At 54.6% G+C, this 115,343-nt stretch carries 109 protein-coding genes, 3 tRNA genes and 1 pseudogene (2 of these 113 only partly in view); 46 read left to right on the forward strand and 67 right to left on the reverse strand.

Features of this window, described 5'->3' with window-relative positions; genetic code table 11:
• Both THINI_RS05120 and THINI_RS05125 read left to right on the forward strand, forming a co-directional pair.
• A protein-coding gene (locus tag THINI_RS05120) for a DUF1513 domain-containing protein (protein ID WP_002707585.1) crosses the window boundary here: on the forward strand, positions 1-188 show its final stretch. The gene continues 928 nt to the left of window position 1, outside the view; only the last 188 of its 1,116 coding nucleotides appear in the window; the start codon falls outside the window, past its left edge; its stop codon occupies positions 186-188.
• Positions 189-238: 50 nt separating this feature from the next.
• Positions 239-1,132 carry an LbtU family siderophore porin gene (locus tag THINI_RS05125; RefSeq protein ID WP_002707586.1) on the forward strand — a complete coding sequence of 298 codons (894 nt, stop codon included), beginning with the start codon at positions 239-241 and terminating at the stop codon, positions 1,130-1,132.
• 55 nt (positions 1,133-1,187) lie between these two features.
• On the opposite strand, the gene chrA is transcribed toward THINI_RS05125, so the two are convergent.
• Entirely contained in the window at positions 1,188-2,534 is a 1,347-nt protein-coding gene (gene chrA / locus THINI_RS05130; protein ID WP_002707587.1) for a chromate efflux transporter, read from the reverse strand.
• A gap of 209 nt (positions 2,535-2,743) precedes the next feature.
• Between chrA and THINI_RS05135 the strand changes: the two genes are divergently transcribed.
• From THINI_RS05135 to THINI_RS05150, 4 genes are all read left to right on the forward strand, one after another.
• Entirely contained in the window at positions 2,744-3,787 is a 1,044-nt protein-coding gene (locus tag THINI_RS05135) for an IS701 family transposase (protein WP_081485941.1), read from the forward strand.
• Between the two features lie 93 nt (positions 3,788-3,880).
• On the forward strand, positions 3,881-4,894 hold the full coding sequence (locus THINI_RS05140; RefSeq protein ID WP_002707588.1) for a Fe(3+) ABC transporter substrate-binding protein: 1,014 nt from the start codon (positions 3,881-3,883) through the stop codon (positions 4,892-4,894).
• Between the two features lie 20 nt (positions 4,895-4,914).
• On the forward strand, positions 4,915-6,522 hold the full coding sequence (locus THINI_RS05145) for an ABC transporter permease (RefSeq protein ID WP_002707589.1): 1,608 nt from the start codon (positions 4,915-4,917) through the stop codon (positions 6,520-6,522).
• Between the two features lies 1 nt (position 6,523).
• Complete coding sequence (locus tag THINI_RS05150; protein WP_002707590.1) at positions 6,524-7,567, forward strand: ABC transporter ATP-binding protein; 1,044 nt, start codon at positions 6,524-6,526, stop codon at positions 7,565-7,567.
• An 89-nt stretch (positions 7,568-7,656) separates the two neighbouring features.
• Here THINI_RS05150 and THINI_RS05155 read toward each other — a convergent pair.
• A tRNA-Leu gene (locus THINI_RS05155) sits at positions 7,657-7,743 on the reverse strand.
• A 140-nt stretch (positions 7,744-7,883) separates the two neighbouring features.
• On the opposite strand from THINI_RS05155, the gene rnr reads away from it, so the two are divergent.
• Positions 7,884-10,214, forward strand: a complete 2,331-nt coding sequence (rnr, locus tag THINI_RS05160; protein WP_002707591.1) for a ribonuclease R — start codon at positions 7,884-7,886, stop codon at positions 10,212-10,214.
• Entirely contained in the window at positions 10,214-10,960 is a 747-nt protein-coding gene (gene rlmB, locus THINI_RS05165) for a 23S rRNA (guanosine(2251)-2'-O)-methyltransferase RlmB (protein WP_002707592.1), read from the forward strand. The genes rnr and rlmB overlap by 1 nt, the downstream gene beginning before the upstream one ends.
• Here rlmB and THINI_RS05170 read toward each other — a convergent pair.
• From THINI_RS05170 to gph, 4 genes are read right to left on the reverse strand one after another with little or no spacing between them, the layout of a single operon-like run.
• Positions 10,945-11,892: an SPFH domain-containing protein gene (locus THINI_RS05170; RefSeq protein WP_002707593.1), complete on the reverse strand. Its 948-nt coding sequence runs from the start codon at positions 11,890-11,892 to the stop codon at positions 10,945-10,947. The two genes, rlmB and THINI_RS05170, sit on opposite strands and share 16 nt — an antisense overlap.
• Before the next feature lie 3 nt (positions 11,893-11,895).
• On the reverse strand, positions 11,896-12,825 hold the full coding sequence (locus THINI_RS05175) for a MotA/TolQ/ExbB proton channel family protein (protein WP_002707594.1): 930 nt from the start codon (positions 12,823-12,825) through the stop codon (positions 11,896-11,898).
• Complete coding sequence (locus THINI_RS05180) at positions 12,809-14,119, reverse strand: DNA recombination protein RmuC (RefSeq protein WP_002707595.1); 1,311 nt, start codon at positions 14,117-14,119, stop codon at positions 12,809-12,811. The genes THINI_RS05175 and THINI_RS05180 overlap by 17 nt, the downstream gene beginning before the upstream one ends.
• The gene (gene gph, locus THINI_RS05185; protein WP_002707596.1) at positions 14,119-14,790 is read right to left on the reverse strand and encodes a phosphoglycolate phosphatase; all 672 of its coding nucleotides are present in this window, start codon (positions 14,788-14,790) and stop codon (positions 14,119-14,121) included. The genes THINI_RS05180 and gph overlap by 1 nt, the downstream gene beginning before the upstream one ends.
• A 66-nt stretch (positions 14,791-14,856) precedes the next feature.
• On the opposite strand from gph, the gene THINI_RS23190 reads away from it, so the two are divergent.
• Positions 14,857-15,360, forward strand: coding sequence for a TlpA family protein disulfide reductase (locus THINI_RS23190; protein WP_002707597.1), 504 nt, complete (start codon positions 14,857-14,859; stop codon positions 15,358-15,360).
• A 44-nt stretch (positions 15,361-15,404) separates the two neighbouring features.
• Here the strand turns inward: THINI_RS23190 and minE are convergent, their stop codons facing one another.
• The 3 genes from minE to minC form a co-directional block, all read right to left on the reverse strand.
• Positions 15,405-15,662: a cell division topological specificity factor MinE gene (gene minE / locus THINI_RS05195; protein WP_002707598.1), complete on the reverse strand. Its 258-nt coding sequence runs from the start codon at positions 15,660-15,662 to the stop codon at positions 15,405-15,407.
• Positions 15,663-15,665: 3 nt separating this feature from the next.
• Positions 15,666-16,475, reverse strand: coding sequence for a septum site-determining protein MinD (gene minD, locus THINI_RS05200; RefSeq protein ID WP_002707599.1), 810 nt, complete (start codon positions 16,473-16,475; stop codon positions 15,666-15,668).
• A gap of 105 nt (positions 16,476-16,580) precedes the next feature.
• Positions 16,581-17,297: a septum site-determining protein MinC gene (gene minC, locus THINI_RS05205; protein WP_002707600.1), complete on the reverse strand. Its 717-nt coding sequence runs from the start codon at positions 17,295-17,297 to the stop codon at positions 16,581-16,583.
• A gap of 250 nt (positions 17,298-17,547) precedes the next feature.
• Here minC and THINI_RS05210 point away from each other — a divergent pair, with 250 nt between their 5' ends.
• Positions 17,548-18,837, forward strand: coding sequence for an SEL1-like repeat protein (locus THINI_RS05210; RefSeq protein WP_169314584.1), 1,290 nt, complete (start codon positions 17,548-17,550; stop codon positions 18,835-18,837).
• Positions 18,838-18,870: 33 nt separating this feature from the next.
• Positions 18,871-22,464 carry a transcription-repair coupling factor gene (gene mfd / locus THINI_RS05215; RefSeq protein ID WP_002707602.1) on the forward strand — a complete coding sequence of 1,198 codons (3,594 nt, stop codon included), beginning with the start codon at positions 18,871-18,873 and terminating at the stop codon, positions 22,462-22,464.
• Here mfd and THINI_RS24080 read toward each other — a convergent pair.
• Complete coding sequence (locus THINI_RS24080) at positions 22,350-23,648, reverse strand: aminotransferase class I/II-fold pyridoxal phosphate-dependent enzyme (protein ID WP_002707603.1); 1,299 nt, start codon at positions 23,646-23,648, stop codon at positions 22,350-22,352. The two genes, mfd and THINI_RS24080, sit on opposite strands and share 115 nt — an antisense overlap.
• A 28-nt stretch (positions 23,649-23,676) precedes the next feature.
• Here THINI_RS24080 and THINI_RS05220 point away from each other — a divergent pair, with 28 nt between their 5' ends.
• The 3 genes from THINI_RS05220 (at position 23,677) to THINI_RS24090 (ending at position 26,083) form a co-directional block, all read left to right on the forward strand.
• Complete coding sequence (locus THINI_RS05220; RefSeq protein WP_002707604.1) at positions 23,677-24,381, forward strand: glutamine amidotransferase; 705 nt, start codon at positions 23,677-23,679, stop codon at positions 24,379-24,381.
• On the forward strand, positions 24,378-25,076 hold the full coding sequence (locus THINI_RS05225; protein WP_002707605.1) for an MOSC domain-containing protein: 699 nt from the start codon (positions 24,378-24,380) through the stop codon (positions 25,074-25,076). The genes THINI_RS05220 and THINI_RS05225 overlap by 4 nt, the downstream gene beginning before the upstream one ends.
• A 335-nt stretch (positions 25,077-25,411) precedes the next feature.
• Positions 25,412-26,083 carry a diiron oxygenase gene (locus THINI_RS24090; protein WP_002707607.1) on the forward strand — a complete coding sequence of 224 codons (672 nt, stop codon included), beginning with the start codon at positions 25,412-25,414 and terminating at the stop codon, positions 26,081-26,083.
• Here THINI_RS24090 and tnpC read toward each other — a convergent pair.
• Positions 26,014-27,510, reverse strand: a complete 1,497-nt coding sequence (gene tnpC / locus THINI_RS05230; RefSeq protein ID WP_002707608.1) for an IS66 family transposase — start codon at positions 27,508-27,510, stop codon at positions 26,014-26,016. The two genes, THINI_RS24090 and tnpC, sit on opposite strands and share 70 nt — an antisense overlap.
• Positions 27,511-27,579: 69 nt before the next feature.
• Here tnpC and THINI_RS24095 point away from each other — a divergent pair, with 69 nt between their 5' ends.
• The 9 genes and pseudogenes from THINI_RS24095 (at position 27,580) to THINI_RS05265 (ending at position 35,631) form a co-directional block, all read left to right on the forward strand.
• Positions 27,580-27,987: a diiron oxygenase gene (locus THINI_RS24095; protein ID WP_169314585.1), complete on the forward strand. Its 408-nt coding sequence runs from the start codon at positions 27,580-27,582 to the stop codon at positions 27,985-27,987.
• Positions 27,988-28,262: 275 nt separating this feature from the next.
• Positions 28,263-29,630 carry an FAD-dependent oxidoreductase gene (locus THINI_RS05235; RefSeq protein ID WP_002707609.1) on the forward strand — a complete coding sequence of 456 codons (1,368 nt, stop codon included), beginning with the start codon at positions 28,263-28,265 and terminating at the stop codon, positions 29,628-29,630.
• The gene (locus THINI_RS24100) at positions 29,624-30,391 is read left to right on the forward strand and encodes a YqcI/YcgG family protein (RefSeq protein WP_002707610.1); all 768 of its coding nucleotides are present in this window, start codon (positions 29,624-29,626) and stop codon (positions 30,389-30,391) included. Before THINI_RS05235 ends, THINI_RS24100 begins: the two co-directional genes overlap by 7 nt.
• 13 nt (positions 30,392-30,404) lie before the next feature.
• Entirely contained in the window at positions 30,405-31,637 is a 1,233-nt protein-coding gene (locus THINI_RS05240; RefSeq protein WP_002707611.1) for an APC family permease, read from the forward strand.
• Position 31,638: 1 nt separating this feature from the next.
• Entirely contained in the window at positions 31,639-32,811 is a 1,173-nt protein-coding gene (locus THINI_RS05245; protein WP_002707612.1) for an acetylornithine transaminase, read from the forward strand.
• A 162-nt stretch (positions 32,812-32,973) separates the two neighbouring features.
• A pseudogene (locus THINI_RS05250) lies at positions 32,974-34,374 on the forward strand (TRCF domain-containing protein); the annotation flags it as partial.
• Positions 34,375-34,682: 308 nt separating this feature from the next.
• Positions 34,683-34,925 (forward strand): DUF2281 domain-containing protein, encoded by a 243-nt coding sequence (locus tag THINI_RS25595; protein WP_002707615.1) that lies wholly within the window; start codon positions 34,683-34,685, stop codon positions 34,923-34,925.
• Positions 34,922-35,317, forward strand: a complete 396-nt coding sequence (locus THINI_RS05260) for a type II toxin-antitoxin system VapC family toxin (protein WP_002707616.1) — start codon at positions 34,922-34,924, stop codon at positions 35,315-35,317. The genes THINI_RS25595 and THINI_RS05260 overlap by 4 nt, the downstream gene beginning before the upstream one ends.
• Positions 35,318-35,427: 110 nt before the next feature.
• Complete coding sequence (locus THINI_RS05265) at positions 35,428-35,631, forward strand: hypothetical protein (RefSeq protein WP_154724355.1); 204 nt, start codon at positions 35,428-35,430, stop codon at positions 35,629-35,631.
• A 210-nt stretch (positions 35,632-35,841) separates the two neighbouring features.
• Here the strand turns inward: THINI_RS05265 and THINI_RS05270 are convergent, their stop codons facing one another.
• From THINI_RS05270 to hisC, 9 genes are all read right to left on the reverse strand, one after another.
• The gene (locus THINI_RS05270; RefSeq protein WP_002707617.1) at positions 35,842-37,179 is read right to left on the reverse strand and encodes a dihydroorotase; all 1,338 of its coding nucleotides are present in this window, start codon (positions 37,177-37,179) and stop codon (positions 35,842-35,844) included.
• A 20-nt stretch (positions 37,180-37,199) separates the two neighbouring features.
• On the reverse strand, positions 37,200-37,685 hold the full coding sequence (gene folA / locus THINI_RS05275; protein WP_002707618.1) for a type 3 dihydrofolate reductase: 486 nt from the start codon (positions 37,683-37,685) through the stop codon (positions 37,200-37,202).
• A gap of 4 nt (positions 37,686-37,689) precedes the next feature.
• The gene (locus THINI_RS05280) at positions 37,690-38,202 is read right to left on the reverse strand and encodes a ClpXP protease specificity-enhancing factor (RefSeq protein ID WP_050988122.1); all 513 of its coding nucleotides are present in this window, start codon (positions 38,200-38,202) and stop codon (positions 37,690-37,692) included.
• Positions 38,203-38,219: 17 nt separating this feature from the next.
• Positions 38,220-38,849, reverse strand: coding sequence for a glutathione S-transferase N-terminal domain-containing protein (locus THINI_RS05285; RefSeq protein WP_002707620.1), 630 nt, complete (start codon positions 38,847-38,849; stop codon positions 38,220-38,222).
• 84 nt (positions 38,850-38,933) lie between these two features.
• Positions 38,934-39,698 carry a cytochrome c1 gene (locus THINI_RS05290; RefSeq protein WP_002707621.1) on the reverse strand — a complete coding sequence of 255 codons (765 nt, stop codon included), beginning with the start codon at positions 39,696-39,698 and terminating at the stop codon, positions 38,934-38,936.
• A gap of 15 nt (positions 39,699-39,713) precedes the next feature.
• On the reverse strand, positions 39,714-41,144 hold the full coding sequence (locus THINI_RS05295) for a cytochrome b (protein ID WP_002707622.1): 1,431 nt from the start codon (positions 41,142-41,144) through the stop codon (positions 39,714-39,716).
• Positions 41,144-41,746 carry a ubiquinol-cytochrome c reductase iron-sulfur subunit gene (gene petA / locus THINI_RS05300; protein WP_002707623.1) on the reverse strand — a complete coding sequence of 201 codons (603 nt, stop codon included), beginning with the start codon at positions 41,744-41,746 and terminating at the stop codon, positions 41,144-41,146. Before petA ends, THINI_RS05295 begins: the two co-directional genes overlap by 1 nt.
• Before the next feature lie 287 nt (positions 41,747-42,033).
• Positions 42,034-42,789 carry a Nif3-like dinuclear metal center hexameric protein gene (locus THINI_RS05305; protein ID WP_002707624.1) on the reverse strand — a complete coding sequence of 252 codons (756 nt, stop codon included), beginning with the start codon at positions 42,787-42,789 and terminating at the stop codon, positions 42,034-42,036.
• Positions 42,786-43,838: a histidinol-phosphate transaminase gene (hisC, locus tag THINI_RS05310; protein ID WP_002707625.1), complete on the reverse strand. Its 1,053-nt coding sequence runs from the start codon at positions 43,836-43,838 to the stop codon at positions 42,786-42,788. Before hisC ends, THINI_RS05305 begins: the two co-directional genes overlap by 4 nt.
• A gap of 42 nt (positions 43,839-43,880) precedes the next feature.
• On the opposite strand from hisC, the gene THINI_RS05315 reads away from it, so the two are divergent.
• Positions 43,881-44,846 carry a hydrolase gene (locus THINI_RS05315; protein WP_002707626.1) on the forward strand — a complete coding sequence of 322 codons (966 nt, stop codon included), beginning with the start codon at positions 43,881-43,883 and terminating at the stop codon, positions 44,844-44,846.
• Between the two features lie 27 nt (positions 44,847-44,873).
• Here the strand turns inward: THINI_RS05315 and THINI_RS05320 are convergent, their stop codons facing one another.
• From THINI_RS05320 to THINI_RS05355, 8 genes are all read right to left on the reverse strand, one after another.
• Entirely contained in the window at positions 44,874-46,019 is a 1,146-nt protein-coding gene (locus tag THINI_RS05320) for a glycosyltransferase (RefSeq protein WP_002707627.1), read from the reverse strand.
• 3 nt (positions 46,020-46,022) lie between these two features.
• A complete protein-coding gene (locus tag THINI_RS05325) occupies positions 46,023-47,828 on the reverse strand; it encodes an alkaline phosphatase PhoX (RefSeq protein WP_002707628.1) in 1,806 nt (601 codons plus the stop codon).
• Positions 47,829-48,162: 334 nt separating this feature from the next.
• Complete coding sequence (locus THINI_RS05330) at positions 48,163-48,369, reverse strand: glycosyltransferase (RefSeq protein ID WP_002707629.1); 207 nt, start codon at positions 48,367-48,369, stop codon at positions 48,163-48,165.
• The gene (locus tag THINI_RS05335) at positions 48,369-51,008 is read right to left on the reverse strand and encodes a type II secretion system protein N (protein ID WP_154724356.1); all 2,640 of its coding nucleotides are present in this window, start codon (positions 51,006-51,008) and stop codon (positions 48,369-48,371) included. The genes THINI_RS05330 and THINI_RS05335 overlap by 1 nt, the downstream gene beginning before the upstream one ends.
• Positions 51,009-51,134: 126 nt before the next feature.
• Entirely contained in the window at positions 51,135-53,003 is a 1,869-nt protein-coding gene (locus tag THINI_RS05340) for a PhoX family protein (RefSeq protein WP_002707631.1), read from the reverse strand.
• Positions 53,004-53,102: 99 nt separating this feature from the next.
• Complete coding sequence (locus THINI_RS05345) at positions 53,103-54,185, reverse strand: substrate-binding domain-containing protein (RefSeq protein ID WP_002707632.1); 1,083 nt, start codon at positions 54,183-54,185, stop codon at positions 53,103-53,105.
• Positions 54,182-54,817, reverse strand: coding sequence for a 5-bromo-4-chloroindolyl phosphate hydrolysis family protein (locus THINI_RS05350; protein WP_002707633.1), 636 nt, complete (start codon positions 54,815-54,817; stop codon positions 54,182-54,184). Before THINI_RS05350 ends, THINI_RS05345 begins: the two co-directional genes overlap by 4 nt.
• Positions 54,817-56,445 carry a substrate-binding domain-containing protein gene (locus tag THINI_RS05355; protein ID WP_002707634.1) on the reverse strand — a complete coding sequence of 543 codons (1,629 nt, stop codon included), beginning with the start codon at positions 56,443-56,445 and terminating at the stop codon, positions 54,817-54,819. Before THINI_RS05355 ends, THINI_RS05350 begins: the two co-directional genes overlap by 1 nt.
• 190 nt (positions 56,446-56,635) lie before the next feature.
• Between THINI_RS05355 and THINI_RS05360 the strand changes: the two genes are divergently transcribed.
• From THINI_RS05360 to THINI_RS05385, 6 genes are all read left to right on the forward strand, one after another.
• Positions 56,636-56,965, forward strand: coding sequence for a DMT family transporter (locus tag THINI_RS05360; protein WP_002707635.1), 330 nt, complete (start codon positions 56,636-56,638; stop codon positions 56,963-56,965).
• A gap of 132 nt (positions 56,966-57,097) precedes the next feature.
• A complete protein-coding gene (gene pstS, locus THINI_RS05365) occupies positions 57,098-58,162 on the forward strand; it encodes a phosphate ABC transporter substrate-binding protein PstS (protein ID WP_002707636.1) in 1,065 nt (354 codons plus the stop codon).
• Positions 58,163-58,258: 96 nt separating this feature from the next.
• The gene (gene pstC, locus THINI_RS05370; protein WP_002707637.1) at positions 58,259-59,236 is read left to right on the forward strand and encodes a phosphate ABC transporter permease subunit PstC; all 978 of its coding nucleotides are present in this window, start codon (positions 58,259-58,261) and stop codon (positions 59,234-59,236) included.
• A 5-nt stretch (positions 59,237-59,241) separates the two neighbouring features.
• Positions 59,242-60,126, forward strand: a complete 885-nt coding sequence (pstA, locus tag THINI_RS05375; RefSeq protein WP_211206961.1) for a phosphate ABC transporter permease PstA — start codon at positions 59,242-59,244, stop codon at positions 60,124-60,126.
• An 18-nt stretch (positions 60,127-60,144) separates the two neighbouring features.
• On the forward strand, positions 60,145-60,972 hold the full coding sequence (gene pstB / locus THINI_RS05380; RefSeq protein ID WP_002707639.1) for a phosphate ABC transporter ATP-binding protein PstB: 828 nt from the start codon (positions 60,145-60,147) through the stop codon (positions 60,970-60,972).
• 53 nt (positions 60,973-61,025) lie between these two features.
• Positions 61,026-61,724, forward strand: coding sequence for a Fic family protein (locus THINI_RS05385; RefSeq protein ID WP_002707640.1), 699 nt, complete (start codon positions 61,026-61,028; stop codon positions 61,722-61,724).
• A gap of 44 nt (positions 61,725-61,768) precedes the next feature.
• Here THINI_RS05385 and THINI_RS05390 read toward each other — a convergent pair whose 3' ends face one another.
• The 8 genes from THINI_RS05390 to THINI_RS05420 form a co-directional block, all read right to left on the reverse strand.
• Positions 61,769-62,026, reverse strand: coding sequence for a hypothetical protein (locus THINI_RS05390; RefSeq protein WP_002707641.1), 258 nt, complete (start codon positions 62,024-62,026; stop codon positions 61,769-61,771).
• 67 nt (positions 62,027-62,093) lie between these two features.
• A complete protein-coding gene (locus THINI_RS24110) occupies positions 62,094-62,258 on the reverse strand; it encodes a hypothetical protein (RefSeq protein ID WP_211206962.1) in 165 nt (54 codons plus the stop codon).
• Positions 62,259-62,310: 52 nt separating this feature from the next.
• Positions 62,311-63,270: an acetylxylan esterase gene (locus tag THINI_RS05395; protein ID WP_002707642.1), complete on the reverse strand. Its 960-nt coding sequence runs from the start codon at positions 63,268-63,270 to the stop codon at positions 62,311-62,313.
• Positions 63,271-63,320: 50 nt separating this feature from the next.
• On the reverse strand, positions 63,321-63,629 hold the full coding sequence (locus THINI_RS05400) for an isoamylase early set domain-containing protein (protein ID WP_002707643.1): 309 nt from the start codon (positions 63,627-63,629) through the stop codon (positions 63,321-63,323).
• Between the two features lie 139 nt (positions 63,630-63,768).
• Entirely contained in the window at positions 63,769-65,724 is a 1,956-nt protein-coding gene (locus THINI_RS05405) for an alpha-amylase family glycosyl hydrolase (RefSeq protein WP_002707644.1), read from the reverse strand.
• Positions 65,725-65,744: 20 nt separating this feature from the next.
• The gene (locus THINI_RS05410) at positions 65,745-66,656 is read right to left on the reverse strand and encodes a carbohydrate kinase family protein (RefSeq protein ID WP_002707645.1); all 912 of its coding nucleotides are present in this window, start codon (positions 66,654-66,656) and stop codon (positions 65,745-65,747) included.
• A complete protein-coding gene (locus THINI_RS05415; protein ID WP_002707646.1) occupies positions 66,656-67,501 on the reverse strand; it encodes an HAD-IIB family hydrolase in 846 nt (281 codons plus the stop codon). Before THINI_RS05415 ends, THINI_RS05410 begins: the two co-directional genes overlap by 1 nt.
• Positions 67,498-69,648, reverse strand: a complete 2,151-nt coding sequence (locus THINI_RS05420) for an HAD-IIB family hydrolase (RefSeq protein ID WP_002707647.1) — start codon at positions 69,646-69,648, stop codon at positions 67,498-67,500. The genes THINI_RS05415 and THINI_RS05420 overlap by 4 nt, the downstream gene beginning before the upstream one ends.
• 173 nt (positions 69,649-69,821) lie before the next feature.
• Here THINI_RS05420 and THINI_RS05425 point away from each other — a divergent pair, with 173 nt between their 5' ends.
• The 7 genes from THINI_RS05425 (at position 69,822) to THINI_RS05450 (ending at position 75,827) form a co-directional block, all read left to right on the forward strand.
• Positions 69,822-70,595: an ABC transporter ATP-binding protein gene (locus THINI_RS05425; protein ID WP_002707648.1), complete on the forward strand. Its 774-nt coding sequence runs from the start codon at positions 69,822-69,824 to the stop codon at positions 70,593-70,595.
• A 54-nt stretch (positions 70,596-70,649) separates the two neighbouring features.
• A complete protein-coding gene (locus THINI_RS05430) occupies positions 70,650-71,444 on the forward strand; it encodes a hypothetical protein (protein ID WP_002707649.1) in 795 nt (264 codons plus the stop codon).
• A 44-nt stretch (positions 71,445-71,488) separates the two neighbouring features.
• On the forward strand, positions 71,489-72,235 hold the full coding sequence (locus THINI_RS05435; protein WP_002707650.1) for a TSUP family transporter: 747 nt from the start codon (positions 71,489-71,491) through the stop codon (positions 72,233-72,235).
• Positions 72,236-72,883: 648 nt separating this feature from the next.
• Positions 72,884-73,171: a hypothetical protein gene (locus THINI_RS05440; protein ID WP_002707651.1), complete on the forward strand. Its 288-nt coding sequence runs from the start codon at positions 72,884-72,886 to the stop codon at positions 73,169-73,171.
• A 51-nt stretch (positions 73,172-73,222) separates the two neighbouring features.
• Positions 73,223-73,576: a hypothetical protein gene (locus THINI_RS25050; RefSeq protein ID WP_154724357.1), complete on the forward strand. Its 354-nt coding sequence runs from the start codon at positions 73,223-73,225 to the stop codon at positions 73,574-73,576.
• 107 nt (positions 73,577-73,683) lie between these two features.
• Positions 73,684-74,463, forward strand: coding sequence for a hypothetical protein (locus tag THINI_RS05445; protein ID WP_154724358.1), 780 nt, complete (start codon positions 73,684-73,686; stop codon positions 74,461-74,463).
• 137 nt (positions 74,464-74,600) lie between these two features.
• The gene (locus THINI_RS05450) at positions 74,601-75,827 is read left to right on the forward strand and encodes an ISL3 family transposase (protein ID WP_002707653.1); all 1,227 of its coding nucleotides are present in this window, start codon (positions 74,601-74,603) and stop codon (positions 75,825-75,827) included.
• Between the two features lie 118 nt (positions 75,828-75,945).
• On the opposite strand, the gene THINI_RS05455 is transcribed toward THINI_RS05450, so the two are convergent.
• The 5 genes from THINI_RS05455 to THINI_RS05475 all read right to left on the reverse strand — a co-directional run bounded on the left by THINI_RS05455 (position 75,946) and on the right by THINI_RS05475 (position 81,690).
• Complete coding sequence (locus THINI_RS05455; protein WP_040839131.1) at positions 75,946-77,520, reverse strand: class I SAM-dependent methyltransferase; 1,575 nt, start codon at positions 77,518-77,520, stop codon at positions 75,946-75,948.
• Positions 77,521-77,582: 62 nt separating this feature from the next.
• Positions 77,583-79,136 carry an ATP-binding protein gene (locus THINI_RS05460; protein ID WP_002707655.1) on the reverse strand — a complete coding sequence of 518 codons (1,554 nt, stop codon included), beginning with the start codon at positions 79,134-79,136 and terminating at the stop codon, positions 77,583-77,585.
• Positions 79,133-79,576 carry a DUF29 domain-containing protein gene (locus THINI_RS05465; protein ID WP_002707656.1) on the reverse strand — a complete coding sequence of 148 codons (444 nt, stop codon included), beginning with the start codon at positions 79,574-79,576 and terminating at the stop codon, positions 79,133-79,135. Before THINI_RS05465 ends, THINI_RS05460 begins: the two co-directional genes overlap by 4 nt.
• A gap of 163 nt (positions 79,577-79,739) precedes the next feature.
• On the reverse strand, positions 79,740-80,843 hold the full coding sequence (locus THINI_RS05470; protein WP_002707657.1) for a formylglycine-generating enzyme family protein: 1,104 nt from the start codon (positions 80,841-80,843) through the stop codon (positions 79,740-79,742).
• Positions 80,818-81,690 (reverse strand): TIR domain-containing protein, encoded by an 873-nt coding sequence (locus tag THINI_RS05475; RefSeq protein ID WP_002707658.1) that lies wholly within the window; start codon positions 81,688-81,690, stop codon positions 80,818-80,820. Before THINI_RS05475 ends, THINI_RS05470 begins: the two co-directional genes overlap by 26 nt.
• Before the next feature lie 173 nt (positions 81,691-81,863).
• Here THINI_RS05475 and THINI_RS05480 point away from each other — a divergent pair, with 173 nt between their 5' ends.
• The 5 genes from THINI_RS05480 (at position 81,864) to THINI_RS05500 (ending at position 84,378) form a co-directional block, all read left to right on the forward strand.
• Complete coding sequence (locus THINI_RS05480) at positions 81,864-82,145, forward strand: type II toxin-antitoxin system Phd/YefM family antitoxin (protein WP_002707659.1); 282 nt, start codon at positions 81,864-81,866, stop codon at positions 82,143-82,145.
• Positions 82,142-82,342 (forward strand): putative toxin-antitoxin system toxin component, PIN family, encoded by a 201-nt coding sequence (locus THINI_RS05485; protein WP_002707660.1) that lies wholly within the window; start codon positions 82,142-82,144, stop codon positions 82,340-82,342. Before THINI_RS05480 ends, THINI_RS05485 begins: the two co-directional genes overlap by 4 nt.
• Positions 82,343-82,448: 106 nt before the next feature.
• Complete coding sequence (locus tag THINI_RS05490) at positions 82,449-82,694, forward strand: hypothetical protein (protein ID WP_002707661.1); 246 nt, start codon at positions 82,449-82,451, stop codon at positions 82,692-82,694.
• 11 nt (positions 82,695-82,705) lie between these two features.
• Positions 82,706-83,899, forward strand: a complete 1,194-nt coding sequence (locus THINI_RS05495; RefSeq protein WP_002707662.1) for a multidrug effflux MFS transporter — start codon at positions 82,706-82,708, stop codon at positions 83,897-83,899.
• On the forward strand, positions 83,896-84,378 hold the full coding sequence (locus tag THINI_RS05500) for a SixA phosphatase family protein (RefSeq protein WP_002707663.1): 483 nt from the start codon (positions 83,896-83,898) through the stop codon (positions 84,376-84,378). Before THINI_RS05495 ends, THINI_RS05500 begins: the two co-directional genes overlap by 4 nt.
• Positions 84,379-84,382: 4 nt before the next feature.
• Here the strand turns inward: THINI_RS05500 and ychF are convergent, their stop codons facing one another.
• From ychF to THINI_RS05545, 9 genes are all read right to left on the reverse strand, one after another.
• A complete protein-coding gene (gene ychF, locus THINI_RS05505; RefSeq protein WP_002707664.1) occupies positions 84,383-85,474 on the reverse strand; it encodes a redox-regulated ATPase YchF in 1,092 nt (363 codons plus the stop codon).
• Positions 85,475-85,497: 23 nt separating this feature from the next.
• A complete protein-coding gene (gene pth / locus THINI_RS05510) occupies positions 85,498-86,073 on the reverse strand; it encodes an aminoacyl-tRNA hydrolase (RefSeq protein WP_002707665.1) in 576 nt (191 codons plus the stop codon).
• An 11-nt stretch (positions 86,074-86,084) separates the two neighbouring features.
• Positions 86,085-86,657: a 50S ribosomal protein L25/general stress protein Ctc gene (locus THINI_RS05515; protein WP_002707666.1), complete on the reverse strand. Its 573-nt coding sequence runs from the start codon at positions 86,655-86,657 to the stop codon at positions 86,085-86,087.
• Positions 86,658-86,774: 117 nt separating this feature from the next.
• Positions 86,775-87,731 carry a ribose-phosphate pyrophosphokinase gene (locus tag THINI_RS05520; RefSeq protein WP_002707667.1) on the reverse strand — a complete coding sequence of 319 codons (957 nt, stop codon included), beginning with the start codon at positions 87,729-87,731 and terminating at the stop codon, positions 86,775-86,777.
• A 28-nt stretch (positions 87,732-87,759) separates the two neighbouring features.
• Positions 87,760-87,834, reverse strand: a tRNA-Gln gene (locus THINI_RS05525).
• 49 nt (positions 87,835-87,883) lie between these two features.
• Positions 87,884-87,958: transfer RNA gene (locus tag THINI_RS05530), tRNA-Gln, on the reverse strand.
• A gap of 19 nt (positions 87,959-87,977) precedes the next feature.
• On the reverse strand, positions 87,978-88,820 hold the full coding sequence (gene ispE / locus THINI_RS05535) for a 4-(cytidine 5'-diphospho)-2-C-methyl-D-erythritol kinase (protein ID WP_002707668.1): 843 nt from the start codon (positions 88,818-88,820) through the stop codon (positions 87,978-87,980).
• On the reverse strand, positions 88,820-89,449 hold the full coding sequence (lolB, locus tag THINI_RS05540; protein WP_002707669.1) for a lipoprotein insertase outer membrane protein LolB: 630 nt from the start codon (positions 89,447-89,449) through the stop codon (positions 88,820-88,822). Before lolB ends, ispE begins: the two co-directional genes overlap by 1 nt.
• Positions 89,450-89,471: 22 nt before the next feature.
• Entirely contained in the window at positions 89,472-91,190 is a 1,719-nt protein-coding gene (locus THINI_RS05545) for a tetratricopeptide repeat protein (protein WP_002707670.1), read from the reverse strand.
• 147 nt (positions 91,191-91,337) lie between these two features.
• Between THINI_RS05545 and hemA the strand changes: the two genes are divergently transcribed.
• From hemA to prmC, 3 genes are read left to right on the forward strand one after another with little or no spacing between them, the layout of a single operon-like run.
• On the forward strand, positions 91,338-92,609 hold the full coding sequence (gene hemA / locus THINI_RS05550; protein ID WP_002707671.1) for a glutamyl-tRNA reductase: 1,272 nt from the start codon (positions 91,338-91,340) through the stop codon (positions 92,607-92,609).
• A gap of 6 nt (positions 92,610-92,615) precedes the next feature.
• On the forward strand, positions 92,616-93,695 hold the full coding sequence (prfA, locus tag THINI_RS05555) for a peptide chain release factor 1 (RefSeq protein WP_002707672.1): 1,080 nt from the start codon (positions 92,616-92,618) through the stop codon (positions 93,693-93,695).
• Between the two features lie 16 nt (positions 93,696-93,711).
• On the forward strand, positions 93,712-94,656 hold the full coding sequence (prmC, locus tag THINI_RS05560; protein WP_002707673.1) for a peptide chain release factor N(5)-glutamine methyltransferase: 945 nt from the start codon (positions 93,712-93,714) through the stop codon (positions 94,654-94,656).
• An 8-nt stretch (positions 94,657-94,664) separates the two neighbouring features.
• Here the strand turns inward: prmC and THINI_RS05565 are convergent, their stop codons facing one another.
• The 6 genes from THINI_RS05565 to THINI_RS05590 all read right to left on the reverse strand — a co-directional run bounded on the left by THINI_RS05565 (position 94,665) and on the right by THINI_RS05590 (position 101,449).
• A complete protein-coding gene (locus THINI_RS05565; protein WP_002707674.1) occupies positions 94,665-98,372 on the reverse strand; it encodes a PilC/PilY family type IV pilus protein in 3,708 nt (1,235 codons plus the stop codon).
• A 46-nt stretch (positions 98,373-98,418) separates the two neighbouring features.
• Positions 98,419-98,889 (reverse strand): type IV pilin protein, encoded by a 471-nt coding sequence (locus THINI_RS05570; protein WP_002707675.1) that lies wholly within the window; start codon positions 98,887-98,889, stop codon positions 98,419-98,421.
• Positions 98,890-98,920: 31 nt separating this feature from the next.
• Positions 98,921-99,463: a pilus assembly PilX family protein gene (locus tag THINI_RS05575; protein ID WP_002707676.1), complete on the reverse strand. Its 543-nt coding sequence runs from the start codon at positions 99,461-99,463 to the stop codon at positions 98,921-98,923.
• Positions 99,464-99,473: 10 nt separating this feature from the next.
• Positions 99,474-100,463: a PilW family protein gene (locus THINI_RS05580; protein ID WP_002707677.1), complete on the reverse strand. Its 990-nt coding sequence runs from the start codon at positions 100,461-100,463 to the stop codon at positions 99,474-99,476.
• Positions 100,464-100,471: 8 nt separating this feature from the next.
• Positions 100,472-100,990 carry a type IV pilus modification protein PilV gene (gene pilV / locus THINI_RS23195; protein ID WP_002707678.1) on the reverse strand — a complete coding sequence of 173 codons (519 nt, stop codon included), beginning with the start codon at positions 100,988-100,990 and terminating at the stop codon, positions 100,472-100,474.
• A gap of 276 nt (positions 100,991-101,266) precedes the next feature.
• On the reverse strand, positions 101,267-101,449 hold the full coding sequence (locus tag THINI_RS05590; protein ID WP_002707679.1) for a hypothetical protein: 183 nt from the start codon (positions 101,447-101,449) through the stop codon (positions 101,267-101,269).
• Between the two features lie 139 nt (positions 101,450-101,588).
• Here THINI_RS05590 and THINI_RS05595 point away from each other — a divergent pair, with 139 nt between their 5' ends.
• Positions 101,589-102,479 (forward strand): formylglycine-generating enzyme family protein, encoded by an 891-nt coding sequence (locus THINI_RS05595; protein WP_002707680.1) that lies wholly within the window; start codon positions 101,589-101,591, stop codon positions 102,477-102,479.
• Between the two features lie 20 nt (positions 102,480-102,499).
• Here the strand turns inward: THINI_RS05595 and THINI_RS05600 are convergent, their stop codons facing one another.
• From THINI_RS05600 to dnaB, 11 genes are all read right to left on the reverse strand, one after another.
• Positions 102,500-103,657, reverse strand: a complete 1,158-nt coding sequence (locus THINI_RS05600) for a mechanosensitive ion channel (protein WP_002707681.1) — start codon at positions 103,655-103,657, stop codon at positions 102,500-102,502.
• Between the two features lie 48 nt (positions 103,658-103,705).
• Positions 103,706-104,683: an OmpA family protein gene (locus THINI_RS23200; RefSeq protein ID WP_002707682.1), complete on the reverse strand. Its 978-nt coding sequence runs from the start codon at positions 104,681-104,683 to the stop codon at positions 103,706-103,708.
• Positions 104,684-104,970: 287 nt separating this feature from the next.
• Complete coding sequence (locus THINI_RS05610; protein WP_154724360.1) at positions 104,971-105,981, reverse strand: Ig-like domain-containing protein; 1,011 nt, start codon at positions 105,979-105,981, stop codon at positions 104,971-104,973.
• Positions 105,951-106,535: a zinc-dependent metalloprotease family protein gene (locus THINI_RS05615; protein ID WP_169314586.1), complete on the reverse strand. Its 585-nt coding sequence runs from the start codon at positions 106,533-106,535 to the stop codon at positions 105,951-105,953. Before THINI_RS05615 ends, THINI_RS05610 begins: the two co-directional genes overlap by 31 nt.
• Positions 106,471-107,055 carry a hypothetical protein gene (locus THINI_RS23205; RefSeq protein WP_050988001.1) on the reverse strand — a complete coding sequence of 195 codons (585 nt, stop codon included), beginning with the start codon at positions 107,053-107,055 and terminating at the stop codon, positions 106,471-106,473. Before THINI_RS23205 ends, THINI_RS05615 begins: the two co-directional genes overlap by 65 nt.
• Before the next feature lie 320 nt (positions 107,056-107,375).
• A complete protein-coding gene (locus THINI_RS05620) occupies positions 107,376-107,717 on the reverse strand; it encodes a hypothetical protein (RefSeq protein ID WP_002707683.1) in 342 nt (113 codons plus the stop codon).
• Positions 107,718-107,847: 130 nt separating this feature from the next.
• The gene (locus THINI_RS05625; RefSeq protein WP_002707684.1) at positions 107,848-108,546 is read right to left on the reverse strand and encodes a response regulator; all 699 of its coding nucleotides are present in this window, start codon (positions 108,544-108,546) and stop codon (positions 107,848-107,850) included.
• A 13-nt stretch (positions 108,547-108,559) separates the two neighbouring features.
• Complete coding sequence (locus tag THINI_RS05630; protein WP_002707685.1) at positions 108,560-110,038, reverse strand: ATP-binding protein; 1,479 nt, start codon at positions 110,036-110,038, stop codon at positions 108,560-108,562.
• 71 nt (positions 110,039-110,109) lie between these two features.
• A complete protein-coding gene (locus THINI_RS05635; RefSeq protein WP_002707686.1) occupies positions 110,110-110,790 on the reverse strand; it encodes a hypothetical protein in 681 nt (226 codons plus the stop codon).
• Between the two features lie 85 nt (positions 110,791-110,875).
• Positions 110,876-111,952, reverse strand: a complete 1,077-nt coding sequence (gene alr, locus THINI_RS05640; protein ID WP_002707687.1) for an alanine racemase — start codon at positions 111,950-111,952, stop codon at positions 110,876-110,878.
• 26 nt (positions 111,953-111,978) lie between these two features.
• Positions 111,979-115,343 carry the 3' portion of a replicative DNA helicase gene (gene dnaB / locus THINI_RS05645; protein WP_002707688.1) on the reverse strand. Its footprint extends 331 nt past the window's final position, so the window shows 3,365 of its 3,696 coding nt (coding positions 332-3,696); its start codon lies off the right edge, out of view — the gene reads right to left on this strand; it ends in the stop codon at positions 111,979-111,981.

The raw sequence follows: 115,343 nt of genomic DNA on the forward strand, positions 1-115,343 counted from the left end.
GTTTCCTGCACGCGCAGCCGCTATCTGAACCCAGCGGCGTCGCCTTCCTCGCCGACCAAAACCGGTTTCTGGTATCGGACGCGACCGGCGGCATCCACACCTTTCCCTCAACCCCACAACCCGCATCAGCCAGTCTGTTGCACCAGTTCCCGGATAAGCACTGGGATAACCATCTGGTGCTGGCATGACTCCGGACAAGCCAATGCAAGCAACTTTAAAAAACTCTGGAGATTCCCCTATGAAAAAGACCTTGCTCAGCTTCCTGATTGGCGCATCCCTGGCAGCGCCCGCTTATGCCGAAACCACCCTCAGCGGCCTGGTGGAAGTGGAAGCCGGTTTTGTCAACGCCGATGAAGCAGACAGCAGCGACCTGACGGTTTCCACCGTCGAACTCGGCGTTGACAACCCGTTGAACGACAAGCTGGAAGGCCACCTGCTGTTCCTGTACGAACAAGGCGAAAACGATGACAACATCAGCGTCGACGAAGCCACCCTGACCTTCAAACCGCGCGCAGGGCTGGACATCACCGCCGGGCGCATGTACGTGCCCTTCGGCAAGTTTGACAGCAACATGGTGTCCGACCCACTGACGCTGGAACTGGCGGAAACCCAGGAAGAAGCCGTGCAGGTCGGCATGGGCAATGGCAATGTGTCCGGCTCCGCCTACGTGTTCAAGGATGACGAAGACGGCGGCGGCAAGATCGACGATTACGGCGTCAACCTGGATTTCGCCACCGAAACGGTCGGCGCGGGCATCAGCTACATTTCCGACGTGAACGACAAGGCTGCCTCCGGCGTGGGCGTATACGCATCCGGCCAGATCGGGCGCGTGGGTGTGATTGCCGAACACATCAAGGTGGACGAAATCACCCTGGAAGATGCCAGCACCGCCAAACCTTCCGCCACCAATCTGGAAGCCAGTATCGACATTGGCAATGACCGCACCATCGCGCTGGCTTACCAAAAAACTGACGCAGCGGAAACACTGGAACTGCCGGAAACCGCCACCGGCATTGCCTACCGGATGCCGGTGTTCGAGAAAGCCAGTTTCGCCGCCGAATACATGAAAAACGACCATTACGACGGTACGGATGAGGATGTTGTCACCCTACAAGTTGCCTACGAGTTTTAGGTCACCCGTATATCCACACTGACGAAACTGCCCAACAAGATCAAGCCACTCCTCCTCAAAACAGGGGGGGTAGCAAGGTATAAGTCAGGCCGACAGCGGCACAGAAAGAAATCACATGCATGACATCCGCCTTGTATTTCCACAAGGCAACGAATGCGCCCACTGCCACCAATACCGCAAACCACTCAAACGGGGCAGTAAACGGCGTGGCTGTACTGGCTTGCGGGAAAAAGGTATGCCAAGCGAAAAATACCGCCAGATTCATGATCACGCCCACCACTGCGGCGGTCACACCGGTCAGGGGTGCGGTAAACTTGAGGTCATTGCGCGAGCTTTCCACCATCGGCCCCGCCGACAGAATAAACAGGAAAGACGGCAAAAAGGTGAAAAATGTCGCCACTGCCGCCCCGGCAAAACCGGCGGCAAGCGGATTGACAAACACTGCCTTGGTCACTCCGCCCAGATAACCCACCCAGGTAACGACCATGATCAGCGGCCCCGGCGTGGTTTCACCCAGTGCCAAACCGTCGATCATCTGCGGGCCGGTTAACCAGCCATAGTGTTCCACCCCGCCCTGATACACATACGGCAGCACCGCATACGCGCCGCCGATGGTCAGGAATGCCGCTTTGGTGAAGAAACTGCCCATGTCATTCAGGGTTTGTTGCCCGCCAACCACCAGCATGGCCACCAACCAGATGGTAACGAAAGCCGCAACTGTCATCCCCAGTTTCAGCCACGAGAATTGCGCGTGCGGCGGGGTTGGGGTGTGGTCATCAATCACCGCTGCACCGTAAGCCTTGTCGGATGCGCCATGACCACCACCGCCCCTGAATTTGTCTGGCATGACTTTGCCGCCAATCACGCCCAACAGGGCTGCCACCAGCACAATCCACGGAAAACCGACCCCAAACACAAAGATAGCGACAAAAGCCGCAGCCGCGATACCCCACAGGACGCTGTTTTTCAGCGCTTTGGAACCAATCCGCCACGCCGCAAACAACACAATTGCCACCACCGCCGGTTTTATGCCGTAGAACAAGCCTTGCATCAGCGGTACATCGCCCCACGCCAGATAAGCCCCCGCCAGCAACGACAACAGCAGGAACGCAGGCAGGAAGAACAACACCCCTGCCATCACCGCGCCCAGCACACCATGCATCAGCCAGCTAATGTAAATGGCGAGCTGGATCGCTTCCGGCCCCGGCAAAATCATGCAGAAATTCAGCGCATGCAGGAAACGGTGTTCCGAAATCCAGCGTTTTTTTTCCACCAGATCGGTGTGCATCAGCGCAATCTGCCCCATCGGGCCACCAAAGCTGATGAAACCCAGCTTCAGCCAGTAGAAAAACGCCTGCCCCAAGGGCGGGGCTTGCGGCGCTGTCTGTGGTATGTCGCTCAAAGGGGAAACCTCTGGTGGTATTAATTGTGCTCAGTATTGTGACGCATCGCCTCGCTAACAGGCAAAAAGTTTGAAGGGATAAAACACAATCTGATTTACCGTCAGCCTCTCACCTATGCGGAATAATCGTTAAATATAGGACTTACGCATTGACGAAGCAGCCCTGTCTGTGTCAGGAATAAGTTTTTCACGCGACATAAAAGCCAATGATAAGAAGGCCCAAACGCCCACCGACAGCCAATTGCACCCTGCCAATGTACATGGGGTTTCTGATGAGTGAACCGAAATCAAGCACCTGCACCCGCCTGTCGGAAGTGATGGGCATCTCGCATGACAGTGTAAACCGCTTCCTGTTGCGGGAAGCCTATGAGCCAAAAGACCTGTTCAACGAAGCATCGCGGCTGCTGAACCTGGTGGGCGGGACATTGAATGTGGATGACAGTACGCTGGACAAACCCTACAGCCAGCATATGGAGCTGGTTGGACACTTCTGGTCAGGCAAGCACCACCGGGTGGTCAAGGGGCTGAACCTGATCACGTTGTATTACAGTGACCCGCAAGGGCGCAGCCTGCCGGTCAACTACCGGGTGTATGACAAGGCAGAGGGCAAGACCAAGAATGATTATTTCCTCGACATGCTGGAGGACGTGTTGGCATGGGGGCTGCAACCCGCCTTCATGACCGGGGATAGCTGGTATTCCTGTGTGGGCAACCTCAAAACGGTAAGAAACCACCGCATGGGGTTCCTGTTCGCTGTGGAAAGCAACCGCCGGGTATCCACCGAAAAGGGGTCATGGGTGCAGGTACAGAAACTGGACATCCCTGCTGACGGGCTGAGGGTCTGGTTACGCGAATTTGGCGAGGTAAAGCTGTTTCGGACGCAGTTAAAAGACCAACTGCGCCATTACGTGGTTTTCCTCCCGAATGCTGACGCCTATGACACCTTCCAGCAAGCGGATTTCCAGACCCTGCATGACCAGCATTGGCAGATTGAGCAATACCACCGCATGATCAAGCAGGTCTGCCATATCGAGAAATTCCAGGTACGCGGCAACGTCCCGATACGTAACCATATCTTTGCCGCCTTGTGCAGCTATGTCCACCTGCAACAGATGCAGTTTGTTGACATCATCAGCAACGCCTACCAATGGCAACGCGACTTGTACACGGATGCTGTGGCTGCTTTTGTCAGCCGCTTCATGCAAGGCAAGCAGCACCTCAACCCACAATTTCAGGCCGCCGTCAATGCGTAAGTCCTAAAATAATGAGAATTACTTGCATTCCCACTTAGCATATAGATAATGCAAATCTTTCTTGTTTCTATTCTCAAAAGAGGTTCACCCCCAATGTTCAAGAAGATTGCCCTGGCGTTACTGGTAAGCAGCCTTGCTGCCCCCGCGCTGGCGGAGGGCGAAGTCAACGTATACTCCGCGCGCAAGGAACAACTGATCAAGCCCCTGTTCGACAAATTCACCGAACAGACCGGCATTGCGGTCAACCTGGTCACCGGCAAGGACGACGCCCTGCTGGAACGCCTCAAGCTGGAAGGTGAAAACACCCCCGCCGACCTGTTGATGACCGCTGATGCAGGCCGTTTGTATCGTGCAGTGGAAATGGAATTGACCCAACCGGTCGAGTCCGAAGTGCTGGCTAAAGACATTCCCGACAACCTGCGCGACCCCGCCAACCAGTGGTTCGGCCTCACTTCGCGCGCCCGCCCGATTTTCTACGTGAAAGACAAGGTGAAGCCGGAAGCGCTTTCCACCTACGAAGACCTCGCTGACCCGAAGTGGAAAGGCCGCATCTGCATCCGCTCTTCCGACAACATCTACAACCAATCCATGCTCGGCTCGATGATTGCGGTCAACGGCACAGAAAAAGCGCAGGCATGGGCGGATGGTTTCGTGAAGAATTTCGCCCGCCCACCAGAAGGCGGCGACCGTGACCAGATCAAGGCAGCAGCGGCAGGTCAGTGTGATATTGCCATTTCCAACACCTACTACTACGGGCAAATGCTCGGCAGTGATGATGCGGAAGAGAAAGCAGCGGCGGAAAAAGTCGCCATTTTCTGGCCAAATCAGGCTGACCGTGGCACACACATCAACATCAGCGGTGCGGCAGTCACCAAAACCGCCACCAACAAGGGCAACGCCATCAAACTGCTGGAATTTCTGGTCAGCGATGAATCACAGCAATGGTATGCCGAAGCCAATCAGGAATACCCGGTCAAGGCAGGCATCGCACCCAGCGAACTGCTGAAAGGTTGGGGCGAGTTCAAGGCTGACAGCCTGAACCTGTCCGAGCTCGGCAAAAACAACGCCGAAGCAGTCAAGATCATGGACAAAGCCGGTTGGAAGTAAGGCGTTACCTGTGGCGCGTCATGCTCAGCGGCATGGCGTTGCTCACGGCGCTGCCGATACTGGCGGTGTTTGGCTACGTCTTCGTCCCCGCCCCCGAGGTCTGGCAACATCTGGTTGATACGGTACTCACCGATTACCTGCTCAACACGTTGCTGCTGGCTGTAGGGGTGGGTTGCGGCGTTTTGCTGCTGGGGCTTCCGGCAGCGTGGCTGAACAGTATGTGCCGGTTTCCGGGGCAGCGCCTGTTCGAGTGGGCGTTGTTGCTGCCGCTGGCGATGCCTGCCTACATCATTGCCTACACCTACACCGGGATGCTGGATTTTTCCGGGCCGGTGCAAAGCCTGTTGCGTGAGACGACCGGCTGGGGGTATGGCGATTATTACTTCCCCAATGTGCGCTCGCTGGGTGGGGCGATTGTGATGCTGTCGCTGGTGCTGTTTCCGTATGTGTACCTGCTGGCGCGGGCGGCTTTTCTGGAGCAGTCGATTTGTGTGCTGGAAGTGAGCCGCACGCTGGGCGCAAACCAGTGGCAGAGTTTTTTCCGTGTGGCGCTGCCACTGGCGCGGCCTGCCATCATCACCGGCCTGTCGCTGGCACTGATGGAAACGCTGGCGGATTTCGGCACGGTGCAGTATTTCGGCGTGACCACCTTTACCACCGGCATTTTCCGCACCTGGTTCGGGCTGGGGGATCATGCAGCGGCTTCGCAACTGGCGGCGCTGCTGATGGGGTTTGTGTTCGTACTGATCCTGCTGGAACGCTGGTCGAGGCACAAGGCGCGTTACCACCATACTTCCAGCAAGTATTCGCGTTTGCCGCGCTATCCGTTGCAGGGTGGAAAAGCGCTGGTGGCGGTGCTGGTATGCGCCCTGCCCCTGCTGCTGGGCTTCGTGATTCCGGTCGGGCAATTGCTGTACTGGAGCATGGGCACGGCAGCGGATGGGCTGGATGCGGATTTCCTCAAGCTGGTGTGGCATAGCCTGTTGCTGGCAGGGCTGGCGGCGCTGTTTGCGTTGCTGCTGGCGCTGGTGCTGGGTTACGGCAAGCGCCTGAGTAACGATCCACTGGTGAACCTGACCTCGCGGATTGCCGCGATGGGTTACGCGATTCCCGGCACGGTGATTGCGATTGGCGTGCTGATCCCGTTTGCGTGGGCGGATACGCAGCTCAACAACCTGAGCAAGCAGTGGTTCGGAACCCATGTCGGGCTGCTGCTGAGCGGCACACTGTTTACCGTGCTGTTTGCCTACAACGTGCGCTTCCTGTCGGTGTCGTTGCAAACGGTGGAAGCGGGGCTGGGCAAGATCAAGCCGACGGTCGACAACGCCGGGCGTTCGCTGGGTCTGAGTGCTTTCGGCGTATTACACAAGCTGCATTTGCCACTGATGAAAGGCACGCTGCTGACCGCCATCCTGCTGGTGTTCGTCGATGTGCTGAAAGAATTGCCCGCCACCCTGATCCTGCGCCCGTTCAATTTCAACACGCTGGCGGTGCGGGCGTATGAACTGGCGTCGGATGAGCGGCTGGCGGAGGCGGGCTTGCCTGCGCTGATGATTGTGGCAGCGGGGATTATTCCGGTAGTTCTGCTTAGCCGGTCTATTGGGAAATCGCGGGCTGGGGAGAAATGAAATGAGCAAGTTAACCCTTCAAAACATCCACATCCGCTACGGCGACAACGCCGTTGTGCATGATGTCAGCCTGACGGTGGAAGACGGCCAGATCGGTTGCCTGCTGGGGCCTAGCGGCTGCGGCAAGACCACGCTGTTGCGCGCGATTGCCGGTTTCGAGCCGGTCACGCAAGGTACGGTTATCCTCAAAGATCAGGTAATCAGCGCACCCGGCAAACACCTGCCGCCAGAGCAGCGCAACATCGGCATGGTATTTCAGGATTACGCGCTGTTTCCACACCTGAGCATTGCCAGCAACATTACGTTTGGCATCCATAAGCAGTCCGGCAAGGACAAAGCTCAACGGGTAGCAGAATTGCTGGAACTGGTGAACCTGCCCGGTTACGAAAAACGTTACCCGCACGAGCTTTCCGGCGGCCAGCAGCAGCGGATTGCATTGGCACGCGCGCTTGCACCGCGCCCCCGCCTGTTGCTGCTGGACGAACCCTTCGGCAGCCAGGATGTGGAATTGCGCGAAATGCTGGCCCGCGAGGTGCGTGACATCCTCAAGCGTGAAGGCATAACCGCGCTTCTGGTCACGCACGACCAACACGAAGCGTTTGCGATGGCGGATGAAATCGGTGTGTTACAGGCGGGGCGTTTGCAGCAGTGGGACACGGCCTACAACCTGTACCATAAGCCTACCAACCCGTTTGTGGCGGGTTTCATCGGGCAAGGGGCGCTGATTCCCGGCACGGTGCTGAACCACAATACGGTGATGACGCTGATCGGCCCGGTACAGGGTCTAGTCCCGGAAGATTGCTTGACGGAATCGGCGGTGCATGTACTTATCCGCCCCGATGACCTGAAGCTGGTGGCGGATGCGCCGCGCAAGGCAACGGTAGCATCACGGATGTTCCGGGGCGCGGAATACCTGTACACGCTGGCGCTGGCGGATGGCAGCCAGATACTGGCGCTGGCTCCCAGCCATCAGGCGTATGCAGTGGGGAATACGGTCTGTTTCGAGCTGGACATGCAACATCGGGTGATTCTGCCTGCCAATTGAAAAGTTTTCTGCTTACCCAGCAGTTCGGGTCATCTTTTCGAACCGTAGAAACCAAAAAGGCCAGTCGTTTTTGACTGGCCTTTTAAATTTGGTGCCGAGAAGAGGACTCGAACCTCCACGGGAGTTACCCCACTAATACCTGAAACTAGCGCGTCTACCAATTCCGCCACCTCGGCATTTCACAAGCAGTGCTGCGTTGTGAGAGGCGAATCTTATAGAGCTTGCTGCACCTTGTCAAATACGAAAAAGCACTTTCATAACATTTTTTTGCTATGCTAGCCGCACACGAATTACAACACGACAAAGGGACTCCCGATTGAAGTTTAAAGACCCCCACAACCAGCGCGAAGCCGAGAAATACGACAACCCGATTCCCAGCCGCGAACTGATCCTGCAAATCCTGGATCAGAGCGGCCAGCCGCTGGATTTCGCCGACCTGTCCGGCAAATTGCACCTGACAGAAGAGCGCGACCTTGACGCCCTGAAAAAACGCCTGCGCGCCATGGAGCGTGACGGCCAACTACTCTACAACCGCCGCCGCCAATACGTGCCGATTGCCCACACCGACCTGATTGCCGGGCGCGTGATCGGCCACCCGGATGGCTTCGGCTTCCTGAAACCGGATGACGGCAGCGCCGACCTGTTCCTGCATGCCAAGCAAATGCGTTCCCTGATGCATGGCGACCGCGCACTGGTCACTGTGCGCGGGCTAGACCCCAAAGGGCGGCGCGAAGGCGCTGTGGTGGAAATTCTGGAGCGTGGCACTACCCAAGTAGTTGGGCGTTATTTTCTGGAAGGCAACATCGGCTTTGTCACCCCTGACAATTCCCGCATCAGTCAGGACATCCTCATCCCCCCCGATGCTGTCGGCGATGCCCAACCCGGCCAGATCGTGGTCGCCGCCATCATTGAACAGCCCTCCAAATACACCCAACCCAAAGGCAAGGTCGTGGAAGTGCTGGGCGACCACATGGCTCCCGGCATGGAAATCGACGTGGCCATCCGCAGCCACCAATTACCTTACGAATGGTCACCGGAAATCCGCGAAGAAGCAGACCATTTCGGTTACGAAGTCCCCGAAGACGCCAAGAAAGACCGTGAAGACCTACGCGACACCCCATTCGTGACCATCGACGGCGAAGACGCCAAGGATTTCGACGACGCCGTGTATTGCGAACGTGAAGGCAAAAACTGGCGTCTGCTAGTAGCGATTGCCGACGTATCGCACTACGTCCAGCCAGATTCAGCCATTGGCCGCGAAGCCACCGAACGCGGCACTTCAGTCTATTTCCCCGGCAAGGTCATCCCGATGCTACCGGAAATCCTCTCCAATGGCTTATGCTCACTGAACCCACACGTCGACCGGCTGTGCATGATTTGCGACATCGAAATCGGCCCACGCGGCAAACTGATCAGCTACCAGTTTGTGGAAGGCTTGATGCATTCCGCCGCCCGCCTGACCTACACTCAAATGGCCAGGATTGTGGTCGAGCGTGACCAGGCAGCCCGTGAAGCCGTGCCGGATTTGTGCGAGCATCTCGATGATTTGTACGAGCTTTACAAGGTACTGCGCAAGGCGCGCGACCGGCGCGGTGCCATCGACTTTGAAACGGCTGAAACCCGCATCCTGTTTGATGCCGAACGCAAAATCGAGGCGATTGTCCCCACCGAACGCAACGACGCCCACAAGCTGATCGAAGAGTGCATGATTCTCGCCAATGTGTGCGCGGCAACCTACCTCAGCAAGTACAAGATCCCTGCCCTGCACCGCCTGCACGAAGGCCCGACCGCTGAAAAGCTGGCAGACCTGCGCCAGTTCCTCAACGGTCTGGGGCTTTCCCTCGGTGGCGGCGATGAACCCACCCCGACGGATTACACCAAACTGCTCAACAGCCTGGGTGACCGACCGGATCGGCACATGATCCAGACCGTGCTGCTGCGCTCCATGTCACAGGCAGTCTACAGCCCTGAAACCAAAGGCCATTTCGGGCTAGCGCAAACCCACTACGCGCATTTTACCTCGCCTATTCGCCGTTACCCGGACTTGCTGGTACACCGTGCCATCCGCCACCTGATCCGTGGGGGCAAAGCCAGCAACTTCCAGTATGCCTACAAGGACATGGTAGCGCTGGGCGAACATTGCTCCATGACCGAACGCCGCGCTGACGATGCCACCCGCGACGTGACTGCGTGGCTGAAGTGCGAATACATGCAGGAGCATGTCGGCGACAGTTTCAGTGGCGTCATTTCCGGCGTCACCGGTTTTGGCCTGTTCGTGGAACTGAGCGACATCTACGTGGAAGGGCTGATCCACATCACCGCCCTGACCAGCGACTACTACCACTTTGACCCGGCCAACCACCGCTTGACCGGTGAAAATTCCGGGCGTATCTACCGCCTCGGCGACACCATCCAGGTCACGGTTGCGCGGGTAGACCTCGACGAACGCAAAATCGACTTCGTGCTAGCCAAAACGGAAGGTGAACAGGAGCGCAAACCTGCGGGTAAAAGCCGCAAATCCGGCAGCAAAACCAAAGGCAAAAAGCCCTCCCCAACCGAACAGAAGCCTGCTGCCAAACGTGAGGCAAAACCCGCCGCCAAGAAACCGACCAACCGCAAACCCCGTAAGAAGAAACCGAAAACCTGATGGCAAAATCGACCATTTACGGCATCCACGCCGTCGAAACCGCGCTGCGCAATGATGCAGAAAGCCTCGGGCAAATCTGGCTGGATAAACGCAGCCGTAACGACCGCCTGAAAAAGCTGGAAAAACTGGCGGCGGAAAGCGGCTTGCACCTGATTCTCGCTGACGCTGAGCGGCTGGACAAAATGGCTGGCCACAACCGCCATCAGGGCGTGGTTGCCGAGTACTACAAGCTCAAGTCCTACACCGAAAACGACCTCTACGATTTGCTGGACGAGTTAGAAGCAGCCCCGTTCCTGCTAGTGCTGGATGGTGTCACCGACCCGCACAACCTCGGCGCGTGTTTGCGCACAGCAGAAGGCGCTGGCGTCCACGCCGTGATTGCCCCCAAAGATAACGCCGCCAACATCACTCCGACAGTGCGCAAGGTCGCGTCTGGCGCGGCTGAAATCGTGCCTTTCATCCCCGTCACCAACCTCGCCCGCACGCTGGATACGCTCAAGGAACGCGGCATCTGGCTAACCGGCACCAGCGACAAGGCCAGGCAGACGCTCTATCAGGCTGATTTGAAAGGGCCAATGGCGCTGGTGATGGGCGCGGAAGGCGCAGGCATCCGCCGTTTGACAGAAGAGCGTTGCGATTACCTGATTTCGATTCCGATGAAAGGCCAGGTGTCTAGCCTGAATGTGTCGGTGGCGACTGGTGTGTGCCTGTATGAAGCCTTGAGGCAACGTCACGGTTCAGAATAATAATCGTATTTGCTCAGCATGTCGCTGGTGAACCTCCATGCCTCGTTATAGGAAAGCCCGCTGTTGTCCGGAATAATGACTTTTACATACAAGTCCGTGCTGTGCTGCGCTTTCAAACCGGCCAATTCGCTTTCCAGCGCGGCGCGGCTAACGCTGCGCAAACTGCCCTCACCCGGTTTGCGGATGCTGTAGCCGGATTTGCTGTACACCACTTCCACCACCTGCTTGCCTTTGGCGGAGCGTGCTGGGCGCAGCAGTTTCTGGTATTTGCTGTCGAGTTCGGTGTATTCGCCTTTGAGGCTCAGCAGTTGCTTTTCGCTTTCGTCGACCTTGGTGCGCAGGGCGGTTAACTCGGTTTCCTTGCTATCAGCGCTGTCTCGGGCGGCAGCCAGTTCTGCCTGGGTACGTTCGCGTTCCGCCATGATGTCAGCAAACTGCTTTTGCAGATCATCCAGCGTCTTGTCGCGGGTAGCAAGCGCACTCTGCTGCTCCTGGGTCTTGTCTTGCAATTCCGCCAGCGCTGCATCCTTGTCAGTGCTGGCAGTGCGCGCCTGTTCGGCTTCAGCGCGGCTGCGCAACAACTCCATTTCCAGCGAGGAACTGCGCTGTTGCAGGTAATCAAGCTGCTCTTCCAGCGTAGCGTTAGCCTTGAGCTGGAATTCGGCCTGTTCAGCGGCTTTCTGCGCTTCCAATGCCGACCTTTGCGCCTCGAATGCGGCCTTTTGCGCTTCCTGCTGAGCAGATTGCTCCGCCAGGATGCTGTGGCGCAACTCGTCCAGCAACCGGGTATTGGTCAGCACTACGGCCACCGTGACGATCAGGAAAATCATGGTGATGACCATCATGATGTCGGTGAAGGATGGCCAGAAACTTTCCTCAAAATCATCACGCCCACTGATCAGGGATGCAAACGAAAAATGCCCGTCACTCATGCCCTACCCCTTCGGTTTGTCATCGAGGCGGAAGCCTTCGCGGATAGAATCGCGGATGATCTGGATATTGCCGCCACTTTGCGCCACGGCTGTTTGCAGGTCATCCGCCGCCAGTTGCAGACGCTCGCCCGCGTGTAAGAAACGATCCTGGATCAGGTGAATGGCCTCCGCCGCTCGGCGCAATTCCGCCGTCAGCACTGCCACGTCGTGCAGCATACTGTTTTCCGCATGTTTGAAGCGCGGCAGGATGTACAGCGTGGTAAGATTTTCCACATTCGCCAGCAACTGGGTACGCGCATCCTGCAAGCGCAGGTGGAAATAGGCGAAAAAGACATAGCAAACGATGGCGGTAATGGTGGTGCTGAGCGCGTTGGACATGCCGCCGACAATCGTACCCATCTGCTGCATGTTTTCCGGTGAATTCAGCAAGCCAGCCGCGCCCATCAGCGCAATCGACAACGACACCACTGTGCCGAACACGCCAGACAGAATCAGGATGTTGTGCACGAAACGCACCAGCGTGAACTGGGTGGACTGGCTAGCAGCCAGGGTAGAAGCCAGTGCCGCCTGATTCACTTCCGCGTGCTGGCGTGCGATAGTCTGCACCGCACGGTAACGGTCTACGATCATGGCGCTGTCCGGCAGGTCATGGGTGGGGTTGGGCGCGCCCTCTTCCACCCGCTTGAGGAAACGTTGCAGCACCTCCTGTTCACGGGTAAAACCGAGGAACATCAGGATCATGCGCACCAGCCCGATCAGAAAAATCAACAGGATGACCCCATTCAGCACCAGCCCCAGTTGCCCCGCCTGGGTGCTGTAAAAGAAGTGCGTGACCTGATCCTTGTTCAGCAGGACGAACACGCCCAGCAGGAACAGGACAACCAGCATCTGCAACAGGGTCAGGTAATAGCGCGTTTTAATCGGTTTCAGCATCAGTTTCGGTATCCTTGGCGTATGGCTGGCGTGGTATGGCTTCGACCGGTACAGGCTCGGTAATGTTCCGCCCGGATGAAATCCCCAGTTCCGACAGTCTGCGCACCCCCGGCAACACACTGCGCTCCAGCGACCCCAACGCTTTGTTGTAGGTATCCACGCTGCTGCCGAGATTACGCCCCAGACGCTCCAGATGGTCAAGAAAAACCGTTAATCTTTTGTGTAATTCTTCGCCCAAATCACGCACCTTGCCTGCATTTTCGGCAAGAACCGCCTGTTTCCAACCGAATGCTACCGCCCGCAGCAGTGCCACCAGGGTGCTCGGCGTCGCCAGGATCACCTTGTCGTTGAGGGAATCGTGCAGCAGGGTTTTGTCCTGTTCCAGCGCCGCACCGAGGAACTGTTCGCCGGGAATGAACAGCACCACGAAATCGGGCGACTGCTCGAATTGTTCCCAGTAACGCTTGCCAGCCAACACCCGGACGTGTTCGCGCACATGGCGGGCATGACGTTGCAGGTGACGCTTGCGGCTGTCTTCGTTGTCGGCGTTGACCGCATCCAGATAAGCGTCCATCGGTGCTTTGGCGTCGACGATCATTTCGCGCGCATCCGGCATCCGGATCACCATGTCGGGGCGAATGGTACGCTCGGTATTACTGCGTTGTGCCTGTTCGACGAAATCGCAGTGTTCGACCATACCAGAGAGTTCGGCGATACGGCGCAGGCTCAGTTCCCCCCATTGCCCACGGATGCCGGGGGTGCGCAGCGCGGAAGCTAGTCGCCCGGTTTCATCGCGCAGGGCAGCCTGGTCGTTCATCATGCCGCGAATCTGCTGGCTGAGGACACCGAAACTGGTCTGGCGATCCTTTTCGATTTCGCGGATCTGGTGTTCGGTTTTGGCCAACGCATCGCGGATCGGGTCAACCAGATGCTGGATGGAACGCTGGCGCTGTTCGAGATCGGTGCGCGACTCGACCTGGAAACGCCCCATGGTTTCCTGCGCCAGTTGCAGGAACTGGGTGTTGTTTTCGCGTAAGGCACGCTGGGAAAGCGCGGCGAAGGTGTTATGCAAGCGGTCTTGCGCATCGTCCAGGGTTTGCAGGCGTTCTTCGTGCAACTGTTCCTCGGTTTGTAGTTGCAGTTGCAGGCGTTCGAGTTCGCGGCGGGTTTGGCGCAGTGGGGCGCTGTAGATGAGATGGGCAACCAGCAGGCCGAGGATGAACATTGTCACCGCTGTGAACAGCACGATGTGGGCATCGATGAATACACCTAGCTGGAACGGAGTGCTATCCATCAGTCCAGCCACCTGAGTATGTCGGCAGGGCTGGCAATGACGGCATCTGCCTGCCAGCCGAGGTGCACATCGCCGGGATCAAGATAACCCCATTCGGCTACCAGCGTTTTCATGCCTGCACTGCGCCCGGCGATGATGTCGCGTTCGGCGTCGCCGATGTAGAGGCAATGCCCTGGCAGAACCCCGCATTGTTGCGCGGCTACCAGCAGGGGTTGGGGATGGGGCTTGGCGACCTCCAGCGTATCACCGCCAATGATGCTACCGGCACGGGCGCGTAAATTCAGTGCATCCAGCAAGGGGAAGGTGAGGTATTCCGGCTTGTTGGTGACGACTCCCCACGGTATGCCTGACGCTTCCAGCGTTGCCAGCACATCCGGCATGGCATCGAACAGGGTGGTGTGGCGACTGATATTGCGGGTGTAATAATCGAGGAACTGACTGCGGCGGCGTTGCAGATCAGCTGCTGACTGATCCGTGCCGAAGGCAAATTCCAGCATCGCCGGACTGCCGTGGGAAACGGTATGGCGTGCCTGTTCCAACGTGCACATTGCACGCCCTTCCGCCACCAGCACGGCGTTCAGTGCCGCAACGAGGTCGGGGGCAGTATCGAGCAGGGTTCCATCCAGATCAAACAAAATACACTTAATCGGCGAAAAAGAACTTGTCGGCATCAGGCGCATCCATACAATCAGCAATCACGTAAAATCCGCTATTGTAGGCTTTTGGGAGAATATTGCATGTTACGGATTAAAACAGCACCAATTATCGCATTATTGGCTGGTTTGACGCTATTGACCCCACCCGTTTCCGCGCTGACGGACATGGACGACAAACCGGCCAGCCTTGAAACACTGGTGGGCAAAGGCAAATGGACAGTCGTGGAAGTGTGGGCATCAGACTGCCGCGCCTGCCGGGGCAGCATCCACGAAACCATCAATTTTGAGGCTGCCAACCCGGATGTGGATGTGGTCGGCATTTCACTGGATGGCAGCGGCGGCAAGGCCAATGCCGAGAAATTCATTGATGAATTCGGCCTGGATTTCACCAACCTGCTGAGCGACCCATCGGAGTTCGACAAATACCTTTATAGCACGGCCAAGGAAAGTTTCATCGGAACGCCGACCTTCATGGTGTACAACCCGGCGGGCAAGCTGCTGGCAGTACAAGCAGGCGCAATCACGGAAGAGGCGTTGAGCGCATTCATCAAGAAACAGGAGGCACAAGGCAAACCTGCCACTTAACATTGCAAAGCTGGCTGCAAACAGACCCTGGCCCTGATTTGCAGCTAGTGGGTTCGCTCAGGCAGTGCAATATTCAGTTCCAGTACGTCGTAATCAGCGCCCTTTTCAAACTGGACATTGACCTGCTCTTCCTGGATCGGCACGTATTTACGGATCACCTCCATGATGTCACGGCGCAATTGTGGCAGATATTCAGGCCCGCTGCGGTCAATCCGTTCATGCGCGATGACAATCTGCAAGCGCTCCTTGGCGACCTGCGCGCTGTTGGGTTTGCCTACCTTAAAATAATCAAACCATCCCATGCATTACCCTCCGAACAGCTTCTTGAGAAAGCCCTTCTTTTCCACTTCCAGGAAGCGGTGAGGAACCATTTCACCCAAAAAACGGCGCACAAAATCATCATACGCCAGCCCTGCGTCACTGTTTCTGTCCAGAATCACCGGCGTACCGCTGTTGGACGCTTGCAATACGCTTTGTGACTCGGGAATCACGCCAATCAAAGGCACTGCCAGAATTTCCAGAATGTCTTCCATGCCAAGCATTTCTCCGGCACTTACCCGTGCTGGTGAATAACGGGTAATCAGCAAATGCTCGCGTATTGTTTCACCCTGCTCAGCCTTACGGGTCTTGCTTTGCAGCAGGCCAAGAATGCGGTCGGAATCGCGCACGGAAGACACTTCCGGGTTGGTAACAACAATGGCGTCGTCAGCAAAGTACATGGCCATGTGCGCACCGCGCTCGATACCCGCCGGGGAATCGCACACCACGTAATCAAAGCCGTTATCGCGCAGCTCATCCATGACCTGCCCGACCCCTTCCGACGTCAGCGCATCTTTGTCGCGGGTTTGCGAGGCAGGCAGGATATGCAGGTTTTCCACATGCTTGTCACGGATCAGCGCCTGTTTCAGGGAAGCCTCATGGTTGATGACATTCACGAAGTCGTAAACGACGCGGCGCTCACAGCCCATGATCAGGTCAAGGTTGCGCAAGCCCACGTCAAAATCAATAACAGCAGTCTTGTAGCCACGCATGGCAAGCCCGGTTGCGAAGGCCGCGCTGGTGGTAGTTTTGCCAACCCCACCCTTCCCTGAAGTAACGACAATAATTCTGCTCAAAAGATGCTCCTTCTTGTTGACGCCGTGAAACAGGCTTACGCCGCGTAATCTCTCGGTATTTTAACAGACACCAAGGTATTATTTGGTATAAATAATGATGGGTTTTCAAAACATGGGCGCAATTTTCAGTTTTTCGTCCTCCAGCCACACCATGGCTGGGGAACCTTTCAAATCTGTTTCAATATCGTCCAGCAAGCGGTAACACCCGGCAATCGCGACCAGTTCCGCCTCCAGCTTCTGACAGAATATGCGCGCGCTAGTGTCGCCCTGCACCCCCGCCAGCACCCGGCCACGCAACGAACCGTAGACATGCACCGAGCCACCCGCCAAGATTTCCGAACCAGCACTGGTATGTTGCAACACCACGACATTGCCCTCAGGAAAATAAACCTGCTGGCCGGAACGCAGTGGGCGGTCGATGACTTTCACGCTGCTACCAGCCGGAACCGCTACCCCCCCCCCTGGTTCTGCTGCTGGCCGCTCGGTACGCGCTGGCGCATTATTCCCACGCCCCGCGCGCAAAATAGCCCAACCTGCCCCGCTGGCCTGACCGGCATAGGCATCGGCAAGGCCGCGGATGCCAACAGGAATAAGACCAAGTTCCAGAATAAGCTCACGCAAAAGCGTCATATCCAGATCCTGACAAACATCACCCAATGGGGTGCAATCAACAACCAAGGGGCTGCTGGCAAACAATTGCGGAAAACTGTCCCGTTTTTGCTGCAACCCACGCCTGACCACCTCCAAATCAGTGGAGGCCAGTTGCAGGACACTCACCAGCAACATTTCGCCTTTTATTTCAACCTGCTCTATCGACAACACCCTAACTCCTTTGTATCAGATACGTGAACCTGACAATCAATTTACCCGACAAGGGGCGCGACTTGAAAACCATAATTCTTCATAAATTGTTTTATTCCTGCATTCCTTGCATCTATAATCAATCCCAATAGGCAGAACCAACAATTTGATCCTGATTTTTTCCTGGGGCTTTAACACCATGTTTAGGGGCATACGCACTGCACCGCTACCATTAACTATAGCAATCAGCGCATTCTTTGCACTGAGCGAGGTGACATGCGCTCACGCTGGGCTGACAGACACAGCCACCACCCTCCCCAAGATCAGTCTGGCTGACAACAACGGCATCAGCGATGATACCGCCAGCCTATTTGCCACCGCCCGCAACCTTTTCAACAGCAAAAACGGGAACGCCGACCCCAAACGCGGCCTGGAACTGTTGGAACACGCCGCAGAGCTGGATTATCCACCAGCATTATACGAGCTGGCACACCTGTATGAAACCGGCTCCTACGTGAAGCAAGACAATACCAAAGCCGCCAGCCTGTATGAGCGGGCAGCCAAACAGGGGCATGTCGATTCCCAATACAATCTTGGCGTCTTATCCCTGCAAGCTTTCCATGACGTGGAAAAAGCACGTTACTGGCTCGAACAGGCAGCCCAGCAGCAGGATGTGGAAGCTCAGTATAACCTCGCCCTGCTGTATGATTTCTCCATTGACCCACAAGCCGATTCGGAAGAAGCTGCTTACTGGTACACCCGGGCTGCGCAGAACGGGCATAGTGATGCCCAATTCGACCTAGGGGTACGCTACCTGCAAGGCAAGGCGCAAAACAAAAACCTCACGCAGGCTGCCTACTGGTTCCGCAAGGCTGCGCAACAGGGCGACCCGGCTGCCGCCTTCAACCTGGCACTGATGTACGACAACGGCGAAGGTGTGGGGAAGAATTTGCCGGAAGCCATCCGCTGGTATCGGCAAGCCGCCCAACAAGGCGAAAACGGCGCGCAATATAACCTGGGCGTCAAATACCTGCTGGGCGAAAGCTTGCCCCAGGATCATGAAAAAGGCATCAATTGGATACGCAAGGCTGCCGAAGGTGGTAACCCCGCCGCCCAGTACACCCTGGCTTACATGCTGGATCAGGGCAAAGACCTACCCAAGGATGACACACAAGCACTGTATTGGTATCGGCAATCCGCCGCCCAGGGCTATACCAATGCGCAGACCGGCCTGGCCATCATGTTTGCCAACGGTCAAGGCGTGCAGGCCGACCCGGAAGAAGCCATCCGCTGGTTCCAGAAAGCCGCTGATGCAGGCAACGCCGCCGCCCAGTTCAATCTTGGCACCTGCATGGCGCATGGCGTCGGCACAGCCAAAGATCTGCCTTCAGCCGCTTACTGGCTGTCGCGTGCCGCCGCACAAGGCCATGAACACGCCGCCGATAACCGCGATTACGTCCTCAAGCAGCTAAGCGACAGTGAACACGACGTGCTTGAACAACGCTTGCAAAAGCCTGCCGAAGCCGTCAGCCAACAGGACAAGCAGGCCACCATCCAGTAAAATGCCCAGCTTTAGGAAAACAAGCCCGGTTTCATGCCTGCATTACCCAAGCCACACTACCCCACATCCTCCAACGGCAGCATCCGCTGGGGACAACTCTACGGCTGTTCTGATGAATGGCTGATTGCCCAGGCCGCGCAGGATTTCGAGGGCCTGTTGCTGCTGGTAACGCCGGATTTGCACGCAGCTTACCGCGCGGAAGCCTCCCTGCAATTCTTCGCGCCGGATGTACCGCGCCATATTTTCCCCGACTGGGAAACCCTGCCTTACGACGTGTTTTCCCCGCACGAAGACATTATTTCCGAGCGCTTGAAAACACTGGCGACGCTGGAAAACCTCAAGCGCGGCGTGCTGATCGTGCCCGCCACCACCCTGTTGCACCGGGTAGCCCCCACCAGCTATGTGCACGGTCATACTTTCATGGTGAGCAAAGGTGCGCCACTCGACATCGACAAACTGCGCAAGCAGCTGGAAGAAGCCGGTTATCGCCATGTCAGCCAGGTCATGGAACACGGCGAATACGCTACCCGAGGCTCGCTGGTCGACCTGTTCCCGATGGGCAGCAACACGCCTTACCGGATTGACCTGTTCGACGATGAAATCGACACCATCCGCACTTTCAACCCTGAAACGCAGATCAGCGAAGAACAGGTCGACAGCATTGAGCTGCTGCCCGCGCGCGAATTTCCGTTGGATGAAGAAGGTATCAAGGCATTCCGGCGCAATTACCGCGAACAGGTGGAAGGCGACCTGAGCCGTAGTTTTATCTACGAAAGCGTTAGCCAAGGCAAGCCACCAGCAGGGATTGAGTATTATTTGCCACTGTTCTTTGAGCATACCGCCACGCTGTTTGATTACCTGCCGAAGAAGACGTTGCTGGTGTTGTCTGAGGGCATGGAAGCGGCGGTAGCGCAGTTTTGGGAGTCGGTGGAATACCGTTACGAGCAGCGACGGCATGATGTGGAAAGGCCATTGCTGGCTCCGCAGAAGTTGTTTTTGACGGCGGAATTGCTGGGGAGTTATTTGCGGGAATACCCTGCGATTGCGGTGCAAAGGTTTAAGGGTATAGAAGAAACCCCTCCCAGCTTCCCCTTATCAGGGGAGGGACAAGAGGGCGCGTCCCACAACTACCCCGTATCCGCCCTGCCCTCGCTGCTGATCCACGCACGTCACGAGCAGCCGCTGTTCCTTCTGACCAATTTCCTTAAGGATTTGAAAGGCCGGGTGCTGTTCACCGCCGAATCCGCCGGACGGCGCGAAACCTTCCTTTCGCTGCTGCGTGACAACCAGATCAATGTGCAAACGGTGGAAAGCTGGCAGGATTTCCTCAGCGGCAAGCAGGCAATGGCCGTCACCGTCGCCCCGCTGGAAGACGGTTTCTGGCTGCCGGATACACGTATTGCTGTCATTCCCGAAAACCTGCTGCATGGCGTACAAATCCAGCAGCAACGGCGGCGCAAGAAAACCACCCGCGATGCTGATGCCATCATCCGCAACCTCACCGACCTTTCCGAAGGTGCGCCGGTCGTGCATGAGGAACATGGGGTCGGGCGCTATCTGGGGCTGGAAACGGTCACGGCGGGTGGCGTGACTGCCGAATACCTGCTGATTGAATACGCCAACAACGACCGTCTGTACGTACCGGTCGCCGCGCTGCACTTAGTCAGCCGCTATACCGGCGCAGACCCCGAACACGCGCCCCTGCATCGCCTTGGCAATGATCAGTGGGACAGAGCCAAACAGAAAGCGGCGGAAAAAGCCCGCGACGTGGCGGCTGAATTGCTCGACATCCACGCCCGCCGAGCTGCACAGCAAGGCCACAGCTTCCCGTTCGATGACAACGATTACCGCCTGTTTGCGGGCGCGTTCCCGTTTGAGGAAACCCCGGATCAAGGTCTTGCCATCGAAAACGTCATCAAGGATATGCGTTCGCCGCAACCGATGGATCGGGTGGTGTGCGGCGACGTGGGTTTCGGCAAGACCGAAGTGGCGATGCGGGCGGCCTTCGTCGCCGCCAATGCAGGCAAGCAGGTAGCGATGATTGCGCCCACCACCCTGCTGGTACAACAACATCTGAACAACTTCCGCGACCGTTTCGCCGACTGGCCGTTCCGCATCGAATCGCTGTCACGTTTCAAGACCGGCAAGGAAACCACCACCGCGTTGGGCGAACTGGCCGCTGGCAAAATCGACATCGTGATCGGCACGCACAAGCTGTTGCAGGACGATATCCAGTTCAAGAACCTAGGGCTGGTGATCATCGACGAGGAACACCGTTTCGGCGTGCGCCACAAGGAGCAGATGAAAAAGCTGCGTGCCAACGTCGACATGCTGACCATGACCGCCACGCCGATTCCACGCACCCTGAACATGTCACTGTCCGGCCTGCGCGACCTGTCGATCATCGCCACGCCGCCCACCCAGCGGCACGCGATCAAGACCTTCGTCACCGAATGGAACAAAACCACCGTGCAGGAAGCCTGTGCGCGTGAGCTGTCGCGCGGCGGGCAAGTATACGTACTGCACAACGAAGTCAAGACCATCGGCAAAATCGAGGAAGAACTGACCGGAATGTTGCCCAATGTGAAGGTGCGCCATGCCCATGGGCAGATGCGGGCGAATGAGTTGGAAAGCATCATGAGCGACTTTTACCACCAGCGTTTCCAGGTGCTGGTGGCGACCACCATCATCGAAAGCGGCATCGATGTGCCGACCGCCAACACCATCATCATCAACCGCGCCGACAAGCTGGGGCTGGCGCAATTGCACCAGTTGCGCGGGCGGGTCGGGCGTTCGCACCACCGCGCCTACGCCTACCTGATTGCGCCACCCAAACCCAATATGACGCCGGATGCGGTCAAGCGGCTGGAAGCGATTGAATCGCTGGAAGAACTGGGAGTCGGTTTCACGCTGGCCACCCACGACCTGGAGATTCGCGGTGCAGGCGAACTGCTAGGCGAAGGCCAGAGCGGACAGATTCAGGAAATCGGTTTCAACCTCTACAACGACCTGCTGGAACGGGCGGTGAAGGCGCTCAAGTCCGGCAAGGTTCCGGAACTCACCGCCAGCAGCAACCGCACGACGGTGGAACTGGGCGCTCCGGCACTGATTCCTGACGACTACCTGCCGGATGTGCATAGCCGCCTGATTCTCTACAAACGTGTTGCCAGCGCGCCGACGCAGGAAGCGCTGGATGAATTGCGGGTGGAAATGATCGACCGCTTCGGCTTGTTGCCAGAACAGACCAAGACGCTGTTCAGCGCTACCCGCGTCAAGCTGGTGGCGCAGGAACTGGGCATCCGCAAGTTGGATATGCACGCCAAAGGCGGGCGGATTATCTTTGACGACAAGCCGAATGTTGACCCGATGAAGGTGATTACCCTGATCCAGAAACGCCCGTGGGTGTTTAAGCTGGATGGGCAGGATAAGTTGCGGTTTGAAATCGAACTCCCGACGGTGGAGGAGCGGGAGGAGTGGGTGGTTAAGGTGATGGGGGAGATTGGGGGGGTGATTTATATCCATGAACGTTTGGGGCGATGCAAACTGGAGACAATATCCCTAGCCAGCACGCCAGCCTCGTCCACCGTCAAATTACCAAGACTAATACGGATAGCAGGCGGCGATTGAAGCCGAAAGGGACGACCAGCCTGCACCCCCCAGCCCTTCGCGGCTAATGCCTGCAACGTCGAGGCTTCATCGGCTACAGGTAGCCAGACATGCAATCCTTCCCCTGTAATGGGAATAGCTAACCCCAAATCAGCCAAGCCACGAACCAGTGTCGCCCGACGCGCAGCATAGCTTTGTTGGGCATAACTTAGGACTTTATTTTGCTCGCTTTCCAACCACAAATGAGCCGCCAACTTTTGTAACAGCAAGCTAACCCACCGTGGCCCCAACGATTGTTGCCGCCTCATATCCGCTACAATAGCCGCCGAACCACTCACGACAGCAACCCGCAAATCAGGCCCTAAAAATTTGCTCACAGAGAGAATATAAAGCCAGTTGGCTGGCAAATTCAGCTTTGGTAAAGGCTGATCTGCAATCGGCCCCCAATAGCCATCCAAAATAAATAAAGTATGGGGTTGTTGTTGCATCAGGGCTGCCATTGCATTCAACCGCTCCTCGCTCAAGGTTGCCCCTGTCGGATTATGGGCGTGAAGCGTCAAAATCATTGCCATCACCTGCTTGTCAGGTTCAGGTACAAGACAGCCGTGTGCATCCACTGGTAACGGTACAGGCTTGATACGCAAACCTGCCAATAATGCTAACAAGGGTGGCCAGCATGGGTCTTCCACCCATACACGCGCCCCTGGCGTTACGCGCAAGCGTAATGCAATGGCAATAGCTTCTAATGTTCCAGAAAATACCCCCATCTCCGCAGATGGAAGCTGTTCTTTTGTCAACCAACGACGAGCAACTTCCAGTAAACAGGAAGCATCACCGCTGGCATCATAACCTGTCAATGACCCTTGCTCTGCCAACCACGCTGCATTGAGTGGCGGCAGAAGATTACCATCGACATTACCACTGGCTAAATCAATCAACCCTGCGGGTAGTTCCGTCAGCATATCGCCGTGGCTCGGTGGTAAAGCTACCGTCGTACCCCGTCGCCCGTCAGAAACAACCAAACCTGCATCCCGTAACTTGGCATACGCCGTAGCGACTGTATTCGGGCTAACACCAATCTGCTGCGCAAGCTCACGGATAGCAGGCAGCGATTCACCGGGCTTTAGCACCCCTAAACGAATTTGTTCTTCCAAACTGACAATAATCTCGACAGCGTTGGACGCCTTGATGTAATATGTACTCATTCGTTAATTATATTGTATTGGTACAAAAATGAAAACCCTTATTGCATTACGTCACGTACCTTTTGAAGATTTGGGTGTACTTGAGCCTCTATTGATTCGTAAAGGTTACAAAATCTACTACTACGACATGGGTGTGCATGAATTATGGACACTTGACCCCGATAACATTGATTTGCTGGTGGTGCTGGGTGCGCCCATTGGTGCTTATGATGAAAAGGCATACCCCTTTTTGCAGCAAGAGCTGGAACTCATCCAACACCGCCTAGTTGCACAGAAACCGATACTCGGTATTTGTCTAGGGGCGCAACTAATGGCACGGGCATTAGGAGCTACAGTGGCTAGTATGGGTCACAAAGAAATCGGCTTTGCTCCTTTGCAACTAACCGAAGCGGGCAAAGCGTCTGTCCTTGCTGAACTCACACCCGATGTACACGTTTTGCATTGGCATGGTGATCAATTTGATATGCCAGCAGGCACTGAAAGTTTGGCAACCACTAACCTTTGTCCCCATCAAGCATTTGCTTTGGGCGATTATGCGCTTGGTTTACAATTCCACCTTGAGGTTGATACCAAACGCCTCGAACAATGGCTGATAGGCCATGCACTTGAATTAAGCCTTGCTGGTATTGATCCCAACACGATCCGTACACAATCCAATCAGTTTAAAGCCACCTTGCAACACGCCGCTGAAACTGTGTTTGGGCGTTGGCTGGATAAATTGGAGTTGTTGTGAAACAAAACGCATTGGGTATTGTTGAGTCAGTGCTAACGGGAAAAGCAAAACTTTACACACGACCGGGTACTTACAGTGCGATTGATAAACAAGCTGTTTATTCAACTGTGTCAGTAAGTGCTAATGGGCTTGAAGGTGATGAACAAGGTGACTTGCGAGTACATGGAGGTACAGATAAGGCCGTACACTTTTATGCACTTGAACATTACCCTAAGTGGATTGAAGAATTAGGTATGCTTCCTGCTCTCATTAAAGCGGGTGCTTTCGGTGAAAACATTAGGACAAAGGGCATAACTGAATCCACTATTTGTTTAGGTGATCAGCTTCATGTAGGCAGTGTATTAATGGAAGTTTCGCAAGCACGCCAACCTTGCTGGAAGCTCAATGACAGATTTGGCGTACCTGATATGGCACGACGACTACAGTCGAGTTTACGAACGGGTTGGTATTGCCGCGTGCTACAGGCGGGAATGCTCAAAGCAGGTGATACTATTGATCTGGTAAATCGTCCCTATCCAGAGTGGACATTAGCCCGTTTGATGGAGTTTTTCTACAAGAATCCGTTGCATTACCCCTCTCTTGAACAAATGCTACATTTGCCATTAGTAAAGTCTTGGAAGCGGACAATAGAAAACCGTCTGCAATCTGGTGAAGTTGAAAATTGGAACTCCCGTATAGATGGCCCAAAACAATAAGGTAGGAAAGCTAAACAATGGTAAAACACTATCGACTGATAGTTTCATATAATAGGCGGGCATGGTGTCATATTGACAGTAACGTGCCTTGGATAGATGAGGTATTAGAGGATATACAAACTCGTTTCCCTTCTGATGCTGGTTATCATATTGAGATTTTAGTCGCAACTGATGAACACCGTATTGTTGAGTATACTTCTCAAGGTCCACGCTTATTGATGAGCGAGCCTACTTTTTATTAAAAAATTTCAGATAAATTTTAATTTATTTTTAAGAGAGCGCAATATTTGATAGAGCAGAGATGATTTTATAAAACATGATATGGAGTTAATTAAATGATTAGTCAAAGCATGGAATTGCCGAAAAACCACACTGAAGAATCAGATAATAATTGCATCTTAATTCTTGATAAACTGGGAAAGTCATGGTCAAGTCGCGCCCAAGTCAAGAATGATGAAATTGAAGTTGATTTAATTTACAATCCTGATCACGATGATTTTATTGATTCACTTTTACCCTTTCACGAACACCCACGTTACCTAGAAATTGATGACGAGACAAGAACGCTTATTCTCTCATCTGGGTGGATTGCGTATAATGAAAAAACCATTGATATAGAAGCAAAAATAATATCTCCCGTTTGCAATCAACTCATCTATTCTGAATTACCCGGAACAAGTAACCATATAATAAGATGGTTAGCAGCAGAAACATTAGTTGATGAAGCATATCATATACTGATGGTATTAAATACTTGTTATACTTGCAGAAAACAGAGAGGACTTCTTGAATTAAAACTTCCAAGTTTTGACTTGGTAAATAATATTGAGAAGGAAGTTGGCAGATACTCTCACGATTGGCAGAAAAAACTAGTGAGATTAGCAGCCTGTATTGTGTCAGAAGTTTTCATTAGTGACTACTTAAGTTTAGTAAGCGTTCACGCCATTTGTAGCGGTTTGCGGGTACAGACCTGCCCCAAGGGGAAGCGCACGGCGACCGGCTTATGAGCCAAGCCTTGGGAGCACACATAGCGCATCAGGGTTGCCATATCCATCCCCAATTGCCGGGCAGTCCCCAACACGGTCAGCACGGTTGGCCGGAACCTGTCCCCTTGTGCCGACTGGCTGGCAAAACTGGTCTTACGCCATTGCACGTAGGGGCGGATCACCCGTTCAGCGCGGTTATTGGTGAGGGGAATGCGTGTATCCTTGAGGAAAGTCCAGCACATGGCCTCATCTTTACGGAGATGTTTGCATTGGTTGCGGGTGCGTTTGCAGTTATCCAATGCTTCGCCCAGGCTGAGGGTGGCCTGGAAGCTGCGGCGCAGGCGCAGTATCCGCCGCCGGTAGCGTGCCGCCCCTTCGGGGTGCTGTTGCCAGCGGTGATGGGTGCGGACGGTGGCGCAGGCAATCAGCAGCAGGCGTTTGCCAACCATTCCCCCTCCGCCACAACGCCCGGCCATCTTGCGGAAGTGCCGGATCAGGTGTGCCCAGCACAGTTGCCGCCGTTCGGGCGGGACATTGCCGTAACCGCTGAAGTGGTCTGTCACCAGATAACCGGTAAAACTGCCCAACAAGGCATCGGCGGCGGCCTTGCCGCGTGAGTAATGGGTCATGAAGTACGTGACGGTGTTGTCCGCCAATGCCCATAACCAGTAGGTGTCCGTGCCACGGTAATGGCGGGTTTCATCGGCATGGCAGACCGCCTGCCCGCGCACATGCTCACCGACCTGACGGTACAGCGGCCCCATCCACGGGATGGATTGGCCTTGCGCCTTACTGATCGCCCCGGTACTGAAGCGCACCTGCCAGACTTCCCACAGCAGGAGCTGGGTTTGGCGCATCGACAGGCGAAACTGCCCGGCCAGCACCACCATCCAGGCGATCACACCCGCACCCATTTGCCCGCTGGGGACCCAGTCCGGCCACTGGCTGTGGTGTTGGTTGCCGCAGGATTGGCAGACACCGTGGTAAAACTGGTGCTCCGTCACCTCGGGTGGCGGCGGAGGGGCGATGTCCGTGACCTGATGGCGGTAAGGGTTTTCCCAGTCAACCGCCACTGCCCCACCACAGGCGCAGGTGCTTTCCGGGAAATACTGTTCAGTGCGGGTCACTTGTTCGGGGGGATATAACGCCCGTTCGTGGCGTGGATGGCCGGGTTGCCCGCCATGCGGGCGGCCACTCCCCTTGCGTTTTGGACGGGCTGCCCGTTGTTCCGGGCTGTCTGAGGACGGCGGTTTGGAGCTGTTGCGGGAACTGCTGCCCAGTTTGGCCACCAGTTCTTCGAGCTGTTTTTGCAGCGTTTCGACTTGCTGTTCCAACACCACTACCCGTGCCGCTTGCTTCTCCAACCCGGCTATCCGTTCCTGTTGGCGCACGATCAGCTGATGTGCTTCATCAAGGGTGGTCGGCAGTGGGTGGGCTAGGGCTGGCAAGGGGATAATGGCTCGTTATTGGGATGGGGTGAATTTACTATAAAATCGCTGCAATGCCTATCAGAGGGCGTGAACGCTTACTTAAGTTTATTAGCAAATGCTGATGAAGTTCAACCAGTTAATAGAATTACAACAGATTATCATCGAAAAGATGAGTTGGCTCATAGCAGTATTTTTCGCAATCTCACAAAAGAAATATTTCATCACCTAAGTTACAAAGAAAAAACTTTCTTTTGCCAAGTGTTACCATTGCCTGTTCATTGGTTTGCAAGTCAAGAATTTATTGTATGGGAAGCAATACTTAACCAATTAAACTTTAAATATACGAATGAAGTGATTGGTGATTGCCGTGCAGAGTCAGAAGTAAACTTAAATAGAATTGACTATTCCGAATTAATCCAACTCGCATCAGAAGTAGGAGTATTTGACATGATAGAAGGTAAAGAGTCTTTTGAGCGCCAAGGATTATTATCTTAAAATTTCATGCTAGTATATAAAGTGGTTCTTTGAGATACTCGTGGTAGCAATGTATTTAAAAAAACACTATTGACAACAGTTAAACCATCAATAGCTTCAATTATCTCTGATAATATAATAAACCATATCCTTTAATACTCTACCACGGGTATCTCTAAAAATCTGCAAAACTTTAATTTTAATTAGGCATGACCCTCAAGCAAATAACTAAGCCAAAGTTACTGTATGCTATTAATTAGATCTGCCTTATTAAAATAACCTAAGGAGTATATTTTATGGAATACAAATGTTACAAGTGCAAAAAATGCGGTCACATTTATAATGAACTCATTGGTGATCCTATATTTAACATTCCTCCAAGAACAAAATTTTCTGATTTACCTAATAGTTGGTTTTGTTCAACATGTGGTGATTCTCGTGACTTATTTGATGAATACGAATGTAGCCAAGTTGAAGATATAGTAGACGATTCAATACATCACGGTACAACCCATACTGTTATTGTCGGTGCAGGTATAGCAGGTTGGTCTCTTGCAGAAAGATTAAGGTCTCATGATCCAAATATGACAATCACCATTTTCACATTAGATGATGGTGATTATTATTATAAGCCATCCATATCTGAGTCCATATCCAAAAGAAAATCTAAAACTGATTTAGTTCTTGCTCATGGACATGATCGAGCTAATCTTCTTAACGTTAACCTATACTCAAAAACAGAAGTTTTAGGGATAAATAGAACCGCAAAACAACTAATAACAGCATCAGGAAAATATAGTTATGAAAAACTTGTTCTTTCTGTAGGAGCATCTCCTATCAAGATATTTCCAAAAAATATTCAGCCATATATTTTCTTTTTGAATAATCTTGATCAATATGAAGTACTTGCTAGTAATTTATTAAATAATCACAAAAGTATCTTGGTGGTAGGCGCAGGATTAGTTGGCTGTGAAATATCAGATGATTTATCTCGTGCTGGACATAAAATATGGCTGCATGATATATCACCTAGAATCTTATCTAAAATTACTTCAGAAGAAGTATCCAGTTTCATTCAAAATAAGTTTAGTAAAACTGGAGTTAAGTTTATTCTTAATTGCAGCATTTTATCTATAGAAAAAAATAAAAATAATTTTCTTGTTAACTTTAGTTCAGGAAAAAAAATAACTTGCGACATAATAATTTCTGTTGTAGGTTTAAAACCCAACATACATTTAGCTTTTAATACCGAAATTGCTACTGGCTCTGGCATAAAAGTAGATGACTACATGATGACATCTGACCCAAACATATGGGCAATTGGCGATTGCATTGAACACGCTGGAGAAACAGCTTTCTTTATTGATAACATCATGCATCAAGTAGAAATTGCAGCTAATGCAATTTGTGGAAGATTTAATAAAAAATACAAAAACCCAGACTCTGTGATAACAATGAAAGCTAAAACATGTTCCTTAGAAATGAAAACAAAAGGAATAAAAAACTACGATTATAAGAAAGAGACTCTATCTAATAATAATGATTATTATCACATAAACTATTTCATCAAAAACAAACTAATTGGCTTTTACAAGTGTACCACAAAAACAATAACACCTAACGCTCAAGGTTCAATTATTCACCAAGAGGATTTCCAATGTTAATTACTCAGCAAGATTTCCAAAATATAAAGTTACCTAAAACTCTTCAATGGACATATCCATTAATTGATCAAATATCAAAAAAATTTGATCCTTCAGTAAATCATGGAAATAATTTCCCTTGCATTTTCGCAAAAAGAGTATTTTCCCTACAAAACTTTAGATTTCTCACTGTAAATTGGTGTAAAGATCAGCACACTTATAACTTCACAAGTTTTGCAGATGAGCTATCTTTCTTTCTGGAAGAGACTCAACAATCAGATGAAAATATAAATAACATTGAGCCATTAATTGTTTTATTTGAGCCTGTCAACTCTATATTTAACACACATCATTATGAAAAAGTTTTTTTTGATTCACTTCAATATTTTATAGACCATGACAAAATCGCATGGAATGGTTTTTTACCTAAAAATCCAAATCAAGAATTCTGGACAATGTGCTTTTCAGGAGTTCAAATATTCATTAATGTAAGCCACCCAAATCATAAAAATAGAAACAGTAGAAACTTATGTGATGCTTTGGTATTTGTAATTAATCCACGAGAGCGATTTGACAAGTTTGCTGGCAATAATAAAAAAGGTTATAAAATAAGGGAAAGAATTAGAAACAATATTGATAAATATGACCAAATTTCTCGGAGTCCTTATCTCGGTCACTATCAAGATGGTGATCTTGAATGGCCTCAATATATGATACCAGATGATAATGATTCTCCACCCACCAAATGCCCAATAAATTTTAGTTTAGTAAAAAATCAATAGCAAGGATATTATTATGTATGAACTAAAAAAAACATTAGGTTTTTTTAGTGGGACTGCTTTATTTCTCAACATTGTAATCGGTGCTGGATTACTGATATTACCAGGCATTGTTTATCAGCAAGTTGGTCAAGATGCGATTGCTTCATGGATATTGGTTTCACTTATATCAATTCCAATTCTAATTATTTTTACCATCTTAGGAATATATTTCCCCAACTCTGGAGGAGTTACTTATTATGCAGAAAAAGCTTTCGGTAATATTGGGAAAAGTTTTGCAACATTGTTACTTCTAGGCGCTGTAGTATTCGGCTTGCCGTCGATTGCACTAACAGGTGCTTATTATTTTTCAGCGATACTTCCTTTTCAATATCACTTTTATGCTGCATTACTAATACTATTGCCAACGCTATTACATCTTTTTTCTGGAAAACATATTTCCACCATCACCACTGCTATTAGCTCTACGGTTATAGTTTTCATTATAATTCTACTTTTTTTTGCAATAAGAGATACTCAAGGAATAGAAGCCGTAAAGCTACCACATATCAATAATAATATATTTGATTTACTCTCTCCTTTTATGATTATATTTTTTGCATTCACCGGATGGGAAATTGGTGCTCATTCTGCTGAAGAGTTCAAAAATCCAAAACGTGATTTTCCAATAGCTATGTTATTTTCCTTTTTGATCACAACTATACTTTATCTTACTGTGGCTTTTCTTGTTCAACAAGAAGAAAACATAACAGATCCTCTTACTCCATTCATTGGAATATTGAAGAAGTCACTGGGTGATAAGGCTGTATTGCTTGTATCACTGTTGGCAACACTTATTGTGTTTGCCAATTTATTTGGTGCTATATGGGGAGTTTCAAGATTAATATACTCTCTCAGTCGGGACAAGATTATACCAAAATATTTTAGCCTTACGAATAAACAAGGCACACCTATTTATGCCATTATTCTCGCGAACACAGCATTATTATTTGTTTTGGCATTAGACTATTATAATTTCCTTAGTATTGAAAGTATGCTATCCATAGCAGGACAAAACTTTCTTATTTTATATGGAGTAGCAAGTTGTGCTCTTTTTTTCTTATCCAAAAAACTATTATTTAAAATAATATCAATCACCGTCGTCTTAATCATGTCAATAATCATTATTTTTGGAGGTGTTTTTCTGCCATATCCCCTAACAATACTAATCATTTCATATGTAATAAATTTTACGGGAAACAAGAATTAACATGCAAACTATTTTTCGCAATATTATGCAAGCCGCTTCACGACCTGAGCTTATTTTTGAACAAGGTAGTGGCAGTTGGCTGACCGATCATAATGGCAAACAATACCTTGATTTTGTTCAGGGTTGGGCTGTGAACACACTAGGGCATTGCCCCGCTGTAATTACTAATGCACTTAATCAACAAAGCAGCCGTCTAATTAATGCTAGCCCCGCTTTTTATAATCGCCCAATGCTAGAATGTGCTGAAGCGTTGACACACCACTCTGTTTTCGATCAGGTGTTTTTTGCTAATAGTGGTGCAGAAGCCAACGAAGGTGCAATCAAACTGGCGCGTAAATGGGGAAAGGTACATAAAAATGGAGCATGGAAAATAATAACTTTCGATAACAGTTTTCATGGCAGAACATTAACCACAATGGCAGCCAGTGGCAAACCAGCATTCGCACCGATGTTTGAACCCAAAACGCCGGGGTTTACCAAAGTCTCGTTTAATGAAGCCGAAGCAGTACGGCAAGCCATTGATACCGAAACCGTCGCCATCATGATTGAACCGATTCAAGGTGAAGCAGGTGTTATCCCCGCTACACCCGAATTCCTGCACACCTTACGTCAGCTTGCAGATGAACATAACCTGCTGCTGATTTGCGATGAAGTCCAAACAGGCATGGGCAGGACAGGCGATTTGTTTGCCTACCAAGGCTACGGCATTGAACCTGACATCATGACACTGGGCAAAGGGTTGGGCGGTGGTGTACCGATTTCCGCGTTACTGGCAAAACACCACGCCTGTGTATTCACAGCAGGCGAACAAGGCGGCACATACAACGGTAATTCGCTCATGACAGCCGTTGCTTATAGTATTATTCAAGCCATCACCCAACCTGATTTTTTATCAACAGTCCGCGAACGTAGCCAGCTATTGCGCGATGCTCTCTCCTCGCTTTCCCTCCAATTTGGCTTAGGCAAAATACGAGGCAGAGGTTTGTTGTTAGCATTGGATACAGGAACATTAGATGCTGTTGCCATTGTGCAAACCTGTTTTAAACAAGGCTTATTGATCAACACACCACAGCCACATACTTTGCGCTTTATGCCTGCATTGAATGTGACAGAGACAGAAATCAAGCAAATGACGACCATTCTGAGCGCAGTTTTGTCAACTAACTGTTTGTGAATGAATATCCCCGGGGCAAGCCCTCTCCCTTCGGTCGCCTTTCTCCTTTCACTCGAAAGCGGGGTATCACTTCACTTCGTTCACACACTTCGTGGCTCACTACGTTCAATAGCACCTCACGATGCTGTTTGAAGAATCGCCCCAAGGGGCGGGGAATTGAACCCGGAAATGATTAAATCGCTGTCACGCTTCAAGATCGGCAAGGAAACCAGCAAGGCACTGGAGGCACTCGCCGCTGGCAAGATCGACATCGTGATCGGCACGCACAAGCTGTTGCAGGACGATATCCAGTTCAAGAACCTAGGGCTGGTGATCATCGACGAGGAACACCGTTTCGGCGTGCGCCACAAGGAGCAGATGAAAAAGCTGCGTGCCAACGTCGACATGCTGACCATGACCGCCACGCCGATTCCACGCACCCTGAACATGTCACTGTCTGGCCTGCGCGACCTGTCGATCATCGCCACGCCGCCCACCCAGCGGCACGCGATCAAGACCTTCGTCACCGAATGGAACAAAACCACCGTGCAGGAAGCCTGTGCGCGTGAGCTGTCGCGCGGCGGGCAAGTATACGTACTGCACAACGAAGTCAAGACCATCGGCAAAATCGAGGAAGAACTGACCGGAATGTTGCCCAATGTGAAGGTGCGCCATGCCCATGGGCAGATGCGGGCGAATGAGTTGGAAAGCATCATGAGCGACTTTTACCACCAGCGTTTCCAGGTGCTGGTGGCGACCACCATCATCGAAAGCGGCATCGATGTGCCGACCGCCAACACCATCATCATCAACCGCGCCGACAAGCTGGGGCTGGCGCAATTGCACCAGTTACGCGGGCGGGTCGGGCGTTCGCACCACCGCGCCTACGCCTACCTGATTGCGCCGCCCAAGGCCAATATGACGCCGGATGCGGTCAAGCGGCTGGAAGCCATCGAGTCGCTGGAAGACCTGGGCGTCGGTTTCACGCTGGCCACCCACGACCTGGAGATTCGCGGTGCAGGCGAACTGCTTGGCGAAGGCCAGAGCGGACAGATTCAGGAAATCGGTTTCAACCTCTACAATGACCTGCTGGAACGGGCGGTGAAGGCGCTCAAGTCCGGCAAGGTTCCGGAACTCACCGCCAGCAGCAACCGCACGACGGTGGAACTGGGCGCTCCGGCACTGATTCCTGACGACTACCTGCCGGATGCGCATAGCCGCCTGATTCTCTACAAACGCATTGCCAGCGCGCCCTCGCAGGAGGCGCTGGATGAATTGCGGGTGGAAATGATCGACCGCTTCGGGCTGCTGCCGGAACCGACCAAGACGCTGTTCAGCGTTACCCGCGTCAAACTGATCGCGCAGGAACTGGGCATCAAGAAGCTGGATATGAACGCCAAGGGTGGGCGGATTATTTTCGACAAACAGCCGAATGTTGACCCGATGAAGGTGATTACCCTGATCCAGAAACGCCCGTGGGTGTTTAAGCTGGATGGGCAGGATAAGTTGCGGTTTGAAATCGAACTCCCGACGGTGGAGGAGCGGGAGGAGTGGGTGGTTAAGGTGATGGGGGAGATTAATTAATGTTGAATACTCATGCAAGAGTTTTTAGCAAATTTTATTTCTATACCGTCGGCAAATGAAAATTCGGTTTTCATATTTTAGCCACCCTGAAATTGTCAGCGAGCAAGGTGGTTAATGCAGCATGATGCTGTTCAATGGAGTTGAAGAAATCCTACGCCAACGGCAGGCACAGGCAGGGCGCAAGGCTGTCACCCGTATTCCCCGCAAACCCTGCATCCAGCCACAACCCACCTAAATCCTTTCGCTTTGGAAATTCGTACAAAGCCCCTTATACTAACCGTCAACACAGCTTTCGGGATAAGAACACCATGCAAACCTTGGAACAACAAATCACCCAGCAGGCTCGCGGATTGCCTGAGAGTGCCCAGCGCGAAGTATTGCACTACATCGAATTCATCCGCAGCCGCTACCCTGTCAAACCAGCCAGCAAAACCGCTGGTAAACGCCAAACCTGTTGGAGCGATACGCCACTCTACGGCTTATGGCAAGACCGTGAAGAAATGGCAGACCCCGCCGCTTACGTCCGCCATCTGCGGAGATCACGCTTTTGATTCTGGTTGATACCGACGTATTGATTTGGGTGACACGCAAAAACCCGCAAGCGAGTGAATTTCTGGACACGTTTGAAGACATTGCTATTTCTGACGTGACCTACATGGAACTGATTCAGGGCGCAAAAAACAAGCGTGAAGCCCAAGCCATCGACAAAACGCTCAAAAACATGGCTGTATCGCGCCTGCCCATCAATGACAGCATTTCAGAACGTGCGGTAGCCTTAGTGCGCCGCTATTTCCATAGCCATTCCATGCAGCTTGCCGACGCACTGATTGCAGCCACCGCGTTGGAATACGGGCTGGGATTGGCGACGGGCAATGCCAAACACTTTGAAGTTGTTGAGGGCTTGCAACTGCATAAATACACTCCACTGCCTCCCACAACATAATATGCCTACCTTAACAGCACTCAAGGCAAAGAACACCCCATCCCCCAGCACGGTCGGGCACGGCAAAGCTGTGACACTGGACAGCAAGCCCACACACACGCACTGGATGGATGGATGGATGGATGGATGGGCAAGCCAGCCTCCACCGTGGCGACAGCCTGAACCATTACCCGCAATGGGACACACCAACCGTGATCGTATCCGACGGTGCGTATGGCATCCTCGGCTTTGAAGGCGACACCTCCGATCATCTCGGCATTGCCGACTGGTACGAACCACACATTCAGGCATGGAGCCAACACGCCACCGCGTAAACCACCCTCTGGTTCTGGAACCCAGAAATCGGCTGGCGCTTTCCCGTCGTCACCGAAATGTGCGTCCAATACGTATTGAAGCACGGCTCGACAACCTGACATTGTAACAATGGCTGTACCGCGAATGGAAACGCACCGGATTGCCCATGCGTAAAGCCAACCCAGCCAGCAAAGCTTGCATCGCCAGCCCCATTTCCGGGATGCCGAATGTTAGCGGTCGAACTCCAGTGCCATGCCGCCCGACGCCACTTCCAGCAGTTTGCCGTCCTTCCACGCCAGTTGGCCATTAATGATGGTGGCGGCGATGGTGGAACGGAACTCATAACCATCAAAGGGCGTCCAGCCGCATTTCGACAGGCTGCTGGCATGAGTGGAAAGGCATGGCGTTTCCAGATCGACTAGCGTCAGATCAGCCCAGTAACCTTCACGGATGTAGCCACGCTCACGGATATTGAACATGTCGGCCACGGCATGGCTGGTCTTTTCGACAATAAATTCCAGTGAGAAAATGCCATCATGGTAATGTTCCAGCACCGTTTGCATGGCGTGCTGTACCAGCGGCAGTCCGGATGGGGCCTTGAAATAGCTGCTGCTGTGCTTTTCATCCCAAGTATGCGGCGCGTGGTCGGTGCCGATCACATCCAGGCGGCCATCCATCAGCGCCTGAATGATACCAGCACGGTCTTCGGCAGTCTTAATCGCCGGGTTGCACTTGATCAACGCACCCTTGGTAGCGTAATCCTCATCCGAGAAGTGCAGGAAATGCACGCAGGCTTCCGCCGTAATCCTCTTGTCTTTCAACAGTGCATCGGAAAACATTTCGGCTTCCCTGGCGGTGGAAATGTGCAGGATATGCAGGCGCGTGCCGCACCGTTGCGCCAGTTCCATCGCCAGCGAGGATGACTTGTAGCAGGCTTCCTCACTGCGGATGACAGGATGCAGGTTGAAAGGAATATTGTCACCGTAAATGCTGCGGTAGCTTTCCTCGTTTTCCAGAATGGTCGGGGTGTCTTCGCAGTGGGCAGAAATCAGGGTGGGCGCATGGGTGAATATCTGCTCCAACACTTCCGGGTCATCCACCAGCATATTGCCGGTGGATGCGCCCATGAAGACCTTGATGCCACAAGCGTCTTTCGGGTTCAGCGCCTTGATGGCCTCAAGGTTGTCATTGGACGCGCCCAGGTAAAACGCATAATTGCCAAGCGAACGGCCAGCCGCCAGTTGCTTTTTCTCATTCAGGATAGCGGATGTCAGGGCATTGGGGATGGTATTCGGCATATCCATGAAACTGGTGATGCCACCCGCTGCTGCCGCGCGGCTTTCGGTTGCCATATCAGCCTTGTGGGTCAGGCCGGGTTCGCGGAAATGCACCTGATCGTCAATCATGCCCGGCAGCAGGTGACGCCCGGCAGCATCCAGCACTTCCGCGCCTGCGGCTGGCAAGTTGTGGCCAATGGCTTCGATGCGCCCGTTACGGATCAGGACATCAGCGCTGCTAACCTGGCCTTCGTTAACCAGATTGGCATTGACGATCAACAGTGAACTCATAGGGCGAGTCCTCCTTGGGATCAGGATTCCCGTTCAAGAACCAGGAATGTACAGGGGTATGGGTTGTTGGGGTCAGCTGGATGGTCATGGTGCTCCAGCTCACGCCATTGGAATTGATTATAGTCGGGGAAAAAAGTATCGCCTAACACATCCGCATCAATCAGGGTCAAATACAGGCGGGTGGCATGGGGCAAAAAATGCTGGTATACCTGCGCACCACCCACGATCATGGCTTCCGGAACACCTTCGACCATACCCAACGCGGCATCCGGGGATGCAGCGCGTTCGGCTCCGGTGGGCTGGAACGTTGTATCACGCGAAATCACCAGATTACGCCGTCCCGGTAGCGCGCGCCCGATCGAATCCCAAGTTTTACGCCCCATGATAATGGGTTTGCCCAAGGTGTTACGCTTGAACCAAGCAAGATCGGCGGGCAGATGCCACGGCATCCCCCCCTCATAGCCGATGACCCGGTTACGCGCTATCGCGGCAATCAGCGACAGCATCGGGCTATTTCACCACGCGCAGCGCCGGGCGTTTGGTTGGCTTGGGCGGTGGGGGTTCATCCTTCCCGACACTTTCCTGCTGACTATCACCCTCAGCAGCACCGGCGGCTTCGTCAGCAACCGCGCTGCCACCGACCGTAGCCAGGGAAACCGGGCTTGGGGCAGGCACATCCGGCATGAAGGCTTCCATGTGCTCCGCGTATTCGTCAGCCGGGAAACTGAGACCATCCTGGGTTTCACGTGAGTAAATGGCCATCACTGCCCACATCGGTAACCAAATGGAAAACGCCTTGCCGCCGAAACGGGCATTAAACGTCACTTCATCATCCCGGATCATCAGGTTGTTGGCAGCGCTCATGCTGATGTTCAGCACAATGTTACCGTCCTTGACAAACTGGCGCGGCACCATCACCTGGTCGGAACGGGCATCCACCAAAATATGCGGCGTCATGCCATTATCGACGATCCATTCGTAGAAAGCGCGTAACAGGTACGGGCGTTTCGGGGTTGTTTTCATGGGCTGGTTAGGCTGGTTCATGGGCGAATGGATTTCTCTACCTTGCTCAGGGATTGCTGGAAAGCATCGCGTGAAAAGATCCGTTCCATGTATTTCAGGATGGGCTTGCCCTGTTTTTCCGGCACATCAATACCGTATTTCGGCAAACGCCACAGGATCGGCGCAATGGTGCAATCCACCAGTGAAAATTCGTCGCTCAGGAAGTATGGCTTGACGGAAAAGACTTCGGCAGCCGACAACACACTTTCACGCAGAATCCTGCGCGCCTGGGTGGAGGTCGCTTCGTCGCCATGCTCGATGTCATGTACCAGTGAAAACCAGTCCTTTTCGATGCGGTACAAAGCCAGCCGTGAATGCGCCCGCGTTACCGGGTCAACCGGCATCAGGGGCGGGTGCGGGAAACGCTCGTCCAGATACTCCATGATGATGCGGGCGTCATACAGCACCAGATCGCGGTCAATCAGAGTCGGGGTCGTGTTGTACGGATTCAGCTCGGACAGCTCTTCGGGTTTATTGTCCGGGTTGATATTGAGGATGTCGACGGTAATATCCTTTTCCGCCAACACAATGCGCACCCGGTGACTGTCGGCGCAGTCGGGCGCTGAAAACAATGTCATTACAGATCTTCGGCTGGAAAGCGAAGCCATATAAGCAGGACTCCCTGTACTGAAAACAAAAAAGCCACTCCATATTACACTAGAGTGGCTTCAAGGTGTTATACCGGTTAAGGATTAATGCACATCCTTCCAGTATTCCTTTTTCAGGAAGTACGCGATAACCGCGAACAAACCCAAGAACAGCAGGACAAAAACACCATACATTTTACGGTTCAGCGCTGCTGGTTCACCCACATAAGCCAAGAAGTTGGTGAGGTCGCGGACAGTCTGGTCGTATTCAGATGGGGTCATGCTGCCAGCCTTGGTCAGTTTCAACTCGCAATGCTCAGCCGCGTGCTCGCCTTCGCCTTCCTTGGTGCATTCCTTTTCCTGGAAGCCTTGCAGTTCCCACAGGACATGAGGCATACCGACGTTCGGGAACACGGTATTGTTCACGCCCATCGGGCGGCTTGGGTCGACATAGAACGCTTTCAGGTAGCTGTAGATCCAGTCAGGGCCACGGGAACGACCAACCAGGGTCAGGTCTGGTGGCGGAGCACCAAACCATTCTGCCGAGTCTTTCTGGGAAATGCCGTTTTTCATCAGCGCACCGCTCTTCTGCAATTCACCGTTGGCATCGCGGGTGAAAATCAGGTTTTTTGCCACCTGCTCATCCGTCAACCCCAAATCCTGCGCAATACGGTTGTAACGGCTGAAACCCAGGGAGTGGCAGCCCATGCAGTAGTTGACGTAATACTTCACGCCACGTTGCAGGCTGGCCTTGTTGTGGATGTCCACATCCGCATGTTCCAGGTGCACGCCACCACCACTAGCCATCGCAGCAGTAGTCATGACGGATGCTGAAAGTGCGAACATTACACTTGCAATAAACTTTTTCATGTTGCGCACTCCTTATTAATGACCTGTTACACGATCAGGAACTGGCTTCTCTTCGTTACAGCTCTTCTTGAAAGCAGGCAACAGCAGAGTCAGGGCCAGATAACCGACCGGCCAGATGAACTGTTTGATCATCTGTGAAGTCGCTTCTGCATCACCCGGGGTGTAGCGGAACACGATGTCATAGCCGATAACCGCCGCCAGCAGGATACCGAACCACATGACATACTTGGCTTTTGCCGGGTTGCTATGAACCCACAGAACCACGAAGAACAGGAAGTAAATTTGGGTCATACGGGTTCCCAGCTCCTTGTAGGCCGGGGTTACGGCTTCAACACCCATCCAGCCCAGCACGAAGAACACAACAGCAAACAGGATCAGGTTGATCTTGTGTGCGTTGGTACGATAGCGCCAGGATTTGATCGGGTTGCGATCAACCCAAGGGATGATGAACAACACAGCAATCGCCGCGAACATGGCCAGCGTACCGTACCATGGGTCAGGAATCGCACGCAGAACCGTGTAGAACGGCGTGAAGTACCATACCGGTGCGATGTGCTCAGGCGTCTTCAGCGCGTTGGCCGGTTCAAAGTTAGGCTTCTCCAGGAAATAACCACCACCATCTGGTGCAAAGAACAGGATGGCGAAGAAACCCATCAGGAATACCACAACACCCAGAATATCTTTAACAGAGTAATAAGGGTGGAACGGGATACCATCAGCAGGAGCCGTTTCACTCCATGCATTGCCTTTAGGGCCTTTCTTGATTTCAACACCGTCAGGGTTGTTGGAACCCACCGCGTGCAGCGCAACGATGTGCACAAATACCAGCGCTGGCAGAACCAGTGAAGGCAGGAAGAAGTGCAGCGCAAAGAAGCGGTTCAGAGTCGCGTCACTCAGTACGAAGTCACCACGAATCCAGGTGGACAGCTCGTTACCGATGTAAGGGATGGTGTTGAACAGGTTGATGATTACCTGTGCGCCCCAGAAGGACATCTGACCCCAGGGCAGCAGATAGCCCATGAACGCAGTCGCCATCAGCGCCAGATAAATGGCCATACCGATCAGCCAGATCAATTCGCGCTTACCCTTGTAAGAACCGTAGATCAGACCACGGAACATGTGCAGGTACACCACGATAAAGAACGCGGAAGCGCCCGTGGAGTGCATGTAGCGGATAAACCAGCCACCCGGCACGTCACGCATGATGTATTCAACCGAAGCAAACGCCAACGTAGCGTCAGGCTTGTAGTGGAACGCCAGGAACAGGCCGGAAACAATCTGGATAACCAGCACCAGCATTGCCAGTGAACCAAAGAAATACCAGAAGTTGAAGTTTTTAGGCGCATAGTACTGAGCCAAATGCGCATTCCAGGTTTCCATCATCGGGAAGCGGTCTTCGACCCAACCCAAGAAACCGGTGTAATTATGTTGTGGACGCTCAGCCATTATGCTGCCCCTCCGTTTTCGCCAATCAGAACGGTATTGTCATCCTTGAAGTAGTAAGGTGGCACTTCGAGGTTGGCACCCGCTGGAACGTTCTTGAACACACGGCCAGCCAAGTCGAAACGGGAACCATGGCACGGGCAATACCAGCCACCTTTCCATTCCGGCCCCAGATCAGCAGGCGCAAGCTCTGGGCGGTAGGTAGGAGAACAACCGAGGTGAGTACAGATACCAACCAGAACCAGGTATTGCTCCTTGCCTTCGCGGGTACGTGCCAAATTTTTGGCATACTCTGGCTGCTGCTTGGGATTGTCAGAGTTCGGGTCTTTCAACTGACCATCCAGGCTTGGCAGGGCATCCAGCATTTCCTTGGTACGGTTGACGATCCATACCGGCTTGCCACGCCAGATGACACGTAATAACTGACCCGGTTCAACTTTGGTCACGGACACTTCCACAGGCGCACCGGCGGCAAGCGCGCGGGCACTGGGCGACCATGAAGAAAGGAACGGGGTCGCAATCGCTGCCGCGCCTGCTGCACCAACCACGGAAGTGGCGGCAATCAGAAAACGGCGACGGCTTTTATCTACTCCAGAATTTGCCATCGTTTGCTCTCTCCCAAATAATCAAAACGTAAAACACGCTCTTGCGTGCAGCATCATAACCACTTGCAACAACGTTGAATATATGCATCTCTACACAGCAAATGCCCATATTAGCATACGCTAAAACACGGCATAGGATGTCCGAACTGTTGTTCAAAATCAAGTGCAAATGCGGCCTCCACAACAGCATGGCATGAGCCGTTGATTTAAGTCATGAATACTGCCACACCCACCTGCCGGACAAAGCGCGGGCATAATAACACAAAAAAAAGCTGGAATGCCCTGATTTATACAGGGTTATCCAAATCAAGGAAGATATGTTCAAGGCCAAACTGCGCTGACAAATGTTCGCCCAGCGCCTTGATGCCGTAGCGTTCAGTGGCATGGTGACCTGCTGCAATGTAATGGATGCCGTTTTCGCGCGCGCTATGCACGGTATGTTCGGAAACTTCCCCGCTCAGATAAGCATCCACGCCCAGCCCAAATGCCTGCTGGATGTAGCTTTGCGCACCACCACTACACCAGGCGATACGCTGGATGGGTTTGTCACCACCGGCAATCAACAAAGGCTCGCGCCCCAGCACATCGGCGACCTGCTTGCCAAAGGCTTTCAGCGTTTGCGGCTCCGGCAGGGAACCCACGTTGCCTACGCCTTGCAGTTCGCGTTCGTCCATCACACCATCAACCTGTATGCCCAACAATTTGGCAAGCTGGGCGTTGTTACCCAGTTCTGGGTGTGCATCCAGCGGCAGGTGGTAGCCGAACAGGCTGATGTCGTGCTTGAGCAGGGTGGCGATACGGCGCTTTTTCATGCCACGAATAACTGATGCCTCGTTCTTCCAGAAATAGCCGTGGTGGACGAGTATGGCATCGGCACCAAGCCCAACCGCAGCATCCAGCAACGGCTGGCTGGCGGTAACGCCGGTGATGATTTTCCGTACTTCAACCTTGCCCTCAACTTGCAAGCCGTTGGGGCCATAGTCGCGGAATTTGCTGATGTTGAGCAGCTTGTTAAGATAGGTTTCGAGTTCGTAGAGATTCATAGTTCGGTGAGTATGCGCAGGAATTCGGTCATCTCTTCATCGGTACCGATGGTGATGCGCAGGTATTCGTTGATACGGGGTTTGTTGAAATAGCGCACCAATACGCCGCGTTGTTTCAGTGCCAAGTAGATTGCTTCGGCATTGCCTTGCGGCGGTCGGGCAAACACGAAATTGGCAGCGGAAGGCAGTACGCTGAAGCCCAATTCCGTCAGTTTCTGCACAGTAGCTGCACGGGTGGCAATAATTTGCTGGCAGGTTGTCTCGAAATAGTCCCTGTCACGCATTGCTGCTGCCGCACCGGCAATCGCCATGCGCCCCAACGGGTAGGAGTTGAAAGAATTTTTCACCCGTTCCAGCGCGTCGATCAGATCAGGGTGGCCAACGGCAAAACCTACCCGCAAACCCGCCAGTGAGCGGGATTTGGAGAAGGTTTGCACAACCAGTAGGTTCGGGTATTTCGCAGTCAGCGGAATCGCGGTTTCGCCACCAAAGTCGATGTAGGCTTCGTCTACCACCACCACAGAATCCGGATAGGTTTGCAACAGGGCTTCGATAGCTTCCAGCCCCACGGCCATGCTGGTGGGCGCATTGGGGTTGGGGAAAATGATGCCACCGTTATCGACGGAGTAATCACCCAAGCACAGGCGGAAATCTTCCCGCAGCGGGATTTGCTGCGCTTCGATCTGATAAAGGTTGGCGTAGACCGGGTAGAAGCTGTAGCTGATGTCCGGGTACAACAACGGTTTGTCGTGTTTGAGCAAGCCACAAAAAACATGCGCCAACACCTCGTCCGAGCCGTTACCTGCGAACACGTTGGCGCGGGTTACGCCGTAATAGTCGGCGATGGCATCCTTGAGCGTGTCAGCGTTCGGGTCTGGATAGAGACGCAGGGTGTCATCTGCCGCTGCGTGGATGGCTTCCAACGCTTTGGGCGATGGCGGGTACGGGCATTCGTTGGTGTTCAGCTTGATGTAGCGCTGGTCTTTGGGCTGCTCGCCCGGCACATACGGGTCGAGGTTGTGTACCAGCTTGCTCCAGTATTGGCTCATGCGTACTTCCGGTCAGGAATATAAACGTGTGATCATATAAGGATGACGCAGATACAGCAATCTACCTTCCGCCCTGCCTGGTGGCTCAAATCCCCCCACCTGCAAACCCTGTGGCCGGTGTTTTTCCGCCAGCGCCCAAAGCTCGACCTGCAACACGAACGGGTGGAACTGGCCGATGGTGATTTCATCGACCTTGCCTGGCATCCGCGAGCGGATTCGCCACTGGTGCTGGTGATCCACGGCTTGGAGGGTTCGCTGGAATCGCATTACGCCCAGACTTTGCTGCTGACCCTGCACAAGGTGGGTTTCGCCAGCGTCTTCATGCACCTGCGTGGATGCAGCGGAACCCCCAACCGCCACGCCAGCAGCTACCACTCAGGGCGGACGGAAGACGTGGCGGAAGTGCTTGCCCATCTGCGCAAGACCGGCAGGATGCCAAAGGCTGCCGTTGGTTTCTCGCTAGGTGGCAACCTGATCCTGAAATATGCGGGGGAAACCGGCGCGGCGTCGGGCTTGCAAGCCATCATCGCCGTCTCCGTACCTTTCCAGCTACAAGAATGCGCGCGCAAGCTGGAACAGGGCTTCGCGCGGGTGTATGGGCAATACCTGCTGGGCAAGTTAAAAGCGGCTTACCGTCGCAAGTTCAGCCAGCGGGAACAACCTTTACAGGCCAGCTCCAACAAGCTGGGAACCATCTACGACTTCGACGACCAGATTACTGCCCCATTGAATGGTTTTGCAGATGCGGAAGACTACTACACCCGCAGCAGTTCCAGGCAATTCTTGCCGCGCATCCAGACGCCGACACTGATTATCCACGCCCGCGACGACCCTTTCATGTACCCGGCCACCGCGCCCACTGAAGACATGCTTAGCGACCAGGTGATACTGGAATTGGCCACGCATGGTGGCCATGTAGGCTTCGTCTCAGGCAAAACACCCTGGAACACCCAATACTGGCTTGAACAACGGATCACCACCTGGCTTCAGGAACGCCAGCTCGCCTAATCTGCCAACGGCTAACCCGTGCGCCTGCTACTTGACCTGCCGGTAAAACGCCACCAATTTTTCCGCCTGCGCCGTATGTGACCACGTAGCCGCATACACCAGCGCTTCTTTGGCTTTTTGCACGTGCAGGGTTTTACCTTGCAGCAAGCGTTCCACCTGTTTGGCGAAACCTTCCACCTCTTCCGGCGCGACCAGGCCACCCTGCCCTGAACCGATCACATCCTTCGTCCCCAGCACCGCTGTCGACACCACCGGCGTGCCGCAGGCCATCGCCTCAATCAGCACCAGCCCCTGGGTTTCGGTGCGGGAAGCGAACACGAACACATCCGCCGCTTTGTAGCACGCCTGCAAGCCGCCATCACGGCGCAGGTAGCCGACGAAACTGACATTGCCTTCCAGCCCGCGCCGCTTCACTTGCGCGTGCAGGGATTTTTCCGCAGGGCCTTCACCCGCGATGACGAACAAAATGTCAGGGATCTGCTCCCGCAAGCGTTCGGTCACATCCAGCAGGAAGCCAATGTTTTTCTCGAACGCCACCCGTCCTACGAACAGAATTACCGGGCACTCAACCGGGATGCCATGCTGTTCCCGGAACACCACACCGTCGCCAGACTCGAATACCCGCATGTCCAGACCGGTTGGCAGAATGGTCATGGGCGTTTCCACCCCATAATCTTTCAGCACTTGCTGCATGGCGCTGGAAGGCACCACCAACGCATCCAGATCGGCACACTGGGTACGGGAAAAGCGCCGCGCCGCATAGCGCAGCCATTCTTTGGGCAGCCACTTGACGTAGTTGTAGAGGTATTCCTCGAAAAAGGTGTGGTAGGTCGCCACCACTGGCAGCTTCAGTTTGCGCGCCAGTTTCAGCCCGGCGTAATGCGCCACGAACGGGGTGTGGATGTGGATGATGTCGTAATCCTCCGCCCGTAGCTCCTCAGTCAGGCGATGGATGCGGCGGATGCGCATCATGCGGTCTTCCGGGTCAACAATCACGTTGCGCGAACTGATGCGGATGATGCCGGTTTCATCCTCCACCGTTTGCCCATAATCGGGCGCAATTAATGTGACATGATGCCCAGCCGCCTCCAGCGCCTGCCGGAATGCCTGTATCGACGTGGAAACGCCATTGACGCGCGGAAAATACACGTCGGAAACCATCAATATGCGCATTAACTATTTCACCAGTCCTTTGATCGGGCCAATGAAACCCAGTACGGACTGAGGGTCATCCATGCTCTTGGCGTGTTGGGCAACCATACCGATGTAGCCATCGCCATTCACATCCAGATGCCAGTATGGGGAAGTGGTTTCCGCCCCCACAGGCACGGTTGCAACGCGGGTCAGACTGTTGTTGCCAATATCGTATGCCCACAGCATGTTGTTTTCGTGCTCACCGTCTTCACCGATCAGCAGCGTGTCGGAATGCGGCAGGAAAGAGAGGTTATCAGGTTGCGCAAACCAGTCCAGTGTATTGGCAGCGCAACTTTCCGCGCCACCCGCGTTGAGGCTCGCGTCAGTGGCGGAACCACCCATGACCACAGCCTTGATGCCGGTGGCGACATGGCTGCTGCCGATAGCTTTGCCATCCGTATCCTTGACGCCATCCTGCATGGAAAGCGCATATACACCACCACAGTAGTTGGGTTGGGCAAGACGGATATGGTTACCGGTGGCGCTGTCATAGTTCTTTTGCTCTTCCACATCATCGGTGTTATCCAGCATCCCTCGCGCCGCTTCGCTGATGGCCAGATAGCCAGTGTTGCGGTCAGCATCATAGGTAAAACCTTCCATCTTGCGGAATTCGTGGGTAGCGCCCTTGATGGCGGCGTAGCGACGCGCTTCCAGGCGGGAGGCCAGCACCTCTTTACCATCCCTGACCTTCAAACACTGCTTTTTGAAACCTGCCGGGGAAACCAGCACGAAACCGTTTTGCGTATCACACTTGTCCGTATCGCCGGTTTCAAACAGTTCGCTGAATTTGGGCAGCCTGGCAATGGCGGCCTTGAGGTCAGCATCGCTGGCATGGCCGAGGCTGACCCATTCCAGCTTGGCCGTGCCGCCGTTATTACCATCGGTCTGGTTCCATTTGGCGGCGTACAGTGTGCCTGCCGACAGGTTGCCCGCCTGATCGGCAACAAACATGAACAGTGTGCCGTTATCGCCATCATCGGTGAGATAAGCGGTTTTCTGGTCAGGCAGCACGTAGGCCAGCTCGTGCGAGAAGCGCCCCATCGCGTAATGCTTGCTGTAATGCCCCTTGCCATCCCTGATGCGGGTTTCCGTCACCCAGCCAACCATGTAGGGGCTGGATTTGGCCGGGTTCTTCAGGTCATCCTGCCAGTAGTATTTGGGGTAGGCCACGTATTTTTTGTCGGTAATGCCATCCGGGTTGCCAATCTGTTCCTCGATATTGGCGGCATCCGGCTCGTATTCCTCGCCACCCAGATGGCTGCCCCACGGCGTCACCATCCCGGCGCAATGCACGAAACCGCCGAAATCGCCCGATTGGTCGATGAATTGCAACGTATCCTTGACCGGGCTGAGCTTGCCGTCCTTGTCCTGCTGGACTTCGCTCATGTACATGCCACCGACATTGCATTCAAACTGAGACATGACATACAGCTTGCCGTTGTCATGCAGGATGGAGCTGAAATCCATGCCGCTGCCCGATGTACCATTGACGCCATTGCAGACATAAGGTGTGCCGTCGACGCTGATGGGATTGCCCTTCACGTCTTTCATCAGGCCGAAAACCTCATCGTTATCCTGAGCGCCGGTACGCATGTACTCCTGGAAGGCAATCGCCTGTTTTCCGCCATTGACGGTAACTTCATCCGTGGTTCTGACCACATGTTTGTCAGCGTCACTGGTAGGCAGATCCAGCGGCTTGAATTCGACTGTTTTTTGAAGAGAGGCAGCATAGAGGGGAGCACTAGCTAGCAACAAACTCAGAGAAGCAAACAGGGGCGACAACCTCATGAAAAACCTCATAATCGCAATATTGGCAAGACCTTACTTGGAATTTCTTACAATTTGATGAAAAAGGCTGGAAAACAATTGCGGTAAAATTAGATAAGCTCTACCCTGCCTTCGCATATAAACCAAATACCATTTTTCACCTAATACTTACAAATGCGCCCGGAATGAAGAAATTTTTATTTATCGTTGTTAGCCTAATTGTTATTGGCATCGTCTATGAAATTTCCTATAGATTTTTTAGTGAATACACTTCGCATAATAGACTGGCAGCACTGGCAATAGCGTTTTTCATAGCCTATTTTGTAGACAAAATCTGGAATACTCTAGAATAGCGCTATATGCGGTCTTCCGGGTCGACAATCACATTGCGTGAGCTGATGCGGATGATGCCCACCTCATCCTCCACCGTTTGCCCATAGTCCGGCGCAATCAGGGTGACGTGGTGGCCTGCCGCTGTCAGCGCCTGCCGGAATGCCTGAATGGAGGTGGAAACACCGTTGACGCGCGGAAAATACACGTCGGAAACCATCAGTATACGCATCAGGACTCCTGGAAATTGACCGGCAGGTTGATTTCTTCCTTGCCGCGTTGCAAGGTCAAGCTCAACTGGATGGCACCGGCATACTGTTCCAGCAGCTTGAACGCTTGTTCCTCGCTTTCCAACTTGACGCCGTTAACCGCCAGCAATACATCACCAACTTTAAGGCCAGCCTTGACGAACAACACCGGGTCAGCACCCGGTGCCAACCGGTAACCGGCCAACTTGCCGCCAGCCACCACCGGTTCCGGCTGTACCGCATCAAACAGGCGGTAAGGGTCAACAGCCGCATTGTCACGGAACGCCTTCAGGTCAACCTGCTCCAGCTCATCCGCCGCTATCGCCGGGGCTGTTACCGGTGTATCTGTTCTGGTAGCAACACCCAGTTCCAGCTTTTCCAGCGCCTCGCCATTTTTTAACAGGGCGTAACGTTCACCCACTTCCAGCAATTGCACGCCTGGCTGCGCGGAGAGCGTTTTACCGCTTTGCGCCAGGAATTGTTGCCCCTGCTGTTCAATCACGGCAAAACCCTGTCCACCTGGCAAACCCAGCATTCCTTTCAAACTCAAGGGCAGTCGGGTCAAAGGAATAGCCTGCCAATCAGGGCGGCTTTGCGCTGCACCTGCGGGAGCGGGGGTAAATTCCAGCGGGAATTTCAGCAGCGGTAGATAGTCGGGGTTGTAATTACCCTCCGGGTAAAGATGAGCTGCATCAATACCGGTCTGACTGTTACCTACGCGATAGGTCAGGCTGGCAGGGTTATCCAGCTCGACCGGGCGTTCGGTGATGACTTCACCCGTCTGGTACGGTGTGCCATCCACGCGGGTCAGCGGTTGCGCCGGGTCACGGAAATGGCGGAACGTGACCGGGGTTTCCGGGAATACATCCTTGCCCTTGTTGTAGCGCTGGCTGACGACCACCTGCCGGTAACGGGCAGCGGCGGCCAGCGCAGCGCGTTCCGGCGGGTACAACAGGCCACCCCTGATGCTGCCGTCAGTTTCCAGATAACCACCTTTGGCGGTGAACTCGCGCATCAGTTGTTGCCGCAATGCCTGGGCTTGCTGGAAACCTTGCGCGCTCAGGGTATCCAGCACCGGCCAATCGGCGCTGTAGCCGTTGGCTGTGCGGATATGCTGGCTCAGCACATTTTCAATGGCCTGCGGCATGTCGCCGTAGAGGCTTGCCCCCACCACGGTATCGAGGAAATAGGCAAGCTCTCCCTGGTCGAGATCGCGGTTGAGCGGGTCGCCCTGCCCCGCCTTACCCGGCACAGCAGTTTCATCCGCATGGCGGTCAGCCTTGTACAGCAGGTAATTCATTTCCTGCCAGCCCAGCTCCCCGGCGAATTTGCGTGGCATCGCCCAGGTACTGTCCACCGTATTGCCGGTACCGGAGGTGAAGGTAGGGAATTCGGTGCGGGTAATGCCGCTGTGGCAGCCGATGCACTGGGTCATTTCCTCGCGGGTTTGCGGGCGCAACGCACCATCCTTGTCTTCGATGTAACCCGCCAGCAGCCAGCCTGCGCCGTTGTCCACCCAGCCCTGTGCGTCATTGCCGTAGATGCCCGCACCTTCAGATTTCTCACCGGGGCGGAACTGGCTGGGCTGCCAGTCTCGCGCCTTGTACATGTAGCGCACTTCCTTGACCCGGTGGCTGCGGGTTCCCGGGAACGGGCTGATGCTGGCGTCTGTACCATCCGCCCGCACATCGACGTAATGCAGCGGGTGGGCAAACTCGGTTCCCAACGGATATAAGCCTGCTTCCACCGGCACGCTTTTCGCCATGCCCTGGTAGGTTTTGCTGTCGGTCGGCAACAAACGCCCCTGGATGGAGCGTTCCAGCAAATCGAGGTTTTGTGCGTAAGTGGCGAGTTCAAAGCTGCCATCCTCACGCTGCATGAATTTTTCCGGCAAGCGGATGTAGATGCCCGACACCGAGCCTGTCATCGGGGTGAAAATGCCGTAGGGCATGAAGTTGATGGCGCGCCAGCCGGTGAGCCAGCCTTCTGTATCGCTGAAAAAGCCGTTTTGGGCTTGCTGGCTGCGCACGAAACCGTCGCTGTTGGCGGGCAAATCCGCCGGGTCGAGGCCGGGGAACAGGCGGAATGGCGATTGCATGCCTGCATCCCATTGTTTGGGGTCGCCGGGGCGTTGATTGTAAGCGGTTTGCCAGTTGTCACTACGCACGTAGGTACGCATATCCCAGGCGGTGGTATCAATCCCCAGTGCTGCCACCACTTGCCGCAGGGTTTCCGGCTTGAGGGTATTTTCCCAGCGGTTGACGGTTGCCAGTGGGGAAGTGGTTTCATACGGGGCAAAGGCATATTCGATTTGCAGGTTGCCGATCCGCGCTTCCAGACCGGCTTGCGGGTTATTGTTGCCCAGCCCTGCCTGATAGGCGGCGTTGGTATGGCAATACTGGCAGGCGTTCTGCGTACCACGCGAGGTTTCGATGTAACACTGGGCGGGGATCTGCGGGTAGGGGTTGCTGAACAGCACCGGGTTGGCGCGTTCGCCCGTCAGACCCATACCGGGAACAGCTGCCGATGTTGTACCCGTATCCGTTGCGGCATTGTCCACGCCACCGTCACCGCAGGCGCTTAACAGGAAAGCCAGCAGGATTAACCCGATTTTGTTCATCACACATCAAATCCTTACAAGAAGAAACCCCTCCTAACCTCCCCTTGTCAGGGGAGGAACAAGAGGGGTCTCAGGTTCCTGGCTCCCTCCCCTGACAAGGGGAGGGCCGGGGTGGGGTTTCTTTACCCATTACTTGATGGCAGGCAGGCCGCCAATGTAACCAATATTGGCGTCGAACTTGTCGATAGTGGCCAGAGCCTTGTCGACTTCCGCGTTCTTGCCAGTAGACCAGTCGCCGTGGTGCTGGCTGTTGCTCATGATGTAGGCATAACCATTCATGTCGTCCACCACTTGCAGGCCGGTGTTTTCAGCACCCGCAACCGCGCTCAGCACGCGGCTCAGCTTCTTGGTGTCGACGTTGTAAGCCCACACGAAGTTGTTGACGTGCATACCGGAGTCTTCACCGATGAACAGGGTGCGCATCTTTTCGGAGAAGAAAATGTTGTCGGTATTAGCAACCTTGTCCGGGTTGGCGGTGTTGCCCAGCGCGTCAGCAGCGATGTCTTCACCCAGCAGGGCTGCTTCAACATACATGTTGGTGGCGACGTATTCGGAGTTGATGGCAGCGCCAGACGTGTCTTTCTGACCGCCTTTCAGGTCAGCCGAGTAGGTCGCACCAGAAGAGACTTTCTTCAGCTTGATGTCGTTGGCCGGTTCGTCAGCGCCATCGGTCATGCTGTCGCGGATGGCGGAAATGGCCACGTACAGGCGCTTGTCCTTGTCGTTGACAGCGATGCCTTCCATTTTGGTGAATTCAGTGGTCGCGCCCTTGAGTGCTGCGTAACGGCGGGATTCGAGGAAAGCAGCCGCCTTGTCCTGACCCGCTTTCACGGTCAGGCATTCGTCAGCCGTGGAACCAGCACGGACGCGAGTGTAGCCAGTTGGGCAAGTACCGGCGGTTGGCGCAACGGCATCGAAGATGGTTTCAAAGGTAGCCGCATCAGCCAGCGCCTTGATGTCGGCATCCGTACCGCTGCCCAGCTTGACCCAGGTCAGGTTGGCCTTACCGCCCGCGTCAGCAGAGGTTTGTGTCCACTTGGCCGCATAGATAGTACCAGCGGACAAATCGCCAGCCTTGTCAGCCACGAACATCAGCATGAAACCGTGTGTGCCATCATCGCCCATGTAGGCAGTCTTGCCATCCGGCATCACCTTGGACATTTCCCAGGTACCACGACCCATGGCGTAGTGCTTGACGATGGTGGTGGAACCGTCTTCCTTCACGGTCACTTCAGGAATGATGCCGTGGTTGTAAGGGTTGGCGGTCTTTTCGTTCTTGTAATAGACCTCGTTCAGCGCTTTCAGCCCAGCAGTAGTAGTGGCGTAACCGCTGGTGTTCAACGGGTTGTACTGGAGGTCGTAATCTTCCTCAGAGCCCAGATGGGTATTCCACGGGGTCTGGGAACCGAAGCAAGGAATCCACAGGCCATCAACGCCAGAGAAATCCAGTGGCTTCTGGGATTTGACCGACAGCTTGCCGTCAGTAGCTTGTGTGATGCCGGTCAGCAACATGGACATCGGCATACGGGTATACCAATTGGCCACTTTGTAAGCGTCAGAACCATCAGACAGCAGCCAGTCATATTCCAGATGGGAAACCAGGAACAGGTTGCCGCCGACCTTCAGCAGGCTGTTGGCGTCCGGAGTTTCCGCGATAACCGGCTGGTTGTATGGATCCATGATCGGTTCCATCTTGTAGTTGTAAAGTTGGCCAGCCGCATTGGCGTTACCGCCCACCTTGTCTTTTACGCCAAACAGCTTGTTATAGGTCAGGGGGTAATCCTTGCTGGTGCCGTCGCTGTAAGTGACTTTAGCGACGGAGGAAGAGTGGGTAACCGCCATTTTGTCGGCAGTTGTAGGGGCAGGCATACTACTGAATTCAACGGATTTGACACTGGAACTGCTGCTGGAGGAAGAGCTACTGTTGTTGTCATCGCCACAGCCAACCAAGGCAGCAGCCACAGCCAAGGCTACCGAGCTGATTTTCAGGTATTTCATTGCGGGTATCTCCAATTTTGATGGGTGTGTACAGCCCGCCATGCTATGCCGGAATATTTTCAGTAAGGTTAAAGCTATGTTGCAGTTTGATTAAACCGCTTATTCCAGCGCATCAATGATTTGTTGCATGACAGTTGCCTCCGGCAGCGGCATGACCTGATTGACGGTTTCGGGGATACCACCCACATTCAGCACATCCGGGCTGTTGCTAACGCCCAGCAAGCCGCTGCGGAAGCCGTGTTCCTTCCACGCCAGCGCCTGCAAGTCCTGATCCTGCAAGGCCATTTCCAGCCGCTTGCAGTTGCCGGTCAGGGAAATCAGCGGGTGGCTGGCGAATACCGTCGGCGTCGGGTAGAGGATGTCGATCTTGTCGCGGATGACATCACGGTATTCCTGGTGCTCGATCACAAATTCCACCAACTGGTTTTCATAGCCCATGATGATCGGGCGGGCGCCCATCCCCTGCTTGAGGAAATTCTCGAAAATATCGCCGGAACTGTGTTCCATGTAACCCATGGCGCGGAAATACGCCTGTACCGCTGGCAGCACTTTGGGCAAATCCGCCGCTGATGCCACATTGCCATTATTGAGCGTGTTCGCCAGCAAGCCTGCCCACATGTTGCCGGAGTTGGAATTGCGCGGATCGGTGGAGAAGATTTTCAGCGCACCGTAAACATCCAACCCCAAATCCTCTTTCCAGCGCTTTTGCCGCTGCACCAGTTCCACCAGCTTGGCGGTATCGACAGAAATAACGCCATTTTCACGTTTGGCAGCACCGGCTTTGATGAAAGCCTCAGTCACTGGCCGCCACGCATAGAACACCATCGGCGAGTTGAAAATATTGGTATCGGCCAGCACTGGCTTGCCCGCCTGCCGCGCCAGCTCCACCGCGATCTGGTTGGATGGCCACAGGCAATCCTTGCCCTCGGTCGGCAACTGGGTCGCCATCTCGATGCTGCCCGCCTTGGCGGCGTTGAGGCGCACCTTGTATTTTTCCAACGTCTTCTGCGTTTGCGGGTTGGCGAGGAAACGGGATTTTTCACCGCCGTAGTAAATGTTCACGTCCACCCAGTCCTGCTTGACGGTTTGCGTGCGTTGCAGGCTGCCCCAATCCATTTGTGTGGCGATAATGACGCCAGCGGCAACCGCCAGCAGTATCAGGATTCCCAGTATTTTTTTCATCGGATCGTTTCCTTGGCGGCAGGGATGGCGAGTTTCATCACGTCACCGAGCACGGAGGTTTCCAGCTCCAGTTTCTCAAAATCGTTTTCCAGGCAGGCGTTGTGGATGGTCTGCACATTCGGCAAATAGCCACGGATAACGCCGCCCACCTGTTGCAGGCGTTGCTGGGCGGAATCGGTGACGGTGCGGTTGCTGAGGGCGACATAATCCTTCACCAGTTCCAGTATTTTCGGCAGGTAGTGGTTGGTGAAATTGCGGCTGTGTTTGAGGTCGCGGGCGTCTTCACGGTAATTGTTGCCGATTTCCTCCACCAGTTGCGCCATGCGTTCCAGCGCCACGGCGGTGTCGGCGTCGATGCGGTTGGCCTTGCTGGCGGCGTGTAGATCCTTGGCTGCCTGCAAGCACTGGCGCACGGCGGCGTTGATGTCTTCCTGGGTGAGGTTGGCGTAAACGTAGACTTCGCTATCTTCCGGCGCACGTTCAATCAGCAGCAGGCTGGCGGCGTAGACCGCGAAACCGGCCAGCAGCGCCGCCCACCACACCAGGCTGAAACCGAGGTAAACCGCCGAGAACACCCCGGCAGCCAACACGCCAGCCAGGATTTGCCGCCACAGTTCCTTCAGTTTCAGCATCAGTTGTAACCCTTGGCTTCGCGCAGCACGCCCGGCAAATCATCCTTGACCTTGAAGAAGCGCCCGACGGATTGCGAAGTTAATGCTTCCAGTTGGCGTTCATCCGCATCGCCGAAAGCAATTGCGTGGATCGGCACGTCACCCGCAAACGGTAGCGCCCGCAGCGCATCCTGGAACGCAAACAGGTTGGTGTCGTCAGAACGCCCGTCCGTCATGGCGACAATCGCGGGCAGGTAATTCCACAAAGTGCCTTCCGCGTCATAGTAACGGAGTTGTTGCAGGGCTGTTACCAAACCCTCATACAAATCCGTGCCGCCGGATGCCTGTAGGGATTGCACATGATTGAGTACCGTGGCGAGTTGCGCCGGGTCATTGCCTTCCACTTTCCACACCGCCTGTACGCTACCGTTAAACGGAATGATGAAAGTCACGTCCTTCGCCCCCGGTTGGAGCAGGTGCTCGCTGGCCTGCACCGGATCCAGCAAGGTAGTCATGGCCTGCTTGAGGTCGTGGATACCCTGGCCGGACATGCTACCGGAAACATCCAGCACCCACACCGTCAGGCTGGGCTTGCGCAGGTCGGTCTGGTAGATATTGAAGGCTTCCTGGATCACCGCCTGCTGCGGGGTCGGAATCGAGGCAATGGTCTTGTCGGTGTTGATGCCCCAATCCGGGTTCCAGATGGTTTTATCCGGATTGGCAACCGTCATGCCCAGCAGACCGGTGCGGCGACCCATGCCTTCGATCTGCTGTTGCACCTTGTCGGACAACAGGTATTGTTGCAGCTTGAGGAACAGCTCTTCCTTGACCTTGTCACCCTTGTCAACGAAGCCCAGCGGGCTATCCGCCACCGACAGGCCGTCCTGCGGGTAGATGGCGTAAAGCGGTTCCTGCCCCTGCTTTGTCAGTGCATGATTGGCTTCGATGATCAACGCTTCGTAGTTGAACATGGCGTCGAAACGGTCGGGGTGTTCCACCAGCGCTTCCTTCAGCCAGCCGGAACTGCCGGAAGAACGGTTGGTGGTGGACAGCAGGCGCTTGACCTTTTCCCGCACCGCCGGGTCTTGCAGGTGCTGCATGGTCAGGGTGTCGGGGTAGCCTGCCATGGCATACAGGAAACCGAGGTAAGCGCTCGCCCCCGAATTCGACTGGGTGGCGGAAGTCATGGCCAGCCGGAAACGCTGCTGCTCGGCGGCGTCGAGGATGTCCTGAATGCGCACCTCGCGCTGGTCCCAACCGAGTTGCTGCGCAATGGATTTTTTCAGGCCAAGAACAACCGGGGAACGCATGATGGATTGCTCGTGTTTGACGACTTTCTGCGTGTCACCCAACTCAATCCACAAATGGTTGGCGGGCCAAACCGCATCGCAGGGCATGGCAGCGCCCTGTTGCAGGCTACGGTAAATGTCGACGCTGCCCTTGTAGACCACGGCGACCTTTTTGCCCACGCCATCCGCCCAGGCATCGATGATAGCTTGCAACTCCTTGTTTTCTGAACCAGAAACAATCACCAGATCGGCGCTGGCAGGGTCAATGCTGACTTGCTGGGTGCGTTTGCCATCCAAGAAAAAACCCTTGATCAGGAAAAAGGCGATAACCGCGAAAATAATCCATTTGAATTTTTGCATGAGAGACTCCACTCACTCCGGCGTTGCTTGTTTTTATGGTTAACATACTAGCCCGGGGAATATGACATTTACGTGACAAACTGCTGTCTGAACGGTTTTTGCCGATACCCGCTGCCTGTTTTCCGTATTCAGGCAAGGTTTCTTTCATTATGATACCGGCTCCCTACTTGCTGAACCCGGTTCACAATTTATGTCTTACCTTTATCTTGCCCTGGCCATTATTGCCGAGGTTATCGCCACCAGTTCCCTGCGGGCGACGGAGGAATTCACCAAGCCACTGCCGACCTTTGTCATGGTGGTGGGGTATGGGCTGGCGTTTTATTTCATGACCATGGCGCTACGCACCATCCCGTTGGGCATCACTTATGCGGTGTGGTCGGGGCTGGGTATCGTCCTGATCAGCATTATCGGCATCATTTTCTATAATGAGCGGCTGGATCTGGCCGCTACCATCGGTATGGGCCTGATTGTCCTCGGCGTGCTGGTGATCCACCTGTTCTCGAAAGTGGTCAGACATTAGCCCTACCCCACCATTTAACAGTATCGTCATCCTTTATTCATCGCTCTGTCACCTCCTGGTTAGAAGATTGCGTTCTGACATGAACAACTCATGTGAGCGCCCAATTTACTAGCATTCAGGAGTATCCAGATTATGAAATTTGTGTCGTTGTTGAAGATGACGGCTATTGCCAGCTGCCTGTCCGCTGCTGTGCTGACTTCAACCGCATTCGCCGAAGAAGTTAAACTGAACGGCTCCGGTGCCAGTTTCCCTGCCCCTATCTATGCCAAGTGGTTCAAGGACTTCAGTGCTGCGAACGCTGACATCCGTGTTGACTACCAGTCCAAGGGTAGCGGCGCTGGCATCCAGGATTTCATCAACAAGACCGTTGACTTCGCCGCCAGTGACGCCGCGATGAATGACGAAGAACTGGGCAAGGCTGGCAACAAAGCCATCCTGCTGCCGATGACTGCCGGTGAAGTGGTACTGGCCTACAACCTGGAAGGCGTTGATGGCCTGAAACTGCCTCGCGATGTTTACCCTGAAATCTTCGCGGGCAAAATCACCCAGTGGAATGACCCTAAAATTGCCGCCGCCAACCCGGATGCAAAACTGCCTGACGAAGCCATCACGGTCGTGACCCGCGCCGACTCCAGCGGCACCAGCTTCGTGTTCACCAGCCACCTGGCTGCCATCAGCGAAGATTTCAAGTCTAGCGTTGGCGAAGGCAACAAATCCCCTAACTGGCCTGCGACTGACAAATTCGTCAAAGCGCCTAAAAATGACGGCATCGCTGCCACCATCAAACAAACCCCAGGCGCCATCGGCTACATCGAATACGGTTTCGCCAAGCTGAGCGGCTGGAAAAGCATCGCCATGCTACAAAACAAGGATGGCCAGTTCGTAGCGGCTGATGCCAAATCCGGCGCGGCAGCACTGGCTGGTACTGACTTCCCTAGCGGCAACCTGCCTAACAGCGATGTGCCTGACCTGCGTGCATGGGCAACTGACCCTGCCGGTGCAGATGCTTACCCCATCGCCAGCTACACCTGGATGATCTTCTACCCGGAACAAGACGCCGCCAAAGCCGACGCCCTGCGTAAAGTGGTTGAATACGGCCTGACCACCGGCCAGGAAAGTGCTGACTCCCTGGGCTACATCCCAATGCCGGAAAGCGTTGTGAAGAAGGTTCGTGAAGTCTCCCAAATGATCAAGTAATACCCTCCGTTATCTGATCATTGACCCAGGAAGCCGGGGGACTCTCCACGCCCGGCTTTCCCTCCACCCCCAAAGTACGTTTTCAGGTGTCACCCGATGGCTTCCAACCCATTCCAGCAAGCTACCTCCTCCGGCAGCGTTACCAAACCACCTTCAGGTGGCGACTACACCAGCGATAGCCTGTTCCGTGGCCTGGCTTACGGTTCCGCTTTCCTGATCATCATCCTGATGGGCTACATCCTGTGGGAAATCGGCAGTCAGGCATTACCTGCCATGCAGCGTTATGGCCTCGGTTTCATTAGCGGCATGGACTGGAACCCCGGCAAGGAAGAATTCGGTATCCTGCCGGAAATCTGGGGGACGCTATACAGCTCCCTGCTCGCCCTGTTGCTGGGCGGCCTGTTTGGCGTTTTCATCGCCATTTTCCTCACCCAGGATTTCATTGAAGCGCGTCTGGCGGCGGTGTTCCGCACCATCGTCGAGTTACTGGCCGCCATCCCTTCGGTTGTGTATGGCTTGTGGGGGATTTATGTGCTGATCCCTGCCCTGCGCCCGATCGCTGGCTTCCTGCATGAACATCTGGGTTTCATCCCGCTGTTCGGCACCAGCCTGAGCGGGCCGGGCATGGCGCCTGCCGCGCTGGTGCTGGCGATCATGATCCTGCCAACCGTGGCGGCGATTTCGGTGGACGCTTTCCGCCGCATTCCCTACAAGGTGAAGGAAGCCGCATTTGGCATGGGCACTACCCGTTGGGAAGCGATCCTGAAAGTGATGCTGCCGACCGCCTCTTCCGGCATCCTGGCCGCGTTGGTGCTGGGCTTTGGCCGCGCGCTGGGCGAAACCATGGCGCTGGCGATGCTGATCGGCAACGTCGACCAGATCAGCCTGTCGATTTTCTCCCCCGGCAACACGCTGGCTTCACTGCTGGCTTCCAATTTCCCGGAAGCCGGGACGCTGGAAGTGCAGAGCCTGATGTACGCCGCGCTGGCGCTGCTGGTGATTACCCTGCTGGTCAACGTGGCGGGTCTTGCCATCCAGCAATACACTGTCCGCAAGTTTGAGGGCAAGAAATGAGCAATATGAATATAAACCTGTCCTCAGCCACGCTGGGGAAAGACTACAACCTGAGCCGCCAGCCGCTGGAATACCGCGCCATGAAAAGCGGTTTCCTGACCGGCCTCACCTGGCTGATGGCGTTCCTGGCCAGCGTGCCGTTGTTTTCCGTCATCTATATGCTGGTGATGAAAGGCGGCACGCGCATCAACTGGGAAACCCTGACTGCACTGCCGCCCGCCGGTTTTGAAATGGGCGGCGGTTTCGGCAACGCCATCATCGGCACGCTGGTCATGGTGGGCATCGCCAGCGCCATTAGCGTGCCGTTTGGCACACTGGCTGCGGTCTACCTCGGCGTACTGGATCCGCAAAGCCGCACCGCGACTGCTTCACGCTTCCTGGCCAAAACCCTGACCGGTTTCCCCTCCATCCTCGCCGGTGTTTTTGTGTATTCCATCCTGGTCATCAATTTTGGTTACTCGGCGCTGGCGGGCGGGGTCGCCCTTGCGGTGTTGATGTTGCCGACCGTAGTGCTGGCCGCAGAAGAAGCCATGCGCCAAGTACCGCAACGCATGAAGGACGCAGCCTACGGCATGGGCTGCACGCGCAGTCAGGTGATCTGGAAAGTGGTGTTGCCAACCGGCCTGTCCGGCATCCTCACCGGCGTATTGCTGGCGGTGGCGGGCGCGGCGGGCGAGTCCGCGCCGCTGCTGTTTACCGCGCTGTTCAGCAACTACTACATTTCCGAGGTCATGGAGCCAACAGCCTCATTGTCGATCCTGATCTACAACTTCTCGGCCATGCCGTTTGAAAACCAGCTTGAGCTTGCTTGGACGGCATCCCTGGTGCTGGTGCTCATCGTCCTCGTATTCAACGTCCTGGCCCGCCTGTTTGGCCGACCCAAATATTAACTTTTCAGGAGTCACCCCATGACTGCTCCCATTGAACCAAGCATTTCCAGCGCCGCCCGCTTCACGGCCAACGGCCCGGTCGTCATCAACTGCGACATCGACAAAATTTACTACGGTGATTTTCTCGCCGTGCGCAAAAGCATCGTGCCCATCGAGAAGAACAAGATCACCGGCTTTATCGGCCCTTCCGGCTGCGGCAAGAGCACCGTGCTGCGTAGCCTCAACCGCATGAACGACCTGATCCCGGTATTCCGCCTGGAAGGTGAAGTGACCTACCACGGCCAGAACATCTACGCGCGTAACGTCGACCCGGTAGTGGTGCGCCGCTACATCGGCATGGTGTTCCAGCAACCCAACCCGTTTTCCATGAGCATCTATGACAACGTGGCCTTCGGTCTGCGCCTGAACCGCTTCAAGGGCAACATGGATGAGCGCGTGCAAAAAGCGCTGGAAGGCGCGGCGCTGTGGAAGGAAGTCAAGGACAAGCTCAAGAACAGCGGCCTGTCCCTGTCCGGCGGCCAACAACAGCGCCTGTGCATTGCCCGCGCCATCGCCACCGAGCCGGATGTATTGCTGATGGACGAACCCTGTTCCGCCCTCGACCCGATCGCCACCCGTCAGGTCGAAGAACTCATGCTGGAACTGAAGGAACATTACACGCTGGCGCTGGTCACGCATAATATGCAACAGGCCATGCGCGTTGCCGACAACACCTCCTTCTTCGGCGTCGACATCTCGCAGGGTGGCCGCACCGGCTATCTGGTGGAAATGGGTGAAACCCGGCAGATTTTTGAAGACCCGCAGGCGCAACTGACCAAGGAATACGTTGCCGGTCACTTCAGTTAAGCCTGCTGCCTGCCGGTAGCATCAATAATCAACAAAAAGAAGGGAGGTACAGGATGCACTGGGGTATCTTTACGCAAGACGAACGCCAAACCACCCGCTACCGGCTGGATTTGGCGGCGATAGAGGCATCATTACGGGAAGTCCAGGCGGACTTTGAGCGCATCAATATCAGCCTGGACTCACCCCGCGACGCCTTTTCGGATGAAGTCGTCAGTAATATGCTGGCCGGTTACCGTTGCGTCGATGAAGCCCTGCACCTGGGCATCGACCTATTCATGCTGGGCAATTCCGCCCGCATCCTCGAACTCAACAACCTGATCCTGTGTGGTGACGGCCCGGTCAAGCGCCAGCAGCTTGCCTCCCACCTCAAGGCGAGCGAGAAACGTTTCTATCAGCAACCTGACGGCATCGGCGACCTGATGGAATGGCTGGAACGGCACAAGCATGAGCCGGTATGGGAACGCGCCGCCGGGATTTACATCCACATCCTCAGCACGCCACAGTTGTTCATCGAAGGCAATCACCGCACCGCCATGCTGATCGTCAGCTACGTGCTGGCGCGGGAAGGGCAACCACCATTTGTGCTCAGCAAGAAAAATATCCGCGCTTATTTTGACCCATCCAAACACGTTTTCTACCGCAACCGCCACAGTCTGGCGATGATCTGGCAATGGCCACGCCTGCAACATGAAATTGCGGAACTATTGCGCAAGCATGCAAGTCCGGAGTTCCTGTTGGCTGACGACGTTTGACAGCGTGAAGAGGGCGTATGCAATATGCCCCTACAGGGGAAATTTTAGTGGATAGCCTGCCCGTTGCGCTTGGTCTCGCCACGGTTGGAGTCCAGCATGGCGTGGAAACGTTCCGGGTCATTCTTCAGCATGATGACATATTCCTCGACCAACCCTTGCCAGCCGAATCCGCCGTGTTCCTTCATGTGCAGGAGCGCGACCATCAACAATTTGGAGGCGGCGCGGATTTCACGTTTCTCACCTTCGTGGTAGGAAACGACGAGTTCGCGGTACAGGGCTTCAACCTTTTCCAGTGGTGTCATGGATAATTCCGGGAAAGTGAATAAAACATAACGTGAAACTTCACGTCACACCGAGATAGCAGATACATTACAAATACAGCGGAGCCATCCGCCGCCAATAATAACCCTTGTGCGCCCGCTCATCCCACTCATGCAGGTGATGGCGGATACCTTTGCTGTGCAGGATATGGCTTAGATGATGATTGTTACCCAGAAATGGGTCTTCCCTGCCGATCACCAGCACAATATCCAAGAGGTTGGGCTGGAAGCCCGCCGGTGAAAATACTTTCCTGTTTACTGAATGGCTATAACCCCGCGAAGAAGGTTTCCAATTCCGCCAGCAGTTCCCGTTCCTGCTCCGCCTGGCGCGGGTAATTGAAATGCCCCGCCTCCAGCACGAACAGCGACTTCGACTCCGGCAAGGCATTGTAGATGGCGAACTGCCCCGGTGGAGCGACCGTCGGGTCGAACAACGCGGCGGCCACATGCAGCGGCTGGCGGATGAAACCGGCGGCGCTGGCGGCGTCGTAATATTGCAGGGTATCCATGACATTGCCGTGCTGCTGCTGATAGCGCTGCACCGCCGCGCCGCTGCCAACCGTCGGCAGTTGCAAACGCAGCGGATGATTGCCGAAAGTCGGCACATTCAGGTGCGCCCGCTGGATGCGCGCATCCCATGGCAACGCCAATGCGCCTATCCCCCCACCAAAACTGATGCCGGAATAGCCAATATGCCCGCGCACCGCCGGAAACAATAACTGCAAGGCCGACACTGCCAACCACAAGTCTTCCACACACCCACCGATGATGTACTGCTCTGATTTGTCGATGTCGTGTAGCACATGGTAAGAAGGGTTGCTGGAAACCGATGCCTGCTGGCTGCGTGACAGCCCGCGAAAACAGGGAAACAACAAAGCCGCCCCTGACGGGCACAGGCGGTAATCCGGTTCATCGCAGCCGCCATAGCCGTGCCCGAATACCAACCCGCAAGTCACCGGCTGGCTTTGCGGAACTAGCACCCAACCTCCAATGATAGAATGATCGGTGGAAAAATAGCTCAGGTCATAGACTTCAAAACCGTTATGCGCCGTCCCTGTATGTTTGATGCTGGGGCGTGGATGCACCAGCAATGTGCGTTCATAACGGCTTTGCCAGAATGCGGCAAAATCAGCGGGCATGGCTGGCGCATCCACCGCAAGCAAATCCGCCAGCGAATAGCCATAACCAGGGTCAAATGCAAACGAATGAGCAAAACGGGACGGCATCCGGTTTCCTTTCAAAACTACGGAGACCTGTGTTTATAACCTATTTCCGCTCACACGCGCACGACAGAGTTTTCACCGTCGATACCGTTAACGGCATAACCGTCGGCCTCCCACTCATTTTCCCATTGCTCACCGTCATACAGATAGCGGAACTGGTATTCCGGGGTAGCGGTTTCCAGCTCCAATACAGCGGTAAACTCACCGCTTTTAAGGGGGGTCATAGGTATTGCCTCGGCATCCCAGGCATTGAAATCGCCAGCCAGATAAATGGCTTGTGCCGACCGGGCTGCTTCCTTGCTAATGCGGAATGTCACTTTGCAAACAGGGCGGGTTTTCAGGTATTGCTTTTTGAGGCTCATGGTCATTTCCTGATGTTACAACTTTGCGGGGATTTTCTCAGGGAAATGTTAAGCAGGTTTTATGCCATAACCCACGCAACAACTGCCAGAATATAGCACCATATCAGTGAATTTCCAGACGGAGGGGTGGGCGACTTATTTACTGATCCGTCAGCCAATAAAACCGGTAGGGTGGGATCACCAGCTCATCCTTGAACATTGCAGGGCGTTCCCCCGAATACAAATCACGTACCGAACCCTGACGGAAATAGGCTTTGCGGCCAATATCCTCCAGATTCAGGTGTTGGGGGGCACTGTCGAAGTTGGCGACGACCAGCACCCGGCTGGTGGGTTGCAGGTGTTCAAAGCGTGAAAATACGAACAGGTGCGGGTTGCCCACATCCAGCAGTTCGCGGTTGTTGAAATCGGCGAACGCCGTCACTTCCTTGCGTACTGAAATCATTTTTTTCAAGGCATTGAACAGGCGGAACTCAACGGTTCCTGGCGTGTTGCGCTGTTCAGCATTGTCCCAATTGATACGCGGGCGGTGCGCCCAGCGGCTGTCGTTGGCTTTGGCCGGATCTTCCAGATAAGTGTTGTCGTTGAGTGTGCCAATTTCATCGCCGTAGTACAGCAAGGGGATACCGCCAAATGCCAGAGTCATGCCATGCAACAGCAGGATGATCTTGATGGCAACGTCGATACGTTCCGGGTCTTGGGCTTGCAGGGCGCTTTCCAGCCCTACCAGTGATGCCAACGAACCGGAAATGCGCGTGTCACCGGTCTTGTCATTATGGCCGAAGGGTAAGCCGCGTGCGGGCGAGTTGTCATAACGCCCGGTGAAATAGTCGATCAGGAACTGGCGGTGGGCGTAAGGCTCGTAACCCACTGCGCGGATGTCGTTATCATCAAACCCAAGGCCGATGTCATCGTGGCAACGCACGTAATTCAGCCAGGTGGCGCGTTCCAGCTTGTCGGGCAGGCTTTTGATACCCTGGGTCAAGAGTTTGGCGTTCTTGGTAGCGACCGCATCCCATAGCAGCGCCATGAAGGTGGCGTTGTAGGCAATTTCACATTCCTTGGCATTGATCGCGTCTTCGCCGAAGTATTTGATGATTTCGACCGGGGCAACAATCGCTTCCGCAATGAACAGCACGCCGGGGGCGGTTACCTGGCAGCAATCTTTCAGCAATTGCAGGATCAGGTGCGCCTCGCGCTCGTTCTGGCAAATGCTGCCGATCTTTTTCCACAGGAACGCTACCGCATCCAGCCGCAGGATGTCCGCCCCCTGGTTCGCCCAGTAGAGGATGATGTCGAGGATTTCGATGAACACCGCCGGGTTGCTGTAATTCAGATCCCATTGGTAACTGTTGAACACCGTCATCACCCACTTGCCCATCTCCTCATCCCAAGTGAAATTGCCGGGTGAGGTTTCAGGGAAGATTTCCGGCATGGTGACTTCAAACATGTCCGGCACTTCGCGGTTGTCGAAGATGTAGTAGTAATCCTGGAATTTGGCATCGCCTGCACGCGCCTGTTGCGCCCATTCGTGTTCGTTGGACGTATGGTTCAACACCACGTCCAGCGTCAGCAGGATGCCGCGTTTACGCAATTCGCCCGCCAGCGTTTCCACATCGTCCAGCGTGCCAAAACGCTCATCAATTTGGCGGAAATTACTGATTGCGTAGCCGCCGTCACTCGCGCCCTTGGGGCATTGCAGCATCGGCATCAGGTGTACCATGTTGACGCCGAGTTCCTGGAAATAATGCACCTTTTCGGTCAGATGGGGCAGGTTTTTGGCGAAACCGTCGGCATACAACGCCATGCCCACCCATTCCTGGCTTAAAAACCAGTTGTGGTCTTTCTCGCGCTCCAGGTCGGATTCACGCAGGTAATCGGCGCGCAGTAGGTATTGCCGCGCCATGGTTTCCACCAGGCACTGGATGTGTTCGCGGAAATCCTCGCGCTTGCCGTAGAGGATATTAAACAGCGAATGGATGGAGTAGAAGTTTGCCCCCAACCGCGTATAAAAATGACGCAGCCCTTCGCCCTTGATGGTCGGGTCAAGCTCAATCAGGATGTCGTTGAGAAGGGAGTGGGAAACCTGTTCGTACATGCGTGTTCCTTTGTTTTCTTTTACGCCAGTGGCCAGTTTTCGATGAAGGGTTGGTAAAAATCCCGGTTTTGGGTGGTTGCACCCCGCAGGCCGACGACAGCACTGGCGAACTGCTGCGCCCGCCGCAGGGTTGCTTCCATTGGCCAACCTTTTAGCAGACCCAACAGCAAAACACTACTGAAAGAGTCGCCCGCGCCGACGGTATCGACTACCTGGGTGACGCGTTCCGGTTTGACCTGCAAACGTTCGCCGGTGCTGGAAACCGTCAATGCACCTGCTTCACCCAGGGTGATGATCAGCCATGCCAGTGGCAGGGTAGCGAACAGGTGGCGGATGCGGCTATCGGTGTCGCTGTGTTGTGGGACGATTTCGGCCAACTCATCGGCGTTGATCTTGAGCCATTGCGCCCCAGCCAATATCGGGCCGATAGTTTCCGTGCTCCACCACGGTGCGCGCAGGTTGATGTCGATGAAACGCGGCGTGCCGGATCGCTGTTGCAATTGCCCCCAAGCGTTATGGGACACTGGCTGGCGCAAGGCAAGGCTGCCGTGATAGAGCAAAGTGTTGGCAGGCAGTTCCGGCAGTTTTCCCGCTTCAATGAAATCCCACGCGCTATCGGGAACAATGTTGTAATGCGGCTCGCCGTTGTGGAAGCGGACATCCACCGCGCCTGTCGGGTAGGCGCTGGTTTGCAGGCCAGCCATGTCCATGCCCCAAGCCTGCATGGCGGAACGCACCTGATCGCCCAGCGGGTCTGCGCCGACGCTGGAAATGAACAATGGCTGCATTCCGAACGCCTGCAAATGCCAAGCGACGTTGAAGGGTGCGCCGCCGAGTACGGCGCTGCCATCCGGGAAACGGTCAAACAGCACTTCGCCAAAGATGACCGGGCGCAACAGTTCCCGGCTTGCGCTAATGTGATGGTCTGTCATTATTTTTTCTCCAGTCTGGCCACAATCTCAGGGTGATAATGGGCAATGCCTTCCAATATCCCGGCGGCATAATTGCCATTCATGCCGAGGAAGCCGCCCCGCGCCAGATACAGCGCCTGTGCCATATCCGCCATATTGGCCATTTGTAGCGCTTCCACCTTGATTTCACGGCTGGCATTGTTGACCAGGGTGGCGGGAATCGGGCTGACCAACACCGGCAAATCATTGCCGCTGTCGCCGAAAAATACCGTGTTTGCCAACGCAAAACCCTGCTGTTCCTGCAAAAACTCGATCGCGTGGCGCTTGCTGGCGCTGGCGGGCAGAATGTCGAGAAGGCCGATATTGGCCGGTTCGTCGATGCTCCAGATCAGGTTGGCATTGATGTTGTTGGCCACCAGCCGCATTTGCACAGCATCCATCAAGTACTGGTGGTTGGTGCTCAGCTTGACGTAGTAGCTCAGTTTGTGGGTGTTCTGTTTTGCATTTTCCTGTAAACGCAAGGCTGGGAAGTCGTGCAGCAGTCTGGCCAGTTGTGCATGGTCGCGCCCACCCCAGTCGGGGGCGATATGGTTTTCCCATGCACTCCATGGTTTCCATTGCCAGCCCTGGCAAGTGTAGAGGGTGGAACCGACATCGCCGATCACGAAATCTGGCAGCGGCAGGTCGTATTCGATGATAGCGTCGCGTACCAGCTTATCATGCCGCCCGCTGACATAGGCGAGGGTAATTTCTGGCAATGCCGCCAGCTTGCGGAACCAGTAACGGGCTTTGGGCGATTCCGGTTCCGCGCCGTTGGGGATCAGGGTGCGGTCGAGATCGGTACAGATCAGCAGTGCCTGGTTCATGACGTTACTACCTCACAGGTCTGGAAGAAATGGTAGTGCTCAATGGCTTCCAGTATACCTTCTGCATAAGGCCGTTCGGCAAAGAAGATGTTTTCCCCCTGCGTCAGGTCGGAAAGCTCTTCGTTGTGGCGGTTGGCGACCACCACGGCCAAGGTGTTGCCGCGCATCATGTCTTCATCCGCACCCGAACCGCCAGCTGCGAGGATGCGTTCCAGCGGAATCTCGCGTTTATCGGCAAACCAGCGCAGCGCCAGCCCCTTGGAGGCACGTACCGGAATAATGTCGAGGTATTGGCCGAACGACAGCATCGCATTCACCGCTTGCCCTTCCTGATGCAGCAGCTTGTTGATGTGCTGAAGATCCGGCGCTATTTGCGGGTCGATGTAATAGCTGACCTTGAAGCGGCTCTGTTCACGGTTGGGTTGCAGTTTCAGCCCCGGCAGGTCTTGCAGGGTACGGCGGATGATGCGAGGGTTCCACAGGTGGTCGATGTGCCGCTCCCAGGCCGTGTCAGGAACCAGGTTGGGGGCGTAGTAAATTTCGGTGCCAAGGCTGGTGATCAGCACATCCGGCATCGGGATGCTGTGTTTCTTCAAAGCCTGCATGGCGGAATCCATCCGCCGCCCGGTGGCGATGCCAAACAGCACGCACTTGCGGTTGGCTTGCAGGGCTGTAATGAAAGGCGCGAGTGATTCCGGCTTGCCCAGCAGGTTCTGGTCGAGGTCGGAGAACAGCGCGCGGTCGTGGTGCAACTGCTTGCGGCGCTTGGCCTGTACGGGTGGGGAAGCCTGCGCCTGTTCCAGCAGCGGCTGGATGACTTGCAGGTATTTTTCCACGTGCGCCTGCCAGGAATAGTGCTGTTTGACGCCTTGCAGACCGTTGTTGACGAGGGTTTGCCATTGTGCGGTTTCGGTCAGCACTCGCAGCAGCTTTGCCACGATGTCTTCGCGGTCAAGCGGGTTGATCAGGTAGCCGTTCTGGCAGTTGCCGATGATGTCAGTGGGGCCGCCGTCTTCGGTGGCGACGATCGGCACGCCGCTGGCGGCAGCTTCGATCAGGGTCAGGCCGAACGGTTCGGTTAGCGCCGGGTTGATGAACACGCCTTTGCTGAGCGCGGCCAGCCGGTAGAGGGTAGGCACTTCATCCGACTGGTGATGCTTGGGGTAGGCGGCCTTGCCGTACAGGTCGTATTGGTCGACGTGCATGAGGATGTCTTGCAGCACTTCCTGCGCGCCGGTATCCATGTCGCGGATGTCGTCACGGTTACCGGCAACGATGACCAGGTTGGCGAGTTCCTGTAATTCCTTGGATTCGCCGTAGGCGCTGACCAATTGCACAATGTTCTTGCGCGGGTCGGGGCGCGAGAGGGCGAGGATGATGGGCTTGCCGGGGTCTTGCAGGAAACGGGCGACTTCGGCGGCGATGCTGGTGCTGTATTCATCGCCAGCGGGGGCGTGGAACTGTTGCAGGTCGGTGCCGGGCGGGACGACGCGCATCCGTTCGGGCTGGTAGTGGTCGTAGAGGGCGTACTGCTCGTTGATTTCCTGATGGGTACTGGTGATGACGCGCTCGGCCACGCCCAGGGTAGTTTCTTCCGCTTCGATGCGGCGGGTGATGGTGTAGCGGGCTTCCAGCGCCTCCTTGCTATGCCCGGCGGCGAGGAGCTGGCGGCGCTTGCTACGCCCGAGCGAGTGGCCGGTGAATACCAGCGGGATGCCTAGATGGTGGGAAACGCGCGTGCCGACGTGGCCTGCATCCGCGTAATGACCGTGGATGATGGCCGGGCGGCGTGGTTGCTGCTTGAGGAATTCGATCAGGTTGTCGGCGAAGTTGTCGAGGCAGTCCCACAGGTGTTCCTTGGGGATGTAGGTGTCTTCGCCACAGTCGATGCGCACGATGCGGGTGTTGGCGGAAAGCGGCTCGATGGGTTGGGCGTAATCTTCGCTGACGGTGGGGTCGGCCACCCGCCGGGTAATCAGGTCTACCTGCCCGACAGATGGGTGTTCGCCCAGTGCGCGCGCCAGTTCCACCACGTATTTGGTCTGGCCGCCGGTGTCGGCGTCACGCCCGAGTTCCAGGTTCTGACCGCGTATCAGCCCGTGCACGCTGATCAGGACGATGTAAGGTTTGTTGTCGTCGTTCGTCATGTTGTGCTCCGGTTTGCGCACAAAGGCATTAGTGCGCATGGAGTTTTTCTGAGGGTGTGGGGGCTATTCTAGCATGGATGAGGTAGCGTCTGTTATTCTCGTAAATGATCAGTGCCATTCCCCTACATATTGACCTGTTAGAACAAATGCAGGCAAAGGTATAATTCCCCGCCATGTCATTACTCGACATCCACAATCTGCAAGTCCGCTTCAACACCCCGGAAGGCCAGGTGGAAGCCGTGCGCGGGGTGGATTTGCAACTTGAGCCGGGCGCTACCTTGGCCGTCGTGGGCGAATCCGGCGCCGGTAAAAGCCAGGTCTTCCATGCCGTGATGGGCTTGCTACCCCGCAATGCCAACGCTAGCGGGCAAGTGTTTTTCACCGGGACTGACCTGCTGAACCAGCCTGCCAAAACCCTGAACCAGTACCGTGGCAAACGCATGGCGATGATTTTCCAGGATCCGATGACAGCGTTGAACCCCTTGCTCACCATCGGGCGGCAACTATCCGAAGTGCTGGAAGTGCATCAGGGCATGGGCGCGAAAACGGCGCGGAACCAAGCCATCGCCATGCTCGAACAGGTACGCATCCCCGATGCTGCCCGCCGTTTCCACAACTACCCGCACGAAATGTCCGGCGGGATGCGCCAGCGGGTGATGATTGCCATGGCGCTGCTGTGCGAACCGCAACTGCTGATTGCTGACGAACCAACCACGGCGCTGGATGTGACGGTGCAATCCGACATCATGGCGCTGTTGCGCGACATCCGCGCCAGCCGCGAAATGGCCATCGTGCTGATCACCCATGACCTACCGCTGGCGGGTGGTTTGTGTGACCGGGTGGCTGTCATGCGCCATGGTCAAGTGATCGAAACTGGCGTTACGGAAAGCCTGTTCCACCAGCCGCAACACCCCTATACCCGCGAACTGCTGGGGGCGCGTCACTGAACATTTTCCCCTTGCAAAGGTCTTATACTCAAGGGCTTAGAGGGAGAAAACATCATGTGCAAAGCAAGCCATTTCCTGCGCGGTTGCGTTATCGCCTGCGCCAGTCTGTTGCCACTTAGCGGGTGCGCGGCGGATGCCCCATCAGTGTCCCCGCTTACTGCCGCTGCGCCAGCAAACCTGCCTGCACTGGATTTTGCCAGCATGTGGCAACCCGGCTGGCAATGCGGGCAGGAAACACCTGTCAGCCGCACACTGGTGCAATCGCTGCTTGATAAAAAGGCGTTGTATGGTTATGCCCTCAACGGTATTCCACTGCCCATGCTGCTGGGTAAAGACCCTCAGCAGCTTGGTTCCATCCTGTTTGTGCAATATCAGGGAAGCTGGCACGCCTGGCCCATTGCGGAAGGTGGCGAAGTGCTGGCCGCCTACAGTACGCCTGCTTTCAACCGCGTGATGCTGTTCGCCACCGGAGGGCGGCAAGGGCCGGGCAACCATTACGTGGTGCTGCACGGCAAACACCAACTGGGTGAATTTGGCTGCTCCAGCATTTCCCTGCCTGCCGAACTGGATCGGCCTGACTGGGGTCAACAGTACCCTGCCATCCAGGCGTTTAATATGGACGAAACAGGGCGCGGACTCCTGTTCACCACATCCACCGCCCAGTCAGTCGGGGCAGACCTTCCCCAGCGGTATCAGTATTCCACCCATGATTGGGGCAGAAGCTGGAGTGAAGCCGGGCAAACACAGGCGACTAACGCTAACATGACAGGCATTTTCCAGCCAATCAGTGAAATACCACCACCGCCCTGGTTTGTGCATGGGTTGCTGGCCAGTGACGAGACGCCGTAGGCGGGGCATTCTGTTACAATCTGCTTTTTGCCAAGGCGTCTACCATGCTGTTGGATTTCAGTTTGTTCCAGACCCTGATTGTCGGCCTCATATTTGTGTGGACGGGGTTTGTGCGTACTGGCCTAGGGTTTGGCGGCGCTGCCCTGGGTTTGCCGCTGATGCTGTTTATTGACCATGACCCTCTGTTATGGCTACCCATCATCGGTACGCACCTGCTGTTTTTTTCGGGGCTGACCCTGAGCAAGCGCCTGCATAACGTTGACTGGGCCTACCTGCGTTCCTCTTCACTGTACATCATCCCACCCGCTATTGTCGGCGTATTCGGGTTGGTCAACCTGCCAACTCTGTGGGTGAACATTTTCATCTATTCCATCAGCCTGTTTTACGGGATTATCTGGATGCTCAACCGCACCATTGCCAGCAACCAAAGCTGGGCAGACAAACTGTTGCTGATCCTGGGCGGTTATGTAGCAGGTACTTCGCTGACCGGCGCGCCACTGATGGTGGCGGTTTACATGCGCAACGTGGCGAAGGCAAAACTGCGCGACACCCTGTTCGTGCTGTGGTTTGTACTGGTCACGATCAAGATGAGCACCTTCATTGCGCTGTCGGTTGAGCTGCATTTCGTCACGGCGCTGGCGCTGATCCCGGTTGCTGCCATCGGCCACGTGCTGGGCTTGAAAGCGCACGACGCCATCATGCGCAACGACCGGTTGTTCAAGCGCTGGATCGGCGGTGGGCTGGCGATTGTCAGTTTCCTTGGCCTTCTGAGCCTTGATTGGCCAAATTAAAAGATGACCCCAGCCCGCACACGCCCCTTCTCATGCCAAACAGGCTAAGCGTGCAAATCCCGGTTCAGACCAGCAACCCATGCCGCGCAAACACACTCAACGGGTGAGCCGTTGATCACCTACGTCCAGACCTTTCAATTCATTGCCCAAGTTTGTCACTGATTTTTGTGCTTCTTGTCCAGATAAAACAGAGGAACTTATACGCAGTCCGTTTGAACGACCCGTGAATTAGATGGCATAAACAGATGTGGGTAACGATATGGCATATGTCGACTCCCCCTACCTTGCAGGGTATTATGACTTTTGACCGGAAATTGCCGGGAAAATACTGTCTCAACGCCCATAGTTACTGATAGCCATGGCTTATTTAAAATAAGCCCATAAATAAAAAAGAACGCAGGCATTTAAAATTTTATTTAAAAATTTCAAAATAACCGTTTGATTATTGGCCATGCTTGACTATGCTTATTTTGTCCTCATGATGAGGATGAGTGTGTGGCTCTGCAACAAAATGGTTTTGCAGGGTAAAGTCGGTAGCTAATTCATGATGATCAGCATGGATGCTGGAGCGTTTTAATATCAGTAGCCAATGAAAAACTTGGATGTTGCCGTATATTTGGATAGATTATTTATTTGGAGAATTAAACTATGAAAGGGATTGCTATCATTTCTGCCCTGCTGTTGCTTGGCAGTACTTCAGCTTTTGCAACTGGTACCAACATTGACATGCATATTCATGATGTTGAGATTTTCCAGGCTCAGGATGGGACTGATTTAACCCAAAGGGCTGTTGTCTCACATGTGACTGACCAATTCGCTGGCCAAGCAAATATCTATGTCCATAATTCAAAAATTTATCAAAAGCAAAGAGGACAGAATGGAACACAATCCGCGACCATTGCAACCATTTGTGATTGTGACACTACCCGTCCGTGATTGATTAAATAAACAGGGATATCCCTACCTAAATTATGGGTAGGGGTATTTTTGGCAGATGACCAAAGAGATAACATCATGATTCGTTTTAATACACGCCTTGTGCTATCTGCCTGCTTAGCATTACTTGCCAGTAATGCAGCAGCTTTGCCTGACGGCAGTTCCCCTCCTGATATGGTAGACATGTCAGCCACCTACGCCAAGACACGTGCCAAACTGAGGGCATACCAAGTAGACTTCAGAAATACAGGGACAGATGCTGACCCATTTGCAGTGGCAAGCCTGGATACTGATGGTTGTGACTTGAATGTTGGCAATGTGTTCCTGGATAACTCATCCCCTCCTCCAGATGACATCATTGTTTTTGTTCAAGGTGATATCCTACAAGCCAATAACTGTCGGTAAGCAGATGCATTGAAATATCCGTTGGTCTTTTCCTCGAGGCTGAGGAGCAGGCTCCTTTAATAAATAAAAAAATAATTGTCACAGAAAAAAGGGGTTATATGAGAGGGATGCAAACGCCATTTTTAATGGCGAGTATTTTTTTAGTGTTAACTGGTTGTGTCAGCCTCGATTCAAGACTGGAAAATGAGTTCGAGGAAGTAAAAAAAGGCCCTGTCGGAGCCCCTTACAAAAGCATCACCAGCTTTTCCAGTTCTTTACGTTGCATGGATAATATCATGCTTGCAAAGGGTATCAGGAATATCCCTGTTATGGTTGAAGATGTGGATGACAAAACTGATGAGGTCAAGATGGGCGTCAGGGATATGCTGGTATCAGCCATTTCCGAGATGACGTATAGAAGCCATGGCATCAGGCTAATCTTATATGGCAAGGATACAGGCAACCTTGTTTCCTTTTTGAAAGCCGCCAATAACAATACAGCTTATGAACAATTGCCACTGTATGACATCCAAGGTTCTATCAGCCAGTTTGACAAAGGTGTCGTCAGTACCGATGCCAGTGTTGGGTTGTTTGCCCGCAGAGATGGTGGGATGGGCTTTTCCAGGGGTTCATCTTTAAGCGTAGTGGCACTGGATTTAAATGTATTGAATACCAGTGACATGAGCGTCGTTCCTGGTGTTTCATCCAAAAATTCGGTGGCGATCTTCCAAAAAGGCAATTCATTGGATGCGGATGCAAGCATTAACAAATTTGGCGTTTATTTCGACATAAACCTAAACCGGAATGAAGGCCAAGCACAAGCAGTACGTTCGTTGGTAGAACTGGCAGCGGTTGAAATCATAGGCAAACTGGTCAGGGTTCCTTACGAACAATGCCTGAAAGAGTAATGCTGGCACATTAAACAATGAAGAAAACCAAGTTTTTCAGGGTATGTTTTCGCATCCTCTGAACCAGGGTGGACAAGGATGTCTGCCCTGCTTAATTGGCTCTATGTGAATCGTAGTGGGTAGATTATCCTAAGGGTATGAACAGCGACACACTATTTGGAATGGCCTTGGGGCTGACCTCACCTTGGCAGGTGGACAGCATCGACTTCAGCGGGACGGAAGGACGCCAGGAATTGCACATCCGTATCAGCTTCGCGCGTGGCAGCCGTTTTGCCGACCAAAGCGGGGAACCTTGCCCGGTGCATGACACGGTGGAGCGGCGTTGGCAGCACCTGAACTTCTTTGAGCATACCTGTTACCTGCATTGCCGTGTCCCGCGCATCCGCACCGGATCGGGTCAGGTTGAGACGGTTGCCGTCCCCTGGGCGCGTCCCGGAAGTGGCTTCACGCTGCTGTTTGAGGCGCTGGCCATGGCACTGATCGAACGGGAGATGCCGGTCAACCGGGTGGCGGAACTGATGCGGGTCAACCCGCAACGCATCTGGACGGTGTTCAACCACTGGGTTTGTGAAGGCCGCCAGCAGGATGACCCGTCCGGCATCACCCGGCTGGGGGTGGACGAGACCTCCACCCGCAAAGGGCACAACTACATCACTGTGGGGGTTGGCCTGGATGCCCGCCGCGTCGTCCATGCCACCGAAGGCAAGGGCAAGGAAACGCTGTCCCAGATCCAGAAACACCTGGCCAGCCATGAGGTGAAACCGTCACAAATCACCGATGTCAGCATTGACCTGTCGCCTGCATTCATTGCCGGGGTAGGGGAAGCCTTCCCGGATGCCGCCATCACCTTTGACCATTTCCACGTCACCCAGTTGCTGAACAAGGCCATGGACAAGGTGCGCAAGCTGGAGCGCAAGGAACATGCCGACCTCAAAGGCCACAAGTACACCTTCCTGAAAAACTACGATAACCTGTCAGAACAGCAGGAGCAGTCACTGGCAGAGTTCATCACCCTCTACCCCACGCTGGGTACTGCCTACCGTCTCAAGGTGCTGTTCAACGACCTGTGGACAATGCCCGACAGGAAAACGGCGGAAGCCTTCCTGCAACAATGGTGTGATGAGGTGGATTCTGCTGGCATCCCGGCCTTCCAGACGTTTGCCAACACCGTCCGGGCGCACTGGTCGGGGATCATCCGGTTCGTTGAATCACACATCTCCAACGGCATCCTCGAAGGCATCAACCACAAAATACAGTTGGCCAAACGGCGGGCGCGGGGGTTCCGCAATACCCACAACCTCATCAACATGGTTTACTTCCTGTGCGGCAAACTGGAGTTCAGTTACCCACGGTATTCCACATAGAGCCGCTTAATTTTTATAAAACCACATATCAGGACATTCTGCCAGTGCCCTCATGTATCCCAGCGGAAGAGCTGATACCTCAATAAGGGAAATAGCAATGCAAGGCAGGCAAGATGACCTAGATGCTCAACCGCACCATTGCCAGCAACCCATGCCGTGCAAACACATTCAGCAAGTGTTTGACGTTATCGCTAATTTCCTTTTCCAGCCCCTTGCCGCTGGTTTGCGACTGTTTGCCACCGGGAATTTCCAGCCGACCAGCCAATGCCTCAGTGAGCAAATACTGGGTGAGTTCGGGCGCAGTGCGCGTACCATCCAGTTCCTGCAACAAACGGCTGGAGAAGGCATCCAGACTGAGTGCCTGATGCCGGATGCTGGCGACGCTATTCCAACCCTCTCTTGCCTGCAAACGCGCCAGTTCCACAGCACGCGGATATTCCGGCAATTCCGGCTTGCCGGTGCAAGGGTGCAAGTGCCCGTAAACGGCGCGGTAGCTGTAGAGGCTGAACAGCTCGCTGACCAGTTCATGGCGTTCCCCGGCATAAGGGTTGCTGCCCGCCTGCCGCACCCGTTGTTCCGCCTGCGCGGCAAGTTCGGCAAAATCCGGTGAATATGGATGCACGGCCTGCAAATACAACAAGGCGGCTTTGCTAAGGGGGTGGGTAACGCTAAGCTCGCTGTTATCAGGTGTCAGGAAAGTGCTGGCTTGGGTGTTATCAAGATTTTCCGCGCCTTGCAAACGCAGGTTGGCGCTGAAGAAAAAGGTGGTGAACACGTCAATGTCGATTTCCCGCTCCAATGGCAAGTCGGCGCGGCATAGCAGGCTTTTGCGGAATGCCCGCATCCGCACGAAGTCCATCCATTGTTCGTGCTGCAAGGGGTCATCAATATCAGCCAGCGCGGCCTGCGCAGGTGGGCTGAGGGTGGTGTCGAACAGGGTGTGCAGGTCGGTTTCGCAGACGTATTGCAAACCGTGGCGATCAGCGTCAGCCAGAAATTCGCTGAACAGGAATGCGTTGTTTTCGCCTGCCAGGTATTCGTGCAGCAGGTAGCTGGGGTGCGCGCGCAGCAGGTAGGCGATTTCCTGCTGGACATAACGTTGGCTATCCGTTTCTGCGCCCTGCAATGCCTGTTGCAGGCGTTCGAGCGCGGCAATGGCTGCTTTGTATTTGGCCTCCGCACCATCCACCCTGCGGGTAGCGTGCAGCAATAGGTCGCGCAGGCTGCCTCGCATCCGCCAGCCGGGCAGCAGGTTATAGCTGATGTAGGCAAGGCCGGTCAGCGTCAGGCATTCACCCGCCAATTGCAGGATTTTTTCCCGCACCGCCTTGGGAACCCAGGAGTAAACGCCGTGCGCAATGATGTAGTCAAACTGGCCGATCATGGCAGGCTCCAGATTAAGGATGTCGCCTACCTCCAGACGGATATTGGGCAATTCCAACTTGCGGATGATGCGCTGGCCGATGTCGACTTGGGCGGCAGACAATTCGATGCCCACGAATTCGCTGCCGGGCAAGCGCGCCGCCATCGGGATGATATTGCCACCGGTCGCCGACCCCAGTTCCAGCACCCGGCATTGCTGGGCAGAAACTGTCGGGATGCCGAATAGCCGCCCCAGCGCTTCCAGATTGCCGGGGTGGGTTTCCGGAAACGGGTTGGTTTCATAGGTGAGTTCGTCGTAGAAGTCGGCCATGGTGGCTGGTTTCCTGCAATAGTGTTTGTGTAAGGGGTGGGTGGCAAACAGGGAAAAATTGACTATGCCTGCTCCCACTCAAAGCCAATGATGTTACGGGTGATTTTGCTGAACTCGATACCTATCAGAAAAATACGGTTTTGCCCGTCTCGGTATTTGGCGGCGTAATCCTTGTCCTTGATCTGCTGCATTGCGCTGCCATCCGGCTGGTCGCCATCCAGCACCTTGAACTCGAAGATGTAGACCTGCCGTTGCCCATCGGGGAGCCTGAAACGCAAGGCCAAGTCAATCCGCCCCTTGTTGTGGCTGTCCTCCACCACCGTATCAAGCCCCAGGGCGCAAATGAAAGAGTACATCACCGCCGCGTAATAACCTTCATAGTGGGCAATGTTGTTTTGGGTGTAATTCTGGTGCGCGATGTTGTCAAACAGCAAGGTAAAACGCTGTTGCAAGCTGGCAAAATCGTTTTTCAGCAATGCCCGCAAGAAAGGCAAACGCTCTGGCAGTTGCTCCGTCAGGTAACGACCCATCACCATCTGGTTGAAACTGGAACGCACTTCGCGGTTGGGGTAACTGAGCAGGAAAATCGGTTCCTCAAACAGCGTGTCAGTACGTTTGATGGTCAGGTAGCCGGTCTGGAACAACAGCGTTTCCAACTGGATGTGTTGCATGTCGAAATCGCCCAACTGGGCTTCGCTGGCCTCGATTGCCTCAAAATCCGGCAGGTGGTAATAGCGGGTTTTGAGCAAATCCACCAAAAAGCCTGGTGTACCGGTTTCAAACCAGTAATTGCGGAATTGTTTGCCATTGCTAATGAACAGCAGGATGTCAAAGGGGTTATAAACACTTTCACCCAGCCAGTTGTAACCGTTGTACCAGCTTTGCACATCCTCCATGTTCACACCCTGCAAATGCCCGCCAAAATAATGTTCCAACTCACATTGGCTGTAACCGCACAGGGCGGAGTAAGCGGGACTCAAGGTAATATCCTGGAGGTTATTCAACCCGCTGAAAATCGACACTTTGGAGAATTTGCTCACCCCCGTCAGAAGGACAAAGCGGATATGGGCATCCTGCCCCTTGATCACGGAATACAGGTTTTTCAGCCCGTCGCGCATCTCATCCATCACCGCTTGGTCGGTAATGCTATCAAGCATGGGCTTGTCGTATTCGTCGATCAGAATGACGACATCCTGGCCGTACTTGGCCTTAGCTGCGTGGATCAGGTCTGTAAAACAACTTGCCGGATCATCCTGATCAGCGCAAGTGAGGCCCAGCCGCTGCTGGTTCAAACGTAGAATGAAGCGGATGCGCTTATCCAGTTCTTCCCGGCTTTTCAGGAAACCAGCGGCAAAATTGATGACGATGACGGGGTATTGCACCGACCAATCCCAGTGCGGGTGAATGTGCAGCCCCCGGAACAACGGCTCATTGCCCGCAAACAGTTGCTGCAATGTATCAACCAACAACGACTTGCCGAAACGGCGCGGGCGCGAGAGGAAGTAATACTTGCCAGATTCCACCAATTGCTGGACGTAGGCAGTTTTGTCCACGTAAACGTAGCCGTCGTCGATGATGCTGGATAAGGTGCTGATGCCGATGGGGAGTTTTTTCATGGAGCAATTTCAGGCCAAAAGTCGTTATCCATAAATTGCTCAAACGTCCACACGCAGATTTCGGGGAACACCTCCGGCGCAAGCCCGGTTTCACGCACAGCACCTGACACTGCGTATTCGTAGGCAGACTCGATGACTTCCGGCAACTTGCTTTTCAAACCGGGGTTTTCTTTGAGATGCCGTTCGATACGTTTACGTTGTTCAATGATAGTGAACTTCCAGCTACGTGACTGATGGCTTGGCTCGTATTGCCATTTCAGCAAGTGCATGAGCAAGGTTTCCAGAAACGATTCCAACGCCCGTTTTTCGGATTTGCTCATGTCTTCGACTTCCTCGATGATGTGTTCCCAGTCCACTTGATCAAACTTGCGTTCACGCAGTAGCGCGGCTTGTTGTTGCGCCCACGTGTAAAGATCCTGATCGTAAGCGACGTTCGCCATATCGAGACCTCCTGAATAGTTACTGTTGGATCGAGATTAACATACTGAAAAAAGAAACCCCACCGGCAAGCGTTCGACGCTGCCTACCAGCATACCGGGGGGCATTGGCTTTTCGCCGCGTGGCAAAACATCACGGACAGGATAACGGTCTGGTCAACTGCCGCTACTGCTGGCGTTTGAGCTGGGAACGCGCAAGACGGAAACCAAGGAGGTTGATCCGGGGGACCGGCGTGTCGTGGCTGCGGTCGGCGGAACGCACGTACTGTGCATCGTTGTACCACGAGCCACCGCGCAACACGCGGGCAGCGCCAGCACCTGGTCCATGCGGGGCACTTACAGGTGAAGACTTGTAATAATCACCTGCATACCAGTCCTGACACCACTCCCACACATTACCTGCCGTATCGTATAAGCCATATCCGTTCGCAGTGTAGGAACCAACGGGTTTAGTCCTGACAGTTTCACACTGATTTGAATAAGACCCATAATTGGCATTGCCGCAACTGATAGTGTTACCCCACGGATAAGCAGTATCCGAACCGCCCCGCGCCGCATATTCCCATTCCGCTTCGGTTGGCAGACGGTAATGCCTGCCTGTTTGCTGGTTCAACCACGGGATGTATTTCTGGGTAATGTCCTCCCAACTGACGTTAATCACCGGACGATTGCCGCGCCCCCAGCCACTATCACCCGCATGAGGGCAGGCTTTAGCCTGTTCGCAAGCATCCCACTGGTCAAAGGTCACTTCGTATTTACCCATGTAGAAAGCGTTGATACTGACTTCATGGGCAGGTTTTTCATCATCCTCACAGCCGCCTTCTACATCGTCGCGCCCCTCCACGCAGCCCATCATGAACTTGCCTGCGGGGATGAGCTGCATTTCTGGCTCAATCTCAGCAAGACGTTGCGCTTCTGCCTCTTTTGCAGCAGCTTTACGGGCAGCTTCCTCCCGTGCTTCCTTTTCGGCTGCGGCGGCGGCAGCTTTGCGTTCCTTTTCCTTTTTGGCGGCAGCAGCAGCGGCTTTACGCTCCTTTTCCTTTTTGGCGGCAGCTTCCTTGGCAGCTTTTTGTTTTGCCGCCTCCTCCTGTTTGCGCTTGGCTTCGGCGGCGGCCTGTTCCTGCTTTTCCTGTTGTATTTGCGCTTGCAGCTTGTCTTCCAGGGTTTCGGCATGGGCCGCAACGCTCAGCAACAGCCCGCCACTGAATAGCCAGCCCACCAACCCGGCAGAAAAACCGGGGTAATTAATGGCAGTTCGGTAAGTTTGCATACGTTTCCTCTGCTTTGGCATCACCGGCATCAACGGCTTGTTTGTATAACTGACAAGCCCGCTGCTGGTCTTTATCGACCCCATGCCCCACGTAGTAGCTTGCCCCCAATACCTGCATCGCGCTTGTGTCGCCAGATTCCGCTAGCGTGGTCAAACGGGTAATGGCATCAGGCCATGCTTCCAGCGTGGCTTTGGCTTGCGCCAGTTCGTTGGCTTGGGCTTCCTTTGCCTTGCGCTCAGCTTCGGCTGGGTCAATGGCAACGGGTGGGGAAGTAAAAGAATCGCCAGCAAGACTAGCTCCTACAGAAGATTTCCCCTGCATCTGCCAATAAACGCCACTACCCAAAACCACGGCTGAGATGAGAAGCGCCGGAAGCCACGGGAATTTTTTGGGTGGCAATGGAGGTGGCGGGTCTTTTATTGGTGGAAGTTCACCACTACCCGTGGAAAGTCCAGGCGCTGGGCAATATCGGCTGACAGCCTGTAACAGCTTCTGGAAAGCCGGATGTTCAGGTTTACCATTCCAGCCGCGCATGTCTTCGGTGTGTAACAGATCAAGCGGCATGGGAATGTCGGCGGCTTCGCAGCTCACCGGAATCAGCACCCCACGATTATCCGCCCGGGTGGCTTCCGACCGCACCCATTTGCGCGTGACTGAAACTTTCGACCAAACGACAACCACGCAGCGGGCTTTTTCCAGTTCTGTTGGAATAATGTGGGCAAAATCCTCACCCGCCAATAACTGGGTATCCCACCACACATCATAGCCAAGCTCCCCAAAGGCTTTGGCAAGCCTGGCAACCCACGCCTGATCACTGCGGCTGTAACTAATGAAAATATCGGTCATACAATTTGCTGATAAAAACCCCTGACGGACGGATAATAACCGATATTCAGCAGGATTTCTGCGGAAATGGTTCATCAGGAATGACAACCCGCAAAACTGGGGAAAAGAGCACAGGACATCCTCAAACCCTATCAACTATACTAACCATTATAGTTATAGCAATGGAGCACCCCATGTTACGTGAAGCCCCCGCCATGACGGTGCGCCAAAACCTTGGCGAACTGTTAAACGAAGTCCAGTACAAACGCGACCAGATCGTGATCACCAAAGCAGGCAAACCCGTTGCCGCCCTGATTGGCATCCCGCTGTTTGAACGCCTGCAACAAATGGAGCAGGAATTTGCCCGCATGACCAAACACATGCAGCAAGCCTTTGCGGATATGCAGGAAAGCGACCTCAATGACCTGCTGGATGAGGCAATCCAGCACACACGCGGCAGCCGCACGGCAGCATGAGGGTAGTCATTGACACCAACATCCTGCTGTCAGGCTTGATGCTGCCCAACAGCATACCCGGCAGGATTGTGCAGGCGTGGCGTGACAACCATTTTGAACTGGTGTTGAGCCAGTTCCAACTGGACGAAATCGGGCGGGTACTGGCCTACCCCCGCATTCACAAGCGCCTGCAATGGGATTTTGCCCAACGGCTGTAATCAGGCAATCAGGGCTGAATGGGGCTGACAGGGTAAAGCGTAGCACCTCGCACACCGGTTTTGTATACTGGCGCAAGCGCAATATCAGCAGAAGGTAGGCAGGACGATGGCGGCAACGGCAAAGAAGCTGGACTACATCACGGTTGAAGATTATCTGACAGGCGAAAAGACCAGTGAAGTCAGACACGAATATGTGGAATGCCGCAACGCTGGCTGGCGGTCGTCCTATTATTTCCTCGGCGATGAACTCACCCTGGAATCAGTCAATGTCACCCTGCCTGTCGAAGCCATTTACGAGCGGGTACAGAATAAAGACATGGCGGCATGGCTGGAAGAGCAAAAACAATTGTAAAAGCCCAACCCATGCCCAGCAAACTCCCCCGCTTTGGCGAATTCGTCGCCCTGATCGCGATGCTCAGTTCCCTCACGGCACTGTCCATCGACGCGATGCTGCCTGCGCTTGCCATCATCGGGCAAGACCTGGGCGTGCAGCACCCCAACGATGCGCAACTGATCATTTCCACCCTGTTTCTGGGGCTGGCGAGTGGGCAGGTATTCTTTGGTCCGCTGTCGGATGCGACCGGGCGCAAGCCACTGATGTACGTGGGGCTGGGCATATTCATGCTCGGCAGCCTGCTGGCAATGCTCTCTCAGGATTTTTCCCACATGCTGGCAGGGCGCTTTTTGCAGGGGCTGGGGGCTTCCGCGCCACGGGTGTTGACCATTGCGCTGGTGCGTGACTGCCATGGCGGGGCAGCAATGGCGCGGATCATGTCGTTCACCATGAGCATTTTCATCCTGGTGCCGATGATCGCGCCATCGCTGGGGCAAATCATCCTGTTATTGGCAGGCTGGCGCAGCATTTTTAGCGTATTCCTGACGCTGGCCGTGATTGCCGCGTTGTGGTTCTGGCTGCGGATGCCGGAAACTTTGCCCACAGACAAACGCCGCCCCCTTACCCTGAAAAAATTCACGCAGGCGTTGCGGGAAATCCTCACCAACCGGGCCAGCATGATGTATACGCTGGCTGCCGGAGCCGTGTTCGGGGCATTTTTGGGTTACCTGAGTTCGGCGCAGCAAATCCTGCAACTCCAGTACGGGTTGGGCGAACGCTTCCCACTGTATTTTGCCCTGCTGGCGCTGGCGGTGGGTGTATCATCCATCCTCAACGCGCGACTGGTCATGCATTATGGAATGCAATGGCTGGCGCTACGAGCTATCCTGGCGTTTACCCTGTTATCCGGCCTGTTCCTGTTGGTCACTGTCAGTGCCCAAGGACATCCACCGCTGCTTAGCCTGCTGGCCTATCTCATGCTGGCTTTCCTCTCGCTGGGAATGCTGTTCGGCAACCTGAATGCACTGGCGATGGAGCCGCTCGGGCATATTGCCGGTATCAGCGCATCGGTCATCGGCTCGCTATCGACGCTGACGGCCATCCCACTGGGAACCCTGATCGGCCAACGCTATGATGGGACCGTGCTGCCGCTGGTCAGTGGTTTCTTTATATTGGGGTTGCTGGCCAGTGGCCTGATACTGGCAGGGAGGAAAACCGCATGACCATACTGACCTTCTTGCGCCACGCCACCGCGCAGGATCGCCAGCTACCCATCCCCGACGCATCCCGCCAACTGATCGGCAAAGGCAAACACCAGGCGCAGCGCGTGGCTGGGTTCTGTAGCAAACACGGGCTGGTTCCCGGCTACCTGCTGTGCAGCCCACTGGTGCGGGCGCTGGAAACGGCTCAACTGCTGCAACACAATCTGCAAGGCTGCCCACAACCACAAACAGTCGGCTGGCTGACAGGTGCAGAGCCAGAATCCATGGTTACCGAACTGGAAAAACTCGCTATCAGCGGCCAGGATGACATCTGGCTGGTAGGTCATGAACCGGATTTTTCCGAAGTCATTTCCCTACTGCTAGGCAGCCGAAAACCTATAGTGAAAGCAAAAAAAGCGTCCCTGATCCGTCTGGAGGTAGACTTTCAGGAAGGTAAAGGGCAGCTCCTGTGGAGCATCCCCAACACCCTAATGAAATGAAACGTTACACGTTGAACAGGAAGTTCAGCACATCGCCATCCTTGACGATGTAATCCTTGCCTTCCGCACGCATTTTACCGGCTTCCTTCGCGCCCTGCTCACCCCTGTAGGCAATGAAATCGTCATAGGCAATGGTTTGCGCACGGATGAAACCACGCTCGAAATCGGTATGGATCACGCCCGCAGCCTGTGGTGCAGTGGCGTTTTTGCGCACTGTCCATGCCCGCACTTCCTTCACGCCCGCCGTGAAATAGGTCTGCAAACCCAACAGCGAGTAACCGGCACGGATTACCCGGTTCAGCCCCGGCTCCTCCAGCCCCATACTGGCAAGAAATTCGTCACGCTCAACATCTTCCAGTTGGGAAAGCTCTTCCTCGATTGACGCGCAGACCGGCACGACTTCCGCGCCTTCGCGGGCAGCGATTTCCTGCACGACATCCAGAAACGGGTTGTTTTCAAAGCCGTCTTCATTAACGTTGGCGATGAACATCAACGGTTTAATGGTAATCAGGTGCAGTTCGCGCAGCAGCAGACGCTCTTCCGGTGTCATTTCCAGCGATCGGGCGGAGTTGCCATCGGAAAGGTGCTTGTACATGCGTTCCGCCATGGCCTTCTGTGCCACCAAATCCTTGTCGCCAGACTTGGCTGAACGGGTCAAGCGGTTAACGGCCTTTTCGGCTGTTTCCAGATCCGCCAGCACCAGTTCGGTGTTGATGGTGTCGATGTCAGAAGCCGGGTCAATCTTGCCTGCCACGTGGATAATGTCATCGTTCTCGAAGCAGCGCACTACCTGCGCAATCGCATCGGTTTCACGGATGTGGGCAAGGAATTTGTTGCCCAGACCCTCACCTTGCGACGCGCCTGCCACCAGCCCGGCGATATCGACGAACTCCATGGTGGTCGGCACAATACGTTCCGGCTTGACGATTGTTGCCAGCGCATCCAGACGCGGGTCAGGCATGGGCACAATGCCGACATTCGGCTCGATCGTACAGAACGGGTAATTCGCCGCCTGAATGCCCGCCTTGGTGAGGGCGTTGAACAGGGTGGATTTGCCCACGTTTGGCAAACCAACAATTCCGCACTTGAATCCCATGACTTCGGTACCTTGTGTATCAATTAACGGGTGTGCAATGCCTGCATGGCCTTTTGCATTTCACCCTGCAAAATCAGTTCAATCTGGTCGGCAGCGGCATCAATCGCCCGCAAAATGACGATTTCATCGTCTTGTGAAGGGCGTGACAACACATAATCCACCACCTTGTTGCGGTCGCCGGGGTGTCCAACACCCAAACGCAACCGCCAGTAATCCGCCCCCAGATGGGCATGGCAATCACGCAGGCCGTTGTGCCCGCCGTGGCCGCCAGCCTGTTTCAGGCGTACATCACCTGCCGGGATGTCCAGCTCGTCATGCGCCACCAGGATCTGCTCCACCGGAATGCGGTAGAAATCCGCCAGCTGACGCACCGCCAGCCCACTGCGGTTCATGAAGGTCATCGGCTTAATCAACCAGATCGTGTTGCTACCCACTTGCAGCTTACAGACATCACCGGAAAAGCGCTTTTCGGTGGCAAACTGGACAGAATAACGCCGCGCCAGTTCATCAACAAACCAAAACCCGGCATTGTGCCGGGTTTTGTCATACTGGCTGCCGGGGTTACCCAAGCCTGCAATCAGGCGGATCGGGGTTCCCATCTGCATCTACCTTAGTGGCAGGAAGCAATAGCCGAGTTGTGGTCTTCACCCAGCGCCAGTGTTGGCAGGCTGACGCCTTCCGGCAGTTTCAGGTCAGACAGGTGCAGGATCTGGCCTTTTTCGATGCTGATCATGTCAACTTCGATGTATTCAGGCAGGTTCTTCGGCAGGCAGGAAACTTCAACTTCAGACACGACGTGGCTGATGGATGCACCCTGCTCTTTCACGCCCTTGGATACATCTTCGTTGATGAAGTGCAGGGAAACGTGGATACGGATTTCCTGGTCTTCGCTGATGCGTTGCAAGTCAGCGTGCATCACGATGGGCTTGGACGGGTGGCGCTGCAGGTCACGCAGGATGGTCTGTTCCTGATGGTCACCGAAATCAACGGTGATGATCTGGGAATAGAACGCTTCTTCCTGAAGGTTCCGCACCATTTCATTGTGGCGCAGCGTGATGGATTTGGCATCCTGACCCGCACCGTAAATCACGGCTGGAACCAGGTTTTCCTTACGCAGGCGGCGGCTCGCACCCTTGCCCTGCAAATCACGCGCCTGAGCAGTCAGGACGTATTTCTTTGACATGTTGTTTCTCCAAAAATAATGGCCAGAGTCCGCGACCAGACCCAGCCTGATGATAACCCCCCCCATCCCCAACCCTTCCCCCTCAAGGGGGGAAAGGAGCAAGAGAGGGGTACAAAATCATAAACCTTCAAACAGGGAGCTGACTGACTCGTCCTGATTGATGCGTAAAATCGTTTTTGCCAGTATCCCGGCGACCGAAAGCTGGCGAATCTTATCACATTTTTTCGCGCTTTCACTCAATGGAATCGTGTCGGTAATGACAACTTCGTCCAGGGCAGAATTTTCGATGTTGCTGACAGCCTTGCCGGAAAACACCGCATGGCTGGCATAGGCCCGCACACTCAATGCACCATGGCCTTTAAGTGCCGTCGCGGCATTACATAACGTACCACCGGTATCAATGAGGTCGTCGATCAGGATGCAATGACGCCCTTCCACGTTACCGATAATATTCATGATCTCAGACTTGTTGGGTTCCGGGCGACGCTTGTCGATGATGGCCAGATCAGCATCCCCCAAACCTTTCGCCAACGCGCGGGCGCGCACCACGCCACCAACATCCGGCGAAACTACCATCAAGTGTGGCAAATCCTGGCTCAAAATATCGTTCAGCAATACGCCAGAGGCATAAATATTGTCAACCGGCAGGTCGAAGAAACCTTGTACCTGATCAGAGTGCAAATCAATCGTCAGTACGCGGTCAACATGCCCGGTGGAAATCATGTCCGCCACCAGCTTGGCCGAAATCGGCACCCGCCGTGAACGCACCCGCCGATCCTGGCGTGCATAGCCGTAATAGGGAATGACCGCCGTAATCCGCCCTGCTGATGCACGGTACATGGCATCGGCGATAATCAGCAGTTCCATGATGTTATCGTTGGTCGGCGCGCAGGTGGATTGCACAATGAACACATCCCGACCACGCACGTTTTCCAACAGCTCAACATGCACTTCACCGTCGCTGAAGCGCTCTGCCTTGATTTTGCCGAGGGGAATACCGAGGTGATCGACGACTTTGTGGGCGAGTTCCGGATTTGCGTTGCCGGTAAACACCATCATTCTATCGTCAGACATGACACATCCGCATTGAGTTGGGAGGAAATGGCAGGGCTGCTAGGATTCGAACCTAGGGATGCTGGAATCAGAATCCAGTGCCTTACCGCTTGGCGACAGCCCTGCTGAAACAACGTTATTCTGGAGCAGGAAACCTGTTTCCGTTCAGAAGATGGCAGGGCTGCCAGGATTCGAACCTGGGAATGCTGGAATCAAAATCCAGTGCCTTACCGCTTGGCGACAGCCCTACTGAACAAACACAACTTTTTACACTGTAACCAGTCTTTGCTGAAGAGGTGACATTGTAACCCCTTGAGCAACAAAACCAAACCATTCTGGAGGCAAGTTTTGCAGGATTTTGTTACCTTTACCCTTGCTACTGACAGGAGCAAACAAACAACTGCCTGAACCGGTCAACCTTGCTTCTGCGAACCCTGACAGCCAGCTTATAGCATTGGCCACTTCCGGGTAACGTTTTTCCACCACCGGTTGAAAGACATTGCTGCCTTGCCCGTCATGGAAGGCGGCTAATGTAATGGGCAGGCAATCACGTGTCAAGTCTGGCGCGGAAAAAAGTTCAGCCGTCGGCACATGTACGCGCGGATGAATAACAACATACCATTTTGTCGGCAACTCCACGGGTGTCAATTGCTCGCCTACCCCTTCCGCCCAGGCAGCATGGCCGCGCACAAATACCGGCACATCCGCCCCCAGCCGCAACCCCAATGTCGCCAGCGCATCGTCATCCAGGCCACAATTCCACAGATGGTTCAGCCCTTTCAATACCGTAGCGGCGTCGGAACTGCCCCCGCCCAGGCCACCGCCCATCGGGATGCGTTTCTGGACGTGAATATCCGCCCCCAACCGGCAGCCGGTTTCCTGTTGCAACAGGCGGGCAGCACGGACGGTGAGGTCAGCATGTTCTGGTACATCCGCTGCCCCTGCCGGACGGTGAATTTCACCATCCGCACGCACGCTTAGGGTAATGTCATCGCCGAAGTCGAGAAACACAAACAGGGTTTGCAACAGATGATAGCCATCCGCACGCCTGCCGGTAATGTGCAGGAATAGGTTAAGTTTAGCTGGGGCTGGGAGAATCAGGGCTTGCATTAATAGCGCGTCTGCCAATCCTTGGCGATCACCTTGACCTTGGTATCAGGCGCTCGGCTCAGGTTGATTTTTTCCGGCAGCGCCTTCCAGTCATTGTCCTGCCAGCCGTTGTATGCCACCACCCAACCGGATTGTTGCAGCATTTCCGGCCTGCCCTGCGCATCCAGCTTGACCTTTTGTACCGGAGAATCAGGCGCAGGTACGCCGCGCACCCAGTATTTCATGCCATCCAGCGGCAGGGATACGCCCAGTTGCCCTTGCAACAGCCGCTCCGCGCTGGCGTCCTGGTAGGTTTTGCCATTGGTCTGCAAGGTCACTTCGCCAGGGCTGCCCTTCAGGTAAGCGACGATAGAGCCAGTCAACGGGTTCTTGATGTTCATCTCATACCCGTCATTGCCATTCTGTAGCCAGGACATATTGAAAGAGGCGCTTTGATCCTGGAACTGTACGCCAACCTTGCCCTGCAAGCGCCAAGCACTCATGCGGGCAAAATCCGCTTGCCGCTGCTTCCAGTTCGCTTGCGCATCTGCGCCGGAAACGGTATCAGTTTTCGGGGCGGCCTGATGTTGGGCAGCGCACCCGCCCAGTGTGAGCAGGCATACACCTGCTACCGGTATCCATCGTTGCATGTTGTTCTTCCTGAGTGGGGAATTATAAACCGACCAGCTTTTTCCTGACATTGACGAGTTGTGCGTCATCTGGGTATTTGACCAGCATTTCGTCCAGCAGGGTTTTGGCTTCCGCCTGCTTACCCCCTGCTGACAGCACTTCGATCAGGTGGCTGGCTATTTCGGGGTCTTGTAACTGAGTATAGGCTTTCCGCAGCCAGCTTTCCGCTTCCGCAAGCTTGCCGGTGCGGAACAGGATCCAGCCCATGCTATCCATGATCGCCGGGTCGTTGGGGCGTTGCTGCAATGCCTTGTTGATCAGCGCCTCAGCGTCCGGGTAGCGCTCGGTATTGACCACCAGCATATAGCCCAGCGCATTCAGGACTGTGGCATTGTCAGGCTCCTGCTGAAGCAAGGTGCGCAAGTCAGCTTCAGCAGCCTTGAAATCCCCGGCTTTTTCAGCACTGAGGGCGCGTGAATACAGCGTATCAAAGTCGTCCGGTTTCAGTGCCAGCGCCTTCCCATAGATGGAAATGGCGTCCTTGTAGCGGCCCTTGTCGTGTAGCAGGTGGCCTTCTGTCTGCAACAGCAGCAGCTTGCGGTCATCGTTGCTGGTTGCTTGCTGTTGCTCTTCCAGCCACTGGCGGGCGGACTCAAGGCTTTCGGTTTCCAGCAGCAGGCTGGCGACGCGCAACGTGGCTTCCTTTTCATAGTGGCCGCCCATGGCCTGTTGGTAGAAGCGGATGGCCTTCTCCGGGCGCTTCTGCCCTTCCTGGATTTGCCCCATGAAATAACTGGCCTCGGTGGCACGTTCGGGAATATCCAGCAATTTTTTGATTAAGGGTTCGGCAAATGCGAATTCTTTCTGCTCCAGATACAGCAGGCCGAGCGTATACAGGATGTCGGTGTTATCAGGGTGGCTGGCATAAAGTTGTTTGAAGATCGGGGTTGCTTCCGCACGCCGGTCGGCCAGGATCAACATGCGTGCATAATCCAGCTTCAGGTCGGGGTTCTTGCTGGCCTTGGAGGCCGTTTCCAGTTCCGTCACCGCATCCGGCACCCTGTCCATGCCCGCCAAGGCCTTGGCGATGAGGCGCGATGCCTGTTCCTGCTGAGGCTTGTCACCGGCCTGCCTGGCGGTGCGCGCGGCTTTCAGGCCATCCTCAAACTGGTCGGAATTAATGGCTAGCGTAGCCAACGCCAGTTGCGCCCGCGCTGAACTGTCCACGGTTTGCACGTACTGTTTCAAGGTCTGGAAAGATTTTTTGGCATCCGGTTCCAGCGCCAGCAGGGAAACGATGAACTCAAACCCGTGCCCATCCTCCTTTTCCACCTTGTCACGGACTTTGGCCAGTGCCTTGGCGGCGGCCTCGTAGTTGCCCGCGCGCAGGCTGTTGATCGCCTGGTATTGCAGGGCTTCCGGCGACTCAGGCTCCAGCGCAACCCAGCGTTCCAGCGCGCGCGCCGCCAGCGCATTGTCATTGACGCCGACCGCCAGTTCCACTGCCCGCCTGGCGATGGCCGGGTCATCGCTTTGTTGCGCCGCCGCCGCGTAATGCAGCGCCGCCTGCCCGGGGTTACCTTCCTGGATAAACATTTCCGCCGCCAGGATATTGTAAACCTGATAACTGAGCGGACTGCTGAAAGTGGCGACATTCGTTGTCTGCTGGCCAGCAAATGTGTTGTTCCCCAATGCACAGCCACCCACGAAGATGGAAAGTGCGAGGCTGATGAAGCGACGCGACAAGCGTATGCCTTGCATGTTGTTCTCCGGTATCGCGCAATACCATTAGTGTTATGTTGTAAGCGCTTTTAAGGTTATATTCAGCGAATGACCTTGTAATCGCCCATAACGTATCAGAAAATTCGCGGTTCTGAAAATGAAATGTATCCGTTGGTATAACACTGAATGTCCATCCTGATCGTTGGAGTCAATCACAAAACCGCCCCTGTCTCCATCCGGGAAAAGGTTTCCTTCTCGCCTGACAGCATGATGCAAGCCCTGCATTCCGCCCATCAGGTGGTGCAGGAAGACCTGATCCTGTCCACCTGCAACCGCACTGAAATCTACGCTGCCTGCCATCAGCAACAGCCTGTGGAAACCCTGGTGGAATGGTTGGCCAGCTGGCACAACATGCCAACCGCGCAACTGCAACCTTACCTCTATATCTACCAGCAGGAAGAAGCCGTGCGCCACGCCCTGCGCGTTGCCTGCGGGCTGGACTCACTGGTGTTGGGTGAACCGCAAATCCTCGGCCAGCTCAAATCCGCCCTGCAAGCCGCCAGCGACAGCGCCGTCACCGGCAACCAGCTGAACCGGCTGATGCAACACGCCTTTTCCACCGCCAAAAAAGTCCGCACCCAAACCAGTATTGGCGCAAACCCGATTTCAGTCGCCTTCGCCGCCGTCAGCCTGGCCAAGCAAATTTTCAGCAAACTGGAAAAACAGACAGCCCTGCTGATCGGCGCAGGTGAAACCATCGAGCTGGTCGGCAAACACCTCGCCGCCAACGGCATTGGCAACATCCTGGTCGCCAACCGCAGCATCGACAAGGCACAGAAACTGGCGGGCGAATACGGCGGCAAGGGCATCGGCCTGCAAGACCTCGCCGAACACCTGCCCAAGGCCGACATCGTGATTTCCTCCACCGCCTCGCCCGTCCCCATCCTTGGCAAAGGCACGGTGGAACGCGCCCTGAAAATCCGCAAGCACCGCCCCATGTTCATGGTCGACATCGCCGTGCCGCGCGACATCGAGCAAGAGGTTAGCCAACTCGACGACGTATACCTGTACACCGTCGACGACCTGCAATCAGTGATTGAGGAAAACCTGCAATCGCGCCGCGCCGCCGCCGAACAGGCCGAAAGCATGGTGCTGGAAGAAGTCGCCAATTTCATGGCCTGGCTGCGCGCGCAAGACCACATGGCCACCATCCGCAACTACCGCGCCCGTACCGAAACCATCCGTCAGGAAGTGTTCGACAAAGCGCTAAGCCTGTTACACAACGGCAAAAACCCGGAAGAAACCCTGCAATTTCTCGCCCACACGCTGGCCAACAAACTCTCGCATGACGCCACCCAGGCCATGCACCACGCCGCCCGCAACGGCGACCACTGCTTGCTGCAACACGCCAGAACCCTGTTCAACCTGCCCCTTAATGCAACTGACGACAACGGCTAAACACCTGTGAAAGCATCCATCCTGCAAAAACTCGAAACCTTAAGCGAACGTTACGCCGAAATTGCCGCCCTTCTGGGCGAGCCGGACGTGATCGGCAACCAGGAACAATTCCGCAAACTGTCGATTGAATACAGCCAACTGGAGCCGGTCGCGCAAGGCTTCCACGCCTACCAGCAGACCAGCGCCGACATTGCCACCGCCCAGGAAATGCTGACCGACCCGGAAATGCGCGAAATGGCCGAAGAAGAACTCGATACCGCCAAAACCCGCCGCGCCGAACTGGAAACCGACCTGCAAAAACTGTTGCTACCCAAAGACCCGCACGATAACAGCAACGTATTCCTGGAAATCCGCGCCGGTACGGGTGGGGACGAGGCCGCCATTTTCGCCGGTGACCTATTCCGCATGTATTCGCGTTACACCGAAATGCGCCGCTGGCAGATCGAAATCATCAGCCAGAACGAGGGCGAACACGGCGGCTACAAGGAAATCATTACCCGCGTGATCGGCCAGGGCGCGTATTCGCGGCTGAAGTTTGAATCCGGCGCGCACCGGGTGCAGCGCGTCCCCGCCACCGAATCGCAGGGGCGCATCCACACCTCCGCCGCCACCGTGGCCGTCATGCCGGAAGTGGATGAAGTGGAAGCCACCGACATCAACCCGGCAGATTTGAAGATCGACACCTACCGCGCATCCGGTGCTGGTGGGCAGCACATCAACAAGACCGAATCCGCCATCCGCATCACCCACCTCCCGACCGGCATCGTGGTGGAATGCCAGGATGAACGCTCCCAGCACAAAAACCGCGCCAAAGCGATGGGGCTGCTGCAAGCGCGCATTTTCGAGGGCGAACGCCAGAAACAGGCAGCCGAGCAGGCCGAAACCCGCAAGAGCCTGGTCGGTTCCGGCGACCGTTCGGAACGCATCCGCACCTACAACTTCCCGCAGGGGCGAGTTACCGACCATCGCATCAACCTGACGTTGTACAAACTGGACGAGATCATGGCCGGGAATGTGGATCAGGTGATTGAGCCGTTGATCAATGAATATCAGGCGGATCAGTTGGCGGCGTTGGCGGATGAGTGAGAAGAAGAGGGGGGGAATGGGAGCAAGAGTGGGGGAGTTGTTGGCAGAGGCTGTCCTGCAACTGGAAACAGTATCGGAATCGGCGCGCGCGGATGCGGAAATATTGCTGGCACATTGCCTGCAAAAACCACGCACATGGCTGTTTACCTGGCCTGAAAAAGAGATTGATGCCAACATTGTGGCAGAGTTTCAGCGCTTGCTGACAGAACGGGAACAGGGTGTTCCGGTTGCCCATCTGACAGGTCAGCGCGAATTCTGGACGCTAAACCTCAAAGTCACCCCCGACACCCTCATTCCCCGCCCCGAAACCGAACTACTGGTCGAAACTGCCCTGGAAATAATAAGGCGAGTGGATGACTGTAGGGGCAACCCCCTGTGGTTGCCCTCTTCAAGGGCAGGCACGGGGGCCTGCCCCTACGTGGCGCAGGTTAGTCCGCCAATTGGTGCCCGGGGCGCGATCAGCGCCCTCGACCTAGGCACTGGCACCGGCGCAATCGCCCTCGCCATCGCCAGCGAACACCCCGACCTGCATATTACCGCCACCGACTTCTCACCCGCCGCCCTAGCCGTCGCTAAAGAAAACGCCCACACCCACACTATCCACAACGTGCAATTCATCCTCTCCGACTGGTTCAACGCCCTACCCGCCCGGCACTTCGACATCATCGTTTCCAATCCGCCGTATATCGAAGACAACGACCCGCATCTGAGCCAGGGCGACGTGCGCTTCGAGCCGCTGACTGCGCTGGCCTCCGGCCAGGACGGGCTGGACAACATCCGCAAGATCGTAAGCAACGCGCCACAATGGCTGGCAGACGGTGGCTGGCTGCTGCTGGAGCACGGCTACAACCAAGGCGTGGCAGTAACGGCACTGCTGCGGGAAACCGGCTTCCGGGAAGTGCGTTGCCTGCCGGATTTGGCAGGCAACGACCGGGTCAGCCTCGGGCAATGGTGTCAATAAACACCGGTTTATTCCGACACATCGTGATCCACCCAGAACACCCGTGGCAGGATACTGGTCAGGTCAACGCTGCCCGCAACCGCATTCACGCCGCCACCGGCTCCGGAAGACGTGCTGTTGCCTTCATCCATTAGTGGTATCGACATCTTGCCAATGCGGATTTCGACCGTCTGCTGGCAGTCGTTTTCCGTGCAGGCCCCGCCATCAGATGCGCTGGGTACACGGAACACAATCTGCGCGTCACCCAGTATTTCATTGACGCCCGACACGACAGAGCGTTCGGGGTTGCCATCCCTGTTCAAATCCGCCACCGCCCCACCGTTTAACAGGTTCATGACATAAGCACGGGCACTGTTGGGCGGGACTTCGCAAGGGTCATCCGGGTCTTCCTTGCCGTTCCCATCTTCGTCGACGGGCGCAAAGGTGCTGAAAATAATCTTGTTCAGGAAGGTCACGGCAGGTGCCAATACCTTTTCGCCGTCGTTCGGCAGGTCGTAATACCAACCAGTAAGCCCGGTTTCGCTCAGCAAGGTTTTGTTGCCGCCAATGACCGCCGTATTGTCTGAACCATCCGGCAAGGTGATGCTGGCCAGGCTGGAATTTTCCTGGATAGGGAACTTGCTGGTATCCGGCGCACGTGCATACGGGTCACGGTCAATCAGCACGTAGAAACGGTCTTGCACTTCGGGGTCTAGCGGGTGCGACTGGTAGCCGCTGCCGATTGCCAGGGTCATGATGGTTTTGCCTTTGTCTTTCATCAGCGCCACGTCAGGCTCATGGAAGAACATGCGTTTGGCCGTTCCGGTTCCGCCCAGTACGGCAAACTTGCTCAGCCGCGCCTTGGAATAGTTGTACCAGGTGGTATTGTCAGTATCGAACAGGTCTACATCCATATCCACCCGCCAGACCGTGCCGCCGGTATCGGCGAAATACAGGCGATCCAGCGCGCCGTTGCGATCCATATCCATGATGCGGATGTCTGCGGGCACGCTTTGCAGCAACTGGGCAGCCGCGCCACTGACATTGGCGCGCAATGACCAGATACGCGCGCCGGTTTTGGCATTGACAATGAATACATCCGCGCCCTTGATGTCAGTCAGCGCTGCCCGTTCAGCCGCATCCGGGCTGTCCAGACGTTGTACCGGGTTTTCGCCCTGGCAGCCATCCTGACAGCCATCAAAACCGCCGCCGAAGATCAGCACATCCACCAGACTACCGACTTTCGGGGTTGAACTATTCTCCGCAATACGCATTTTGGCCAGGGTTGGTTTTGACCAGGTTTGTGCCATTTCGGTGAAATCCGTGTCAGTATTGCTGATATGCCAGGCAATTGACGGGCTGCTGATATTACTGATGTCTAACGCATAGTATTCCTGTCCGCCCCGTCGCATCCCGAAATACAGGTAGATCTTGTCGCCACTGGCAGTATCCCCCGGGCGGATTTTGCCGTCGTGGTTACCGTCGTATTCCCAGACTGTAATGTCGCCGTCAATGCCGTAGACGTGGTTGGCGGAGGCTTCATTCTGGTAAAACAGGTTGATGTTCTTCAGCAGGCTTTTAGGCATGAACGCCCATTTTTCCACGCCGGTATCGGTATCAATGGCGTGCAGATAGCCTTCATTAGTGGCAGCGAACACATACGATTTCATGCTGACGCTATCGGTTCCCGAGTCGCTTTTGTAGGTCACTACCACTGGCTTGGTGTTCAACATATCGCCCATGTGCTTGCGGAAAGTACCATCGGGATTTTCCCCCCGCGCATAATTCAACAGAGCGGTACGGTCATCAGCGCTGATATCGCTGCCTGGCAGCGGGCACGTCGTCACTTCCTGGATGTTAACGCAGCCATTATTGTTAAAAGGGTTACCCGCCACCTCATGTTCAACACCATCACAATCAGTATATGTGCCAAAACAACTGATGCCATCAGCTACCCCGGCCCACCAATCCTGCAATGTATTATCGGTTGTGTAAGTACCCGCCCCCCCCAGCATGGTGCTGGTGATATTGGTATTACTGGCATCCAGTTTGTTGCCCGTGGAAGTCAGGTCTACACCACTAGCATCCGTATACAGATAGCGGCTATCAGGCGACGGCAACTGGCTGGCGGCTCCACCAGCAGCCACGCTGCCACCACTGACCGCATCACCCCAGAAGTCATGGGCATCGTTGAGGAATTCGCCTTTTTCATTCAGTGCAGGCTGGTTGTTTTTGCCATAAATCTGGCCTTTTTTGCCGGTCACAGAGCCATCCAGATCCAGCTTGAATTTTTTCAGGTTGCCCGGCCACGTGACATTGGGCGACTGGTCAAACAGCGGGATGTACACTTCGTCGCTGTGTGACAACAGGGTGGACTGGTCAACCGTGTAGGCCGGGGCAGAAAACGAGCGGCCATTCTTGTTGATGGAATTGAGGATGGCGTTGAAAGCGCCCGCCAGCGCATCGGCGTCATCGGCCTCGAAGTAGCCGTCTTCCGCCGTCACCAGGCTTTCCAGATAATCGCGCGCCGCTGTCGGTTGGTCGTTCATGGCAAACGCTACCGCATAGGTATTCACCACCTGGGTTCCATCCAGAGTAGGGTTCTGATCCGCACTGGCCATCCAGTGGGTCAGTTCTGAGCCACAAGTACCGCTGTTATAGCCGTTGGGGCTGTCAGTGCAATCCGCAACGCCGATGTAATCTTCCACCCGCGTGGTGCTGATTGCCGGTTTGAGCTGGGCTGTCATGTCGGCAGCAAAACCGGTGCCGCCAGGGTAACGCTCGGAGGATGGCGGATAATAAAGGGTTCCATCCGGCTCACCCGCACCCGGATAGTAAGGGTATTCGGGCTTGCCATCCGACATCAGCACCAGATAGTTGGCCTGGCAACTGTACTCAATCGGTGACTGGTAGGCAGGCGCGCCGGTAAGCGTGTCGCAGATGGTATGTTCACAGGTTGTAATGTCATCCGTGCAACTGTAGTTATTGTCCTCACAATAACCCGAGCCATCACTGCCGGTTTCAACCCAGTTACAGCAGAGGTTGTAATACACGGTATCGCATGATCCAGGCACGATATTGGCGTTGCACTGCCCCCAACTATTGACACACTCTGCGGTGTGGGAGGCCGTACACACAGGTTCCGCATCATAGGTCAACGGATGGGCTGACCAGCCCAGGGCAGGCACGTCCATCCCCCAGCCAACCGCATCACCCCGGAAATAACGGGAAGCTTCGTACAGCGAATCGACGATAGGCGTATAGCCGTCAGCATTCCAGCTACCGACCACATCGGACAAAAACTCGCGCACAGTAACGGTGGCATCATGCGGATTGGGCAGGTTATCAGAGTTTTTGTGGGAAGCAATCAGCGGCAAAACCTTGTCTTCCATCGGGGTTGCCGGAAAATTCACGCCCTTGATGGAACTCCACCAGTAATCCTCCCCCAGGCCATTGTTGGCGTAATGCATCAACCCCACGTTCAGGTTGGCGGGCGCCGCGTTCATCACTGCCGTGAAAGAGTCCTTGAGCACCCCTAGCCGTGTCCTGCCCAGTGCATCGCCAATGATGGGCTGGTTCATGCTGCCCGACGCATCAATCAGGAACAGCACATTCGGCGCGACCTCACCGCTTTTGTCGGAGAAGTAGATTTCGGTCTCATCCGCCATCAGCACTGTGGCGAACAGCAGGGGGGCGGATAACAGGAGCCACCGCAGGCTATGACGTATTGTTTTCATGGCTTGTTTTTATGATGTTGTTTGCTTGGGCATGGGCGATGACGGGTTATTTCCAGCACACGCTGGAAGCCGTGTCGTCCGACTTGGTTGCACTTTTGGCTCCCCGGTTGTCGATGGAGAGGGTTTTGCAGCTCTCATCATGCACCTGGGGGCCGGTTGCGGTCGCCGTGGCGACGTAGCCAGTGCAGCGACTAGCTGCTGTTCCCCCGCAACCATTCGGGGTGGCCGCAATCGCTAGGGTATAAAAGTTTTCCGGGCTGTTTGCGCCGTAACCCAGTTCACCCGCGTTACTGCCAACACCCTTGGCGTAACTGTAAACGTTGCCTTGCAGGAAATAGCGCTCCTGACGCTGGGTCATTTCCAACAGGGCTACCTGCGCATCCGCGCGGCGGCTTTTTTGTACTTGCGCGGTATAGCTAGGGTAGGCAATGGCGGCAAGGATGCCGATAATAGCTACCGTGATCATCAGTTCGATCAGGGTAAAACCACCCTGCCCCATTTGTTTCATTGTCATCATTGTTGTTACCTTGCATAGACCATTATGTTTTTCAATTGGGTGCTGGTTTCAGGCGCGCCCTTCCTTCCGCGTGCCAACTGCTGGCTCCTGTCCCCGCAAAAGCGGCATCCGCATCCACTGTTACCAATAGACAGCCTGAAGACATGTCACTGCTGATGGATATGCCGTCCAGCACAGGGCAGGTTATATCGCTCCCTGGATCGTGTGGGTCAGCTTGAATGACGGGATCAGCCTTTACCTTGCTTACAGGGTCACAAAAATAAACGGATGCATCGTCTTCACAATAATTTTCATCCAGATCGGGAATATCCATTATTTTTTCAAAGTTGGAAGGCGTATTGCTGTAATAGAGCAAACGCTTGCGCTTGCCAGTCCCATCCGCCATGGCAACGGTCGCCAATGTCGACTCGGCTCCCTGAAACGTCTGCATACTGATCATTTGGTTGCCTGCGATACGGCTATCGACCGTCGCCATCCGGCTGGCGGCAATGCCAATAACGGTCAGGGTCAACAAAATAACCACCCCCCACAACAACACCGCACCACGTTCACGTCTCATGACCACCTTTTGCATAAATATCTCCTTAACTTGCTGTGGTATTACGCAAATAGATCACTGTGCTATAAACCGACCGTTGGAAACGGTCATTAAACGTCACGGCGGCATCCAGCACCTGATAGGTTTGCGCTTGCGCCGCAGGCAAAATTGAATCCAGTGACCTGACCAGAATGCCCACCTTGATACTGACGACCCGTTGCCATTCACCGGCAGCCACGCCAGAGGCATTCACATAGCGGTCTACCGAGCCATTGGCATCGTCATCCATCCCGTACATGAACTGGATATTTTCCACGCCGTTCACCAGTGGCCGTTTGGACTGGTTGCTGTTAGTGCCAACGACATACAAAACCGGGACTGCATTCCCCTGAGAGTCCCTGGTGTTTGCATCGGTATCCACATGGAAAGCGTTGTACGCCAGATAACTTTCCAGTTGCGGTGGGGGCGCGTTACACCGGCAGGCAAACTTGTCGTCCTGGGAATGCGGGCAGCTTGACAGCACGCAATAGCCATCCGCGCCTTTTTCCGCTGCCGGGCAGTCGGTTGTTGGCGGCGGGGCATTGCAATCCGCCCGACAGCTTCCTGGAAACTTGCTGTTGGCGGCATCGACAAACACCCGGTTATCACTAACAAAACGGACGCTGACCGAATCACCAAAAGCATTAAAATTGTCCCGGGTAGCGCTGGCTTTCACAGCCGCCAACGCCAAGGGCTTGACCGTACCACATGAGCCTTCCACCGGGTCGGGGTCACCGTATACATAAAACTGCCCGCCTACCATTTCCAGAGGAAACTTGGCCGCAGACGCATACCCAGCGTGTTCCAGATGCCTGGTCAGGGTAAACAAGGCAACGCGGGCAGTTTCATCCATCATGGAAAGCTGGTCGCGGGTTTGGTAGTTGCGTTTGCTGCTCACATAGACAGTTCCCACCCCCGCGACCAGTACCAAGCTGACAACCATGGCAATCATCAGCTCGATCAGTGAGATACCTTTTTGTTTGTTACGGTACTGCATAATGCTTCCTATAAAGTGGCGTTCAAGCTGATATTGAAAGTTTCCACCCCATCGGTTCCGCCATCAAAATCTGTCCCCTGGCGGGTGGCATTGCGTTCATCCCATTGCAGGTTGATCTGCAAACCATCACGGCAGCTGCCAGTTGGACAACTTACTTGTAAACGCCCACCCATCAGCACGGTATTGATGCCACTACCGTTACCGGAACCACACATGATCTGGTAAATGTCGTAAGCAGCCATAGCTGTCGGGGGGGTAGCATTGGCGCCGCAATAATCCACACTGCTGGAGTCGACGGCATAGGCATCATTTTCGGCAGCCTGTTTGTTGGCACGCATCCGCTCCAGCAGGTCATACACGATCCACGTTGCCTGCTGCATCTGGTAGGAGTTGTGGGTAGTCTTCATCCCGGCGATCTGCAAACCGGCAAGCCCCAACAGCCCAGCGGACAACACGACCGTGGCGATGAGGACTTCCAGCAGGCTCAGACCTGCCTGGCGGTGTGGGGACTGTAAACGTATCGGCATACTGCCACCTGCTTAGAATTATGATTAGGGGCTTGAGTTACGCCTATTATACTGAAAACAGCCATCCACGGATAAAAAACACAAATCACGCCGATAAGCTGCAATTTTTAAGGTATCAGTGGTAAATAGGCTAAAAAGCAACCAAAAGAAACTGGCAGGCAAAAAAAACCCCGGGAAACCCGGGGGAGATAACTCTCAACTCATGACCATGTACGCAAATGCTTTCCCTTACGTCGCGCTAACACGCGGAATGGTTCATGCAAAACAATGATTTGTTCAATGGAACTTCAGGGAAAACGCCGGATCAAGCACCGAACGCACACCACCTTGGCGTAACAAACGTTCCAGTTGCTTGCCTAGCTCACCCAAATCCTGCCGGTAAACAATCAACCCCTCCAGCAGAAGTTGCGCTGCGCTGCGCTCTACCCGTTGATCCATGACAAAGAACCGTTTATTCATTTAACAATCCCCTTTTATTTTGACCACACACTAAAACCCTCGGTTTAAATATAGTGCAAAAATAAATTTTCTGTGTTGTCTTTCTGCCGACTTTGCGGATAATGCAAATATTTTAGTATATTAACCACTACTGATACGCATGATGACGGCAGAAATTTCAACACCAGAAGCCCGTTTGGTATTTGTTGACGAATTGGACAGCACTGAGATCGGGAAGTTGCAGCAGGCAACCGCCAGCGCATCCGGCTTGTCGGCCCACTTCCACGACACCCTGAAATCCGGCATTCCGGGGCCTGAACTGGCCGTGATCCCCGCCGGGCGCTTTGAAATGGGTTCTGACCCCAGCGAACACGGCCACCAGCGCGACGAAGCGCCACGCTACCTGACCATGATCCGGCGGCCATTCGCTATCGGCGTATACCCGGTCACCGGCGAAGAGTTCAGGCAGTTCCGCAAGGATACGGAATGGTTCCTGCGCCCAGAACTGCTCTGGCACGAAGGGAATTACCCCGTCATCAATGTGCGCATGGAAGACATCAAGCTCTACCTGGCCTGGCTGAGCTTGCAGACCGGCCACACCTACCGCTTGCCAACCGAAGCCGAATGGGAATACGCCGCCCGCGCAGGCACGACCACCCCGTTCCACCACGGTGACGATGTAAGCTGCAAGGAAGTGCATTTCAACCCGTTATTCCCTTACAAGGAACAGCTGGAAAAGCGCCGCTGGTATCTGCCACGCTGTTTCCCCAGCCCCAAAGCCAGCGAAGTCGGCCTGCAAGCACCCAACGCCTGGGGGTTGCATGACATGCACGGGAATGTGTGGGAATTCACCGCTGACCACTGGAGCAGTTCCCACCTGAACGCCAACCGTGACGGCAGCCCTGCGCTGGCAGCAGACCCTTACTGGTACGTCACAAAAGGTGGCTCATGGTTTGACCCGGCAGCGCGGGCGCGCAGCGCGGCACGCAAGAAGCGTTATCTGGATGAAATGGATACTAATCTGGGGTTCCGGGTGGTGAGGGAGTTGTAACACTCCCCCACCCACCAACGTCAAACCTTGTTGACTTTATCCGCCCAGTTGTTGGTAACCCGCTTGGCCGCTTCACGGCCACCCAAGCCAAAGGCCAGCGCCGCCGCAATCGCCACAGCACCTAAGGTAAAACCAAACGCCATATTGACGATGTTATCCGCCAGCCCCATGGCACGCAGGCCCATCGCCAGCACCAAACCCAGGATCGCAATGCGGGCAATGTTGGCCAAGCCGCCACTACCAAGCTGTTGCAGCTTGTTGTAGGCCAGCGTGCTCAGGAAGTAACCGACCACCAGGATCACGCCACCCACCAGGATGCCGCCACCAAATTCCAGCACCTTGGCAAAGATGTTGGAAATGATGTCAATACCCAGCGTGTTCACCGCCGCCGTAGCTGCCGCCAGCATGGCGAAGAACATGATCACACTGCTCACCAGCTTGCGCGGTGTAAAGGAACCTGTAAACAAACCGGCGATACCCAATTTCTGCGGCATAGCATCAGCACCCAAACCTTCCAGCACCCCATCCAGCAACGAAATGGCAAATTTGGCAATGAACCAGGTCACGGTGAGAATAATACCCGCGCCAATGATGTTGGGGATCACCGCCCACAACTTGTTGAGCATGTCGGAAGCCGGGCCGGTAATGGAAGGTATATTCAGCACACCCAGCGCCGTTACCGCAATCGGCAGCAAGATAGCAGCAAAGATAAAGGAACTGCCCAGTTTGGAAACTTTGAGGCTGGCGTTGCCCGTCCGCTCCAGCAGGTGACGGTCAACCTTGTGCAAGCCAACCCCAACCAGCTCGGAGACGATTTTCGCCACCATCCAGCCAGCATAGGCAATCACGCCCGCGCCGATAATATTGGGGACTGCCGCCAAGAACTTGTTAACCATGTCTTTCAGCGGAGCCAGCACATCAGTCAGGCCAAAATGCTGCAACACAGCCATCAGCACGAAAATGGTCAGGATCGCCTTGATCAGTGATGCCAGGGTTTTGGACAAACCAGTACGCTGAAGGAAACCCACCCGGTTCAACAGACGCTTGAAAATGCCCGCCAGAAAGCCGACCACAATCAGGCCGACAACAAGGATCAGCAAACCAATCAGGGCATGACCCAGCTTGCCGGAAGCCACCGGCCCCAGAGCACCGGTGATAGAGGATAAAAAGCCTTCCATAGTTTTACTCCTAACCTATATACGAAAAAATCTATAAACAAATATCTGCTATTGAATGATCATGGCGTCAACACGCCGGTTATTTTTGCGACCTTCCTCGGTTGTGTTGGTATCAATCGGGGCTGAATCCCCCATGCCCATAATGCGCAGGCGCGTCCGGTCAATCCCCAGATTCACCAGCGCAACACCCACTTCATTGGCGCGCAGCAGGGAAAGCTCGGTATTGCTGCTGGATACACCGGTTTCATCCGTATGCCCACGGATCAGCAGCTTGATAGCCGGGTAGCTGTTCAACAGGGCGGCAGTTGCCTTGATCTGCGGCTCAGATGAGGCGTTAATACTGGTAGACCCTTTATCAAACATGATCTTGTCGAAAATGACAGGCTTGTTCACTTCACCACTCATGATGCTCTGCAACAACCCTGTCTCAAAACCGGTTGACCCAAGGGTGACCTCACTACCATCCGGCAGCTTGTAAACCTGTGCTGGGGTTTTCTGGGTACTAACCGCTGCGGCGGGCGCTTGCACAGCGGGTTTCGCCGTTGTTGCGGGGCTGGCGATCCCCACCGGGCCTGCATCCTGATCCGTGCTGACAGCGGCTTTTGCCGGAGGGGCTGGTTCGTCACTGGCGGGAGCCGTTTCTGTTGTTGCTACCGCCGTTGCTGCCTCTGGTTTCACAGCAGCAACGGTCTGCCCGGTTGCAGGCGCAGACACTTGGGTACTGGCGGCTGTAACCTCCACTGCTGCACTGGTTTGCACACCTGTCGAAGGCACTCGCGCATCACCGGCAGAAGCCATGTCTGCCTGCAAGGCAGTACTGTTCGGCAACGACGCTGGTTTCACCATGACCAGGTTGGAATCCGGTAGTTGCGAACCGGCAGTAACGCTGTCAGCATCAGTGCTGCCCCAACCATGGCTTAAAAACCAGTACAGCAAACCAAATAGCAGGATGACAACACCGGCAATGGCGTACTCTTGGGTCGGTGTCAGGTCATCATCGTTATTTTCCGTTATGATATTTGCCATATTTACCTTCCATATCATTTATTGTCCATATACGAAACTCACATTAAGTCTAGACAAATTTTTACGGAATGGATGGACAATTAATTAAATTATCATAGAAATTTTCAAATAGACGTATTTAACAGATTAACAATCAGCAACATCAGAAAACAGTCACGATGATCATTTGAAAAAATTAAACAAATAAATCAGCCAAAACCCAATCTATAAATTTCAAAAAATACTATTGCCAACATAAAAAAGCCGGATAAAACTATCCGGCTTTTGGGAACGGAACACAGGCAAGTTTATTTGCGCCCTTTACCGCCACCACCAGTGCTACCTGATGATGTGATGGAAACACTGACAACCGCGCTGGCCGTGTTGCCTTGGCCATCGCTGATGGTATAGGTGAAACTGTCGCCGCCTTTGCGCGAACCAGCCGTATAAGTGAGCTGATGGCCATCGGAAGAAACAACGCCCTTGCTGCTCCTGCCAACGCTGGTGATGGTCAATGCATCTCCTTCCGGATCGCTGTCATTATCCAATACCGGAATAACGACCGTACCACCAGTTGCCACGCTGACGGTGTCAGCATTGGCCTGCGGAGCTTGGTTCACAACTGGCGCGTCCAGCGTGGCGGCAGAAGCCTCCGCCGAACGGACGGTTTCATTACCAAAGCTATCACGTGCCTTGACGGTGAAGGTGTAGGCTGTCGAAGCATCCAACCCACTAGCGGTATACACCGGTGCATTCACCCAACCACTATCCTGACAACCATTACCACCCGCCATGCAGGCAAAGTAATACTGGACAGAAGAAGTATCATCCGTAGCAGTCAGTGCAGTCATACGGATGCTGGCATGGTCGATGGCTGTGGGCGCAGATGCCCAACCCATCGGATCCGGTGACGGCGGGGTGGTATCACTGCCTTGCGGCAACACACCTTCAATGTAGTAGCGCCCCAGACTGCCGTAATCGGAATAGTTGGCGCTGCCAACACCCTCTACCGCCAGATAATAGGTTCCCGCGCCGACGGTCAGGCTGACACCTGCGTCGGTGTCCGTTGATGGGTTGCTGGATGCCAGCAGATTGCCTTGCTGGTCATACAAGGACAACAGCACATCCAGATTGCCACCACGGGTATTGCTGGCTTCGCGCGCCGGTGTCGCTTGCAGGGTTAGCGCCCCGCCGATGGTCGCAAAGCTGAAAACATCCACATCATCACGGCTACCAATGACCCCCTTGTTGACACCATTCAGGTTGCCCGGATCATCCACCAAGGTAGTTACCAACACACTACCGCTGGCATCCACCACCAGCGGCGTGGCCTGGCCTGGCCTGTCTGGTTACCGTGGTCATCCGTCTGGAGGTTGACCTTGCTTGCAATAATCGCAACATCATCCTGCTGCTGGTTGGCATCGGCGTACTCCCCCTTGCTCCACTGGCTGACGTTGCGGTTATAACCAGTCCCCATGATTGGCCCCCAACTGGTGAAACCGGAGCCATGCCCCCCGTAATAGGAAGCCGTGCTGGTGCCATCGTGTGATAGCCCCATGTTGTGCCCCATTTCGTGGGAAGCAGCTTCACTCACATAGTCGGGGCGGCCTCCGCCCAGGTTGTTGTAATACACCAGGGCAGGCGAGTAGTAGGAATGGTAATTGCTGATTCCCCAGACATTCACATAAGCCACCCCACCCGCGCCCTGGGCGGGCATGGGCTGGCCGCTAGCATCAGAATCGCGGGTAATCAGGATACGGCCAACCGTTGGGCCAAAGCTGGCTGGGGCTTCTGTCGTCACATCCACGTCAAACGGCGCGTAATCCTCGCTGATGCGTCGCCAGATTTCGGCGATTTTTGGCGGCTTCCGCATCGTTGAAACTGCCCGGGCTGCCATCCAGGTCGTAGGGCAGTGCGCTCAGGCTGCTGCTGCCCACATAGCTGTTCCAGGCAGTCCCAGTAATGACATGGCCATCAAAATCAAGGTAAACCACATTGCCCGCGCCCGCCTTGCTGTGTAGTTTGAACACATTGGCGGCGGTGTAAGCAGTGACTAACCCACTCTCCGCACCAGTAGGCGCAGCATTTTCCGTCAGATCCGGCAGGAAACTGTCAACAAACAGGATGCCGCCTTCCGGGTCTGCCTGCATGTAGGGAACATCATTTTCATGGAACTGGATATTGCCCAACCAGCTTTTGGCTTTCTCACGCGCTACCGCAGGCAGGGCAACCAACTGGTCGCGCAACAAACCCGGCGGCAAGTCTTCCAACTGGAATGGGTTACCAACACCAAATGCTTTCGCCTGGGCAGGCGGCTGGGCGGAGGCGGTCATGGAACCCAAAGCGGCGGCAATACAAACGCCCAACAGGGTTTTACGAAGGATTATTGTCATATTGTTGTCTCCCGATACGCGAAGGATATTTTTACACCAGCACCAGTGGTTAAACGCTGCTGGATACACATTTCAATAATTTTTATTTATTAAAGATGCATTAGATGTAATCGGTAAGATGAATGAAAGCTGACTGCCGACAATCGGTAGGATATTTAGAATAAGCGGCAAGAAAGTTTGACCAGCGGTAGGGTTTAGCCGGATCAAACGGCAATTTTGGCGGATTCGGGATTTACCCAAAAAGAAGGGCGACCCAGTGGCCGCCCCAAGCGAGGTGAAATATGACTCAAAACTAGACCAAGAAAACGTTTGGCAGACCCTTAGAAGAAAGCGCCCTGCCCTTGCTTTTGCTGCATGTGTTCCAGACGTTTTTGCATATGCTCTTCACGCTTCTGCTTCATGTCGGCAAATTTGGCCGCCTGATCCGCCGTCAGCAGCGCCTGGATACGCTGTTCCGTTTGGGTGCGGATAGCATCCATTTGGGTTTTCTGCTCCTGCATGATGACTTCTACCTGACTCGCCTGAACATCGCTCAGACCCAGGGCAGTTTTCATGCGATCCAACCCTTTGCCCCCAAAACCGCCACCGAAACCGTGGTCGGCCATTGCTACAGAAGCGCCCAGCAAGGCAGCCAATGTGGTAATGATCAATGCTTTTTTCATTTCAAATACTCCGTAAACAAACTTCAATCTTGTCGTTAGGGTGAAAGCTTGTTGCTTTCGACCAGGTGAAGATTACGCGCCGATTGCGCACCAAGTTTGCTGCAATTGTGCAAACAATATGGAAACGCACTCATGGCTCAAATTTGTAGCCCACCGAGTAGACGGAGTGGATAACTTCCTGGCCGGGCAGGATTTCCGCCAGCTTCTTGCGCAGTTTTTTGATATGGCTGTCGATGGTACGGTCGGAAACAATACGGTTGTCGGTATAGACTTTCGACATCAACTGGTCACGCCCGAAAATCCTGCCGGGTTGCTGCAACAGTGCCGCCAATAGCTCAAACTCGACCAGCGTCAGGGTGATGTCCCGCCCTCCAGCCCTGACCAGCAGGCGATCCCGGTTCAGTTCCAGCAATGCGCCATTAGCATTATTTTCCAACGTCTGGCCACCAGCCGCCAGTTGGGAAAATGCCTGCAATCGCCGCAAAATGGCTTTGACGCGGGCAACCACTTCACGCGGGCTGAAGGGTTTACAGATGTAGTCGTCCGCGCCAAGTTCCAAACCCAGCAGGCGGTCTATTTCTTCCACCCGCGCGGTCAGCATGATGATGGGCACGGGGGAAAACTGGCGAATCTCCTTACACACTTCCAGGCCATCCTTGCCCGGCAGCATCAGGTCAAGCAGGATCAGGCTAGGCTGCTCGCGGCGCACCCAGTCGCTGACGCCAATGCCGGTATTGAGCCAGTCGGTGTGGTAACTGGCATTGCCCAGGTATTTTTGCAGCAGGTCAGCGATTTTGGGTTCGTCTTCGACGATCAGTATCCGTTCCATGGCGCATACTCCATCAGGGTTGCAGCGGCAGGCGCACACGGATTTCCACGCCACCCAGCGCGGAATGGGCAGCACTGATTTCACCGTCATGCGCCGCCACAATATTGCGGCAAATGCTCAAGCCAAGCCCTGCCCCGCCGGTTGCACGGTTGCGGGAGCCTTCCACCCGGTACAGGCGGTCAAACAGGCGCGGCAAAGCTTCATCCGGCACGCCGGGCGCGGAATCCTCAAACACAATGTCTATCCAGCCATTTTCCACGTTGCTGCTGACGCGCAATTGCCCCGGCTTGTCGGTGTAGCGCAGGCTGTTTTCCAGCAGGTTCTTGAACAATTGCTGCAAGCGCTGTGGGTCACCTTGTATATGGATGGGCGTCAGCGCAATGCAGATGGTATCAACCTGCAACTCCTGCTCATGCAACTGCGAACTGTGCAAGGCCAGCGTTTCACGTAGCAGGGCGATAATGTCGGTGGCTTCCTTGTGGTAGCTGAGCGCCCCGCTGTCGGACATGGAAAGGTCATAAAGGTCGCCAACCAGCCGTTCCAGATGGCTAACTTCCTGATGCAGGGAAGCGAAAGTGCTGGTATCCGGCTGGTTGACGCCATCTTGCAGGGCCTCGATTTCGCCGCGCAGGATAGACAGTGGAGTGCGCAGTTCATGGGCAATGTCGGCAATCCATTGTTTGCGGGACGCCTCATTCTGCTGCAAGCGCTCAGCCAGGCGGTTGACATCCCGGGTCAGGTCGGCAAGTTCATCACGCCCGGAAACTTTCATGCGCAAAGCATAATTGCCATCTGTCAATTGGCGTGCGCCATTGCGTAAGGTCTGGATCGGCTGCCCCAGATGGCGGGCGAACAGGAATGCCAGCAACCCGGTTACCGGCAATGCCAACAAGCCAATGACCCATAACATGCGTTGCAGGCGGTCGGCAAATTCCACGTCCACCTTTTCGGTCAGGCGCTGCCGACGGTAGATACCCAGATAGCCGACGATTTTACCTTGTGATTTAAGCTCATGCAGATTGTCAGGCGTGCCGAGACGGGAACTCCCCCTGACAAGTTTATGCCCGGCATCCAGCAAGACAATCCTGCTGGCAAAACGATCCATCCGTTGCATGAAATGGGAACGCGGCGGCGGCAACCCACCAATTTTATGCTCCTCCCGAAAGGGGGGCGGGGGCCGAGGTTCATCCGCCATTTCGCCATCACCCGCATCACCATTGGCAGGAAAAAAACTGCTGCGCATCGCTGTCCGTAGCAGCGAATCCCACAAATAACGGTTTTTGTCCAGGGCAGACCAGTCACCGCTGGTCTCATAGGTACTGATCAGGCGAGTTTCGAGCTGGGTAAGGGAGCGGTTTTCCTGCTCATTCAGGTAATCGAGGAAACTGCGTTTGAACTTGAATTGCACTACGCCAGCCACACCGCCAATGGTCAGCAGGCAGGCCAGAAAAATGGCAATAAATAGTTTGGTGCGGATACTCAGGCTTATCATGCGCAGTTGGACACCTGCAAGACTTCAATAGTTGCAAGTCTATCACTGCGGGCAAGAACCCGATTAAATTTTTACATTTTCACTTCCAGCCAGATATGGCCTTTGCTGCCGGATTTTTTGACCTGGATGACTTCAATTTGCTTGCCGCTGGCAAGATTACCGACGGTTTTGCCCAACTTGCCGCCACCACTGCTTTTACCGGGTGGATTGTCCCGCACGGTTGCACCCCATGCCAGTGCGTATTGCTTGCCACTGACAGGCAGTTCAGCGCCTACCCGCAACCCCTTTTCAGACCATTTGCCATCCACAAACTGACCCGCATAAATCCAGCCAGTACGCTTTGGCTCTTCCCGTGGGGTTTCAGCATCACCCTCAACCGGCGTGCCTGCACCATCAGTAGCCTGAGTATCTGGAGCACCTGCAACCACTTTCTCTAGGGGAGCCGCTGCTGGCGACACCACTGTATTGTCAGCGGCTGCATCAAGGGCAGCCAAGGTCATGGCCGGAGCAGGATTATGAACAGCAGGCGGTGGAGGTGGTGGGGCAACTATCGGCTGAGAAAGGGATGGGGACACTTCATCAGGCGTTGGAACCACAGCGGGAGACACAGAAGGCGTATCTGCATTAATGCTTTGGGAAAAAATAAATGCCATACCTGCCATCAGCAAACTGGCACCGATAACCAGGCCGATTAGCTCACGCTTCATCTGTTCACTACGGCTGTAGGGTTTGATGTACTGTTGAGTCGCCATATCCAAGCCTGTCCTTGATTAATTTTTCTTCAGATATGACTATGGCAAATTTTTGCCATAAAAGCAGTGACGAAGATCACTTATTTCAGGGAATATACTTATGCTCGCACAAATTACCGGCATTACAGAGCAGCTCGTAGCTGATAGTCCCCGCCGCGCGCGCCACCCTATCAACTGTAACGTGTTTTCCCCATAACTCTACCTGATCCCCCACCCGTGCCTCAATCGCTGTCAGGTCGATGACGACCATATCCATGGAAACACGGCCAAGCAGGCGGGTTTCCTTGCCATTGACCCACACCGGCGTGCCTGAAGGGGCATGGCGCGGATAACCATCAGCGTAACCAATAGCGACCACACCGGCACGGGTATCCTCCGGGCAAACCCAGCTTGCGCCATAACCAATGCTTTCCCCCTTGGCGATGGTATGGATGGAAACCAGAGGCGCGACCAGTGTCATGACCGGTTGCAGGCCATCGCGCCTGGCATCGCCATCCACAAAAGGTGAGGAACCGTACAGCATGATGCCGGGGCGCACCCAATTGACGTGGGTCTGCGGCCAACCCAGGATACTGGCGGAATTGCCGATACTGCGCGTTGCCTGCAAGCCATCTGTATAGCGGGCAAACTGCTGCAATTGCTGATGGGTGTGCGGGTTATCCGGCTCATCAGCACAGGCCATGTGGGTCATCAGCCAGGGGGTTGGCTTGATGCCCGGGTGCTTGCCCAGACGCTCAAACAGGTGGTGCGCCTGTTCCACCGGAAAACCCAGCCGGTGCATACCACTGTCAAGCTTCAGCGCCACGTCCAGCTTGATGGAGGCGGGCGCACTATCCAGCAACTCCAGTTGATGGCGGTCATGGATAACCATACGCAAACGGTGTTCCGCCGCCGCTTTCATGCCTTGCAGGTTGCTGAATCCTTGCAGGACGAGAATCGGGTGGATAAAACGCGCTTGCCGCAGCTCTAGCGCCTCCTGGATACAGGAAACCGCAAAACCGTTGGCATGGCTAAGGGTTTCAGCGGTTTTCAGCATGTTGTGCCCGTAGGCATTGGCCTTGATCACTGCCATCGCCAGACTGTTGGGCGCAGCTTCGCGACAGCGGCGCAGGTTATGCCGCAGGGCATCAGCATCAATAATGGCACGGGCAGATCGTTTCATGCAGGCAGTGTAGCGGTTTGCGTTGCTTATTCAAATCCCGGCGTATAGATGTCAGGCGTAAAATTTTCGAAACGGGTGTATTTGCCGAGGAAGGTCAGCCTTACGCTGCCAATGGGGCCGTTACGCTGTTTGGCGATAATGATTTCTGCCGTGCCTTTGTCAGCGGAATCAGGGTTGTAAACTTCGTCACGGTAGATGAAGATGATCACGTCAGCATCCTGTTCAATTGCGCCCGAATTATGGCTGACGATTCCATCTGCCAACCAACAGGCGTTGCCGGGAACCGTCAGGTCAAATACCTCTTCCTCGCCAGCAGGCTCAATACTCACCACCTGATCCCAGAACAGCTCATCACGGGCAAGCAAGTGCAGGCGTTCATCATCCAGAATATCGGCATTGGCCTGGCGCGGGCCAAACGTGCCAATCTCATGCAGGAAAATCCGCTGCTGCTCTGCCCCGGAGATATCAGCAGTAAACCAGCCACACGGGCTTTCGGTACTCGTGACATGTTTGATGCGGGCAACGATACCAAAACGCAACAACAAGGCGGCCACATCACGGATCAAGGCTTCACTTGCCGTCGCAAAATAAATGCGCGGCTTGTTGGCTCCCTGATGAATACTGCCATCCGTTGCCCACAAATGGCGCAGGAATAAAGCCAGCTGAGTATTGGGAAGCTGAAAAATGCCCGCAGGCAAAGTCTCCGGCAAATTTGTTGCTAGTGAAATAATTTCATGCTCAGGCCATGTTTGCGTTTGCAGCGGTTCAGGTATGCGACACGCAATAGCCAGCCGATCACCTACCTGCAAATCACGGGCATGTTTCCAGTCCCACAAACCACGCAAACGATGCTTATGGGAACAACGGATACTGCGCCCACTAGCGAGAGAAATTTTCAGCAGTGATTTTTTACCTGCCGACCAAACCAGATCGGTGGCAGCTGCCTGCACCATACCCGTCGGCGTTATCGACAAAATCTGCGGGGTTTGCCCCACCAGTTCGCACACTGGCACTCGGCAACCATCAGCCAGCATCACCAAAGTGTCACCGGTTACACATTCACGTAAATCCGACATCACCGGGCGCTTGTTAGGGCGCTGTTCCAGACTGCGGTTGAGCTGGGAAAGCGCAATCACAGGACAAGCCAATTCCTTCGCCAGCGATTTGAGGGAACGGGAAATTTCCGAAATTTCAGCGGTACGGTTTTCGGTGCTGGTTCCCGTTTGCATCAGTTGCAGGTAATCAAGCACAATCAGGCCAAGCTGACCATGTTCACGCATCAGGCGGCGGGCACGGGCGCGCACTTCGGTCGGGGAAAGCGCCGGGCTGTCATCAATGAACATCGGCACATCGGCGAAAATCTTTACTGCCGTGGCGATACGCGGCCAGTCATCATCGGTCAATTTCCCGGTGCGCACGCGGTGCTGGTCAACACGTCCCATCGACGACAGTAATCGCAGGGTAAGCTGTTCGGCAGGCATTTCCATACTGAAAATAGCGGTGGGTAGCTTTTTGTGGGCGGCGGCGTATTCGGCGATGTTCATCGAGAAGGTGGTATTGTGCACCAGCATATCTTCTGCAACAAAATTGTGTGTATCCGGTACACTTAGGTCATAAACCTGTTTATCACCCATGTAGTCGATGGACTCGATCTGATCCCAATACAGGTCACTATTGGCAAGCTCGCCAAGCTCTTGATCCTGCAAGGCAGTGGCAATTTCCGCTAGCAGTTCACGTCCAATCCTACGTTTTCCCACATGGAAATTATGCCCGGGGTTGCGTCCCATACACTGCGCCAATCCTGCCCAGGTCAGATTGCCTTTGCGTCCGGTTATGATTTCCCAGGTTTCAACAGGCAAGGTATCCAGATTGGCTTTCGCTTTTTTGGCTTGGCTGACGGCCAGTACTTTTTGCACAGCCTCTTCCTTGCCATAGACACCAATCTCTTCAAGAAACTGGCGGATATGCTGCTGATGGGTAATACGCAATTCGTAAGCAGGGCGATATTCACCCTGATACGGGATTTGCCGGTGGCGCAGTTTGGCCAAGATACCGAAACGTAACAGCAAATGCTGGACATCCCGCGCCAAGCCATGACTAACCGTGCTGTAGGAGATGCCAGCCTGATCACCATTCTGGACATAAACACTGCCATCACAGGCAAACGTCCTGTTAAGGAACAGTGCCACCAAGTCGCGGGGTAACTCAAACACGATACTTGGAACCCGCTTGTCATGGGCGTTTTTGCCCATCAGGCCGATATGGTGCAGCCATTCGCTAACAGGATTAGGGGCTGAACGTGCAGTAGCCGCAGCGCAATGCGGCATCAACTCATGAGGGTCTGCCTGAAGTTCACGACACAGGACGCCGAACATATCACCCGCTGGAACTGCCTTGCCCACAGTCCAGTAATGCACAGTGGCGACCGCAATATCCAGACGGCGGGCTAATGCATTCAGGCTAAGAGAAAGCTCCCGCAGACGTTGCCTCAGGCGTTCGGCAAAATCCATGCGCGCCTGTTGAAGAAATTCGCTATCAGTGGCAATGCGGATGGAAGGGGCCCGTTTACCCTTGCTGTCTTCCAGACGCCAGCAAACACCAGGAAAATCTGCTAAAGCCGAGGTGAAATCATCCAACAGGCGCAGGTTGACATTGGTAAATTGCGGACAACTTTGGGTTAGCCCCCCATCCGTCAGGAAGTAGGCAATCAGTTTGGTGCGCTGCCCAGACAACCCCGCCTTCCCGAAGAAGGGCAAAATCCGTGGCACGGCGATCCGCTGACCGACCTCAAGTTCCTCAAGCCTTCGCCACCCCCTTATTGTCAGGAATGGGTGCGCCAGGGTAGTAACGATTTCCCGACCCAACGCAGTACGCACCCGGAATACAGGTTTGATACCATCATCAACGAATTCTGAAGGCTGCGTTGCCTGCAAGCGGAACTGGTTATCCAACGTTACCAAAGCGCCCCGCCGCCGCGCCACCAAATCATCAATAACCTCCAACCTGCCGCTGTTCGGATCAAGTACCCTGCTACCAGCAACAATGCATTTCCCCATCGACGGACGCCCCGCCACAATCACCAAGTCACCTTTCTGCAAGCCGGATGTCATCTCATCCAGATCGGTATAACCCGTCGAAACCCCGGTGATATTGCTGTTGAGCTTGCTCAGTTCCTCGATGTGCTCAAGGGTGGTCTTGAGCAGCTTTTTCAGTGGCTTGAAAACCTGACCCTGCTTCGCGCCCTGCTCCGCAATCTTGAAAACCTTTTGCTCTGCCTCATCCAGCAGCTCCTTGCTGGGGCGGCCTTGGGCGGTGAAGGCAGAATCGGCAATGCCTGTGCCGACGCTGATCAGCTGACGCAACACCGATTTTTCGCGCACGATTTCCGCAT

It is taken from the genome of Thiothrix nivea DSM 5205, from assembly GCF_000260135.1.
Lineage (GTDB): Bacteria > Pseudomonadota > Gammaproteobacteria > Thiotrichales > Thiotrichaceae > Thiothrix > Thiothrix nivea.

What these genes read in the sequence shown, in the direction of transcription:
- THINI_RS05400 (WP_002707643.1), bottom strand. Translation starts at nt 63,629, where the DNA reads ATGAGCCTCAAAAAGCAATACCTGAAAACCCGCCCTGTTTGCAAAGTG.
- rlmB (WP_002707592.1), top strand. Translation starts at nt 10,214, where the DNA reads ATGGCAAAATCGACCATTTACGGCATCCACGCCGTCGAAACCGCGCTG.
- THINI_RS05245 (WP_002707612.1), top strand. Translation starts at nt 31,639, where the DNA reads ATGCAAACTATTTTTCGCAATATTATGCAAGCCGCTTCACGACCTGAG.
- pstB (WP_002707639.1), top strand. Translation starts at nt 60,145, where the DNA reads ATGACTGCTCCCATTGAACCAAGCATTTCCAGCGCCGCCCGCTTCACG.
- THINI_RS05620 (WP_002707683.1), bottom strand. Translation starts at nt 107,717, where the DNA reads ATGAAAAAAGCATTGATCATTACCACATTGGCTGCCTTGCTGGGCGCT.
- THINI_RS05520 (WP_002707667.1), bottom strand. Translation starts at nt 87,731, where the DNA reads ATGTCTGACGATAGAATGATGGTGTTTACCGGCAACGCAAATCCGGAA.
- THINI_RS05340 (WP_002707631.1), bottom strand. Translation starts at nt 53,003, where the DNA reads ATGAAATACCTGAAAATCAGCTCGGTAGCCTTGGCTGTGGCTGCTGCC.
- THINI_RS05390 (WP_002707641.1), bottom strand. Translation starts at nt 62,026, where the DNA reads ATGACACCACTGGAAAAGGTTGAAGCCCTGTACCGCGAACTCGTCGTT.
- THINI_RS05635 (WP_002707686.1), bottom strand. Translation starts at nt 110,790, where the DNA reads ATGGCGACTCAACAGTACATCAAACCCTACAGCCGTAGTGAACAGATG.
- THINI_RS05140 (WP_002707588.1), top strand. Translation starts at nt 3,881, where the DNA reads ATGTTCAAGAAGATTGCCCTGGCGTTACTGGTAAGCAGCCTTGCTGCC.
- THINI_RS05170 (WP_002707593.1), bottom strand. Translation starts at nt 11,892, where the DNA reads ATGAGTGACGGGCATTTTTCGTTTGCATCCCTGATCAGTGGGCGTGAT.
- THINI_RS05430 (WP_002707649.1), top strand. Translation starts at nt 70,650, where the DNA reads ATGTGCAAAGCAAGCCATTTCCTGCGCGGTTGCGTTATCGCCTGCGCC.
- THINI_RS05435 (WP_002707650.1), top strand. Translation starts at nt 71,489, where the DNA reads ATGCTGTTGGATTTCAGTTTGTTCCAGACCCTGATTGTCGGCCTCATA.
- THINI_RS05595 (WP_002707680.1), top strand. Translation starts at nt 101,589, where the DNA reads ATGATGACGGCAGAAATTTCAACACCAGAAGCCCGTTTGGTATTTGTT.
- THINI_RS23190 (WP_002707597.1), top strand. Translation starts at nt 14,857, where the DNA reads ATGTTACGGATTAAAACAGCACCAATTATCGCATTATTGGCTGGTTTG.
- THINI_RS24100 (WP_002707610.1), top strand. Translation starts at nt 29,624, where the DNA reads ATGTTAATTACTCAGCAAGATTTCCAAAATATAAAGTTACCTAAAACT.
- THINI_RS05445 (WP_154724358.1), top strand. Translation starts at nt 73,684, where the DNA reads ATGCAAACGCCATTTTTAATGGCGAGTATTTTTTTAGTGTTAACTGGT.
- THINI_RS05470 (WP_002707657.1), bottom strand. Translation starts at nt 80,843, where the DNA reads ATGCAAACTTACCGAACTGCCATTAATTACCCCGGTTTTTCTGCCGGG.
- THINI_RS05515 (WP_002707666.1), bottom strand. Translation starts at nt 86,657, where the DNA reads ATGTCAAAGAAATACGTCCTGACTGCTCAGGCGCGTGATTTGCAGGGC.
- folA (WP_002707618.1), bottom strand. Translation starts at nt 37,685, where the DNA reads ATGCTGTCGCTGATTGCCGCGATAGCGCGTAACCGGGTCATCGGCTAT.
- THINI_RS05575 (WP_002707676.1), bottom strand. Translation starts at nt 99,463, where the DNA reads ATGCAAAAGGTGGTCATGAGACGTGAACGTGGTGCGGTGTTGTTGTGG.
- THINI_RS05355 (WP_002707634.1), bottom strand. Translation starts at nt 56,445, where the DNA reads ATGCAAAAATTCAAATGGATTATTTTCGCGGTTATCGCCTTTTTCCTG.
- THINI_RS05475 (WP_002707658.1), bottom strand. Translation starts at nt 81,690, where the DNA reads ATGACCGATATTTTCATTAGTTACAGCCGCAGTGATCAGGCGTGGGTT.
- THINI_RS05500 (WP_002707663.1), top strand. Translation starts at nt 83,896, where the DNA reads ATGACCATACTGACCTTCTTGCGCCACGCCACCGCGCAGGATCGCCAG.
- THINI_RS24080 (WP_002707603.1), bottom strand. Translation starts at nt 23,648, where the DNA reads ATGAGTACATATTACATCAAGGCGTCCAACGCTGTCGAGATTATTGTC.
- THINI_RS05580 (WP_002707677.1), bottom strand. Translation starts at nt 100,463, where the DNA reads ATGCAGTACCGTAACAAACAAAAAGGTATCTCACTGATCGAGCTGATG.
- THINI_RS05385 (WP_002707640.1), top strand. Translation starts at nt 61,026, where the DNA reads ATGCACTGGGGTATCTTTACGCAAGACGAACGCCAAACCACCCGCTAC.
- THINI_RS05460 (WP_002707655.1), bottom strand. Translation starts at nt 79,136, where the DNA reads ATGAAAAAACTCCCCATCGGCATCAGCACCTTATCCAGCATCATCGAC.
- THINI_RS05180 (WP_002707595.1), bottom strand. Translation starts at nt 14,119, where the DNA reads ATGGATAGCACTCCGTTCCAGCTAGGTGTATTCATCGATGCCCACATC.
- THINI_RS05285 (WP_002707620.1), bottom strand. Translation starts at nt 38,849, where the DNA reads ATGGCTTCGCTTTCCAGCCGAAGATCTGTAATGACATTGTTTTCAGCG.
- ychF (WP_002707664.1), bottom strand. Translation starts at nt 85,474, where the DNA reads ATGGGATTCAAGTGCGGAATTGTTGGTTTGCCAAACGTGGGCAAATCC.
- THINI_RS25595 (WP_002707615.1), top strand. Translation starts at nt 34,683, where the DNA reads ATGCAAACCTTGGAACAACAAATCACCCAGCAGGCTCGCGGATTGCCT.
- pilV (WP_002707678.1), bottom strand. Translation starts at nt 100,990, where the DNA reads ATGCCGATACGTTTACAGTCCCCACACCGCCAGGCAGGTCTGAGCCTG.
- THINI_RS23205 (WP_050988001.1), bottom strand. Translation starts at nt 107,055, where the DNA reads ATGACAATAATCCTTCGTAAAACCCTGTTGGGCGTTTGTATTGCCGCC.
- gph (WP_002707596.1), bottom strand. Translation starts at nt 14,790, where the DNA reads ATGCCGACAAGTTCTTTTTCGCCGATTAAGTGTATTTTGTTTGATCTG.
- THINI_RS05490 (WP_002707661.1), top strand. Translation starts at nt 82,449, where the DNA reads ATGGCGGCAACGGCAAAGAAGCTGGACTACATCACGGTTGAAGATTAT.
- THINI_RS05325 (WP_002707628.1), bottom strand. Translation starts at nt 47,828, where the DNA reads ATGAGGTTGTCGCCCCTGTTTGCTTCTCTGAGTTTGTTGCTAGCTAGT.
- THINI_RS05600 (WP_002707681.1), bottom strand. Translation starts at nt 103,657, where the DNA reads ATGGAAGGCTTTTTATCCTCTATCACCGGTGCTCTGGGGCCGGTGGCT.
- hemA (WP_002707671.1), top strand. Translation starts at nt 91,338, where the DNA reads ATGTCCATCCTGATCGTTGGAGTCAATCACAAAACCGCCCCTGTCTCC.
- THINI_RS05570 (WP_002707675.1), bottom strand. Translation starts at nt 98,889, where the DNA reads ATGATGACAATGAAACAAATGGGGCAGGGTGGTTTTACCCTGATCGAA.
- THINI_RS05290 (WP_002707621.1), bottom strand. Translation starts at nt 39,698, where the DNA reads ATGAAAAAGTTTATTGCAAGTGTAATGTTCGCACTTTCAGCATCCGTC.
- THINI_RS05420 (WP_002707647.1), bottom strand. Translation starts at nt 69,648, where the DNA reads ATGACGAACGACGACAACAAACCTTACATCGTCCTGATCAGCGTGCAC.
- THINI_RS05350 (WP_002707633.1), bottom strand. Translation starts at nt 54,817, where the DNA reads ATGCTGAAACTGAAGGAACTGTGGCGGCAAATCCTGGCTGGCGTGTTG.
- THINI_RS05440 (WP_002707651.1), top strand. Translation starts at nt 72,884, where the DNA reads ATGAAAGGGATTGCTATCATTTCTGCCCTGCTGTTGCTTGGCAGTACT.
- petA (WP_002707623.1), bottom strand. Translation starts at nt 41,746, where the DNA reads ATGGCAAATTCTGGAGTAGATAAAAGCCGTCGCCGTTTTCTGATTGCC.
- THINI_RS05145 (WP_002707589.1), top strand. Translation starts at nt 4,915, where the DNA reads ATGCTCAGCGGCATGGCGTTGCTCACGGCGCTGCCGATACTGGCGGTG.
- pstA (WP_211206961.1), top strand. Translation starts at nt 59,242, where the DNA reads ATGAATATAAACCTGTCCTCAGCCACGCTGGGGAAAGACTACAACCTG.
- THINI_RS05545 (WP_002707670.1), bottom strand. Translation starts at nt 91,190, where the DNA reads ATGCAAGGCATACGCTTGTCGCGTCGCTTCATCAGCCTCGCACTTTCC.
- THINI_RS05175 (WP_002707594.1), bottom strand. Translation starts at nt 12,825, where the DNA reads ATGCTGAAACCGATTAAAACGCGCTATTACCTGACCCTGTTGCAGATG.
- THINI_RS05485 (WP_002707660.1), top strand. Translation starts at nt 82,142, where the DNA reads ATGAGGGTAGTCATTGACACCAACATCCTGCTGTCAGGCTTGATGCTG.
- THINI_RS05495 (WP_002707662.1), top strand. Translation starts at nt 82,706, where the DNA reads ATGCCCAGCAAACTCCCCCGCTTTGGCGAATTCGTCGCCCTGATCGCG.
- THINI_RS05305 (WP_002707624.1), bottom strand. Translation starts at nt 42,789, where the DNA reads ATGAATCTCTACGAACTCGAAACCTATCTTAACAAGCTGCTCAACATC.
- THINI_RS05630 (WP_002707685.1), bottom strand. Translation starts at nt 110,038, where the DNA reads ATGATAAGCCTGAGTATCCGCACCAAACTATTTATTGCCATTTTTCTG.
- pstC (WP_002707637.1), top strand. Translation starts at nt 58,259, where the DNA reads ATGGCTTCCAACCCATTCCAGCAAGCTACCTCCTCCGGCAGCGTTACC.
- THINI_RS05330 (WP_002707629.1), bottom strand. Translation starts at nt 48,369, where the DNA reads ATGCGTATACTGATGGTTTCCGACGTGTATTTTCCGCGCGTCAACGGT.
- THINI_RS05220 (WP_002707604.1), top strand. Translation starts at nt 23,677, where the DNA reads ATGAAAACCCTTATTGCATTACGTCACGTACCTTTTGAAGATTTGGGT.
- THINI_RS05455 (WP_040839131.1), bottom strand. Translation starts at nt 77,520, where the DNA reads ATGGCCGACTTCTACGACGAACTCACCTATGAAACCAACCCGTTTCCG.
- THINI_RS05240 (WP_002707611.1), top strand. Translation starts at nt 30,405, where the DNA reads ATGTATGAACTAAAAAAAACATTAGGTTTTTTTAGTGGGACTGCTTTA.
- THINI_RS05235 (WP_002707609.1), top strand. Translation starts at nt 28,263, where the DNA reads ATGGAATACAAATGTTACAAGTGCAAAAAATGCGGTCACATTTATAAT.
- THINI_RS05590 (WP_002707679.1), bottom strand. Translation starts at nt 101,449, where the DNA reads ATGAATAAACGGTTCTTTGTCATGGATCAACGGGTAGAGCGCAGCGCA.
- THINI_RS05150 (WP_002707590.1), top strand. Translation starts at nt 6,524, where the DNA reads ATGAGCAAGTTAACCCTTCAAAACATCCACATCCGCTACGGCGACAAC.
- THINI_RS05270 (WP_002707617.1), bottom strand. Translation starts at nt 37,179, where the DNA reads ATGAGTTCACTGTTGATCGTCAATGCCAATCTGGTTAACGAAGGCCAG.
- THINI_RS05295 (WP_002707622.1), bottom strand. Translation starts at nt 41,144, where the DNA reads ATGGCTGAGCGTCCACAACATAATTACACCGGTTTCTTGGGTTGGGTC.
- ispE (WP_002707668.1), bottom strand. Translation starts at nt 88,820, where the DNA reads ATGCAAGCCCTGATTCTCCCAGCCCCAGCTAAACTTAACCTATTCCTG.
- THINI_RS05360 (WP_002707635.1), top strand. Translation starts at nt 56,636, where the DNA reads ATGTCTTACCTTTATCTTGCCCTGGCCATTATTGCCGAGGTTATCGCC.
- alr (WP_002707687.1), bottom strand. Translation starts at nt 111,952, where the DNA reads ATGAAACGATCTGCCCGTGCCATTATTGATGCTGATGCCCTGCGGCAT.
- pstS (WP_002707636.1), top strand. Translation starts at nt 57,098, where the DNA reads ATGAAATTTGTGTCGTTGTTGAAGATGACGGCTATTGCCAGCTGCCTG.
- THINI_RS05265 (WP_154724355.1), top strand. Translation starts at nt 35,428, where the DNA reads ATGGATGGATGGATGGATGGGCAAGCCAGCCTCCACCGTGGCGACAGC.
- THINI_RS05125 (WP_002707586.1), top strand. Translation starts at nt 239, where the DNA reads ATGAAAAAGACCTTGCTCAGCTTCCTGATTGGCGCATCCCTGGCAGCG.
- THINI_RS05345 (WP_002707632.1), bottom strand. Translation starts at nt 54,185, where the DNA reads ATGAAAAAAATACTGGGAATCCTGATACTGCTGGCGGTTGCCGCTGGC.
- THINI_RS05395 (WP_002707642.1), bottom strand. Translation starts at nt 63,270, where the DNA reads ATGCCGTCCCGTTTTGCTCATTCGTTTGCATTTGACCCTGGTTATGGC.
- lolB (WP_002707669.1), bottom strand. Translation starts at nt 89,449, where the DNA reads ATGCAACGATGGATACCGGTAGCAGGTGTATGCCTGCTCACACTGGGC.
- THINI_RS05410 (WP_002707645.1), bottom strand. Translation starts at nt 66,656, where the DNA reads ATGACAGACCATCACATTAGCGCAAGCCGGGAACTGTTGCGCCCGGTC.
- THINI_RS05615 (WP_169314586.1), bottom strand. Translation starts at nt 106,535, where the DNA reads ATGCGGAAGCCGCCAAAAATCGCCGAAATCTGGCGACGCATCAGCGAG.
- THINI_RS05565 (WP_002707674.1), bottom strand. Translation starts at nt 98,372, where the DNA reads ATGAAAACAATACGTCATAGCCTGCGGTGGCTCCTGTTATCCGCCCCC.
- THINI_RS05280 (WP_050988122.1), bottom strand. Translation starts at nt 38,202, where the DNA reads ATGAAAACAACCCCGAAACGCCCGTACCTGTTACGCGCTTTCTACGAA.
- prmC (WP_002707673.1), top strand. Translation starts at nt 93,712, where the DNA reads ATGGGAGCAAGAGTGGGGGAGTTGTTGGCAGAGGCTGTCCTGCAACTG.
- THINI_RS05450 (WP_002707653.1), top strand. Translation starts at nt 74,601, where the DNA reads ATGAACAGCGACACACTATTTGGAATGGCCTTGGGGCTGACCTCACCT.
- THINI_RS05480 (WP_002707659.1), top strand. Translation starts at nt 81,864, where the DNA reads ATGTTACGTGAAGCCCCCGCCATGACGGTGCGCCAAAACCTTGGCGAA.
- pth (WP_002707665.1), bottom strand. Translation starts at nt 86,073, where the DNA reads ATGGGAACCCCGATCCGCCTGATTGCAGGCTTGGGTAACCCCGGCAGC.
- THINI_RS05320 (WP_002707627.1), bottom strand. Translation starts at nt 46,019, where the DNA reads ATGCGCATATTGATGGTTTCCGACGTGTATTTTCCGCGCGTCAATGGC.
- THINI_RS05415 (WP_002707646.1), bottom strand. Translation starts at nt 67,501, where the DNA reads ATGAACCAGGCACTGCTGATCTGTACCGATCTCGACCGCACCCTGATC.
- hisC (WP_002707625.1), bottom strand. Translation starts at nt 43,838, where the DNA reads ATGAGCCAATACTGGAGCAAGCTGGTACACAACCTCGACCCGTATGTG.
- THINI_RS05405 (WP_002707644.1), bottom strand. Translation starts at nt 65,724, where the DNA reads ATGTACGAACAGGTTTCCCACTCCCTTCTCAACGACATCCTGATTGAG.
- THINI_RS05625 (WP_002707684.1), bottom strand. Translation starts at nt 108,546, where the DNA reads ATGGAACGGATACTGATCGTCGAAGACGAACCCAAAATCGCTGACCTG.
- THINI_RS05315 (WP_002707626.1), top strand. Translation starts at nt 43,881, where the DNA reads ATGACGCAGATACAGCAATCTACCTTCCGCCCTGCCTGGTGGCTCAAA.
- THINI_RS05465 (WP_002707656.1), bottom strand. Translation starts at nt 79,576, where the DNA reads ATGGCGAACGTCGCTTACGATCAGGATCTTTACACGTGGGCGCAACAA.
- minE (WP_002707598.1), bottom strand. Translation starts at nt 15,662, where the DNA reads ATGGGATGGTTTGATTATTTTAAGGTAGGCAAACCCAACAGCGCGCAG.
- THINI_RS23200 (WP_002707682.1), bottom strand. Translation starts at nt 104,683, where the DNA reads ATGGCAAATATCATAACGGAAAATAACGATGATGACCTGACACCGACC.
- mfd (WP_002707602.1), top strand. Translation starts at nt 18,871, where the DNA reads ATGCCTGCATTACCCAAGCCACACTACCCCACATCCTCCAACGGCAGC.
- THINI_RS24090 (WP_002707607.1), top strand. Translation starts at nt 25,412, where the DNA reads ATGATTAGTCAAAGCATGGAATTGCCGAAAAACCACACTGAAGAATCA.
- THINI_RS05425 (WP_002707648.1), top strand. Translation starts at nt 69,822, where the DNA reads ATGTCATTACTCGACATCCACAATCTGCAAGTCCGCTTCAACACCCCG.